The 115,343-nt window shown below is 31.9% G+C and carries 105 protein-coding genes, 2 riboswitches and 2 other annotated features (1 of these 109 running past the window's edge); of the genes, 87 read left to right on the forward strand and 18 right to left on the reverse strand.

Annotated elements, in window-relative coordinates:
- The 5 genes from IAI10_RS15585 to IAI10_RS15605 form a co-directional block, all read left to right on the forward strand.
- Nucleotides 1-1,349 (forward strand): sensor histidine kinase (locus IAI10_RS15585; protein WP_315674218.1); only part of this gene is annotated, 1,349 nt, incomplete at its 5' end.
- A gap of 190 nt (nt 1,350-1,539) precedes the next feature.
- Nucleotides 1,540-2,604: a nitronate monooxygenase family protein gene (locus IAI10_RS15590; RefSeq protein WP_315674219.1), complete on the forward strand. Its 1,065-nt coding sequence runs from the start codon at nt 1,540-1,542 to the stop codon at nt 2,602-2,604.
- 87 nt (nt 2,605-2,691) lie between these two features.
- Nucleotides 2,692-3,555, forward strand: a complete 864-nt coding sequence (locus IAI10_RS15595) for an ATP-binding protein (RefSeq protein WP_315674220.1) — start codon at nt 2,692-2,694, stop codon at nt 3,553-3,555.
- 322 nt (nt 3,556-3,877) lie between these two features.
- Nucleotides 3,878-4,501 carry a DUF47 domain-containing protein gene (locus IAI10_RS15600; RefSeq protein WP_315674221.1) on the forward strand — a complete coding sequence of 208 codons (624 nt, stop codon included), beginning with the start codon at nt 3,878-3,880 and terminating at the stop codon, nt 4,499-4,501.
- Nucleotides 4,494-5,492 (forward strand): anion permease, encoded by a 999-nt coding sequence (locus tag IAI10_RS15605; RefSeq protein ID WP_315674222.1) that lies wholly within the window; start codon nt 4,494-4,496, stop codon nt 5,490-5,492. Before IAI10_RS15600 ends, IAI10_RS15605 begins: the two co-directional genes overlap by 8 nt.
- A gap of 67 nt (nt 5,493-5,559) precedes the next feature.
- On the opposite strand, the gene IAI10_RS15610 is transcribed toward IAI10_RS15605, so the two are convergent.
- Nucleotides 5,560-5,958 carry a 5-fold beta-flower protein gene (locus IAI10_RS15610; RefSeq protein WP_315674223.1) on the reverse strand — a complete coding sequence of 133 codons (399 nt, stop codon included), beginning with the start codon at nt 5,956-5,958 and terminating at the stop codon, nt 5,560-5,562.
- Between the two features lie 257 nt (nt 5,959-6,215).
- On the opposite strand from IAI10_RS15610, the gene sufC reads away from it, so the two are divergent.
- From sufC to IAI10_RS15665, 11 genes are all read left to right on the forward strand, one after another.
- Nucleotides 6,216-6,959, forward strand: a complete 744-nt coding sequence (gene sufC, locus IAI10_RS15615) for a Fe-S cluster assembly ATPase SufC (protein WP_315674224.1) — start codon at nt 6,216-6,218, stop codon at nt 6,957-6,959.
- Nucleotides 6,960-6,974: 15 nt separating this feature from the next.
- Nucleotides 6,975-8,381: a Fe-S cluster assembly protein SufB gene (gene sufB / locus IAI10_RS15620; RefSeq protein WP_315674225.1), complete on the forward strand. Its 1,407-nt coding sequence runs from the start codon at nt 6,975-6,977 to the stop codon at nt 8,379-8,381.
- Nucleotides 8,382-8,391: 10 nt separating this feature from the next.
- Complete coding sequence (gene sufD / locus IAI10_RS15625) at nt 8,392-9,489, forward strand: Fe-S cluster assembly protein SufD (protein ID WP_315674226.1); 1,098 nt, start codon at nt 8,392-8,394, stop codon at nt 9,487-9,489.
- On the forward strand, nt 9,482-10,708 hold the full coding sequence (locus IAI10_RS15630) for a cysteine desulfurase (RefSeq protein WP_315674227.1): 1,227 nt from the start codon (nt 9,482-9,484) through the stop codon (nt 10,706-10,708). Before sufD ends, IAI10_RS15630 begins: the two co-directional genes overlap by 8 nt.
- On the forward strand, nt 10,698-11,126 hold the full coding sequence (gene sufU, locus IAI10_RS15635; RefSeq protein WP_315674228.1) for a Fe-S cluster assembly sulfur transfer protein SufU: 429 nt from the start codon (nt 10,698-10,700) through the stop codon (nt 11,124-11,126). The genes IAI10_RS15630 and sufU overlap by 11 nt, the downstream gene beginning before the upstream one ends.
- 228 nt (nt 11,127-11,354) lie before the next feature.
- A complete protein-coding gene (locus tag IAI10_RS15640; RefSeq protein ID WP_315674229.1) occupies nt 11,355-13,034 on the forward strand; it encodes a 2-oxoacid:acceptor oxidoreductase subunit alpha in 1,680 nt (559 codons plus the stop codon).
- Nucleotide 13,035: 1 nt separating this feature from the next.
- The gene (locus IAI10_RS15645; protein ID WP_315674230.1) at nt 13,036-13,902 is read left to right on the forward strand and encodes a 2-oxoacid:ferredoxin oxidoreductase subunit beta; all 867 of its coding nucleotides are present in this window, start codon (nt 13,036-13,038) and stop codon (nt 13,900-13,902) included.
- Nucleotides 13,903-14,035: 133 nt separating this feature from the next.
- Nucleotides 14,036-15,265, forward strand: coding sequence for an MFS transporter (locus IAI10_RS15650; RefSeq protein WP_315674231.1), 1,230 nt, complete (start codon nt 14,036-14,038; stop codon nt 15,263-15,265).
- A gap of 133 nt (nt 15,266-15,398) precedes the next feature.
- Complete coding sequence (locus IAI10_RS15655) at nt 15,399-15,842, forward strand: cell wall hydrolase (RefSeq protein WP_315674232.1); 444 nt, start codon at nt 15,399-15,401, stop codon at nt 15,840-15,842.
- A 38-nt stretch (nt 15,843-15,880) separates the two neighbouring features.
- A complete protein-coding gene (locus IAI10_RS15660) occupies nt 15,881-16,417 on the forward strand; it encodes an alginate lyase (protein ID WP_315674233.1) in 537 nt (178 codons plus the stop codon).
- 158 nt (nt 16,418-16,575) lie between these two features.
- Nucleotides 16,576-17,157, forward strand: a complete 582-nt coding sequence (locus tag IAI10_RS15665; protein ID WP_396334402.1) for a metallophosphoesterase — start codon at nt 16,576-16,578, stop codon at nt 17,155-17,157.
- A gap of 65 nt (nt 17,158-17,222) precedes the next feature.
- On the opposite strand, the gene rocF is transcribed toward IAI10_RS15665, so the two are convergent.
- The 3 genes from rocF to asnB form a co-directional block, all read right to left on the reverse strand.
- Nucleotides 17,223-18,119 (reverse strand): arginase, encoded by an 897-nt coding sequence (gene rocF, locus IAI10_RS15670; protein ID WP_315674235.1) that lies wholly within the window; start codon nt 18,117-18,119, stop codon nt 17,223-17,225.
- A 91-nt stretch (nt 18,120-18,210) separates the two neighbouring features.
- A complete protein-coding gene (locus IAI10_RS15675) occupies nt 18,211-20,139 on the reverse strand; it encodes a BMP family ABC transporter substrate-binding protein (RefSeq protein WP_315674236.1) in 1,929 nt (642 codons plus the stop codon).
- A 132-nt stretch (nt 20,140-20,271) separates the two neighbouring features.
- Complete coding sequence (asnB, locus tag IAI10_RS15680) at nt 20,272-22,116, reverse strand: asparagine synthase (glutamine-hydrolyzing) (protein ID WP_315674237.1); 1,845 nt, start codon at nt 22,114-22,116, stop codon at nt 20,272-20,274.
- Between the two features lie 223 nt (nt 22,117-22,339).
- Between asnB and IAI10_RS15685 the strand changes: the two genes are divergently transcribed.
- A complete protein-coding gene (locus tag IAI10_RS15685; RefSeq protein ID WP_315674238.1) occupies nt 22,340-22,840 on the forward strand; it encodes a shikimate kinase in 501 nt (166 codons plus the stop codon).
- Between the two features lie 19 nt (nt 22,841-22,859).
- Here IAI10_RS15685 and IAI10_RS15690 read toward each other — a convergent pair whose 3' ends face one another.
- Genes IAI10_RS15690 through argB form a run of 3 tightly spaced genes read right to left on the reverse strand, consistent with a single transcriptional unit; the run spans nt 22,860 to nt 26,032 of the window.
- Nucleotides 22,860-23,975 (reverse strand): M20 family metallopeptidase, encoded by a 1,116-nt coding sequence (locus tag IAI10_RS15690; protein ID WP_315674239.1) that lies wholly within the window; start codon nt 23,973-23,975, stop codon nt 22,860-22,862.
- 13 nt (nt 23,976-23,988) lie between these two features.
- Nucleotides 23,989-25,155 carry an aspartate aminotransferase family protein gene (locus IAI10_RS15695; protein WP_315674240.1) on the reverse strand — a complete coding sequence of 389 codons (1,167 nt, stop codon included), beginning with the start codon at nt 25,153-25,155 and terminating at the stop codon, nt 23,989-23,991.
- Between the two features lies 1 nt (nt 25,156).
- Nucleotides 25,157-26,032 (reverse strand): acetylglutamate kinase, encoded by an 876-nt coding sequence (gene argB, locus IAI10_RS15700; RefSeq protein WP_315674241.1) that lies wholly within the window; start codon nt 26,030-26,032, stop codon nt 25,157-25,159.
- 536 nt (nt 26,033-26,568) lie between these two features.
- Here argB and IAI10_RS15705 point away from each other — a divergent pair.
- From IAI10_RS15705 to IAI10_RS15735, 7 genes are all read left to right on the forward strand, one after another.
- Nucleotides 26,569-28,491, forward strand: a complete 1,923-nt coding sequence (locus tag IAI10_RS15705; protein ID WP_315674242.1) for an aconitate hydratase — start codon at nt 26,569-26,571, stop codon at nt 28,489-28,491.
- A gap of 42 nt (nt 28,492-28,533) precedes the next feature.
- Complete coding sequence (locus IAI10_RS15710) at nt 28,534-29,820, forward strand: homoserine dehydrogenase (RefSeq protein ID WP_315674243.1); 1,287 nt, start codon at nt 28,534-28,536, stop codon at nt 29,818-29,820.
- Nucleotides 29,821-29,878: 58 nt separating this feature from the next.
- Nucleotides 29,879-31,369 (forward strand): threonine synthase, encoded by a 1,491-nt coding sequence (gene thrC / locus IAI10_RS15715; protein ID WP_315674321.1) that lies wholly within the window; start codon nt 29,879-29,881, stop codon nt 31,367-31,369.
- A gap of 298 nt (nt 31,370-31,667) precedes the next feature.
- Nucleotides 31,668-36,188, forward strand: coding sequence for a glutamate synthase large subunit (gltB, locus tag IAI10_RS15720; RefSeq protein ID WP_315674244.1), 4,521 nt, complete (start codon nt 31,668-31,670; stop codon nt 36,186-36,188).
- A 2-nt stretch (nt 36,189-36,190) separates the two neighbouring features.
- Nucleotides 36,191-37,624 carry a glutamate synthase subunit beta gene (locus IAI10_RS15725; protein ID WP_315674245.1) on the forward strand — a complete coding sequence of 478 codons (1,434 nt, stop codon included), beginning with the start codon at nt 36,191-36,193 and terminating at the stop codon, nt 37,622-37,624.
- A 450-nt stretch (nt 37,625-38,074) separates the two neighbouring features.
- On the forward strand, nt 38,075-38,275 hold the full coding sequence (locus IAI10_RS15730; protein WP_315674246.1) for a hypothetical protein: 201 nt from the start codon (nt 38,075-38,077) through the stop codon (nt 38,273-38,275).
- Between the two features lie 167 nt (nt 38,276-38,442).
- The gene (locus IAI10_RS15735; RefSeq protein WP_315674247.1) at nt 38,443-39,330 is read left to right on the forward strand and encodes an MBL fold metallo-hydrolase; all 888 of its coding nucleotides are present in this window, start codon (nt 38,443-38,445) and stop codon (nt 39,328-39,330) included.
- Between the two features lie 130 nt (nt 39,331-39,460).
- On the opposite strand, the gene IAI10_RS15740 is transcribed toward IAI10_RS15735, so the two are convergent.
- Together IAI10_RS15740 and IAI10_RS15745 are read right to left on the reverse strand one after the other, a co-directional pair.
- Nucleotides 39,461-40,282: a DUF5661 family protein gene (locus IAI10_RS15740; RefSeq protein WP_315674248.1), complete on the reverse strand. Its 822-nt coding sequence runs from the start codon at nt 40,280-40,282 to the stop codon at nt 39,461-39,463.
- Nucleotides 40,283-40,347: 65 nt separating this feature from the next.
- Nucleotides 40,348-41,067 (reverse strand): LysE family transporter, encoded by a 720-nt coding sequence (locus IAI10_RS15745; RefSeq protein WP_315674249.1) that lies wholly within the window; start codon nt 41,065-41,067, stop codon nt 40,348-40,350.
- Nucleotides 41,068-41,214: 147 nt separating this feature from the next.
- Between IAI10_RS15745 and yfcE the strand changes: the two genes are divergently transcribed.
- Nucleotides 41,215-41,760, forward strand: a complete 546-nt coding sequence (gene yfcE / locus IAI10_RS15750) for a phosphodiesterase (RefSeq protein WP_315674250.1) — start codon at nt 41,215-41,217, stop codon at nt 41,758-41,760.
- A gap of 23 nt (nt 41,761-41,783) precedes the next feature.
- Here yfcE and IAI10_RS15755 read toward each other — a convergent pair whose 3' ends face one another.
- The 5 genes from IAI10_RS15755 to IAI10_RS15775 are packed head-to-tail and all read right to left on the reverse strand — an operon-like array spanning nt 41,784 to nt 46,062.
- Nucleotides 41,784-42,836, reverse strand: coding sequence for a spermidine/putrescine ABC transporter substrate-binding protein (locus IAI10_RS15755; protein WP_315674251.1), 1,053 nt, complete (start codon nt 42,834-42,836; stop codon nt 41,784-41,786).
- Nucleotides 42,836-43,618: an ABC transporter permease gene (locus tag IAI10_RS15760; protein WP_315674252.1), complete on the reverse strand. Its 783-nt coding sequence runs from the start codon at nt 43,616-43,618 to the stop codon at nt 42,836-42,838. Before IAI10_RS15760 ends, IAI10_RS15755 begins: the two co-directional genes overlap by 1 nt.
- The gene (locus IAI10_RS15765; protein ID WP_315674322.1) at nt 43,612-44,442 is read right to left on the reverse strand and encodes an ABC transporter permease; all 831 of its coding nucleotides are present in this window, start codon (nt 44,440-44,442) and stop codon (nt 43,612-43,614) included. The genes IAI10_RS15760 and IAI10_RS15765 overlap by 7 nt, the downstream gene beginning before the upstream one ends.
- Before the next feature lies 1 nt (nt 44,443).
- Nucleotides 44,444-45,499 (reverse strand): spermidine/putrescine ABC transporter ATP-binding protein, encoded by a 1,056-nt coding sequence (potA, locus tag IAI10_RS15770; protein WP_315674253.1) that lies wholly within the window; start codon nt 45,497-45,499, stop codon nt 44,444-44,446.
- Between the two features lie 23 nt (nt 45,500-45,522).
- A complete protein-coding gene (locus tag IAI10_RS15775; RefSeq protein WP_315674254.1) occupies nt 45,523-46,062 on the reverse strand; it encodes an XRE family transcriptional regulator in 540 nt (179 codons plus the stop codon).
- Between the two features lie 274 nt (nt 46,063-46,336).
- On the opposite strand from IAI10_RS15775, the gene greA reads away from it, so the two are divergent.
- From greA to IAI10_RS15860, 17 genes are all read left to right on the forward strand, one after another.
- Nucleotides 46,337-46,819 carry a transcription elongation factor GreA gene (gene greA, locus IAI10_RS15780; RefSeq protein WP_315674255.1) on the forward strand — a complete coding sequence of 161 codons (483 nt, stop codon included), beginning with the start codon at nt 46,337-46,339 and terminating at the stop codon, nt 46,817-46,819.
- 108 nt (nt 46,820-46,927) lie between these two features.
- Nucleotides 46,928-47,365: an Rrf2 family transcriptional regulator gene (locus IAI10_RS15785; RefSeq protein WP_315674256.1), complete on the forward strand. Its 438-nt coding sequence runs from the start codon at nt 46,928-46,930 to the stop codon at nt 47,363-47,365.
- 14 nt (nt 47,366-47,379) lie between these two features.
- A complete protein-coding gene (gene nifS / locus IAI10_RS15790; protein WP_315674257.1) occupies nt 47,380-48,549 on the forward strand; it encodes a cysteine desulfurase NifS in 1,170 nt (389 codons plus the stop codon).
- A 37-nt stretch (nt 48,550-48,586) separates the two neighbouring features.
- Nucleotides 48,587-49,012 (forward strand): Fe-S cluster assembly scaffold protein NifU, encoded by a 426-nt coding sequence (nifU, locus tag IAI10_RS15795; RefSeq protein WP_315674258.1) that lies wholly within the window; start codon nt 48,587-48,589, stop codon nt 49,010-49,012.
- 131 nt (nt 49,013-49,143) lie between these two features.
- Entirely contained in the window at nt 49,144-49,635 is a 492-nt protein-coding gene (locus IAI10_RS15800) for a PRC-barrel domain-containing protein (RefSeq protein WP_315674259.1), read from the forward strand.
- Nucleotides 49,628-50,641 carry an AI-2E family transporter gene (locus IAI10_RS15805; RefSeq protein ID WP_315674260.1) on the forward strand — a complete coding sequence of 338 codons (1,014 nt, stop codon included), beginning with the start codon at nt 49,628-49,630 and terminating at the stop codon, nt 50,639-50,641. Before IAI10_RS15800 ends, IAI10_RS15805 begins: the two co-directional genes overlap by 8 nt.
- A gap of 45 nt (nt 50,642-50,686) precedes the next feature.
- Nucleotides 50,687-50,857 (forward strand) — a binding site (T-box leader).
- 85 nt (nt 50,858-50,942) lie between these two features.
- Nucleotides 50,943-53,588 carry an alanine--tRNA ligase gene (gene alaS, locus IAI10_RS15810; RefSeq protein WP_315674261.1) on the forward strand — a complete coding sequence of 882 codons (2,646 nt, stop codon included), beginning with the start codon at nt 50,943-50,945 and terminating at the stop codon, nt 53,586-53,588.
- Nucleotides 53,589-53,824: 236 nt separating this feature from the next.
- Nucleotides 53,825-54,079: an IreB family regulatory phosphoprotein gene (locus IAI10_RS15815; RefSeq protein WP_315674262.1), complete on the forward strand. Its 255-nt coding sequence runs from the start codon at nt 53,825-53,827 to the stop codon at nt 54,077-54,079.
- A 186-nt stretch (nt 54,080-54,265) separates the two neighbouring features.
- The gene (gene ruvX / locus IAI10_RS15820; protein ID WP_315674263.1) at nt 54,266-54,715 is read left to right on the forward strand and encodes a Holliday junction resolvase RuvX; all 450 of its coding nucleotides are present in this window, start codon (nt 54,266-54,268) and stop codon (nt 54,713-54,715) included.
- A gap of 35 nt (nt 54,716-54,750) precedes the next feature.
- Nucleotides 54,751-55,011, forward strand: a complete 261-nt coding sequence (locus tag IAI10_RS15825; RefSeq protein WP_315674264.1) for a DUF1292 domain-containing protein — start codon at nt 54,751-54,753, stop codon at nt 55,009-55,011.
- Between the two features lie 30 nt (nt 55,012-55,041).
- Nucleotides 55,042-55,494 (forward strand): Fur family transcriptional regulator, encoded by a 453-nt coding sequence (locus tag IAI10_RS15830; protein WP_315674265.1) that lies wholly within the window; start codon nt 55,042-55,044, stop codon nt 55,492-55,494.
- Nucleotides 55,495-55,512: 18 nt separating this feature from the next.
- Nucleotides 55,513-57,180 carry a ribonuclease J gene (locus IAI10_RS15835; RefSeq protein WP_315674266.1) on the forward strand — a complete coding sequence of 556 codons (1,668 nt, stop codon included), beginning with the start codon at nt 55,513-55,515 and terminating at the stop codon, nt 57,178-57,180.
- Between the two features lie 149 nt (nt 57,181-57,329).
- Nucleotides 57,330-59,147 carry a translational GTPase TypA gene (typA, locus tag IAI10_RS15840; protein WP_315674267.1) on the forward strand — a complete coding sequence of 606 codons (1,818 nt, stop codon included), beginning with the start codon at nt 57,330-57,332 and terminating at the stop codon, nt 59,145-59,147.
- Nucleotides 59,148-59,170: 23 nt separating this feature from the next.
- Nucleotides 59,171-60,190 carry an endolytic transglycosylase MltG gene (gene mltG / locus IAI10_RS15845; RefSeq protein ID WP_315674268.1) on the forward strand — a complete coding sequence of 340 codons (1,020 nt, stop codon included), beginning with the start codon at nt 59,171-59,173 and terminating at the stop codon, nt 60,188-60,190.
- A gap of 22 nt (nt 60,191-60,212) precedes the next feature.
- The gene (locus tag IAI10_RS15850) at nt 60,213-60,863 is read left to right on the forward strand and encodes an O-methyltransferase (RefSeq protein ID WP_315674269.1); all 651 of its coding nucleotides are present in this window, start codon (nt 60,213-60,215) and stop codon (nt 60,861-60,863) included.
- Nucleotides 60,863-62,080, forward strand: coding sequence for a U32 family peptidase (locus tag IAI10_RS15855; protein WP_315674270.1), 1,218 nt, complete (start codon nt 60,863-60,865; stop codon nt 62,078-62,080). Before IAI10_RS15850 ends, IAI10_RS15855 begins: the two co-directional genes overlap by 1 nt.
- A gap of 57 nt (nt 62,081-62,137) precedes the next feature.
- Complete coding sequence (locus tag IAI10_RS15860; RefSeq protein ID WP_315674271.1) at nt 62,138-63,820, forward strand: penicillin-binding transpeptidase domain-containing protein; 1,683 nt, start codon at nt 62,138-62,140, stop codon at nt 63,818-63,820.
- Nucleotides 63,821-63,875: 55 nt separating this feature from the next.
- Here the strand turns inward: IAI10_RS15860 and IAI10_RS15865 are convergent, their stop codons facing one another.
- Entirely contained in the window at nt 63,876-64,085 is a 210-nt protein-coding gene (locus IAI10_RS15865; protein WP_315674272.1) for an alpha/beta-type small acid-soluble spore protein, read from the reverse strand.
- 225 nt (nt 64,086-64,310) lie between these two features.
- Between IAI10_RS15865 and sigK the strand changes: the two genes are divergently transcribed.
- The 36 genes from sigK to IAI10_RS16045 all read left to right on the forward strand — a co-directional run bounded on the left by sigK (nt 64,311) and on the right by IAI10_RS16045 (nt 102,816).
- Nucleotides 64,311-65,015 carry an RNA polymerase sporulation sigma factor SigK gene (sigK, locus tag IAI10_RS15870; protein WP_315674273.1) on the forward strand — a complete coding sequence of 235 codons (705 nt, stop codon included), beginning with the start codon at nt 64,311-64,313 and terminating at the stop codon, nt 65,013-65,015.
- Nucleotides 65,016-65,147: 132 nt separating this feature from the next.
- Complete coding sequence (locus IAI10_RS15875; RefSeq protein ID WP_315674274.1) at nt 65,148-66,203, forward strand: type IV pilus twitching motility protein PilT; 1,056 nt, start codon at nt 65,148-65,150, stop codon at nt 66,201-66,203.
- A gap of 281 nt (nt 66,204-66,484) precedes the next feature.
- Complete coding sequence (locus IAI10_RS15880) at nt 66,485-67,726, forward strand: glycosyltransferase family 2 protein (protein WP_315674323.1); 1,242 nt, start codon at nt 66,485-66,487, stop codon at nt 67,724-67,726.
- 195 nt (nt 67,727-67,921) lie between these two features.
- Nucleotides 67,922-69,130, forward strand: a complete 1,209-nt coding sequence (locus IAI10_RS15885) for a cell division FtsA domain-containing protein (protein WP_315674275.1) — start codon at nt 67,922-67,924, stop codon at nt 69,128-69,130.
- A gap of 14 nt (nt 69,131-69,144) precedes the next feature.
- Nucleotides 69,145-70,248: a cell division protein FtsZ gene (gene ftsZ, locus IAI10_RS15890; RefSeq protein WP_315674276.1), complete on the forward strand. Its 1,104-nt coding sequence runs from the start codon at nt 69,145-69,147 to the stop codon at nt 70,246-70,248.
- A 235-nt stretch (nt 70,249-70,483) separates the two neighbouring features.
- Complete coding sequence (locus IAI10_RS15895) at nt 70,484-71,284, forward strand: sigma-E processing peptidase SpoIIGA (protein WP_315674277.1); 801 nt, start codon at nt 70,484-70,486, stop codon at nt 71,282-71,284.
- 15 nt (nt 71,285-71,299) lie between these two features.
- Nucleotides 71,300-72,004: an RNA polymerase sporulation sigma factor SigE gene (gene sigE / locus IAI10_RS15900; protein ID WP_315674278.1), complete on the forward strand. Its 705-nt coding sequence runs from the start codon at nt 71,300-71,302 to the stop codon at nt 72,002-72,004.
- A gap of 74 nt (nt 72,005-72,078) precedes the next feature.
- The gene (gene sigG, locus IAI10_RS15905; RefSeq protein WP_315674279.1) at nt 72,079-72,852 is read left to right on the forward strand and encodes an RNA polymerase sporulation sigma factor SigG; all 774 of its coding nucleotides are present in this window, start codon (nt 72,079-72,081) and stop codon (nt 72,850-72,852) included.
- 189 nt (nt 72,853-73,041) lie between these two features.
- On the forward strand, nt 73,042-73,302 hold the full coding sequence (locus IAI10_RS15910) for a YlmC/YmxH family sporulation protein (RefSeq protein WP_315674280.1): 261 nt from the start codon (nt 73,042-73,044) through the stop codon (nt 73,300-73,302).
- A 63-nt stretch (nt 73,303-73,365) separates the two neighbouring features.
- Entirely contained in the window at nt 73,366-73,818 is a 453-nt protein-coding gene (gene nrdR / locus IAI10_RS15915) for a transcriptional regulator NrdR (RefSeq protein WP_315674281.1), read from the forward strand.
- Nucleotides 73,819-73,905: 87 nt separating this feature from the next.
- Complete coding sequence (gene pgeF, locus IAI10_RS15920; protein ID WP_315674282.1) at nt 73,906-74,613, forward strand: peptidoglycan editing factor PgeF; 708 nt, start codon at nt 73,906-73,908, stop codon at nt 74,611-74,613.
- Between the two features lie 73 nt (nt 74,614-74,686).
- The gene (locus IAI10_RS15925; protein ID WP_315674283.1) at nt 74,687-75,382 is read left to right on the forward strand and encodes a response regulator transcription factor; all 696 of its coding nucleotides are present in this window, start codon (nt 74,687-74,689) and stop codon (nt 75,380-75,382) included.
- A 1-nt stretch (nt 75,383) separates the two neighbouring features.
- Nucleotides 75,384-77,102, forward strand: coding sequence for a two-component system histidine kinase PnpS (gene pnpS, locus IAI10_RS15930; protein ID WP_315674284.1), 1,719 nt, complete (start codon nt 75,384-75,386; stop codon nt 77,100-77,102).
- Between the two features lie 152 nt (nt 77,103-77,254).
- Nucleotides 77,255-79,261 (forward strand): methyl-accepting chemotaxis protein, encoded by a 2,007-nt coding sequence (locus tag IAI10_RS15935; protein ID WP_315674285.1) that lies wholly within the window; start codon nt 77,255-77,257, stop codon nt 79,259-79,261.
- Between the two features lie 100 nt (nt 79,262-79,361).
- Nucleotides 79,362-80,279 (forward strand): phosphate ABC transporter substrate-binding protein, encoded by a 918-nt coding sequence (locus IAI10_RS15940; RefSeq protein WP_315674286.1) that lies wholly within the window; start codon nt 79,362-79,364, stop codon nt 80,277-80,279.
- Nucleotides 80,280-80,390: 111 nt separating this feature from the next.
- Nucleotides 80,391-81,278: a phosphate ABC transporter permease subunit PstC gene (gene pstC, locus IAI10_RS15945; RefSeq protein WP_315674287.1), complete on the forward strand. Its 888-nt coding sequence runs from the start codon at nt 80,391-80,393 to the stop codon at nt 81,276-81,278.
- Nucleotides 81,275-82,162: a phosphate ABC transporter permease PstA gene (pstA, locus tag IAI10_RS15950; RefSeq protein WP_315674288.1), complete on the forward strand. Its 888-nt coding sequence runs from the start codon at nt 81,275-81,277 to the stop codon at nt 82,160-82,162. Before pstC ends, pstA begins: the two co-directional genes overlap by 4 nt.
- 10 nt (nt 82,163-82,172) lie before the next feature.
- Nucleotides 82,173-82,922 (forward strand): phosphate ABC transporter ATP-binding protein PstB, encoded by a 750-nt coding sequence (gene pstB, locus IAI10_RS15955; RefSeq protein ID WP_315674289.1) that lies wholly within the window; start codon nt 82,173-82,175, stop codon nt 82,920-82,922.
- A gap of 44 nt (nt 82,923-82,966) precedes the next feature.
- Nucleotides 82,967-83,623 carry a phosphate signaling complex protein PhoU gene (phoU, locus tag IAI10_RS15960; protein ID WP_315674290.1) on the forward strand — a complete coding sequence of 219 codons (657 nt, stop codon included), beginning with the start codon at nt 82,967-82,969 and terminating at the stop codon, nt 83,621-83,623.
- Nucleotides 83,624-83,805: 182 nt separating this feature from the next.
- A complete protein-coding gene (locus IAI10_RS15965) occupies nt 83,806-85,122 on the forward strand; it encodes a DUF512 domain-containing protein (RefSeq protein ID WP_315674291.1) in 1,317 nt (438 codons plus the stop codon).
- Nucleotides 85,122-86,438, forward strand: a complete 1,317-nt coding sequence (gene der / locus IAI10_RS15970) for a ribosome biogenesis GTPase Der (protein WP_315674292.1) — start codon at nt 85,122-85,124, stop codon at nt 86,436-86,438. The genes IAI10_RS15965 and der overlap by 1 nt, the downstream gene beginning before the upstream one ends.
- Before the next feature lies 1 nt (nt 86,439).
- Nucleotides 86,440-87,441, forward strand: coding sequence for an NAD(P)H-dependent glycerol-3-phosphate dehydrogenase (locus IAI10_RS15975; RefSeq protein ID WP_315674293.1), 1,002 nt, complete (start codon nt 86,440-86,442; stop codon nt 87,439-87,441).
- A gap of 108 nt (nt 87,442-87,549) precedes the next feature.
- A complete protein-coding gene (gene spoIVA / locus IAI10_RS15980) occupies nt 87,550-89,028 on the forward strand; it encodes a stage IV sporulation protein A (RefSeq protein ID WP_315674294.1) in 1,479 nt (492 codons plus the stop codon).
- 229 nt (nt 89,029-89,257) lie between these two features.
- Nucleotides 89,258-89,363, forward strand: a riboswitch (SAM riboswitch).
- Between the two features lie 170 nt (nt 89,364-89,533).
- Nucleotides 89,534-91,015, forward strand: coding sequence for a nitrogenase component 1 (locus tag IAI10_RS15985; protein WP_315674295.1), 1,482 nt, complete (start codon nt 89,534-89,536; stop codon nt 91,013-91,015).
- On the forward strand, nt 90,999-92,315 hold the full coding sequence (locus IAI10_RS15990; protein WP_315674296.1) for a nitrogenase component 1: 1,317 nt from the start codon (nt 90,999-91,001) through the stop codon (nt 92,313-92,315). Before IAI10_RS15985 ends, IAI10_RS15990 begins: the two co-directional genes overlap by 17 nt.
- Nucleotides 92,316-92,340: 25 nt before the next feature.
- Complete coding sequence (locus IAI10_RS15995) at nt 92,341-93,693, forward strand: aminotransferase class V-fold PLP-dependent enzyme (protein ID WP_315674297.1); 1,353 nt, start codon at nt 92,341-92,343, stop codon at nt 93,691-93,693.
- A gap of 53 nt (nt 93,694-93,746) precedes the next feature.
- Entirely contained in the window at nt 93,747-94,103 is a 357-nt protein-coding gene (locus IAI10_RS16000) for a NifB/NifX family molybdenum-iron cluster-binding protein (protein ID WP_315674298.1), read from the forward strand.
- 181 nt (nt 94,104-94,284) lie between these two features.
- A riboswitch (SAM riboswitch) is annotated at nt 94,285-94,385 on the forward strand.
- 117 nt (nt 94,386-94,502) lie between these two features.
- Nucleotides 94,503-94,646 carry a YezD family protein gene (locus IAI10_RS16005; protein ID WP_396334403.1) on the forward strand — a complete coding sequence of 48 codons (144 nt, stop codon included), beginning with the start codon at nt 94,503-94,505 and terminating at the stop codon, nt 94,644-94,646.
- Nucleotides 94,647-94,782: 136 nt separating this feature from the next.
- Nucleotides 94,783-95,682 (forward strand): radical SAM protein, encoded by a 900-nt coding sequence (locus tag IAI10_RS16010; protein ID WP_315674300.1) that lies wholly within the window; start codon nt 94,783-94,785, stop codon nt 95,680-95,682.
- A 39-nt stretch (nt 95,683-95,721) separates the two neighbouring features.
- Nucleotides 95,722-96,579, forward strand: a complete 858-nt coding sequence (nifH, locus tag IAI10_RS16015; RefSeq protein ID WP_315674301.1) for a nitrogenase iron protein — start codon at nt 95,722-95,724, stop codon at nt 96,577-96,579.
- A 28-nt stretch (nt 96,580-96,607) separates the two neighbouring features.
- Entirely contained in the window at nt 96,608-98,155 is a 1,548-nt protein-coding gene (locus IAI10_RS16020; RefSeq protein WP_315674302.1) for an ABC transporter substrate-binding protein, read from the forward strand.
- A gap of 32 nt (nt 98,156-98,187) precedes the next feature.
- Nucleotides 98,188-99,129, forward strand: a complete 942-nt coding sequence (locus IAI10_RS16025; RefSeq protein ID WP_315674303.1) for an ABC transporter permease — start codon at nt 98,188-98,190, stop codon at nt 99,127-99,129.
- 20 nt (nt 99,130-99,149) lie between these two features.
- Nucleotides 99,150-99,950: an ABC transporter permease gene (locus IAI10_RS16030; protein WP_315674304.1), complete on the forward strand. Its 801-nt coding sequence runs from the start codon at nt 99,150-99,152 to the stop codon at nt 99,948-99,950.
- Nucleotides 99,951-99,968: 18 nt separating this feature from the next.
- On the forward strand, nt 99,969-100,970 hold the full coding sequence (locus IAI10_RS16035; RefSeq protein ID WP_315674305.1) for an ABC transporter ATP-binding protein: 1,002 nt from the start codon (nt 99,969-99,971) through the stop codon (nt 100,968-100,970).
- Entirely contained in the window at nt 100,960-101,925 is a 966-nt protein-coding gene (locus IAI10_RS16040; RefSeq protein WP_315674306.1) for an ABC transporter ATP-binding protein, read from the forward strand. Before IAI10_RS16035 ends, IAI10_RS16040 begins: the two co-directional genes overlap by 11 nt.
- 33 nt (nt 101,926-101,958) lie before the next feature.
- Nucleotides 101,959-102,816, forward strand: coding sequence for an MBL fold metallo-hydrolase (locus IAI10_RS16045; RefSeq protein WP_315674307.1), 858 nt, complete (start codon nt 101,959-101,961; stop codon nt 102,814-102,816).
- Here the strand turns inward: IAI10_RS16045 and IAI10_RS16050 are convergent.
- A complete protein-coding gene (locus IAI10_RS16050; protein WP_315674308.1) occupies nt 102,806-103,954 on the reverse strand; it encodes a glycosyltransferase family 1 protein in 1,149 nt (382 codons plus the stop codon). The genes IAI10_RS16045 and IAI10_RS16050 overlap by 11 nt on opposite strands.
- Before the next feature lie 214 nt (nt 103,955-104,168).
- Between IAI10_RS16050 and IAI10_RS16055 the strand changes: the two genes are divergently transcribed.
- From IAI10_RS16055 to IAI10_RS16070, 4 genes are all read left to right on the forward strand, one after another.
- Nucleotides 104,169-104,747: a hypothetical protein gene (locus IAI10_RS16055; RefSeq protein WP_315674309.1), complete on the forward strand. Its 579-nt coding sequence runs from the start codon at nt 104,169-104,171 to the stop codon at nt 104,745-104,747.
- A 101-nt stretch (nt 104,748-104,848) separates the two neighbouring features.
- A complete protein-coding gene (locus IAI10_RS16060; RefSeq protein ID WP_315674310.1) occupies nt 104,849-106,507 on the forward strand; it encodes a sensor histidine kinase in 1,659 nt (552 codons plus the stop codon).
- A gap of 4 nt (nt 106,508-106,511) precedes the next feature.
- Nucleotides 106,512-107,228 carry a LytTR family DNA-binding domain-containing protein gene (locus IAI10_RS16065; RefSeq protein ID WP_315674311.1) on the forward strand — a complete coding sequence of 239 codons (717 nt, stop codon included), beginning with the start codon at nt 106,512-106,514 and terminating at the stop codon, nt 107,226-107,228.
- 127 nt (nt 107,229-107,355) lie between these two features.
- Complete coding sequence (locus IAI10_RS16070) at nt 107,356-108,582, forward strand: OFA family MFS transporter (RefSeq protein ID WP_315674312.1); 1,227 nt, start codon at nt 107,356-107,358, stop codon at nt 108,580-108,582.
- A gap of 69 nt (nt 108,583-108,651) precedes the next feature.
- On the opposite strand, the gene IAI10_RS16075 is transcribed toward IAI10_RS16070, so the two are convergent.
- Nucleotides 108,652-109,362, reverse strand: coding sequence for a DUF4163 domain-containing protein (locus IAI10_RS16075; RefSeq protein WP_315674313.1), 711 nt, complete (start codon nt 109,360-109,362; stop codon nt 108,652-108,654).
- Nucleotides 109,363-109,542: 180 nt separating this feature from the next.
- Here IAI10_RS16075 and IAI10_RS16080 point away from each other — a divergent pair, with 180 nt between their 5' ends.
- From IAI10_RS16080 to IAI10_RS16100, 5 genes are all read left to right on the forward strand, one after another.
- On the forward strand, nt 109,543-109,908 hold the full coding sequence (locus tag IAI10_RS16080; RefSeq protein WP_315674314.1) for a DUF6483 family protein: 366 nt from the start codon (nt 109,543-109,545) through the stop codon (nt 109,906-109,908).
- A gap of 45 nt (nt 109,909-109,953) precedes the next feature.
- Nucleotides 109,954-111,240: a hypothetical protein gene (locus tag IAI10_RS16085; RefSeq protein ID WP_315674315.1), complete on the forward strand. Its 1,287-nt coding sequence runs from the start codon at nt 109,954-109,956 to the stop codon at nt 111,238-111,240.
- Nucleotides 111,241-111,253: 13 nt separating this feature from the next.
- Nucleotides 111,254-111,910 carry a DUF6320 domain-containing protein gene (locus IAI10_RS16090; RefSeq protein ID WP_315674316.1) on the forward strand — a complete coding sequence of 219 codons (657 nt, stop codon included), beginning with the start codon at nt 111,254-111,256 and terminating at the stop codon, nt 111,908-111,910.
- Nucleotides 111,911-111,971: 61 nt separating this feature from the next.
- Nucleotides 111,972-112,188 (forward strand) — a binding site (T-box leader).
- 60 nt (nt 112,189-112,248) lie between these two features.
- Nucleotides 112,249-114,186, forward strand: a complete 1,938-nt coding sequence (gene thrS, locus IAI10_RS16095) for a threonine--tRNA ligase (protein ID WP_315674317.1) — start codon at nt 112,249-112,251, stop codon at nt 114,184-114,186.
- A gap of 135 nt (nt 114,187-114,321) precedes the next feature.
- A complete protein-coding gene (locus tag IAI10_RS16100) occupies nt 114,322-115,305 on the forward strand; it encodes a D-isomer specific 2-hydroxyacid dehydrogenase family protein (RefSeq protein WP_315674318.1) in 984 nt (327 codons plus the stop codon).
- Here the strand turns inward: IAI10_RS16100 and IAI10_RS16105 are convergent.
- Nucleotides 115,302-115,343: the 3' portion of a PadR family transcriptional regulator gene (locus IAI10_RS16105; RefSeq protein ID WP_315674319.1), read on the reverse strand. It continues 540 nt past the right edge of the window; the window shows 42 of its 582 coding nt (coding positions 541-582); the start codon falls outside the window, past its right edge; its stop codon occupies nt 115,302-115,304. The genes IAI10_RS16100 and IAI10_RS16105 overlap by 4 nt on opposite strands.

Below are 115,343 nucleotides of genomic sequence, written 5' to 3' on the forward strand. Positions count from 1 at the left end.
ATAAAAATATAATAAAAATATATTTTAAAATTCCAATTGATATAAAAATACTTTTTTTTGCAGCAATATTAGTATCTTATTATTTACTTTTAAAAAAAACAATTTTATATATAATGCAGGGAGATATAAATTCTCCTATAGCTTTAATTATATTAACTATAGCTTTTATGGAATTTTTATTCATAAATTTTAGGTATATTAGTAGTATGAGTAATGATTATAAATTCAGAAATAATCAATTTAAGAATGCTGTTATATATAGGATATATATAATTATAAATCATCTAGCATTATATAAAAGTGTAGTTGTAGAGTATGTTGTGCAACAAGCATTAACTATTATTTTTATAGTAAGCATGGTAATTTTAGGATTGCTTTATAATTATAGAAATAACTATTTTTACTTAGGAGAATGGATGTATAGCTGGAGACGTAATTTTGTATTATTCTTAATATTTATGTATATAATATGGTACTTGATATTTATACCTAAGAGAGAAATAAAGAGAAGAATATACTTAAATGAAATAGAAAAAGCAACTAAAGGTATATCTGAAGGTGAGCTAGATTATCAAATGAAGGAATATAGGGGCGGGATACTTAAAAAAATTGCCTTCAACATAAACAATATGCGTGAAGGCTATAAAAAGGCTCTTGATGAACAGATAAAAAGCGAAAGAATGAAAACTGAGCTAATAACAAATGTTTCCCATGATTTAAAAACTCCATTAACTTCCATAATAAATTATGCAGACTTACTTCAGAAACAGGATATATCCCAAGAAGAAAAAGAAGGTTATGTTTTAATATTAAATAAGAAAGCTCAAAGACTTAAAATATTAATAGAAGATTTATTTGAAGTTTCAAAAGTAAATAGCGGTGCTTTAGAATTTAATAAAGAAAAGATAGATATAGTAGCGCTTTTAAAACAGACTTTAGCAGAGTGGGATGAAAGAATAAAGTCCTCAGATATAATATTTAAAACTAATATATCTAATGAGCATATATATTCATTTTTAGATGGGAAAAGAACCTGGAGGGTTTTTGACAATCTTATAAACAATATATTAAAGTACTCTCAAAGCGGAACTAGGGCCTATATAGATTTAAAACAGGAAAAAAATAAAAATATCATAGAATTTAAAAATATTGCTTCTTATGAAATGGATTTTGAAGCTGAAGAGATAATTGAAAGATTCAAAAGGGGAGATAAATCAAGAAATTCAGAAGGTAATGGGTTAGGACTCGCTATTGCCAAAAGTATTGTAGAAGCTCAAAGGGGAGAATTCAAAATATGCATAGATGGAGATCTCTTTAAAGTAACAATTAAGCTTGATATTATTAATTAATATATACTATATTCCAAGGCAAAAATAAAAATTATATTTTTGCCTTAATTTTTATTAGTATATTTTGATAATCAAAATATTTTACATTCAAATAAAATTAGTATATAATATAGCTTATCTTATAGGTTTATAATTCTAAATTATATTACCATCCAAAATAATTACTTTTCATTTGAAGGGAGAAAATTTAATGAATATAAATCCGTTAGTAATAGGAGACTTGGTAGCTAGACTTCCAATTATACAAGGAGGTATGGGAGTAGGAGTATCTCTTTCCGGACTTGCCTCAGCTGTAGCTAAAGCTGGAGGAATAGGAGTAATATCTTCAGCACAGATAGGTTTTAAGGAAGAGGATTTTGAAACTAATACATCAGAAGCTAATATAAGGGCGCTAAAAAAACATATAAAAATTTCAAAAGAAAATTCTGAAGGCGGAATAATTGGAGTTAACATTATGGTGGCTTTAAAAGACTATGCCATGCAGGTAAAAGCTGCTATAGAAAGCGGAGTTGATTTAATAATATCAGGAGCAGGATTACCTACGAATCTTCCGGAGTATACAAAGGACTCTAGCGTAAAAATCGCTCCTATAGTTTCTTCCGGAAAAGCAGCAAATGTAATTTTAAAAATGTGGGATAGAAGATATGGCGTAACAGCGGATTTAATAATTATAGAAGGACCTATGGCAGGAGGACATCTTGGATTTTCAAAAGAGGACATAGAAAAGCATCCTAATTTAGGTGAAATCTTTTCTGAGGTTAAGGAAGTAGTAGAAGGATATAGTAAAAAATATAACAAAAATATACCTATAGCGGTAGCTGGAGGTATATATGACGGATTTGATATAGCGAAGTATATAAAATTAGGTGCAGATGGAGTACAAATGGCTACAAGATTTGTAACTACTGAAGAGTGTGATGCACATATTAATTTTAAGAAGGCATACATGGAAAGCACTAAGGATACCATAGGAATAGTATCAAGTCCTGTAGGCATGCCAGGAAGAGCTGTTATGAATGAATTTGTAGATAAGACTAAAAACGGAAGAATAAAGGTGACTAAATGCTATAACTGTCTGACTCCATGTAATCCAGCAGATACTCCATATTGCATAACTAAAGCCCTTATTAATGCAGTTAATGGAGAAATTGATAATGGACTTGTATTTTGCGGCGAAAATGCATATAAATGCGATAAGATAGTTAAGGTTAAGGATTTAATGGATGAATTAAGAAGAGAGATAGAAGAGGCTTAAATTTTTCTAAGGACAAATTACGTTAACAATGTTATAATGATTTAAAACAAAAAATAAAATCATTATATACAAACGGAGCGTGAAAAGATGAGTGATTTAGCAGGAAAGGGATGTGAAATTCTCATACCATTTGAGGAAAGAAAATCTCTTGAAGATATAGAAAAAAGCATTACTACTACCTATAGAAAAAAAATATGGTCTAAATTTTTAAAGGCCGTAAATGATTATAAATTAGTAGAAGATGGAGATAAGATAGCTGTTGCGGTATCTGGTGGAAAGGATAGCATGTTAATGGCAAAACTATTTCAAACTCTTAAGCGAAATCGTCAGTATAACATAGAACTTGAATTTATTGTAGCAGATCCAGGATATCATCCCGATGTAAAAAAATTGATGGTAGAAAACTGTGAATATCTTGGTATCCCAATAAAGATATTTGATTCAGGTATATTTGAAGTGGTTGATAGAATTGCTAAGGATTATCCTTGCTATATGTGTGCAAGAATGAGAAGAGGTGCTTTATATTCAAAAGCTAAGGAATTAGGCTGCAACAAGTTGGCACTTGGTCATCATTTTAATGACGTTATAGAGACTACTATGTTAAACGTATTGTATTCAGGAAACTTTAAAACTATGCTGCCTAAGCTAAAAGCTACTAATTTTGAAGGAATGCAGCTAATAAGACCTCTTTATTATGTGGAGGAAGAAAATATACAGAGATTTACTCAATCCAGTGGAATATGGCCATTAAATTGCGCATGTATGGTAGCTGCTAAAAAAGTGGGAAATAAGAGATATGAAATCAAGGATTTAATAAAAGATTTTAAAAACAAATTTCCTGATGTTGAAAAGTCTATTTTTAAAGCGGCACAAAATGTTAATATGGATTCTATATTGGGATGGCAAAAGGATGGTAAAAACATATCATATTTAGATGAATATGATTTATAATTATATGAAAACTATAGAGACTATGAAAATATGGTCTCTATTTTTTTACGACTGTTTTAAAAAGTGATAATGATATACATTTTAAGTACTTTTTGTGACATAATAAAGCAAGGCTAATATAAGTTAACATTTTTTGTATCTTTATCTAATAATTAAATCATTACTGCAAAATATTAATCGCTGTTATGTTAAAATTAGATTAATAAGTTTAAAAATATGTATTTTATATTATAAAAATTTTTAATTCTTAACATAAACTTAACAATCGTATAGTAGAATCAAATAGGTGTGAAACAACAACGTTCTACAAGGAGGAAATTAAATGTTTAATTTATCACCCAAAAATGACAAATTTTTCGACATGTTTATTCAATATTCTGAGATTATACACGAGTCAACAACAATGCTAGAAGCATTTGTAAAAAATCCTTCAGATGCTGAACAAAAATTTAACGAAATAAAAAACATAGAACATAAGGGGGATGAAATGCTACATAGTATTTTCACAGAACTTAACAATAGTTTTATAACTCCTATTGATAGAGAAGATATATTTGATATAGGAAAGGCTATGGATGATATAATCGATTATGCAGAAGCTACAGCAAGCAGATTTTTAATATTTAATTTAGATGAGACTAAGGAAGATGCTGTTAAAATGGCAGAACTAATATGTAAAAGTACAGAAAAATTAATTGAACTTCTAAAAGAATTTAAAAATATGAAAAATAATAAAAATTTATCCGCTAGAATAATGGACGTTAATGCATTGGAAAATGATGGTGATGTATTATACAGAAAAGCAATAAAAAAATTATTCAGTGATAAAAATGATACCTTAGATATAATTACTTGGAAAGAAGTATATGAATCCATGGAAGATGTGCTAGATGCTACAGAAGACGTTGCCAATATAATTGAAGGAGTTGTAATGAAACATGCATAATTCTGCGTTTATTATTACGGCTGTAATAGTTGTACTTGCACTTTGCTTCGATTTTATAAATGGATTTCACGATACGGCTAATTCTATAGCAACTTCTGTTTCTACTAGAGTACTTACACCTAAACAAGCTATTCTCATGTCTGCAGTTTTAAATTTTACAGGTGCATTTATTAGTGTAAGTGTAGCTAAAACTGTAGGATCGGATATAGTAAAGCCTGAATTAGTGCCGCAAACTGTTATGGTAGCAGCATTAATAGGTGCTATTGTTTGGAATCTGATAACTTGGTATTTTGGAATACCTAGTTCATCTTCTCACGCTCTCATAGGCGGTCTTATTGGGGCGGCCATAGTTGCAAAAGGAACTATTAATATTGTTCAATGGGGAAATTTCTTTTCTAAGATATTATTATGGTTATTTCTTTCGCCGGTAATTGGTTTTGTAATTGGATACATAATAATGATAGCTTTAAATTGGATACTTAGAAAAACAAGACCTGCTACGGTAACTAAATTCTTTTCTAAGGCACAGATTGCATCCGCAGCACTTATGGCTTTCAATCATGGTGGAAACGATGCTCAAAAATCTATGGGAATAATAACGGCTGCTTTAGTAAGCGGAGGCTTCTTAGGAGAATTTAATGTACCTGTGGAAGTAAAAATTGCTTGTGCTGGAGCTATGGCAATTGGTACATCTATTGGTGGATGGAAGATAATAAAAACCATGGGAGTCAACATGGCAAGATTGGCACCAGTAAATGGTTTTGCGGCTGAAACAGGAGCTGCGGCTGTTATATTTACAGCTACAATGCTTCATTCACCTGTAAGTACAACCCATATCATATCTGGATCTATAATGGGTGTAGGAGCTTCCAAACGATTATCTTCTGTAAGATGGGTATTAGCTCAAAATATAGCCTATACTTGGGTTCTAACCATACCTACCTGTATTGTAATATCTGGTATAGCTATGTTCATATTTAAATTAGCTTAATATAAAATTTTTAAGGGGTACTGAACAGCTAACAATTCAGTTAGTTGAGCAGTACTCCTTTCTTACGTTAGAAATATCTATAAGGTCCATATCCATATGATGGATATACTGCGTATGCTGGATATACATATGCTGGGTATCCATATCCGTACCTATAGGGGGAAGAATATGAAGAACCAAGAAGCAGAAGCAATCCTGCAGCAGCTAATGCACCAGCAAAAGTGCTGTTTACTCTTCCTAAAAGCATACCATTCATGTCATATATCTTGTAATCCTGAATAAAACCTATTTCACATCCGTTTATGTCATATATAAAGTTATCATTAACGAAAGCTATTGCCTGCTTTTGTTTATCGTATATAATGTTATCTTTTATATAGCCTATGGTATGATGATGCTTATCGTATATTTTGCTTTTTTTGTAGTAACCATAGCATTTATCACTAGAATCGTATATTACTTCCATTTTTACACCACCTTAAAATCTTTTTGTATATTTACATTATTTTATCTTTAAGGGAAATATAAGAATATCCTTATGCTCATATTGTATGCAAAAAGTTTACATTTTGATATTTAATTGTATATTAATATTTGTGGAAAGATATAATTAGCAACACAATAGTAATATAATGTTGACAAAAAATAAATTAAATTATAAAATTAACTTATAAATCTGAGCAAATTGCTCGGAATTCATTATTAATATTAAGAGGTGTTGACATGGCAAGCAATCTTTTAAAAATAGAGAATTTGTACAGTGAAGTAGAGGATAAAGAAATAATGAAAGGTTTAAGTTTATCAGTAAACAAGGGCGAGATACATGTTATCATGGGACCTAATGGAGCTGGTAAGTCTACTTTAGTAAATGTAATAATGGGAAATCCTAAATATAAAATAAAATCCGGAAAAGTTTTCTTCGAAGAAGAAGATATTACAGAACTAAAACCAAATGAAAGAGCTAAAAAAGGTATATTCTTATCTTTTCAAAACCCAGAAGAGGTTCCAGGAATAACTGTAGAAAATTTCTTAAGGGCATCTAAATCTGCTATAACAGAAAAGCCAATTAAAATTATGGCTTTTAAGAAAGAATTAAAGCAAAAAATGGAATACTTAAAAATGGATGAGGAATATGCAGGAAGATACTTAAATATGGGATTTTCAGGTGGAGAAAAGAAAAAGAATGAAATACTTCAAATGTTGATGATTAATCCTAAGTTAGCTATTCTTGACGAAACCGATTCTGGTCTTGATGTGGATGCTGTTAAGATTGTATCCAGTGGTGTTAAAGAATTTAAAAATGATGAAAATGCAGTAATAATAATAACTCATAACAGCAAGATACTTGAAAATCTTAAGCCAGATTATGTACATATTTTAGTGGATGGTAAGATTGTAAAAACTGGTGATAGTTCATTAATTGATCTAATTAATGAAAAAGGATTTTCTGAATTTGAAATTGTCTAATTGAGGGGTGATTAAATGGAAAAGAAAAAAACCTATATAGATGACATGGATAGAGGGATATATGATATCAAAAATAAAGATTCCTTTAGTTATAAAGTATCTAAAGGTCTTACTAGCGAAATAGTAAGAAAAATATCCGAGGAAAAAAATGAGCCTGCATGGATGACAGAATTTAGGCTGCAATCCTTAGAGGTATATAACAATACTGAATTGCCAACTTGGGGACCTTCCCTAGATGAATTAGATATGGATAATATTGTTACTTATGTAAAACCAAAGACTGACATGAAAGGTAAATGGGAAGAGGTCCCTGAAGATATAAAGGAAACATTTGATAGATTAGGTATACCTAAAGCTGAAAGAGAAGCATTAGCAGGAGTAGGTGCTCAATACGATTCAGAAATTGTATATCACAGTATAAAGGAAGATTTGGTTAAACAAGGAGTAATATATACTGACATGGAAACTGCCGTGAGAGAATATGAGGATATGGTAAAGGAGCATTTTATGAAATTGGTTCCTCCAAGTGATCATAAATTTGTGGCTTTGCACGGTGCAGTTTGGTCAGGAGGATCTTTCGTATATGTACCGCCAGGCGTAAATGTGGATATACCTCTTCAATCATATTTCAGGCTTAATTCTCCAGGTGCTGGACAATTTGAACATACTCTTATAATAGTTGATAAGGGAGCCAGCCTTCATTTTATTGAAGGATGCTCTGCACCAAAGTACAATGTGACCAATTTACATGCTGGCTGTGTTGAATTGTACGTTGAAGAAGGGGCTAGGCTTAGATATTCAACAATAGAAAACTGGTCTAAAAATATGCTTAATTTAAATACTAAGCGAGCAGTAGTTAAAAAGAATGGAATTATAGAATGGGTTTCTGGATCCTTTGGATCAAAAATTTCTATGTTGTATCCTATGAGTATCCTAAAAGAAGAAGGAGCTAGAGCTGAATTTACAGGAGTAACTTTTGCAGGTGCAGGTCAGATACTAGATACTGGCGCTAAAGTAGTTCATGCAGCCCCATATACCTCATCCTCCATAAATTCTAAATCTATATCAAAGTCAGGTGGAGTTGCCATATATAGAGGGGGCTTAAAGGTTGCACCGAATGCTCATGATTGTAAATCGTCAGTATCCTGTGAATCTCTTATGTTGGATAATATTTCTAAATCTGATACTTTGCCGGCTATGGATATTTTGAACGATGAAGTGGATATCGGACATGAAGCTAAAATAGGAAGAATTAGTGATGAAGCTATATTTTATCTTATGACTAGAGGAATAAGTGAGGAAGAGGCTAAATCAATGATAGTTAGAGGATTTGTTGAACCTATAGCCAAAGAACTTCCTTTGGAGTACGCGGTAGAAATGAATAATCTTATAAAACTAGAATTAGAAGGAAGTATTGGTTAGGAGGGATAATATGAGCGAAATGCTTAAGAATATTAATAAAATACCTGTTCGAACTTGGAATTGGCTAGGAGTAAATGATTTTTCCATGTCTCATGATTATCCTAATGCCATAGAGTATAATCAAGATGCATTAAAATCTAAAAATATTGAAAATGTAGAATCTTTCAAGATAGATAAAGGAAGTTATTTAGATTCTATATTTAATAGTGTAGATATAGGGGTAAGCAAAGAAACATATGATGATGTCCTGGATAATTTTAATACGGGATACTATGTTTTAGCTAAAGAAAATTCTAAAGTTAAAGAACCTATAATAATAGACTATTCTTTGGATTCCCAAAACAGTGTTTTGCTGGATAATAATGTTTTAATTGCAGAAAAAAATAGTGAGATGACTGTTGTTATTAGATATTCTTCAACAGAAGGTAAATATTTTCACAATGGAGTTACTAGGCTGTACGCTAAAGAAGGAGCTCGAATTAATTTAATTAAAGTTCAGCTTTTGGGAGAAGAGAATATTCATATTGATGCTGTAGGAGCAATCCAGGAACAGGGAGCTAATATTAACTATATATTTATAGAATTAGGAGCAAATAAGACAGTAACTTCTTGTAAAAATTATTTGCAAGGGAGTAAGAGCGAAGCCAATATAGATACTATATATTTAGGTGATAAGGAAAGAAAAATAGATGTTAACTATGTGGTTCAGCATCTAGGAAAGGCCACCATGAGCAATATAAAAGTTAATGGAGTGCTCATGGATAAGGCTAATAAAATATTCAGAGGAACATTGGACTTTAAAAAAGGAGCTTCTGCTTCTAAAGGCAGCGAAGAAGAAAGCACTATACTTTTAAGCAGTAATGTTAGAAATAGATCTATACCTTTACTACTCTGCAGTGAAGATGATGTGCAGGGTCAGCATGCGGCAAGTACAGGTAGAATAGATGATGCTAAGTTATTTTATTTGATGAGCAGGGGATTTAGTGAAAAGGAAGCTAAAAAAATTATAATAGAAGCAGCTTTCAATCCTATAACGCAAAAGATTCCTCTAGAAGATCTAAGAGAAGAAATTTCAGAATTTATCAGGGGGCGAATAAGTAATGCCTAATAATTATTTAATAGATTTTCCAATTTTAAATCAGACTATAGAAGGGAAAAAAATAGTTTATTTAGACAATGCTGCAACAACTCAAAAGCCATTGTCAGTAACAAAGGCTGTAGATGAATATTATAATCAATTTAACGCTAATCCTCACAGAGGAGCTTATTATTTGAGCATTAAAGCCACAGAAATATATGAAGAAGCCAGAAAAAAGGTAGCCAGCTTTATAGGAGTAAAGGATGAAAGAGAAATAATTTTTACTAAAAATGCCACTGAATCTTTTAATTTATTAGCGTATAGCTATGGAATGAACTTTGTAGAAGAGGGAGATGAAATAGTTATATCTATTGCAGAGCATCATAGTAATTTGGTTCCTTGGCAAATGGTGTCCAGAGCTAAAAAGGCAAATTTAAAATATATGTATCTAAATGATTCAGGGGTAATAGATGAAGACGAAATAAAAAATAAAATTACCTCTAAAACTAAAATAGTTTCAGTTACCCATGTTTCGAATGTTCTTGGAACTATCAATCCTATAGAGAATATTATAGAAAGAGCACATGAGGTTGGTGCTATAGTTATAATTGATGGATCTCAGAGTGTACCTAACATGAAGGTAGATGTAAAAGCATTAGATGCTGATTTTCTTGTTTTTTCAGGTCACAAGATGCTATCTCCCATGGGGATAGGTGTTTTGTACGGAAAAAAGGAGATTCTTGAAAAGATGCCACCATTTATGATGGGGGGAGACATGATAGAATATGTTTGGGAGCAAGAGGCTACTTTTGCAGAACTTCCTCAAAAATTTGAAGGAGGCACACAGAATGTCGGCGGTGCAGTAGGGTTAATGGAAGCTATAAAGTATATAGAAAAAATAGGAATTGATAATATAACTTTGACTGAAAAAGGATTAGCTAATTATGCACTAATGAAAATGCAAGAAGTTCCATATATAGAAATTTACGGCACTAAAGATTCTAATAAGAGGGCTGGAGTAATATCTTTTAATATTAAGGATGTGCATCCGCATGATGTATCATCTATATTGGATGCAGATGGGATATCAATAAGAGCGGGGCATCATTGCGCTCATCCATTGATGAGGTATCTAAGAGTGAATGCTACTTGTAGAGCTAGCTTTTATTTTTACAATACTGTGGAAGATATAGATGTTTTTGTGAATAGCTTAAAAAAGGTTAGGAAGTGGTTAGGATATGGATCTTAGTTCTATATATACAGAACTCATAGCTGAGCATAACTCTTCGACTAGAAACAAACGAAAAATTGATAATCCTGACATGGTTATGAAGGGAAAAAATCCTAGCTGCGGAGACGAAATAGAACTTCAGCTAAAAATTAAAGATGATTTAATAGAAGATGCAGCTTTTACTGGAATAGGTTGTGCAATTTCTCAAGCTTCTGCTTCTATGATGATTGATTTGATTAAGGGAAAAACTGTTGAAGAAGCGGAAGAACTTATTCATATATTTTTAGGAATGATAAAACGAGAGATAGTTGATGATGAAAAGTTAGAAGTATTAGATGAAGCTATTGCCATGAAGAATATTTCCAATATGCCTGCTAGAGTAAAATGTGCTGTTCTATCTTGGCATACTTTAGAAGATGCAATAAAAAATAAATAATAAACATTTTGCAAAGTTTTAAATGAGTGAATTACACACTTATTTAAAACTTTTTTTATTATGTAATAGTTATATTGAAAGCAACTAAATAGTAATGATTTATTAAAAAATAATCTATATTAATTGATAATGATTATTGATTAATTCAAATAATAGAGTTATACTATAACTGTAGATAGAAAATAAAAATTTAGATAAATATTTTTATAAGATTAGGAGGCAACTATTATGAAGTATAACATTCTTATAGGTGGTCAAGCCGGACAAGGCATGGATACTATAAGTGATTTCGTAGAAAAGGTATTAAAAAATAAAGGATTTTATGTGTTTTCCAATAAAGATTACATGTCCAGAGTTAGAGGGGGAAATAACTTCACTCAAATAAGATTCGGAGATGAACCTATATATTCTCACAATGAAACTTTGAATTTAATCGTAGCTTTAGACAAAAATACAGTAGAATTTCATAAGGAAAGGCTTATTGAAAAGGGAAAGATATTTGTTGACAATAATATAGAAGTTGAAGACAAAAGAGCAATTCATCTGCCTTTCAGCGGTATAGCGAAGGAGCTTGGATTACCTAGAGCAGCAGGAATGATAGCTGGAGCTGCAATATTAAAATATTTTGGTATTTCAATAAATGGATTTGAAAACTTTCTTTCTAAAAAATTCAATGATAAAGTAAGAGAAATAAATATACAAGCTGTTAACAGAGGATATGAGCTTGTAGGCACAGAAAAAGAATTAAACGAAGTAACTTCAAAAGATACACTTCTTATTGATGGAAATTCAGCTATTGCTTTAGGAGCTTTAACTGCAGGAGTTGATTTCTATTCTGCATATCCAATGACTCCTGCCACAAGCATAATGACTTATTTATCCAAAAAACAAGTAGAAGCAGGCATAGTAGTAGAGCAAGTTGAAGATGAAATAGCCGCTATAAACATGGCTATAGGAGCTTCTTATGCCGGAGCAAGAGCTATGACAGGATCCTCTGGTGGAGGATTTTCGCTTATGGTGGAAGCTCTTGGATTAGCCGGTATAACTGAAACACCTTTAGTAGTTGTGGATTCTCAAAGACCTGGCCCAGCTACCGGACTTCCAACAAGAACAGAGCAAAGCGATTTAAGTTTTCTGGTAACTGCATCTCATGGTGAATTTCCAAGAATAGTTCTTTCTGTTAGAAATGCTGAAGATGCTTTTTATCAAAGCTTCAGAGCGATTAATTTAGCAGATAAATATCAGACTGTAGTACTTATACTAACAGATCAATACATTGCTGATTCAAAAGTTACTGTCCCAAGATATAATACAAAGAATTTGAAGATTGAAAGATATGTTAGTGACGGAAGCTTTTTGCACAATGGAGAAGAATATAAGAGATATAAAATTACAGAAAATGGCATTTCGCCTAGACTTATACCTGGAATTAAGGAAAATCAAACAGTGCTAGTAGATAGTGATGAGCACACCGAATTTTCTCATATTACAGAAAGTGCAGAAGATAGAATACTTCAGATGGAAAAGAGAATGAAAAAACTAGAACTTGCAAAGCAGGATATTCAGGAAGCAGAGGCTTTTGGAGCTGAAAATCCAGAATATTTAATTGTAGGCTGGGGATCCACCTATGGAGCTATTAAGGAAGCAGTAGAAAATTTAAATAAAGAAGGAATAAGTGTTTCAGCACTTTCCTTTGGAGATATTTATCCTCTTCCAGAAAAGCTTCTTAGAGAAAAAGCTTCTATTGCTAAGAAAGTAATAAATGTAGAACAAAATTATACTGGACAACTTGGTAAGCTTATAACCCAGGAAACTGGAATATTGATGAATAACAGTATTTTAAAATATGATGGTAGACAAATTACTGCTACTGAAATTGTAAATAGATTTAAAAATGAGGTGATGTAAGATGTTGGATTTGAAGTTATATGATACAGCGGACGAAAATGCATGGTGCCCAGGATGCGGTAATTTTTCTATACTAGCAGCTATTAAACAGGCAGCAGCAGAACTTGAAATAAACCCTGAACAGCTTATGGTAGTTTCAGGAATAGGACAAGCAGCAAAAACTCCACACTATATAAGAGCAAATGGTTTTAATGGACTTCATGGTAGAGCACTTCCTCCAGCGCAAGGCATTAAGATGGTTAATAAAAATCTTAAAGTTATCATAACCAGTGGAGATGGAGATGCTTATGGCGAAGGAGGAAATCATTTTATCCATACTATAAGAAGGAACATGGATATAACTCAAATAGTTCATGATAATCAGATATATGGACTTACAAAAGGGCAAGGATCTCCCACTACTGCTTTTGGCCAAAAAACATCTATGCAATTTGATGGACTTATACAACAACCTCTAAACCCACTAGCATTAGCTATAGCTGCAGGAGCAACCTTTGTAGCAAGGGCTTTCAGCGGTGATAAAGATTTCCTAGTAAAGATATTAGAAGAGGCCATAGAGCATAAAGGATACGCATTAGTAGATATAATGCAGCCTTGCGTTACCTTTAATAAAGTAAACACTTTTAAATGGTACAAGGATAGATTATACAAGCTAGATGAAAATTATGATCCATCAGATAAAACTGCAGCTTTTGAAAAAGCATTGCAATTTGGGGATGAGGGAATACCAGAAGGTATAATATATAGAGAAATAGGGAAACCTGCCTTTGAAGAACTTCATCCTGTATTATCAAAAACAGAAACTTTACTCCAAAGAAAATGGGATGTGAAGGATGCAGAAAAGTTTATAGACGAATTTGACTATTAATACCTATCATTAAAATGATAAATTTATTATTTAGAAACCTATTGTAAGATATTGCAGTGGGTTTCTATTAATTTGTACAATTTTTTACTAAGGTGTATAATGAAATTTATTGCATATAAAAGGAGGGAAGTAAGTGAAATCATTAAAAGGAATAATTAATAAAAATTTTCATGCACTTACACATAGCAATTTTAAATATTATTGGTTAGGTCAATGCGTTTCTCTTATGGGAACTTGGATGCAAAGTATCGGGCAATCATGGCTTGTTCTTCAGCTTACCAATTCTTCATTCCTTTTAGGAATTGTCTCAGCTATGCAATTTTTGCCCTTTATGTTTCTATCTCCCTTTGCGGGAGTTATAATTGATAAATTTTCTAAGAAAAAAATTATAATTATAACCCAAGTTACTTCTATGCTTTTAGCTCTTATTTTATCGCTTTTGGTTTTTACAGGTACAGTTAAGTATTGGGAAGTTCTAATATTAGCGCTCATTCTTGGAATTGTAAACACGTTAGATAATCCAGCTAGGCAATCTTTCATAGTGGAATTGGTAGGAAAAAAGGATTTAATGAATGCTATATCGCTAAATTCAGCTACTTTCAATTTGGCAAGGATTATAGGACCTGCATTTGGGGCTATGCTTATATCATATTTAGGAATATCTTGGTGTTTTATGCTAAATGGATTAAGCTTTATAGCCGTATTAATTGGGTTAATAAGAATAGATGTACCATATAAAAAAGAAGTAAAAACAGAAAAGACTAATATGCTGGGAGAAATAAAAGATGGTTTTTCCTATGTAAGAAGTGAAAGTTCTATAATAGAAGTCTTAATCTTTATTTTTATTATGGGAATATTTGCATATAATTTTAATGTTTTAATTCCAGTATATACTGTACATATATTAAAAATGGATGCTCAAAGTTATGGGTTTTTATTGTCTGCCCTTGGAGCAGGATCTTTAGCTGGAGCAATGTTAACTTCTTTTAAAAGCAAAAAAGGACCTAATATGAATATAATAAGAACAAGTCCTATCATAGTGGGAGCACTTCTTACAATCTTAGGTATAAGCAGGAATTATTACGCTCTCATTTGCTTACTTTTTGTTACAGGCATATTTAATATTTTCTTTTCCACTACGGCTAACACATCTCTTCAGCATAAAACAAAAGATGAGTATAGAGGCAGAGTAATGAGCATATATTCTCTTGTATTTATAGGGAGCTCTCCAATTGGAAGCTTTTTATCTGGATTGTTCTCGGATAAACTAGGTGCTGATATAGCCTTTGCTATAAATGGAACACTGTTAGCATTGATAATAATTATGATTAGAATAAAATTTTATATTATGAATAAAAAATAAATATGATTTTTACTCTCACTCTGTTTTAAATAAGAAAGTTTTTATCGCTTATTTGAAACAGAATTTTATTTTTAGTAACATTTTTACTATAAATGAATAATCTATTATTGTACTCGTATTAAGGAGTGATTAAATGGCATATTCAAATAGAGAATTATTGGCAAGAATTATAAAATGTGAGGCAGGTGGTGAGGGTGAAAATGGCATGAAGGCCGTAGCTACAGTGGTAATGAATAGAGTAAGGGTTTCCTATGGAGAATATCGAAGAATATGTCAAGGAGATCTAAGAAAGGTCATTTATCAAAAGGGTCAATTCGATTGTACCAGATCAGTGCTTGGAGGTGTTGCTAATCCTCAGACAATTTGGGCAAGTAACCCAGAAAACATTCACTATAAAATAGCTGATTGGGCAATAGCAGGAAACAGGTTATTTACTGCAGGAGCTTCTTTGTGGTATTTTAATCCTTTTGCACCAGCTTGTCCTTATACCTTTCCATACAATGGTACGGGGTCTTTTCAAGTAAGAGTTGTGAGGCATTGTTTTTATAATCCGACTGAATTGTATGCTCAAACTTAGAATGTGCTATTATATTAATATTTAGCTAGGAGGAATATATGGAAGATGATTTTTGCTCAGGCTGCTTTCTGAGAAATGAAGATGCACCCCAAGATGATACTAATGAATACAGATGTGGAGCATCACCATATCAAGGAAGTATGGGCTATCAAGGTAATGTACCATACCAAGGTGGAATGACACAGAATAATGCACCATATCAGGGGAATGTACCATATATGCAAGGAAATATAGGAGGCTCAATTCAATCCCCACAAAACATATACAATCAGATGCCAAATCAGCAAGTAAATTCCCCAGCAGCTGTACCTGCTCAGCTTCAGGATAATAGCAATTTTGTTCAAGCTCCTTCATCGCCTGTATATCAAGATATAGGGTATACTCAAGGTTTTTTGCGAAGCCAGATAGGCAGATATGTTAAAATCGAATTTTTAGTAGGAACTGGTATGATTATGGACAGAGAGGGAACTTTAATTGATGTTGGTATAAGTTATGTAGTAATAAAAGAAGCGGAGACAGACGATAACGTAATGTGCGATATATATTCCATTAAATTCGTTACTATTTTTATGTAGAAATAAAGGACTAATAAAAATGAGATGCAATAAATGTAGCATCTCATTTTTATATGTAGAAAAACCTACCGTTTTACTTTATAATGTAATTATACGATTTCATTGATAAAAATTATTTAGCGCAAATGTGTGGATAAGGTGGGGTTAAATTGAAGATAATGGTAGTGGCGGACGTAGAATCACCCTACATATGGGATTACTTTCAACCAGAAAAGTTTAGTGATATAGATATTATGATATCTTGTGGCGATTTAAAAGCAGAATATTTGTCTTTTCTTGTAACTATGATCAAGGCGCCTTTGTTTTATGTGCCAGGAAATCATAATGATAAATATTTAAAAAATCCTCCGGAAGGCTGCGTAAATATTGATGATAAAATAGTAAAATATAAAGGAGTACGGATACTTGGGCTTGGTGGAAGTAAAAAATATAATAATGGCTATTACCAGTATACAGAACACCAGATGAAGAAAAGAATTTCTAAATTAAGACCTAAAATATGGTGGAATGGGGGAGCTGACATATTTGTTGCACATTCTCCTGCCTTAGGCATAGGTGATGGGTTAGATAAGCCACATAGAGGATTCCAATGCTTTTATAAAATTTTTGACAGATATAAACCTAAGTATTTTTTACATGGACATCAGCATTTAAGTTATACTTATAAAAATGATAGAATCCGTAAATATAATGAGGTGACTATAATAAATGGGTATGATTATTATATATTTGAATATTAAAAAATAACATAGATTTTAAATATACTTACTTAGCATATAAAAAATGGTGGCAATGCCACCATTTTTTATAAATAACTAAAACAACAATCTATCAATTCTAAAGTATTATTAAGAGTTTCATCTTTTTCGTCCAATAAAGGATTAAATTCAACTACGTCCATAGAACGAATCAATTTAGTACTAATTAATGCTTCTAATATATTTTTTGTCTCATCAACATTTAAACCATCTCTAACAGGAGTTCCAGTGCCTGGTACTAGATTTTTGTCTAACACATCAATGTCTAGGCTTAAATGTATATTAGATAAATTTCTTTTTCTTATTCTGCTTATAACATCTTCCACAGTATTTTTTATGCCATTTTCCTTTATAGCTTTTGTTGTCCATACATTTAAATTCAATTTTTTTATAAAAGCAAGTTCGCCTTCGTCTAAATCACGAGCGCCTATTATAAATACATTTTCTTTTTTTATTTTAGGACCTGAGTAATATAAATTAACTAATTTTTCAAATCCAAAACCCATAGCTGAAGCCAATGGCATTCCATGAACATTGCCAGATGGAGTGGTTTCATGAGTATTTATATCTCCATGAGCATCTATCCATATAACACCTAAATTATCATAAAATTTGCTGCTTCCGCTTATACTTCCAAGACCTAAGGAGTGATCACCTCCGATAACAAAGGGAAAACAGTTAGCTTTAAGAGAACAATAGACCTGATGAGCTAAATTTGTATTTACTTCTAATATTTCATCTATATATTTCATTTTTTTATGAGAAGAAAACTTTAAGTTTTCATCTAATTTTCTAACATGCAAGTTGCCTAGATCATATACATTATTACCGTGTTTTTCTATGATTTTAGCTACATTTTTTGATCTTAATTTGTCAGGACCTTCATCAACGCCCTTTCTGTCACTTCCGAAAAATATTGGAACACCTATTAAATTTATATTCATATACTTGCCTCCGTATTGCTTATATATTGATTCAGCGTGAATATTATATAATAAGTATTCCATAATATAAAGTCTCTTATAAATCTAAATTTTACAATTTAAATGAAGATTCTGCCTCTACATCCTCCACAAACCAATTCATAGACAATATCTGCTGATGAGTAGCTATTTCTTCTTTTTCAACCATTAAATTACCCTTATTATCATAAATCGGACCCATGAATGGATGAAAAACACTTTCGGTTATCATTTTTCTTATGACTTCAACAAGTTTTTGAGTAGATTCAGGTACATATTCTTTAGAGTAATATATATCTAATACTCCTGCTGCCATTCCCCACCAGAAATTTACCATTTTAACATTACCTCTATATATGTCATTTAGAGCTTTTAATGTGTCGTTAAGCAAAAGATTTATTATCTTTTCATAGAATATACCCCATTTCCATATAGGTGCCGCTAAATATTTTTCAGGCATAAAAGTTTCTTGATTTATAGTAGAAAGCATGGAATATACGCCATATTCATTTGTTATAGGCTGAGGAGATAAAATATTTTGATTTGAAATAATATCTGCACCCTTATCAATTAAACTTCTCTCTACATTAGTTGATTTTATTCCACTGTTCCAATCATTTGTCCAATTAACTTTCACTTTCGCATAAGGATTTACTAATTTTGCTCCTAGAGTGAAAGCGTTTATTGAACTTATAACTTCTGGAGCAGGAGTGGTAGCTACATATCCAAGTATGTTGCTTTTGGTCATAGAACCAGCTATAATTCCAGTTAAAAATCTGGGCTCAAAAGTCCGTCCAAAATAATTAGCCACATGCAAATAAGGTTGATATTCAGAACAATTAAAAAAGCGTACATTAGTATTGTTCATAGCACATTTCAAAGTAGCTTTTTTATATATTGGGCTAGTAGTAAATATTACATTATAACCTTCATCTACAAGCGCCTGTAAAGATTTGCAAGCCTCAGAAGTGCTTTGAGGTAAATTTTCTATATAAGTAGTCTGAATTTGATCACCAAAAATTTTTTCTATGTGACGTCTTCCTATTTCATGGGCATAGGTCCATCCTGAGCTTTCTATAGTTTTAGCGTATGCAAAGGCCACCTTCAGTTTTTTCTTCTTTGGCAAAATTAAATTTGTCAGTGTTGATAATACTCCGGAAGGAGAATTCTCAATTGGAGAAGTTTGTATACTAGGCTCAGGAAATTTTAAGCTATGCTCAAGTTCTATAAGCAATTCTCTTATTCTAGGAATTATTTTATGTTCATCTATTTTTTTTGGAATTCCATAAATCTTTGTATACTCTAAAAAAGCATCACCTGTTGTTATTGATAGCTTGTCGCCACCAAGCTTTGCATATATATCAGCAAAGGGTTTGTATATAAATTTTTCAAAATATTCATATTTTGTTTCAACAGGAGACTTAGCTGGGTTAAATTTATCTAAAAGTTTTAGCAATTTGTCAAAACTACCTGATTCAGAAAAATATATTAAAAATATTCCAGTAATTTTATTAAATTTAAGAAATTCATAGTAAATACAGTTATCTATATCGTTTTCATCTTTTTTAGGAACAAGTCGTGTAACATCAGCTGATATAGAAAAAGCTCCAAAGTATTTTAAGACACTTACTCTCTTATTGCCTTCAATTACGTAAAACCAGTTCATGTATTCATATACCTTTATAGAATGCTTTATTCCTTCTCCAAGATGAGATCTGCAAAGGGCTCTCCACTTGAGACCGAATTCAGTTTCCATAGGAAGAAGGGGATAGAAGCTTTTGGATAAAGAAAGACCTCTTAGGTGGGAATATGTACCCCTAATTTTTTTAAGAGGAATTTCTATAATTCCAAGATTCACTTCAGAAACAATTTCTATATTTTTTAATACTCCTTCTAAAGAAAGGAGATAGCCACTTTCACCCCTAGAAATACTTTTTGAGTACTCCTTTTGTCCTAATTTTCTAGCTTCTAAATAATAATCATCTACTGATTTATCTTCCATAACTATCACCTACTTGGTATACGTTAGTTATATAAAGCTTTGATGCTTTATATAACTAAATGTATACATAAAACTTTCTTTAAATTTATATAAATACATTATAGCATATTTGAAGTAAATGGATTTATAAATTTAAATACTTATTTTTACATTATAATGTCTCATCCAAAGATCAATTTGTATAAGATAAGCTAGCATTTGAGGACCTGTCATTAATTGGCCAAACCAAGGTTTTCCAAAAGACTTTCCGCCAGTATTAACTATGTCCTGTACATTAGCCTTATCTATGAGTTGCAAGATAGGAGAACTATTGTCGCTTAAAATTATATTCATCCAATCTTGAACTCCTCTAGTATAATCCGGGCTAAATGTTTTTGGATAAGGACTCTTTTTTCTCCATAACACATCCTCTGGTAGCAGTCCTGTAAGAGCTTTTCTTAAAAGTCCTTTTTCTCGGTTGTTATAGAACTTAAGTTTCTCTGGAAGATTAAAAGCATATTCAACTATTCTATAATCCGCAAAAGGAACTCTTACTTCTAGACTATTACTCATGCTCATTCTATCTTTTCTGGTTAGGAGAGTTGTCATGAACCATTTTATATTTAGAAAAAACATCTTTTTTGCAGCATAATCAGAAGATGTGGAATCATAAGAACTTAAAGGAAGTCGCTTAATAGTTGATTCATATTGATTTTGCACATATCCTTCTAAGTCTATGCTGGAAAGATTTTTATTTATTATGCTTTTTCTTTCTTTAATGGCGTTAGACCAGGGGAAGGTATCTAGACTTTTAAGTTCTGGTCTTATATACCAAGGATATCCTCCGAAAATTTCATCAGCGCATTCACCGGAAAGCGCCACTACCGCATTCTTGGATATTTCCTTGCAAAATAAGAATAAAGATGAATCTATATCAGCCATCCCTGGAAGATCGCTTGCTTTTACTGCGTTTTCAAGGGCATTTAAAAGATCGGTATTATCTAGAAGAATTTTATGATGATTGCTTCCAATATACTGATACATAACATCTACCCACTCATCATCAGAAGTGGGAAGATAGTCGTCAGAAATAAAATTTTCTTTATTTCCTTTGTAGTCAATTGAATAAGTGTCTAATATATTTCCATTCTTTTTAAATTCCTGGGCAGCTATAGTTGAAATTATGCTTGAATCTAGCCCTCCAGACAAAAAGGTACAAACTGGAACGTCAGAAATAAGTTGCCTTTTTATGCTGTCTACTACTAAAAATCTTATGTGCTCTAAAGTTTCTTTTTCACTTTCAGTATGATCCATATTTTTTAGCTTCCAGTACTCAATTTTTTTGAAATTAAATTTATTGTAAATAAGATAATTTGCTGGTGGTAGTTGATATACATTTTTAAAAACACCGCTATTTTCATCATGGGCTGGTCCAAGTCCTAATATTTCACATATTCCTGTCTCATCTATTTCTGGTTTAACCAAAGGATGCTTTAATAATGTTTTTAATTCGGAGCCAAATATCAATGTATCTCCACATAAGGTATAAAACAGAGGTTTTACGCCCAAAGGATCTCTTGCTAAAAACAAACTTTGCCTCTTTTCGTCCCATATTCCGAAGGCAAATATTCCATTTATATGCTTTAGACATTCAGTTCCCCAAGCAATATATGAAGTAAGGAGCACTTCTGTATCTGAGTAAGAATTAAAAGTATAGCCTAAGGACTTCAAAGAACCCCTTACTTCCTCAGTGTTATATAGTTCTCCATTATATACAATTACGTAATTATATCCTTCGGTACATTTTGTCATAGGTTGCAGTCCGCCAGAGGGATCCACTACTATAAGTCTTCTATGTCCTAAAAGGCAGTGATTAGAAGTATAGTAGCCATCTTGATTAGGACCTCGCTTTGCTAGAGTAGAAGTCATTTCATTCAAAATGTCCTTTTGCTCTAAAATATTTTTTTTATAATTAACAATGCCTGTAATTCCACACATATATGCATCACCTTTTTATTAATATACTCATTACTATCTTATTAATAAAAACATATTTGGATACAAATTAAATTAATTAAATACTTGCTGCTTGAAGGTAAATACTATGTAATATATAATGAAAATAATATTCGTAAATTTATGGTGAATATAGAACATATAAAAATTTGGTTATGTTTTAAATCAGTGTAAAAACTTAAACAATTAAAAGGGGGCAATAGAAATGAAAAAAAATATTTCATTAATTGGTATGCCAGGGGCAGGCAAAAGTACCATAGGCGTTATCCTTGCAAAGATGATAGGCTATCCGTTTTTGGATACGGATTTATTAATCCAAGAAAAGCAAGGGCTTCTTCTTAGTGAAATAATAGAAAAATATGGAGTGGAAGCATTTCTAGATATTGAAGAAAAAACTATATCCCAGTTGGAATGTAAGAAGAGTGTAATTGCTACAGGAGGCAGCGTAGTTTACAAAGATTATGGTATGAGAAATCTTAAGAAACTTGGATATGTAATATATCTTAAAGTAAGCTATGAAGAAATAGAAAAGAGATTGGAAAATATAAAGGCTAGAGGAGTAGTCATAGAAGATGGAAAAAACTTAAAAAACCTTTATGATGAAAGAGCTCCATTGTATGAAAAATATGCTGATATACAGATTAATTGTGACGGGAAGAATATAGAATCAATCGCGGAAGAAATAAAGATAGCTGTCTCCAAATAGGGGACAGCTATCTTTATTTCTATGCCTCAGCATTTAATATATAATTTACTAACACTAATATTCCATAAAATAATGCATCTTCATGCATAGTAAATTTTGATGAATGGAGAGGTTCAGTTCCAAAGTCATCTTTGCATATTCCTAATCTAAAATGAACTGCAGGAACAGCCTTTGCAAAGAAGGCAAAATCTTCACCAGTGAAAGATGGTGTGGCATTAAAAATATTGCTTTTTCCTAATATTTCCTTGGAAATATTTTCAAATATATTTATCTCTTTTTCGTCATTAAGCAGTGGAGGATATTGTTCATCATATAATAAATCTACCCTGCAGTTATAATCAGAGGCTTTTTTATTCGCTGAAGCTATTACAGTTTGTTTTAACTGCTCTCTAATTTTTTCATCAAAAGTACGCACAGTACCTTTAACTACTGCTTCATCTGAAACTACATTTGGAGCACTACCGCAAACTAAAGAAGATATAGTAACAATATGACTTTTTCCATAGTCCGAATTGCTTCTCGTAATCTCATATATTTCATTTACAAAAGAAGTAGCAGGAATAAGGGGATTTATGCATACATCTGGAGAAGCTGCATGACCGCCTTTACCTTTAAATTTTATGATAAAATCATCTACTGATGCCATAGTAGCTTCAGTGGATATTTCCACTGAGCCCACTTTAAGCCCTGGCCATACATGGAATCCAATAATTTTTTGTACCTTTGGATTTTCTAGAATACCTTCCTTTATCATTGGAAGTGCTCCGCCGGTATCTTCTTCTCCAGGTTGAAATATAAACTTAATGCATTTTTTGAAACCTAAATCTGATAATATTCTTGCTGTACCTAAAACAATTGTCATGTGATAATCATGACCGCAAGCGTGAGATACGCCATTTACAGGCAAAGCATCCATATCTGCTCTTAAAGCTATGCATTCCTGGCTTTTATTCATTATTGAATAAACACCAGTATTTATACATTCATGATAATCCAGTCCAATATTATTTAAATATTCTTCTATAATGTTTTGAGTCTTAAATTCTTTAAAAGATAGCTCAGCATTATCATGAAGCTTATGAGAAAGAGATTTAAACTCATCCATTCTGTTTAAGATAGCAGTCTTTATATCCAAGATATCACCACGCTTAAGCATTTTTTGCTAATACGGATTCCATAATAGCAATGGCAGCATCAATGTCTTGATAGCTTACATTTAATGGAGGAAGTATTCTAACTACATCACCAGAAGCAGAAATTAGCAGTAATCCCTTTTCTAGACATTCATCTATGAACTTAGCTGCTCCAAACTTGGTTTTTAATCCTAGAAGTAATCCCATGCCTTTAATTTCCGTTATATTATTATATTTACTATTTAGTTCTTTAAGCTTATTTGTTATATATTGACTTTTTTCAGAAACGGAGGCAACTACTCCATTATCCACAAGTTCATTTAAAACTGCTAAAGATACTGCACATGCTAAAGGATTTCCTCCGTAAGTGCTTCCATGATCCCCATATGTAAGGACGGAAGCTCTTTCATTTGTAATGAAAGCTCCTATAGGGAACCCTCCTCCTAAGGCTTTGGCGATACAAAGCACATCTGGAATTACATTGAAGCTTTTATAAGCAAATAGAGTTCCTAGTCTTCCCATGCCGCATTGAACTTCATCAAATATCAAAAGCGCATCGAATTTATCACAAAGCTCTCTAGCTGTTTTCAGAAATTCGGAAGTTGCAACATTTATTCCGCCTTCGCCTTGAACAGGTTCCATAATAATTCCGCACACTTCATCATCAAAAGCAGCTTTTAATGCAGCTACATCATTGAAAGGTATATTACATGTGTTTGGTATAAGGGGCAAAAAATCCTTTTGATACTTATAATTACCTGTGACTGAAAGAGAACCTAAAGTTCTTCCGTGGAAAGAGCTATCCATATAAATAATTTTATTTTTTTTTCCAGCAGACTTAAGATTGCCGTATTTTTTAGCTGTTTTTATGGCACCCTCTACGGCTTCTGCACCGCTGTTTGTAAAAAATACTTTATCATGATCACAATTGTCACACAACTTTTCAGCTAATGGAGTGTGATTTTCATTCCAATAATAATTTGAGACATGTACCAGCTTCTTGCTTTGTTTTTCTAATGCCTCTGAAATAATTTCAGGAGCATGACCTAAACAGTTTACAGCTACTCCTGATACAAAATCAATATATTCCTTGCCGTTAGTATCGTACACTTTTGAGCCTTTACCATGGCTTAGAGTTATTTCATATCTTTTATAGGTTTCCATAATGTGATTAGTTGACATATTAAAATCCTCCATCATTAATTATTTTTGTACCTTTATCTGAAAATGTATCATTTAATAGTGCATGAGGATTTCTACCATCAAGTAGATGTATACTTTTTGCTCCTCCGCTTATTGCTTCCATGCAGCACTGAAGTTTTGGAATCATTCCACCATTTATTACACCTTCATTTATATATGTATTTATTTCCTTTGGAGTTAAAGTCTTAAAAAGTGAATTTTTATCATTTATGTCTTTATAAACTCCTTCTATATCTGTCATTATAATAAGCTTATCTGCCTTTAATTCAGAAGCTATAGCAGATGCTGCATAATCTGCATTTATGTTGTAAGTATTGCCATTTTCATCACAAGCTATAGGAGATATTATAGGAAGTATGTTTAATTTCAATAAATTATTTATAATTAAGCTATTTACTTTTTTAATTTCTCCTACATATCCTATATCTAATGGATTGTTATTATCGTCATAAATAATTTTTTTGCTAGCTACTAGCAGAGAAGAGTCTTTTCCGCTGATTCCAGCAGTTTGTATCCCCCTTAGGCTTAATTCACAAGAAAGTTCCTTATTAACAAGTCCTGACAAAGACATTTCTACAATATTCATAGTTTCTTTATCTGTAACTCTAAGACCTTGAATAAAATTCTTTTTAATACCGAACTTTTCTAACCAATAGTTTATTTCAGGGCCTCCGCCGTGAACTAAAACTATTTTAATGCCATTATTGACAAATCTTGCTACATCTTCAAAAAATGCAAGTTTGGCTGGGACATTTTTTACTATACTTCCACCATATTTAATTACAAATATTGCATTTTTATACTTCTTTATATCTGCTGAAAGCGTATAGTATTCATCTGTTTCAACGTTAGGCATATCTGTACCTCCATAAAATTTTTATAGATGAAATCATTATAGCACTTATGAAAAAATATTCAATAATTGAGGTAAAATTTGTATTAATATAAATAACAGTTGCATAAATATTCTAACTATTATATAATATGAAATATGAATGATATAAGAATCTATTATTCATTTTAAGTAATTTGAAAATAACATACAGTAGTTAAAACTTTATTGTGTTTTTATAATTTTTATTATTTAAATACAATAATAAAAATATTTTTACTCCTTGCCTGTGCTAAAAGATATCTTTTAGCACATTTTTTTATTGAATTACAAATGTAAAATAAATGCACTATGTATTGTGTACAAAAGACAAAATATATTTTTTGTACATCACATGAAGGAAATGAGAGCTGAAAATTCATTTTAAGGAAAATTCATTGATAACATTAAGAAAATATGATAAAATTCACATTGTATTAATGATAAAATTGTATATAAAAAAAATTGGTTTTAAATTTTAATTAATATAATTATAAATTATAGAATTTGGGGGTTTAATAATGGGGTACAATGTAGCACAAAAATTAATAAAAAATCATATTGTCAAAGGCGAGATGAGCAAAGGGCAGGAAATTGCCATAAGAATTGATCAAACTCTTACCCAAGATTCTACTGGAACCATGGCATATCTGCAATTTGAGGCTATGGGAATAGATAGAGTCAAAACAAAAAGATCTGTAGCATATATAGATCATAATATGCTTCAGGCTGGTCCGGAAAATGCTGATGACCATTTATATATACAAACAGTAGCTAAAAAGCATGGGATTTACTTCTCCAAGCCAGGAAATGGTATATGCCATCAAGTGCATCTTGAACGATTTGGAGTTCCTGGAGAGACACTTTTAGGATCAGATAGTCATACTCCTACAGGAGGAGGCATGGGAATGCTTGCTATTGGCGCTGGTGGACTTGATGTAGCGGTTGCCATGGGTGGTGGAGAATACTATATCACAATGCCGGAGATAATAAAAGTAAATCTTCATGGAAAACTAAGCCCATGGGTATCCGCAAAGGATATAATACTTCAGATACTTAAAATATTAACAGTAAAAGGCGGGGTAGGTAAGATATTTGAATATGCAGGAGAAGGTGTGAAGACTCTTACCGTACCTCAAAGAGCTACTATAACTAATATGGGAGCTGAATTAGGAGCTACAACTTCGATTTTTCCAAGTGATGAAAGAACTCTTGAGTTTTTAAAAGCTCAAAGCAGAGAAAAAGATTTTACAGAAATATTACCGGATTCTGATGCAGTATATGATGGAGAAGTTGATATAGATTTATCTAAATTAGAACCATTAGCAGCATGTCCTCACAGTCCTGATAAGGTAATACCTATAAGTGAGCTAGCAGGAGTAAGAGTTAATCAGGTAGCTATAGGAAGTTGTACTAATTCTTCTTATGTAGATATGATGAAGTCAGCAACAATACTTGATGGAAACACCATAGATGAGAATGTATCGTTAGTCATATCTCCAGGATCTAAACAGGTACTCACAACTTTAGCTAAAAATGGAGCACTTGAATCAATGGTAGCTTCTGGAGCAAGAATTTTGGAAAGTGCCTGTGGACCTTGCATAGGCATGGGGCAAGCGCCTATTACTAATGGAGTTTCCCTTAGAACTTTCAATAGAAATTTTGAGGGAAGATCAGGAACTACTTCTGCTAAGGTATATTTAGTAAGCCCTGAAGTGGCAGCTTATTCAGCTATAAAGGGATATATATCAGATCCTAGAGAATTAGGAGAGGACTTGATGATAGAAATGCCTAAGGAGTTTTACATTAATGATAATTTGATTGTAAAACCAGCTGAGGGCGGAATTGAAGTGGAAGTAGTTAGAGGACCTAATATAAAGCCATTTCCAAAGGCTAAACCTCTAGGAGAAAAAGTTCAAGGAAAGGTACTTACTAAGGTAGGGGATAATATAACTACGGACCATATTATGCCATCCAATGCAAAGCTTTTGCCATATAGATCCAACATACCATATTTATCTGATTATTGTCTGACACCTTGTGATAAAGATTTTCCTAAGAAAGCAAAAGAAAATAATGGAGGCATAATAGTTGGAGGGTCTAACTATGGGCAGGGATCAAGCAGGGAGCATGCTGCTTTAGCACCTTTATATTTAGGAGTTAAATTTGTCTTAGCAAAATCCTTTGCTAGAATTCACAAAGATAACTTAATTAATAATGGAATAATTCCTATAACATTTGTAAACGAAGAGGATTATCAATCGGTTGAAGAAAATGATTTGCTCACTATTGATGATGCTGTAAATCAGATAGATGGAGAAATAATTATTGTTAAAAATGAAACTAAAGGGATTGCTTATGAGGCAAAGCTTACAGCAACTTTAAGACAGAAAAAAATGCTTAAGTTTGGAGGACTTTTAAATATGTCCTCTCAGAGTAAATAAGCAATACAAAATTATAAATTTTAATGTATAGGGGGGCCTAACTTGAAAAAAGTAAAAATAGCCATTTTAGGTTTAGGAAACGTAGGCAGCGGAGTATGGAAAATATTAAATACTAACAAAAAAGAGATAATGAAAAGATCAGGCTATGAGATAGAAGTTGCTAAGATTCTGGTAAGAGACAAAGAAAAGGAAAGAAATCTAAATTTGCCTAAGGATATTTTAACAACTGATTATAGCGATATAATCGATGATGAGGATATAAGAATTGTAGTTGAGGTTATGGGTGGGATTGAGCCTGCTAAAGAATACATGTTACAAGCCATAAAAAGAAAAAAGCATGTTGTTACAGCAAATAAGTTTGTATTAGCTACCTGCGGTGTAGAACTTATGAATGCAGCCCAAGAAGAAGGAGTTATGCTTTATTATGAAGCTAGCGTGGCTGGTGGAATACCTGTAATACATGGAATAAGTGAAAGTTTAACGGCCAATAAGATAGTCCAAATCATGGGAATAATAAATGGAACAACAAACTATATCCTCACTAAGATGTCTCAAGATGGAATGGAATTTGATGATGCGCTAAAGGAAGCTCAAGAAATGGGATATGCCGAAGCTGACCCAACATCTGATATAGAAGCTTATGATGCAATGTATAAGTTAGCTATTTTAAGTTCCCTATCTTTTGGCAGTTTTATTGATATTAACTCTATATATAGAGAAGGCATAACGGCTATTAAGTCGGTGGACATTCAATATGCTAAAGAATTTGGATATGTCATCAAGTTGTTAGCTATAGCAAAAGAAGAAGATGGTAAACTTGAACTTAGGGTTCATCCGGCTATGATACCAGCAAAACATCCTTTGGCTAATGTAAATGATTCTTTCAATGCTATATTTATAAAGGGAAATGCAGTAGGGGATTTAATGCTTTATGGAAGAGGTGCAGGAGATCTACCCACAGGAAGTGCTGTAGTAGGCGACATAATTCAGGTTCTTAGAAACAATATAGATGAGTTAATTCCAGCTGGATTAGACAATAAACAGCCTAATTCAAATGTTAAAAGCATGGATGAAACAAAATGTGAATATTACATTAGAATTAATGTGGATGATACTCCAGGTACTCTTGGGGAAATTGCTACTATATTCGGTAAAAATGGCGTAAGTCTTGCAAATGTTATGCAAAGAGGAAAACTAAATGTACATGTACCTGTAGTATTTGTAACTCATGAAACTCTTGAGGAAAATGTAAATAATTCTATTTCGGAGATAAAAAATATGCCTTCAGTAGTAGAAGTCGAAAATATAATAAGAGTTGAAAATATATAATAAAAGCTAATATGAATAAAATTAGGTGGGGCTGTTAATTATTCTTTGGGGAGTTGATATTGTGGAGATATTATATAAAAGTACTAGGGGAAGCTCTGAACTTTTAAAATCAAGTGAAGCGATAATAAAGGGCATTGCTTCTGATGGGGGACTATATGTTCCTGCACATATGCCTAAAATTGATTGTCCGTTAGAAGAACTTGGTAAATTAAATTATAAGGAATTGGCTGTAAAGGTATTAGGTAAGTTTTTAACCGATTTTACCGTAGAGGAATTGAGTAGCTGTGTTTCTAGAGCATATGATGATAAATTTGATGATTTAAAAATAGCTCCTGTTAAAAAAGTTGGAGATGCATATTTTTTAGAGTTATTTCATGGACCGACAATAGCTTTTAAAGATATGGCACTTTCTATACTTCCACATCTTCTTACGACAGCAATAAAGAAGCAAAACTTAGACAAAGAAGTGGTTATATTAACTGCAACTTCTGGAGATACTGGAAAAGCAGCTTTAGAAGGCTTTAATAATATTGATGGAATAAAGGTTATAGTGTTTTTCCCTGAGCATGGAGTTAGTGAAATACAAAAACTTCAGATGAAGACTCATAAAGGTAATAATACTTATGTATTTGGAATAGAAGGAAACTTTGATGATGCACAAAGCGGTGTGAAGAAAATATTTGTTGACAAAGACATTAATAAAGCTTTAAGCAGTAAGAACTATATGTTTTCTTCAGCAAATTCTATAAATATAGGAAGATTGATTCCGCAAATCGTATATTATTTTTATGCTTATTTACAAATGGCTGAGGAGAAAAACATTCTTTTAGGCGAAAAAATAAATGTAGTAGTACCTACGGGGAATTTTGGAAACATTCTAGCTGGATATTACGCAAAAGAGATGGGGCTTCCTATTAATAAACTTATATGTGCATCCAACGAAAACAAGGTGTTATATGATTTCATTAAAACGGGTATATATGATAGAAAGAGAGAATTTCATATGACTTCTTCTCCTTCTATGGATATATTGATTTCAAGTAATTTAGAAAGACTTTTATATATATTAACCGATGAAAATTACGATGAAGTAAAATCTATGATGGAATCTCTCAATAAAAATGGAGAATATGAAATAAGTGATATCATGAAGGAAAAGATGATGGATTTTGCTTCACAGTATGCATCTGAAGAGGAAACTAAAACTGCAATAAAAAAGGTATTTGAAAAATATGATTATTTAATGGATACTCACACTGCAGTAGCTTACTCAGCTTATGAAAAGTATGAAGCTGAAAATAAAGATAATAATAAATATCTAGTGATTTCTACTGCTAGCCCTTACAAGTTTCCTGTAAATGTTCTTGAATCTTTAGACGTAAGTATTGAGCAAAGTGATGAGTATGCTGCAATTGAAAATATGAGCTTAATAAGCAAAACTAAAATACCATACGCTGTAAAAGATATAAACAAGAAAGACATAATACACAATAAAGTTTGTGATAAAAATAACATGATAGACATGGTAAAAGAAGTATTAAATATTTAATACCATAATAAATTTCGAATAATGCAGGAAATGGAGCAATATATTTCACTTCCTGCAATTTTTTTATCAATAGTATTTGAAAAAAATGCAAAAAAGTATAATATACACTACAGAATATGATATAATTGCATACTTTTAGCTTTGATATTGATAGTTTATCAATAAAAAATGCATGAAATATAATAAAAGTAACATTTTTATATATAATAATGCAAGAAACATATTGAAAAAATTCAAATTCAGAGTATAATTAGAGTACAGATTTCTTTATTTGGGAGTGAAAAAGGAGGGCTATTAAATGAATTATAAAATGGGATTTCCTAATCCGCAGGGACTTTATAATCCAGAAAATGAAAAAGATAGTTGTGGAGTAGGTTTTGTTGCCAATATTGATGGAAAAAAGAGCAATGATTTAGTAAAAAATGCTTTAAAGGTTCTTCAAAATCTGACTCACAGAGGGGCTGTGGGAGCAGATCCTAAAACTGGCGATGGTGCTGGAATTCTTCTTCAAATACCAGATGAATTTTTTAGAGAACAATGCAAAAACATAGGAATTCAACTGCCTGATTTAGGTAAATATGGGGTTGGAATGATTTTTTTGCCAAATGAACCTGCAGCTAAAATGCAATGCGAAGGCATAATTGAAAGAATAATTGATGCAGAAGGACAAGAGTTTTTAGGTTGGAGAGATGTTCCTGTAGAAAATAAAGTTATAGGAGAAATTGCCAGAGGAACAGAACCGTCAATAAAGCAAGTCTTCGTTAAATCAAATTTTAGCAATCAGATAGATTTTGAAAGAAAATTGTATGTTATAAGAAAAAGGATTTTCAATGAAGTAAACAAGCTTGTTAAGTCTGGGTCAGAATATTTTTATATTTGTTCCTTTTCTTCTCGTACAATTGTATATAAAGGTATGTTTTTAGCTGAACAAATGCATAATTATTATTTAGATTTAAATGATACAAGCATTAAGAGTTCTATTGCTGTCGTTCATCAAAGGTACAGTACAAATACATTTCCTACATGGGGACTAGCTCAACCTTTTAGATATTTAGCACATAATGGAGAAATAAATACAATAAGAGGAAATCGAAATTGGATGCATGCAAGAGAAGGAGTTTTGGAGTCTGATACTTTGGGTGAAGACTTGGAGAAACTTTTTCCTATTATAAATGAACACGGTAGTGATTCCGAATCTCTAGATAATATATTGGAATTATTAGCAAATGACGGCAGGAGTCTCCCTCATTCTATGATGATGCTTGTCCCACAGGCTTGGGAAAGTGACCAGGTTATGAATAAAGAGAGAAGAGCATTTTATGAATATCATGGGTCATTAATTGAGCCTTGGGATGGACCAGCTGCTTTAGTATTTACTGATGGGATTAACGTAGGAGCCACTTTAGATAGAAATGGTCTTAGACCAGCTAGATATGTTGTAACTAAAGATGGATTTGTAGTTTTGGCTTCAGAAATAGGAGTACTTGATTTCAAACAAGATACTATCATGAGCAAGGGAAAACTTAAGCCGGGTGAAATGATACTTATAGATACTGAAAATGGAAAACTGCTTAGAGATGAAGAAATTAAGAATAGTGTATGTAAAGCTAGAGATTATGTTGGCATAATAGACCAAAATAAATTTACACTTAAGGATTATGAAGAATCTGAAGATATAAATTATTTTGTAAATGAAAACATAAAAGAGCGTCAAAATGCTTTTGGTTACACAATTGAAGATTTAAATGTGATTATAGGACCAATGGCTGAAAATGGCAAGGAACCATTAGGATCAATGGGAAATGATGCGCCTTTAGCTGTACTTTCAAATAAAAATCAAAACTTATTTGAATATTTTAAGCAGTTATTTGCGCAGGTAACTAATCCTCCAATAGATCCTATAAGAGAAAAGAATGTAATGTCGCTTATAAATTACATTGGAACTCAAGAAAATATATTGAATAAGGAAAGCGGTTCTAATCCGTTTATAGAAATAGAAAATCCTATACTTACTAATAGTGAGATTGCAAAAATTAAGGATTTGAAGGATAAAAGCTTCAGAACTACAGTTATTCCAATAACTTTTAAATATGACACTGGAGTAGAGGGGTTCAAGAAATCTTTAAATAATATATGCGAAAGAACCTCAAAAAGAATCAGTGAGGGCTATAATATCATAGTATTAAGCGATAAAAAAGTAGACTCTTATGATGCTGCAATACCAAGTTTGCTGGCAGTTTCAGCTGTTCACCATCACTTGATAAAAGAAAAAACAAGATCAAAGATATCTATAATAGTAGAAACAGGAGAAGCATGTGAAACCACTCACTTTGCACTTCTTCTAGGATATGGAGCGACTGCTGTTAACCCATATTTAGCTTATGAAACTATAGAGCAGCTTTCTAAAGAAAATATAATTGAAAATGTTACTGTAGAAAAGGCTATTAATAATTATATTAAAGCAGTATGCGGTGGACTTCTTAAAATTCTTTCTAAGATGGGAATATGTACTCTTCAAAGTTATCATGGTGCACAGATATTTGAAGCTATAGGTCTTAGCAAAGAGTTTGTAGACATGTATTTCAAAGGAACACCTTCAAGAATAGGCGGAATTGGAATAGAAGTTGTAGCTGAAGAAGTTCTAACAAGGCATAAGAATGCTTTTAATAATTTAAGAAAACCTCTCAAAGAGTTGGAATCAGGCGGCCAATATTCTTGGAGGCAAAATGGAGAATATCATCTATTTAATCCATTGACTATATCAAGGCTTCAGCAGGCCGTAAGACAAGGTAAGTATGAAAAATTTAAGGAATATACTACACTTATAGATAATCAGGAAGAGCATTTATGTACGCTGAGATCACTTTTGAAATTTAAGAATTGTAATCCAGTTCCTATAGAAGAAGTTGAACCAGTAAGCGAAATAGTAAAAAGATTCTGTACTGGGGCCATGTCCTTTGGTTCTATAAGCAAGGAAGCTCATGAATGTATTGCCATAGCTATGAATAGGCTTGGAGGTAAGAGCAATTCAGGAGAAGGCGGAGAGGATAGCGTAAGATATATAGCAGATGAAAACGGCGATTTAAGAAGAAGTGCTACAAAGCAAGTAGCATCTGCTAGATTTGGCGTTACTACCGAATATTTGGTTAATGCTGAAGAGCTTCAGATAAAAATGGCTCAAGGAGCTAAACCAGGCGAAGGTGGACAATTAGTAGGGAAAAAGGTTGATTCTGAGATAGCTCGTGTAAGACATGCTAATCCTGGTATTGATTTAATATCACCACCTCCACACCATGATATATATTCTATAGAGGATTTGTCACAGCTGATTTTTGATTTAAAAAATGTAAATCCAAAGGCCAGAGTAAGTGTAAAATTAACAGCTGAAGTTGGAGTTGGAACTATAGCTGCTGGTGTTGCAAAGGCTCACGCTGATATGATATTAATAAGTGGACATGATGGAGGCACTGGAGCTTCACCACTATCTTCAATAAAGCATTGCGGTATTCCTTGGGAATTAGGACTCGCTGAATCTCATCAAGTTTTAGTAATAAATAATTTGAGAAGCAGAGTAAGATTACAGACTGATGGCCAGTTAAGAACTGGAAAGGATATAGTTGTAGCAGCTATGCTTGGAGCAGAAGAATATGGTTTTGCATCTGTAGCATTGGTAGTGATGGGATGTACAATGCTTAGAAATTGTCATCTAAATACATGCGATATGGGGATAGCTACTCAAGATCCAGAATTAAGAAAGAAATTTAGAGGAAAACCTGAACATATAATTAATTTCTTTACTTTCTTAGCTCAGGAAGTAAGAGAATACATGGCTAAATTGGGTTTCAGAACAATAAATGAAATGATAGGAAGAACAGACAAACTTGAATTTAATAGCGCTATAAATCATTGGAAAGCTAAAAACCTTGATTTTTCACCTATATTATACAAGCCTGATATGCCATCAAGAATGAAATCCTATTGTGTAAAGAAACAAGATCATGGCATAGATGCTGTATTAGATATTAGACTGATTCAGTGTGCTAAAGATGCTTTGGAAAATGGAAATAAAGTTACAGGTAATTTTGAAGTTAAAAACTTAAATAGAACAGTTGGAACTATGTTAAGTGGAGAAATTGCTAAAAAATATGGAAGCAAGGGGCTACCTGAAGACACAATAGTATTTAATTTTAAAGGAGCAGCAGGACAAAGCTTCGGTGCTTTTGGTGCTAGCGGGCTTACATTAATACTAGAAGGTGATGCTAATGATTATGTTGGCAAAGGGTTGTCAGGTGCTAAAATTGTGGTGAAAGCTCCTGAAAGCGCAACCTATAAGCAAGATGAAAATTTTATAGCAGGTAATACTATACTTTATGGAGCAACTTCTGGTAAGGTATTTATAAATGGATGTGTTGGTGAGAGATTTGCAGTAAGAAACAGCGGAGCTACAGCTGTAGTTGAAGGTGTAGGAGATCATTGCTGTGAATATATGACTGGCGGTAAAGTGGTGGTTCTTGGAAGATTCGGTAGAAATTTTGCTGCTGGAATGAGTGGTGGAATTGCATATGTTTTAGATGAAGATGATAAGTTCGAAGAATATTGTAATCAGGAATTCGTAGAAATAAATGAATTGGAAGACGAAGAAGATTTAAATTCTTTACATGAGCTTATAAAAGAACACTATGAACTTACTAACAGCCAAAAAGCAAAATTAATTCTTGATGAATGGGAAGATTATAAATGTAAGTTTAAAGAAGTAATCTCACCTATGTATAAGCAAATATTAAAATCCAAGAAATCACAGGAAAGGGTAGGTGCATAATAATGGGAAAAGTAACTGGTTTTAAGGAATTTCAAAGAGAAGCACCTGCCAAAAGAGCTATAGAGGAAAGAATAAAAGATTATAAGGAAATAACAATTTTACTTCCAAGTGATAAGTTAAGAATGCAGGGAGCCAGATGCATGGATTGTGGAACTCCATTTTGTAACTGGGCATGCCCGCTAGGTAATCTAATTCCAGATTTTAATCACATGGTTTATAAAGGACAATGGAAACAAGCTTATGAAAGATTAGCGTTAACTAATCCTTTTCCTGAATTTACAGGAAGAGTATGTCCAGCACCCTGTGAAGGTTCTTGTACTTTAGGAGCTAATAATCTTCCTGTAACTATAGAACAATTAGAATTTGCCATAATAGAAAAAGCTTATGAGGAAGGTTGGGTAAAGGCTGATTCACCAAGGGTTAGAACAGGAAAATATGTGGCTGTAATAGGATCTGGACCTTCAGGATTAGCTGTGGCATCAAAATTAAATTCCTACGGTCATTGGGTTACTGTGTTTGAAAAGGATGATGAAGTAGGAGGATTATTAAGATATGGTATACCGGATTTTAAATTAGAAAAAAGATTTGTTGAAAGAAGAGCAGACTTGATGAAAGCTGCAGGTATTACTTTTAAAACAAATTGTGAAGTTGGAGAGAATTATAGTGTTTATGAATTAAAAAGGAATTTTGATGCTATAGTTCTTACAGGTGGATGTCAGGTGCCTAGAGACCTTTCTGTTGAAGGAAGAGAATTTGATGGCGTTCATTTTGCAATGGACTATTTAACTCAGCAAAATAGAAGAAACGCTAATAAAAATATTGCCAGCAGAGAGATAAATGCAAAGGGTAAGACTGTGCTTGTAATAGGTGGAGGAGATACAGGATCTGACTGTATAGGAACAGCTATAAGGCAGGGGGCTAAAGAGGTATATCAGTATGAAATTATGCCTAAACCTCCTGTAGAAAGAGATGAGACTATGCCTTGGCCTGAATATCCAAGAACTCTTAAGATATCAACTTCTCATGAAGAAGGCTGTATAAGGGAATGGCTTGTTAATACAAAAAAGATTGAAGGAAAAGATGGAAAAGTAAAGGCTATTCATGGAGTGAAAGTTCAATGGATTAAGGACGAAGCCGGAAGAATGCGCATGGAAGAAGTTACAGGAACAGAATTCGTTCAGCAAGTTGACTTAGTAATTATAGCTATGGGATTCGTAAAGCCAAAGCATATAGGTCTGCTAGAAGATTTAGGAGTTGAATTTGACGCTAGAGGAAATGTTAAGACGAATGACAAATATATGACTTCTGTTGAAGGCGTATTCTCAGCAGGAGACATGAGAACAGGTCAATCATTAGTTGTTAGAGCTTTAGCTGAAGGTGTGAAGTCAGCAGAAAGCGTAGATAAATATTTAATGCCTGATGGCAGTGATTGGTAAAAACCTTGTTAAAATATTAATAACATTCATGTCATAAAAAATAGGTAGCTTTTAATAGGTTACCTATTTTTTATGTTTATAAAAATTTTTGGGGATCACTTATCCGATTACCAAAATAATAATTTACAAAAGTATGAATTTTATAGCTTTTTGGCTTTAAGTGAATAATATCAAGCAATTCAGCATAGGTGTGTTTTTCAACATTAAAAAAATTATAGTATATATTTCTTTTGTGTAAACGTTATTTTGATAAATTGTTAAAAATATCAGCATAAAATAGTTATAGCAATAATATAAGTATTTGTGGTTATAATTTAATTATGGAAATGATAAATAATAAAATTCAATAATAAAAATTAATAAAAACAACTAAATATGACGGATAATTAATTTAACAATACATAATAAAAAAATAAGGGTATATGGAGATTGAATTATGGAGGTATTTTTATGACAATGAGAGTAAAAGTAGATAGCGTCGTTGGACAAATAAAGGAGCCCTGTGGGCGATTCCAGGCAGGAGATATGGTAAGTATAGTTAAGTTCAAAATATCTAAATATGATTTTAACAGCAGCAAAGTTTGCGTAAAGGATGAATATGGACACTATTGGCTTGATACAAATAAGGTGGAGCTTGTGATAGAAAAATAAATTTATATATTTAATGTAAATATAAAATCCAGTGTGATTAGCATGAAATAGTTATAAGCTCTAATTGCATTGGATAATTTTATGCACTATATAATTTCAGTAAAAAGGTTTAAAATGCGATAATATGGTAAAAATTCATTTTATAAATAGAAATTTAAGAGGTGAATATGAATAAACATAAAAAAGCGTACATATTATTCGCAGTATTTTTTTTAATTAATATATTGACTGCATGCGGTAGTGAAAAAAGTAATTATGATAGAGATAACAATAAATTATTTATTCACTATTTAGATGTAGGCCAAGGGGATAGTATGCTAATAGAACAAGGTAGCCATGCCATGCTAATTGATGCTGGAAAACCAGAATATGCTGAAAAGGTGAAGCAGTATATAAAAAATGAAAAAATAGAAAATTTGGATTATGTAATAGGAACTCACCCTCACGATGATCATATCGGAGGAATGAAAACTATAGTTAGGCAGTTTAATATAAATAAGGTTTTTATGCCTAAAATAACTGCAACTACAGATTCTTTTAAAGATATGATAGAGGCGATAAGAAATAAAAATAAAAAAATTAACGTGCCTAAGAGTGGAGAAAATTTTTATTTAGGTAAAGCAAGTGTTACAATATTAGCACCTAATAGCAGTTCTTATGACGATTTAAATAATTATTCTATAGTAATAAAAATGAAGTTTGGAAATAATTCATTTTTGTTTGAAGGGGATGCGGAAAAATTATCCGAAAATGAGATATTGAGCTCAGGGGAAGACATTTCTGCAGATGTTATAAAAATAGGACATCATGGAAGTTCGTCTTCTACATCTAAAGAATATTTAGAAAGGGTAAATCCAAAGTTTGCGGTAATAAGCTGTGGAAAAAATAATGATTATGGTCATCCGCATAAGGCTACTGTTGAAACTTTAAAGAATAAAAATATAGAGCTTTACAGGACGGATGAATGTGGAGATGTAGTATGCATTAGTGATGGAAATAAGATAAAATTTAATGTTAAACCTGGGGATTATCGATATGGTAAAGAAAAGAAATAGAAGGAGCTGCTGCATAACGCATAAAAGTTCAGAATAACATGAAAACCATGCATAAATAGATATGTAATTAGCCTATTATGCATGGTTTTAGTTATATTACATTAATTAATTTTGTTTTGCGATAGCTTCATTACTTCCAATATTCTTTGGCTTCTTTTTCTAATTTTGCAAGTCTTGTGTAATAATCTGGATACTCCATTAAATGTGCTAAGGCGATTTTCGCAGTTAGTATAGGATTGTCATCAGTAATATTAGTAATAGGATTTATTCTACCATGCTCTAATTCTGTATCTAAACCCATTCTAAATTGTTCTAGGTCAAATTTACTAGCATTAAAATCAATTCGTAAGGCCCTGGCTATTTCTCTAGCTTCTTCCGTGCTGAAGCTTCCTTTTGGTTTAATAGGCTTATCAGAAATAGATCTATTTAAATTAACAGAGTTTCGAGGAAAATCTGCAACTCTTTTTGAATTGCCTAGATTGATAGATAAAATGTAATCATATTTATCTGCATGCTTAAGTTCATCTGTAAGTATTTCAAATACCATATCCCGATAATATTCATTTGGAAGGCCTGCTCGTATATCCCTATATCTTTCTACAGCAGCTAATTCTCCAAACTTAGCCTTTTTTATCCCATCTAAATAGGTTTTTGGCTTTTCAAATTTAACATTTGAAGGAGAAGAAACTGGCTTTTTTGTATAAAATGAATAGATTTCTCTAAAGTATTTATTATGTTTTATTTCATCATCACGTATACTTTGAATAATATTTTTTTCTTCGGCTGTTGGAGCTATATTTAGAAGATAATCATAGAACAGCTCATCTTCTTTTTCGTCTTGAATAGATTCGAAAATTGATTTTATTGCACTATCAAAACTTTTATAGGTTTTTGACATGTGAGAAAAGTTTGGATTAAAATTTGGCATAAAAGATGGCAAGAAATCACTCATAAAAATCCTCCATAAGGTACTTACAGAATTATCTTATGGAAAATCCTTAGAAAATGATACTTCATTTATCTAAATCTCTTATAAAAGTGGAAATTTGTTTTTATATGCAATAATAATCTAAATAATTTTGAGTGTAATATTGGAGGCATAATCATACTACGCAAGTTAGAAGTGCTCAAAAATATTATTACGCCAGATAAAATAATACCAACACTTAAAATTTTATTTATCATAGGCAAAATTTTATTATTAAGATGCTTGTTTAAGTTTAAAGCTAAAAAGACTATTACAAACCACCATCCCATACTGGCTAAAAACACTCCTATAATTATAAGAAATTTACTTTCAAAACCCTTATCTAGCAGAGATATATTAGAGCCTGTAAAAACTGCTATAAAAGAGAAAATCGTAGCAGGATTAGCTAAAGCCAATATAAGCGTAGAAAAAAATATCTTTACTGATGATTTGGATGTAGAGTAATTTGAATTTTTTTTAGATGCTGCTGCTTGAGAATTAAACATATGTATACCAAAAAAAATCATTACAATTCCACCTATAAAATGTAAATAGAGGGTATTTGAAATTAGTAATCTATAGATTGTATCAATTCCTAGCAATGCAATAATTGCAAAAATTGTATCTGCTATGGCAGATCCGAGACCAGATATTAAACCAGACTTACGTCCATAATTTAAGGTGTTATCTAGGCATAAAGCTCCTATGGGGCCTAAAGGCATTCCGGTTATAAATCCTATTACAAATCCTTTAAATAAAAATCTAATCATGCATATCACTTCCAATGAATTTTACTGTAATAATATTATATTCCTTTGAAAAGGTTTTATCCAAAAATGTGTTGATAAAAAATGATATTTGTAGTATTTTATGTCTATAAAAAGATATATAAATACAGCGTAAGGAGAGAAGCATATATGAAACTGTTTTTTATTTCTGATATTCATGGATCAATATATTATTTGAAAAAAGCATTTGAATGCTTTAAGCAGGAAAGAGCTGATGGAATAATACTTCTTGGAGATTCTTTATATCATGGACCTAGAAATCCGCTGCCTAAAGAATATAATCCTAAAGAAGTTTCTGATTTGCTTAATGAGTACAAAGAAAATATAATTGCAGTGAGAGGAAATTGTGATAGTGAAGTAGACGCAGCGCTTTTAAATTATCCTATGATGAGCGATTATTCCTTTATACTTTTCGGTGAAAGAAGGGTTTTCTTAACACATGGACATTTATATAATCCAGATAAGCTGCCGGCATTAAAGCAGGGAGATATATTTGCTTATGGACATACTCATATTTATCAAGCTGAAAATGTAAATGGGATATTCTTGATAAATCCAGGCTCTGTATCACTACCTAAGGCTGGAAACACACATACATATGGTATATTAAGGGAAAGTTCCTTTGAAATAAAAGATTTAGAAGGAAAAGAAATAAAGAAATTACATATAGAATGAAAGAGGCTTAAAAAGCCTCTTTACTATTTTGAAGTTATAGTAATCCAAGCATCACTATATAATTTTCTAGCATCGCCTAAATCTGTGAATACCTCGCAGGTATCTAAAACAGATTTATCAGGATATGCAGATTTATCGGATTTTATTTCATCTCCCAATAAATCTAGGGTTGCTTTATTAGGTGTAGCGTAACCTACATAATCAACATTTTTCTTATTTACTTTAGCATCTAATAAGTAATTTATAAATTTTTCTGTCTCTGTTTTATGTTTGCTGCTTTTAGGAATTGCCCAAGCATCAAACCATAGATTTGAACCTTCTTTTGGTATTGCATAAGCAAATTTATTAGGATTTTCTTTTATTAATACCTCTGCGTCTCCAGAATACATTACGGCTATATGTTTCTCACCGCTTCTCATAGAATCTTTTACTTGGTCTCCTACATATACAGGGTTTATATCACTTTTTTGTTTAAGAAGTTCATCTGTAGCTTTTTTTATTTCATCAGTTTTAGTTGAGTTTAATGAATATCCTAGACGTTTTAAAGAGATTCCTATTGAATTTCTCATATCATCAGACATGAATATATCATTTTTGTATTTTTTATCCCAAAGTACATTCCAGCTGTCTATGGTGTTTTTTATGCTTGTTTTATCATAAAGAATTCCTATAGTTCCCCAAAGGTATGGAACTGTATATTTGTTTTGAGGATCATAGGAAAGTCCTTTGTACTTGTCATCTATATTTGAATAGTTTGGAAGCTTGGAAAAATCTATTTCCTGAAGCAATCCTTCTTTTATCATTCTATCTGCCATGTAATCTGAAGGACAGATTAAATCATAGCTGCTAGTATTTGATTTTATTTTTTCATACATTTCTTCGTTAGTAGCATAGGTTTCATAATTTACCTTTATTCCTGTCTGTTTAGTGAAATCTTTAAGTATGCTTTCGTCAATATATTCTCCCCAATTAAATACATTTATTGTCACAGTGGAGCTTTTGCTGCAGCCTGAAAAAAGAGCAAGAACAATAGCTGCTATAGCTATAAAAGAAACTAGTTTAGTAAATATTTTCATTAATTTACCTCCTTATTTTTTGTCAAAGATTTTTTATTTGCTAATATTAAAAGCAGGAATATAGTGATAAACATTAATGTAGACAAAGCGTTTATTGTAGGGCTTACACCTCTTCTTGCCATGGAAAAAATTTCTATGGATAAGTTTGTAACACCAGACCCTACATTGAAAAAACTTATTACAAAATCATCTATGGACATTGTAAAAGCGATAAGCAGTCCAGCTAAAATACCAGGCTTTATTTGAGGAAGTATCACTTTTATAAAAGTATACATTGGAGTAGCGCCTAAGTCATAGGAAGCTTTTATAATATCTTCGGGCATTTGCTTCAATTTTGGAAGAACAGATATTATTACATATGGAGTACAGAAAACAATGTGAGCTAAAATTAAAGTTGTGTATCCAAAGGTAACCTTGAAGAAAATAAATAAGGTCATAAGTGATATTGCTGTAACAATATCTGGATTTATAATTGGAAGGTAATTGATATTCAAAGTTACCTTCTTTAGCCAAGTATTCATGTTATTAATACCAATGGCACTTAATGTCCCTAAAATTGTAGATATCAGTGAAGCTACAATAGCTACTGTAACCGTATTAGAAAGAGCTTTTAATATTCTATCATCATTAAAAAGAGCACTATACCAATCAAGTGTAAAATGTCCCCATTTAGCAGAGCTTTTTTCCGAATTAAAAGAAAAAATGATAAGAAAAATTATAGGAGCATATAAAAAAATATAAATTAAGGCAAGATAAATTTTTTTAGATAAATTTTTTACCATATGCTGCTACCTCCTTCTTTTTCTTCCTTATCCATATATTTGGATAATATTGCCATAGAAATAAGTATTATCACCATCATTATAATAGATATTGCTGAGCCTAAATACCAATCCCCAACAGAAGTAAATTGCAATTCTATAAGGTTACCTATAAGTATAAATTGTCCTCCGCCCAATATATTTGAAATTACAAAGGTAGAAACTGCAGGCATAAATACCATAGTTATACCTGACATAACACCGGGTATGCTCAGAGGAAAAATGATTTTCTTAAAAACAATCCACTTATTAGCGCCCAAATCAGCAGCGGCTTTTATAACGTTAGAGTCTATTTTTATAAGGACAGTATAAATAGGTATTATCATAAAAGGCAGAAAGTTATAAATCATTCCAAGTATTACTGCCGTATCAGTATATAGAATATTCACGGCTGGAAGACCTAAAAATTTTAATAGTTCATTCAATGGACCATTTCTTCCTATTATATTCATCCAGGCATAAGTTCTTAAAAGAAAGTTCATCCACATTGGTATGACTAATAAAAGCATTAATATGTTCCTAGCTTTGGATTCCAACTTCGAAAGTATATAGCTTACAGGGTAGCCTATTATAAGGCAGAATATAGTGGAGATAATTGATAGTTTTAAGGAACTTATAAGAACATCTATATATCTTTTATCTACTAATTTTTTGTAGTTACTTAGTGTAAAACCCCCATTTGAAGTGGTGAAACTGAAGTATATAACCAAAAATATAGGAACAATTATGAATATTATGCTCCAAAGTATATATGGGTATTTGGTTAATGAAAATTTGTTTTTCATTCTATTCACTAACCTTTCTCATTATATGGATGTCTTCAGCATATATGTCCATACCTATAATTTCTCCAGGCTTTACATGACGAGTATTGTGAATAAGCCATTCAGTATCATTAACTTGAGTTACAATTTCATAATGAACTCCTTTAAATATTACGGAGATTACTTCACCTTTCAGCATGCCTTTTTCGGGCTCTATAATTTTTATATCTTCTGGTCTTATCACTACATCTATATTTTCGTTATCTAAAAATCCTTTATCAACGCATTTAAAAGCCTTATTTTCAAAGGTAACATTATAGTCAGAAGTCATAATACCGTCAAAAATATTACTTTCTCCTATAAACCTAGCTACAAATTTATTTTTAGGCTCATTATATACATCTTCCGGGGTACCTATTTGTTGAATTGTACCCTTGTCCATTACTACTATGGTATCAGACATAGTAAGAGCTTCTTCTTGATCGTGAGTTACAAATATAAAAGTTATCCCCAATTTTTTCTGAATTCTTTTAAGTTCTAACTGCATCTCTTTTCTTAGCTTTAAATCCAGAGCTCCTAGGGGTTCGTCCAAAAGAAGCACCTTAGGTTCATTTACTAATGCTCTTGCTATTGCAACTCTTTGCTGCTGACCTCCGCTTAAAGAATCTGTAGATCTCTTCTCAAAGCCTTCTAGATCTACTAGCTTAAGCATATGTTTTACTTTTTCGTCAATTTCATTCTGTGGAAGCTTTTTAATTCTTAGGCCAAAAGCTATGTTTTCATATACATTCATATGAGTGAAAAGGGCGTATTTTTGGAATACCGTATTTATTTGTCTTTTGTGAGGAGGAACATCATTTAATGTATTGCCGTCAAATATAACATTTCCGCCATCAACATTTTCAAATCCTGCAATTATATTTAGTGTAGTAGTTTTTCCACATCCACTAGGTCCAAGCAGAGTCAAAAATTCATTCCTTTTTATATGTAGATTTACATTATTAAGAACTACATTGTTTTGAAATTTTTTTGTTATATTACTAAGTTCAATTATTATATCCTGATGATTTTCACACATGCTAAACACCTCTTTCATAAAGTCTAAAAGGATGGAGGACTGCTAATCCATAATATTTTGGCCATAGAGGAACCGCTGTTTGATATATAGTGATTAACATTAGGCTTAAAGTAAAATCCTTCACCTTTTTTTACTTTGTACTTTTTATTCCCTAAATGGAGAAATATTGTTCCATTTAGAACATATCCAAATTCTTCTCCCTCGTGAGGATTATCCTCAACGGACTGCCCTCCTGAACCGAGAGTAACAAGTATTGGCTCCATTAAATTCTTTTGCGCATTTGAAACTAACCAAACTAACGAAAATTTCAACTTATCATTAGAGGTTTCAAACATATCATCTTCAGTAAAAACTACTTTTTCTTGACTATCTTCAATGAAAAATTCTGTTAAATTAGTTCCTAAAGCATGAAGTATATCATTTAAAGTAGCAATTGAGGGAGAAGTTAAATCTCTCTCAATCTGAGATATGAATCCTTTTGATAACTCACATCTGTTGGCGAGTTCTTCTTGAGTGAGCTGTTTTTCAACTCTTAGCATTTTAATTTTATTACCTATTTCCATGCTTCACCTTCTTAAAACAAAGTTATATAAAAATAATAGTAAAGCTATTGTAAACTTTAAGTTTAATTTTACTAATATATGTTATTGCTAAACTTTAAGTATAATAATACTAAACAAAGGTATTATACAAATATTGTTTATATAAATCAATATATAAATCAAAATTTTATTATATATAGAAATTTATCATAGCTGTGATAATATAGAGATAAGAATCAATTTAAACTCAAACGTAAAAGTAGGGTTTGAGTTTTTAAGAAAAGAGGTAAGGACTGTGCATAATTATTTAACTGAAGAAGTTATTAATAAGTTGCAGGAGGAAATTGAACACAGGAAAGTCGTGGTTAGAAGAAGAATAAATGATGATTTAAAAGAAGCCAGAGCTCAAGGAGATTTGAGCGAAAATTATGAATATAAAGCGGCGAAAAGAGATAGAGCTCAGAATGAAGGAAGAATAAGATATTTGGAAAGAATGATAAGAACAGCTAAAGTGGTAAATGATGATACATCTGAAGATGAAGTTGGCATAGGAAAAACAGTTGCTGTAAGTTTTATAAATGATGAGGAAGAAGAAAACTTCTTTATAGTAACAACTGTAGAGGCAGATCCATTAAATAATAAAATAAGCATAGAATCTCCTATTGGGAAGGCTATATATAGAAAACATATAGGTGAGATTGTTGAAGTAGAAGCACCAGAAGAAAAATATAAAATAAAAATAGAAAATATTTTTAGAACTGACGCAGAAGAGGAATGATTTATAAAATCTAAATAATTACAGAGAATGTTGACAAGTTTACTATGATTTGCTATTCTAATTTATAGCATAGTAAAAGACTCGGAATTAGTTAAAGGAAGTGGTTTAATGAAGCTGTCTACAAAAGGCAGATATGGAGTTAAAGCTATGGTTGATCTTGCAATTAATTATGGGGAAGCACCTATTTCAATAAAAAGTATATCTGAAAGACAAAATTTATCAGAGTACTATCTTGAACAATTATTTGCGCCGCTGAGAAAAGCGGGCTTAATTAATAGTATAAGAGGTGCACAGGGCGGATATGTACTAGCTAAACCACCTAAAGAGATAACTGTAGCAGACATAATATCTGTTTTGGAAGGACCTATAGAGATATCAGAATGTATCGACGGCATATCCTGTAGCAATGAGGATTATTGTGCTACTAGATTGCTTTGGGAAAAAATAAAAAATAGCATTGATAGTGTTATGAAAACAACTAGTTTAGAAGATATAGTTAATGATTATAATAGAATTAGTAAAAAATGCAGTCATGAAAGCAATTAAGGAAGGTGAAAGTAATGAACAAAACTATTTACATGGATTATGCAGCTACCACTTATACCAAACCAGAGGTGTTAAAGGAAATGTTACCTTATTTCAATGAGAATTTTGGTAACCCTTCTTCTATATACTCCTTGTCTAGGGTTACTAAAAAAGCTATCGATGAAAGCAGAGATAAGGTAGCAAAGGCGATAAATGCTGATTCTTCAGAAATATTTTTTACAGGTTCTGGTTCTGAAGCTGATAACTGGGCTTTAAAGGGAATAGCCTTTGCTAATAAAAATAAAGGAAATCACATAATTACAACAAAAATAGAACATCATGCTATACTTCATGCTTGTGAATTTTTAGAAAAACATGGATTTGAAGTTACTTATCTTCCTGTAGACCAGTATGGTTTTATAAAGATTGAAGATTTAAAGTCAGCCATAAAAGATACAACTATACTTGTATCAATAATGTTTGCTAACAATGAAATAGGAACTATACAAAACATAAAAGAAATAGGTAAATTATGTAGAGAAAATAAAGTATTTTTCCATACAGATGCAGTTCAAGCTATTGGAGCAGTAGAGATAGATGTTAAAGATATGAATATAGACTTATTATCAATGGCTGGACATAAATTTTATGGACCTAAAGGCGTCGGAGCTTTATACATAAGAAAAGGTGTTAGAGTAGACAATTTAATTCACGGCGGCGGACAGGAGAGAGCCAAAAGGGCAGGAACAGAAAATGTTGCCAGCATAGTTGGCATAGGAAAGGCTATAGAACTTGCCACTTCAGACATAAAAGCTAGAAATGAGAGACTGTCAGCCCTTAGAGATAAGCTCATCGATGGACTTTTAAAAACGCCATATACTAGACTTAATGGACCTAAGGGAGATAAAAGACTGGCTTCCAATGTAAATATATGTTTTGAATATATTGAAGGGGAATCAATACTTTTGTTATTAGATGATGCCGGGATATGTGCCTCCTCTGGAAGCGCTTGTACATCAGGAGCTTTAGACCCTTCACATGTGCTTTTGGCAATTGGATTGCCTCATGAGATAGCTCATGGCTCTCTTAGGTTGTCTATAGGAGATGGTACTACCGAAGAAGATGTAAACTATGTGCTTGAGGTAATTCCAGCAATAATAGAAAGATTGAGAGCAATGTCTCCATTATACGAAAATGTAAAGTAAATATAGAATTATTCACAGAATTTAAGGAGGAAAATTTATGTACAGCGAAAAGGTTATGGATCATTTTAGGAATCCGAGAAATGTAGGAGAAATAGACGATGCTAATGGTATCGGAGAAGTAGGAAATGCAAAATGTGGAGATATAATGAAAATCTACTTAAAAGTAGAAGATAATATAGTTAAAGATGTAAAATTTAAGACTTATGGCTGTGGATCTGCTATAGCATCTTCTAGTATGGCTACAGAATTAATTAAAGGAAAATCCTTAGAAGACGCATGGCAGCTTACTAACAAGGCTGTAGCAGAAGCTTTAGACGGACTTCCACCAATAAAGATGCATTGCTCAGTTTTGGCTGAAGAAGCTATACATAAAGCAATAAACGAATATAGAATATCTCAAGGCTTAGAAACTTGGGCTTACGAAGAACATGATGATATTCATGATCAAGTTCATGGAGAATAGAAAATATTTATTTAAAACCTGCTGAATTTTCAGTGGGTTTTTATTTTTGGCTATGTTTAATACTTAGGCATTATGCAAATAATATATTTGCTTTAAATATATGAATTTATGCGAGGATGTGCTGATTAGATATGTATAATGTTAAAAATTTTTATTTAAAATCCGTTGTAGATATAAATTCAAAATTTATAGGAAATATTAAGGATATATATTTAAACATAGGCTCAACAAGTGTTAATGGCTTTTCTATATTAAAAAGCTCAATTCTTAACAGAGAAGTACGAGTAGATGTAAAGGATATAATATATTACAATCATAAAATTGTAATTTCAAAGGTCACGGAGCAGGGCGGATTAAAATTTCAAGATATAAAAGGAATGAATGTTATTGATACTTGCGGCAGATCTATAGGCATATTAGAAAATATGATTTTCGACTTAAACTTTGATATTAAAGCTATCATAGTTTCACCTGGAATCGTAAGTAAACTATTTAAAGGTAAAAGAGTAATACCCATAAGCAAAATTATAATTGGAGAAAAAAATATATTATCTTTTGAAAAAGATAATGTAAGCTTAAGTAGTCTAATTCATAGTATTGGAAGTGTAGTTTGCCATGAGTAAAAGGATAAGTTATGTTATAGGAATTATAATTGTAATAATGTTGGTATATCTGCTAAGTAAAAATTTTATATTTGATGTTTTGATGCAAACCTTATTTATATCATTAGTAGTGGCATATTCATTAAAGCCTTTCCAAAATTTACTTATTCAAAAAGGGTTAACTAGAAAACTATCAGCAGCTATTTTAGTGGCTGGGCTATTTGCAATAATAATACTTATGATTATTTTCTTCGTTCCAGCATTTTTTAAAGAAGTAACTAATATCGGGAATTCACTTTATAAAGTAAGCTATATCTTAGATGATTTTTATAAAAAGTATAAAGGCTTTGCAGAGAATAGGTATGTAAATGAATTTGTCCAAATAGCTATATCTAAAGGAGAAGTTTTAATAAAAAAGTTTATAAACTCGATGATGAACGGAATTATAGAAAAGACTGGAGAACTATTTTCCTTTGCTGTAATACCTATCATGATTTATTATATATTAGCAGATGGAGATATATTGTCAAAAACTATAGTTAATTTTGTACCCGTTAGAAGCAGATCGGTATTTGTTAATTTATGCAGAGATATAAACAATATGTTATCAAAATACATAATAAGCCAGTTCTTTTTAAGCCTTATAGTAAGCACTTTAACATTTATTCTTTTAATTATACTGGGAGTAAATTATCCCTTAATACTTTCGATACTGAATGGGATATTCAATATAATACCATATTTTGGGCCTCTTTTTGGGGCTGTTCCAGCAGTTATTATAGCCTTTTTACAATCTCCTAAAACAGCAATAGTGACTATTATATTTTTAAATTTAATACAGCAGATAGAGGGAGATATTATATCGCCTAAACTTACAGGAGATATGGTAGATATGCACCCTTTATATATAATCGTACTTCTTATAGTTGGCGAAAGAATAGGTGGATTTGTAGGAATGGTATTAGCGGTACCTATAGCTGTGGCCATAAAAGTAATACTTGAAGATTTAGAAAACTATATGTATTGACATAAAAACTCTATTAAATTATAATAACATCTATAATAATTGAATATTTTAGCAATGATATGGATGAGTAAATATATTGATTCTTAAAGAGAGAAAGTGGCAGGTGAAAACTTTCAGATGAATATATTGAAGCTGCCATGGAGCTTTTATTTAAAATAAGCTGTAGAAAAATTTTTCTGCAATTAGGGTGGTACCACGGATACTTTCGTCCCTTTCGGATGAAGGTATTTTTTTATTTTATAACACAGAAAAACAAATTACTAATAACTATATTACATAGTAGCTGCAGGGAGGAAAATATATGAAAAATATGAGTTTAAACGAAATAAGAGAAGAATATCTTAAATTTTTTGAAAGCAAAGGTCATTTAAGATTACCAAGCTTTCCACTAGTTCCACAAAATGATAAAGGCTTATTGCTGATAAATGCTGGTATGGCACCTATGAAAGCATACTTTACTGGGCTTAAAAAACCGCCTAGAAGTAGAGTGACTACCTGTCAGAAGTGCATAAGAACTGGTGATATAGAAAATGTAGGCATAACTTCAAGACATGGTACTTTTTTTGAGATGTTAGGTAATTTCTCATTTGGAGACTACTTCAAAAAAGAAGTTATTCCATGGGCATGGGAGTTTATAACAGAGGTTCTGCAAATACCTAAAGAGAAATTATATGTTACTATATATATTGAAGATGATGAGGCTTTTGATATATGGACTGAGACTACTGATGTCGATCCTAAGAGAATATTTAGATTAGGAAAAGAAGATAATTTTTGGGAAATAGGACAAGGATCAGGTCCCTGCGGACCTTCCTCTGAAATACATTTTGACAGAGGAGAAGGTGCAGTAACAACTGTAGAAGAATTTGTAAAGTATGCAGATGAAGATAGAATAGTTGAATTTTGGAATTTAGTGTTTACTCAATTCGATAAAGATGAAAATGGGATTTATAATAAATTATCTCATCCTAATATAGATACAGGTATGGGACTTGAAAGAATAGCTACAATAATGCAGGGAACTAACTCCATATTTGAAATAGATACTATAAGAGCTATCTTAGATGAAGTATGCAAGGTTGCTTATGTAAATTACGGTGAGGACAAAAAGAATGATATATCCATAAGAATAATCACAGATCATGTAAGAAGTGTAACATTCATGATTTGCGATGGTGTACTTCCTTCAAATGAAGGCAGAGGGTATGTGTTAAGAAGACTTCTAAGAAGAGCAGCAAGACATGGAAAATTGCTTGGAATAGAAGGCACATTCCTTTACAATTTATGCGATATAGTTGTAGCAAATTCACAGGGTGCTTATCCTGAACTAAAAGAAAAGCTGGAATACATAAAGAGTATCGTTAAATTAGAAGAAGAAAGATTTAATGAAACAATAGATTCAGGAATAAATATTCTAAATGATTATATAAAGGAAATAGAGAGTAATAGCTCAAAAATTTTAAGTGGCTTGCATGCTTTTAAACTATATGATACTTATGGATTTCCATTAGAATTAACTCAAGAAATATTAGAGGAAAAAGGGGTTACAGTTGATTTAGAGGGATTCAATAAGGAAATGAATGACCAAAGAGCAAGAGCAAGAAAAGCAAGAGGAGAATTTAATTATATGGGAAGTGAAGAAGGAGTTTTGAATAAAATACCTTCTCAATATAATACGCAGTTCGATGGCTATGAATCCATAAAAGAAAATTCAAAGGTTATAATACTTATAAACGGTAATGAGTTTGCTGAAAAACTTGAAAAAGGCGATGTAGGAGTATTGCTTACAGAAAAAACTCCATTTTATGCTGAAATGGGAGGCCAGGTTGGAGATAAGGGGATAGCTTATTCTGATAATTTTAAAGCAATAGTAACTGATTGCAAGAAAAATGTATCTGGTAAGACACTACACTTTGTAGAAATTCTAGAAGGAGAAGTGTGTATAGGAGAGGATATTACTCTTGAAGTAGATGCAGTAAGAAGAGCAAATATAAGAAAAAATCACACAGCAACTCATATGCTTCAAGCTGCTCTAAAAGCTGTGATTGGAGAGCATGTTCACCAATCAGGATCATTAGTGGATGATGAAAAACTTAGGTTTGACTTTGCTCATTTTACAGCAGTTAGCGAAGAAGAACTTTCAAAGGTAGAGCAGCTTGTAAATGAGAATATCATGAAGGCAATTAATGTTGTTACAGAAGAGATGAGCATATCTGATGCGAAGGGAAAAGGTGCTACAGCATTATTTGATGAAAAATATGGCGATGTGGTAAGGGTAGTTTCCGTAGGAGAATTCAGTATGGAGCTATGCGGTGGTACGCATGTATTTAATTCTGGTGAAATTGGAATGTTTAAGATAGTTTCAGAAAGTGGAGTAGCAGCAGGCGTAAGAAGAATAGAGGCTATTACAGGCTTTAACGTTCTTGCAAGCCTTAACGAGAAAATTAAAGAAATTAAGGAGATTTCTTCTTTGCTCAAAACAACTCCTAAGGATGTAATAAATAAGATAAATATTAATTTAAAGGAATTGAAAGAAAAAGAAAAAGAAATAATTCAGCTTAAGAAGGAAAAAAGTAAAGCAGCCGAAGCTGAAATTATAGGTAATGTGAAGGAAATAAAAGGCATTAAGTATATAAGCACTGTCATAGATAATTTAGATCCAAATTCTCTAAGGGAGATGGGCGATAGGCTAAAGGATAATATAAAAGAAGGAATAGTTGTATTAGGTAGTGAATTTGAAGGAAAGGTTTCGATAGTTGCTATGGCTACTAAAGATGCTGTTTCTAAAGGAGTTCATTGCGGAAAACTTATAAAAGAGATATCCGCAATAGCTGGAGGAAGCGGTGGAGGAAGACCGGATATGGCTCAAGCTGGCTGTAAGGACGCAGAAAAATTGATAGATGCTATTAACTATGTTGAGAAAGTCTTGGAAAGTTCCGTAAAATAAATGTATACTTTTATTAAAAATTAGATTATAATATAATTAATAGATAAATGGCATGATTACATTATAAATATTGATGGAAATAAAACAATATTTATAAGCTGATTTATTAGATGTGATTATATGCTAATATGCGATGATATGTACATTGATACAATGCTTATATAATATGACCTTAGCTAAAATATAATAGCAAGGGGGTGTAGACTGTAGAATATAATATTTTCTACAGAAACATTATGGATAATAAACAAAATACTATGCAATTTAATTTAATAAGCGATAAAAGGGATTTAACGAAGGCTATACTAACGCAAGTATATGATTCACTAAAGGAAAAAGGATACAATCCAGTGAATCAGCTAGTAGGATATCTAATCTCAGGAGATCCTACATATATTACGAATTATAATGGTGCAAGAGCTTTGGTTCGTAAACTTGAAAGAGATGAGATTCTAGAAGAAGTATTAAAATCTTATTTAGGTATAAAATAAGAATGCCCTTTACGGGCATTTTTATTTTCCGGTGATATTTTAAATTTAAGTTAAATTATTATTTATGCATTATCAAAGATAATTTATAACTATTATTTTTGAAAAATTCACTTTTTACATAAGAAATATAGATTTAAATTTTGCAAAGCTGCCTGATTTCAGCTTAATAAGAAATGGAGAGGTTTTATGCGTATACTTGGACTTGATGTTGGTGAAAAAACTATAGGAGTTGCAATAAGTGATCCTTTAGGAATAACCGCTCAAGGAATAACAACGATAAAGAGAAAAGGTGTGAAAGCTGATATTAATGAAATCGGAAAATACGTAAGTGAGTATGGGTGCAGCAAGATAGTAGTTGGATTACCTAAAAATATGAACGGATCTATAGGTCCTTCTGGAGAGAGGATTATTAATTTTTCGGAAAAAATTAAATTTGAGTTAAATATAGAAATTGAAATGTGGGATGAAAGATTAACTACAGTAGCGGCTCATAGAGTTATGTTAGAGGGAGATCTTTCTAGAAGCAAAAGAAAAAAGATAGTGGATAAATTAGCTGCAATGTACATATTACAAGGATATCTAGACAAACTACAATTTAGTAGTAAAAATAACGTTGCTAATAATGAAAGCGAGTAAAGCTTGCTTATTAAGATAAATTAGGAGGCGATAATTTGGAAAATGAATTTGAATCAATAGTTTTAAAAGATGAAGATGGCGTAGAGAATGAATTTGATGTGATTGCTAAATTTGACATTGAAGACAAAGAATATGTAATATTAGCTCCAGTTGATGGAGAAGATGATGAAGCGGTGGCCTTTCGTATGGAAAAAGGTGAAAATGACGAATATACATTTTCAGTCATTGAGGACGATGCGGAATTTGAGATGGTTAATGAAGCATATTATACTCTTTTTCAGGATGAAGAAGAGTAATACTTATAATTTTTAGAAGAGGTTAAATATATGAATAAGCATGCTGATGAAGTAAATAAATTAAAAGATGTCTTAAAGGAAAAAGGCTATAAGCTTACTCCTCAAAGAAGAGCTATAGTTGATATGATTGTCAGCAGTGAAGGGAAACATTTAACGGCAGAAGAGATTTATGATCTCGTTAAAGTAGAATGTCCAGAAATAGGTCTTGCTACAGTTTATAGAACTATAGTTTTGCTTGAAGAGATGGGCGTAATAAGTAGATTAGATTTAGGAGATAATTGCAGCAGGTATGAATTGGTGCATGAGGAAGAAAATCACCAACATCATCATTTAATATGTACTGTTTGCAATAAGGTTATAGAAGTTGAGGGAGACTTGTTGGAGTCTTTGGAAGAAAATATTGAAGAAAAATATAAATTTAAAATAAAAAATCACAGTGTTAAATTCTACGGAATTTGCAGTGAGTGCGCAAAGAAAGAATGATATAAGGAGGATGATTGAATGAGGAGGGAGAAAGATAAAATAAAAATAATTCCCCTCGGAGGATTAAATGAGATAGGAAAAAATCTTACTGTTATCGAGTATAAAGATGAGATAATAGTAATTGATTGTGGATTGAAGTTTCCTGATGAGGAAATGTTCGGAGTTGATCTTGTTATTCCAGACGTGAGTTATTTAACAAAAAATATTGAAAAGGTGAAGGGTATATTTTTAACCCACGCCCATGAAGACCATATAGGAGCTCTTCCATATGTTCTTAAACAAGTGAATGTGCCTGTATATGGTACTAAGCTTACATTAGGCATAGTGGAAATTAAACTAAAGGAACATGGCCTTTTGAGTACTACTGAATTAGTAAGAATCAAGCCTAAAGATATAGTTAAACTCGATAATATGGCTATAGAGTTCATTAAGACTAACCACAGCATAGCTGATTCAGTGGCTATTGCAGTACACACACCATCTGGTGTTATACTTCACACAGGAGATTTTAAAATTGATTACACTCCTATTGATGGAGAAGTCGCTGATTTAGCAAGGTTTGCGGAGCTTGGTAAAAAGGGAGTATTGGCTATGCTAGCAGATAGCACCAATGTGGAAAGACCCGGATATACCATGTCTGAAAGTACAGTTGGAGAAACCTTTGACAGACTTTTAGCTAATGCAACGGGCAGAGTAATAGTAGCTACATTTGCTTCAAATATTCATAGAATTCAACAGATAATGACTGCTAGTGCAAAGTATGGAAGAAAAGTGGCTGTTTCTGGTAGAAGCATGGAGAATATAGTTGCCGTGGCTATGGAATTGGGATATATAGAAGTCGGTAAAGATGACTTCATAAGTATAGACTCAATAAATAAATATCCGCCAGAAAAAATAACCATAATCACTACTGGAAGTCAAGGAGAAGCTATGTCGGCTCTTTCTAGAATGGCTAGTAATGAACATAAAAAAGTTAATATAATTGAAGGTGACATGGTTATAATATCTGCCAGCCCAATTCCTGGAAATGAAAAATTTATTTCTAGGGTTATAAATCTTTTATTTAAAAAGGGCGCAAATGTTATATATGAAGCATTAGCTGATGTACATGTATCTGGCCATGCTTGTCAAGAGGAATTGAAACTCATGCATGCACTTGTTAAGCCTAGATTTTTTATTCCAGTGCATGGGGAATATAGACATTTAAAGCAGCATGGTGAACTTGCTGTAAAGCTTGGAATGAATAGAAATAATATTATATTAGCTGATAATGGCGATGTTATTGAAGTGAGCAGAGAAGGCATTAAAAAGAGTTCTACTGTTGCTTCTGGTCATGTATTTGTAGATGGTCTTGGAATAGGAGATGTTGGTAATATAGTATTAAGAGACAGAAAGCATCTATCTCAAGACGGAATACTTACCGTTGTTGTCACTATTGAAAAAGAATCAGGTAATGTTATAGCAGGACCAGACATAATATCCAGAGGATTCGTTTATGTAAGAGAATCCGAAGATTTAATGGAAGAAGCTAGAGTAATTGTAAAAGATGCACTTAAAGAATGTGAAGAAAAGCATATAACTGATTGGGCTACCATAAAGAGTACAATAAAGGATGCTTTAAGAAACTTCTTATATGAAAAAACTAAACGAAAACCTATGATTCTACCGATAATAATGGAAATATAATGTTTTATATTACCGAATATTATCAAATAAAGTTTTAAAAAGTTGACAAGAGTATTGTCTAGCATTAGAATAATTATGGTTAAGCTAAAATTGGATACTTCGTATCCAATTTTATTTTAACAAAAAACAAATTCCATTTGGAGGTTTATATGAATAGATACGTAAGAGAAGATATAAGGAATATAGCTATAATTGCCCACGTAGATCATGGTAAGACTACATTGGTAGATGCATTGCTTAAACAAAGTAATGTGTTTAGAAGCAATGAGAAAGTAGCAGAAAGGGTAATGGATTCAAATGATCTTGAAAGAGAAAGAGGAATAACTATCCTTTCTAAAAATACTGCAGTTAACTATGATGGCATTAAGATAAATATAGTTGATACCCCTGGACATGCTGATTTTGGCGGAGAGGTTGAAAGAGTACTCAAGCTTGTAGATAGTGTACTTTTAGTAGTTGATGCTTATGAAGGAACTATGCCTCAGACTAAATTTGTTCTTAAAAAGGCTTTGGAACTTGGATTAAAACCAATAGTTGTAATTAACAAAATAGACAGACCTGATGCAAGACCTCAGGAAGTAATTGACGAAGTTTTAGATTTATTTATTGAACTTGGTGCAGATGATGATCAATTAGATTTTCCTGTTATATATGCATCTGCAAGAGAAGGATATGCTAAAGATGAATTGGCACAGGAAAGTGAAACAATGGAACCTTTATTTAGATGTATAATAAACCATGTACAGCCACCAGAAGGTGACATCGATGGACCTCTTCAAATGCTTATAACTACTATAGATTCTAATGAATATGTAGGAAGAATAGGAATAGGAAGAATAGAGAGAGGAACTATAAAGAAAAATCAAAATGCTGTACTCATCCAAAGGGATGGAACAAAAAATAATGTAAAAGTAGCTAATTTGTATGTTTATAATGGTTTAAAAAGAGTAGATGTAACCGAGGCTTCTTTAGGCGATATCGTAGCAGTAAGCGGTATAGGAGATGTAAATATAGGAGAAACATTAGCTGACTCTTCAAATCCAGAAGCATTACCATTTGTTGATATAGATGAACCTACATTAAACATGAACTTTATGGTTAATGACTCTCCTTTTGCAGGACAAGAAGGCGAATTTGTTACTTCAAGACATTTAAGAGACAGATTATTAAAGGAACTTGAAACCAATGTAAGCTTAAGAGTAGAAGAACTATCACCAGATTGCTTCAAAGTAAGTGGAAGAGGTGAACTTCATCTTTCTGTACTTATTGAAACTATGAGAAGAGAAGGCTATGAAATTCAAGTTTCGAAACCTAGTGTTATCTTTAAAGAAGAGAACGGCAAGAAAATGGAGCCTATGGAATACCTTACTATAGACGTTCCAGAAGAATTTGTTGGAGCTGTAATTCAGAAGCTAGGACCTAGAAAAGGCGAAATGGTTAATATGACTTCTGCTATAAACGGATATACAAGAATAGAATTTATAATTCCAGCAAGAGGTATTATTGGATTCAGAAGCGAATTTATGACTGATACTAAAGGTAATGGAATAATGAATCATGTTTTTGAAGGTTACGATGAATATAAAGGTGAGATAAGCCAGAGAACTAGAGGCTCACTAGTAGTATTTGAATCAGGAGAAGCTATAACTTACGGGCTTTTCAACGCTCAAGAGAGAGGAACTCTGTTTATAGGACCAGGAACTCCTGTTTATGCAGGAATGATCGCAGGAGAGTGTTCAAGAGCTGACGATATAGAAGTTAATGTATGCAAGAAGAAGCATCTTTCTAATACACGTTCTTCAAGCGCTGATGAATCGTTAAGACTTGTACCTATTACAGAAATGTCACTAGAACAATGTCTAGAATTCATTGCAAATGATGAATTAGTAGAAGTAACTCCTAAGAATGTAAGAATGAGAAAAAGAATATTAAATGCTGATATGAGAAAGAAAGCAGCTAGAAAATAATCCTAGGGGCGGGGGGATAAAAATTGAAAAAGTTGCTTAGATGGATTGTATGCACTTGGTTAGTTTTAACAATTATTGTAGTGGCATCAATGGTTTATTACAAAGGCGTAATTAATCATCCATTAAAGATAAGTAAGCAGGAAAAATTCACTATAAAACAGGGACAAAGTGTTAGCAGTGTTATAGATGATTTGGCAGATAAAGGCAAAATAAAAAGTGCTTTATTATTAAAACTATATATAAAGACTAATAGCCAGAATATAGTATTAAATCCGGGTGATTTTGATATAAATCCTAATATGAATGTTGCAGCTTTAGTAAAATCTATGTCAAATAGCAAGGATCCTAATATGGTAAAAATAACAATCCCAGAAGGCTATACAGTGGAAAAGATCGCTGAGATACTAGATGAAAAAGGAATAATCAAAAAAAATGATTTTTTACAGAGCTGTAAAAGTTATGCCTTACCTTCTTATATAAGCAATAATCCTAATAAAAAATACGCTTTGGAAGGATATTTATTTCCTGCCACCTATGAATTTAAAAAGGGGTCCCTTGGTAAAAATGTAATAGATAAGATGATTGAAACATTTGAAGCAAATATGAAAGTTATTGCTAAAGAATGCAATGCTAATATAAGCGAATCTGATTATGAAAAATTGGTTACCATGGCATCCATAGTTGAAGGAGAAATAAAGGCTGATGATGAAAGACCAATAGCATCATCAGTATTTTACAACAGATTAAAAATTAATATGAAATTAGAGTCCTGTGCTACTGTAGAGTATGCTATAGGACAGCATAAAGATGTATTATCTGAAAGTGATTATAAATTCAATTCACCATTTAATACATATAAAGTATCAGGTCTTCCAGCAGGACCTATCTGCAGTCCAGGAAAAGCTTCTTTGATGGCTGCCATAAATCCCGCTGATACAAAGTATTTATATTTTGTATCCAAAAATGACGGTACCCATGAATTTAATGAAACCTTTGAAGCACACAATAAGGCTGTACAAAAATATCAGAGCAAGAATAAGTAGCTATAATGTGGAGGAATAAAAAATGAGCAACATTACCTATGATTATATGGAAGAATATATACAATCCTTAATCCCTGAACATGAAGGTCAATTAAAAGAATTAGAACAATATGCATTGGAAAATGCTGTTCCAATAATCCATAAGGAAGTTGCCAATTTTTTAAAATTCATGATAAATATGAAAAAACCCGTTAAGATATTGGAACTTGGAACGGCCATTGGATATTCCTCCATAATTATGTCTCTTTCTAGTAAAAATATAGAGAGAATTGATACTATAGAAAGAGATGAAAAGATGATAAAGCTGGCAGAAGAAAATATAAAAAAAGCAGATAAGCAAAATATAATTAACGTCATACAGGGAGATTGTATAGAGGTTCTAGAAAAACTTGAGGACAAATATGACTTGATTTTTATGGATGCAGGAAAAGGTCATTATAATCATTTTCTTCCAAATTGCTTAAGAGTTATGAAACATGATGGAATAATTATTGCGGACAATGCACTATATAAAGGTATGGTGGCATCAAAAGATTTAGTTATAAGAAGGAAAATAACTATAGTAAAAAGAATGAAACAATATTTAAATATGATAAGCAAGGATAATGATTTGATTACCTCAGTTATTCCAATGGGTGATGGCATTGCAATAACAAAAAGGAGAGAAAATTAATGAATAAACCAGAAATACTTGCACCAGCAGGTAATTTAGAAAAATTAAAAACTGCTATTGATTTTGGAGCAGATGCAGTATATTTAGGTGGAAACAAGCTTAATCTTAGAGCTTTTGCAGATAATTTTGACAATGAAGAACTAATAGAAGGCATAGAATATGCACATAGCAGAAACAAAAGGGTATATGTTACTTTAAATGTTTTTCCTCATAATGAAGATCTTGACGGACTTGAAGAATATCTTAAAGAACTTTATAGTTTAGGAGTAGATGCTATTATAGTTTCTGACCCTGGTATAATAATGACAGCTAGAGAGGTAGTTCCAGATTTAGAAATACATCTTAGCACTCAAGCTAATAATGTTAATTACAAATCTGCTATTTTTTGGCACAAACAAGGAGTAAAAAGAATCGTTTTAGCAAGAGAATTATCCATGCAGGAAGTGGTTGGAATAAGAGAAAAGCTTCCTGACAGCTGTGAGATAGAAGCTTTTGTTCATGGATCAATGTGTATGTCCTATTCGGGTAGATGTCTTCTTTCTAATTATTTAACAGGAAGAGATTCCAATAGAGGAGCATGTGCTCAACCTTGCAGATACAAGTATTACCTTATGGAAGAAAAGAGACCAGGAGAATATTTTAAGGTAATGGAAGATGATAAGGGCAGCTATATAATGAATTCCAAAGATCTTTGCATGATAGAATATATACCTGAATTAGTGAAAGCAGGTATTACATCCTTTAAAATAGAAGGAAGAATGAAAAGTTCATTTTATGTAGCTGTAGTTACTAAAGCTTACAGAGAAGCTATAGATGCTTATTTTGAAGAAAAAGAAAATTATGAATTTAAAGAAAGATGGCTTCAAGATTTAGATAAAGTTAGTCATAGACAATATTATACTGGATTTTATTTTGGGGATCCTAATAAGCAAACTTATGAATCCTCATCTTATATAAGGAATTATGATATAGTTGGTGTGGTTAAAAGCTATGACGCTGATAAAAAAGAAGCTGTTATCGAGCAGAGAAACAAGGTTTTTGAAGGAGATGCAGCAGAAGTATTAAGAGCTAAAGGAGAAGACTTTCAAATTAGGTTAAAAAATATAAGAAGTATTGATGATAAAAAATTAGATTCCACTCCTGTGGCTCAAATGCTATATAAGATAGATTGTGATAAAACTTTGCAAGAAAAAGATTTTATTATTATGAAAAAATAAATTAAAGAATAAAACACCTATATTTTGTCTAGAATCTAGATGAAATGAGGTGTTTTTTTGTTTTTTTCTATTTCTAAAAAAAGACTAAGTTTAGTCTTAGCTATAATATACTTAATTACATTATTATTGGTGGGAAGGCTAACTTATATAATGACTGCTCAAAGTGATGAATTGAGCGTAATGACTAATAATCAATATACAGTATATGAACCTACTACTGATGCAAAATTTATACTTCAAGATTCAAAAGGAAAAGATATATTGAGTTACAATACTGAATATTATTTTGTATTGGATTTATCTTCTTTCATGAAAAATAATAGAAATACTGATTTACGCGATTATAATACTTTAGTATATATATTAAGGAATTATAATCAAGACTATGATTTAGCCAATATAAGCAAAGACATGATGGGAAAAAAATTATATTATGAAATTGACGAAGATACTTATAATAAAATAGCTAAAATAAAGGATATAAAGGGAATATATTGTTTTAAAAAAGAAGTGGTGGATATAAGTAAACCTTGGAGATATGAGAATATGTTAATAAATCCTTTAACTGCAGATAATAAAGCTAAAGATAAAAATTCTTTAGAAGGTTTTATTGCTGGTAAGGTTAAAAATAATGAATACCCAAAAATAGCTTTTGATAGAGATAACAATGGCATTATTTCTGAAAAGGGTGTAGTTAGGCCTAGTAAAAATGTGAATGTAAGGTTAACTACAGATAGCACATTGGAGGATGATATTAGAAACATTCTTCATGAGAATAAATATAGTAAGTATGATCAAATAGGTGTAGCTGTTATGGAATCTGATACTGGTAAAATTGTAGCTATGGCTCAAAGAGATGATTGGAAACCAAATATATTGCTTTGTTCAGCCACGGAAAATGGATATGAACCAGGTTCTATTTTTAAAACTATTGTGGCAGAGGCAGCCTTAACAAAAGATAAAAATTATGCCAATGAGGAGGTTACCTGCAAAGAAACTGGAGAGGATCATGGTACTGTTAATATGAAAGAGGCCTATGAAGTTTCTTGCAATACTTTCTTCTCAAAACTAGGAAATGATATAGGGTTTAAAAATATTTTTGAAATGGCTAAATCAGAAGGCCTTTTAAATAAAGTTTTGGGATTTAATGGAGTAAATGAAGTAACTGGAGATATAGTAGCCTCAAAAAGCTTGGATTTGAACAATCTTCTGGGAGATGAAATAGCCAACATGAAAAACGTAAAACAAGCGGACGGTACAGAAGCTATGTTAGGTATAGGGCAAAGCGTTAGAATAACTCCGATTCAAGCTTTAAATATAGTTAATACTGTTGTAAATAGCGGAGTTTATGTAAAGCCATACTTGATTCAAGAATTATTTGATGATAAGAATAATACTATAGAGGCATATAATACAGACAGCAAGCAGGTCTTTGATAAAAGTGTAGCAGGCATTTTAAAAGAATATATGAGAAGTGTAGTAACAGGAAGCAAAGGAACTGGCAGGCAAGCTAATATTAATGAAACTGACTGTGGAGGTAAGACAGGTACAAATACTAGATATGAAGGAAATGTGAAGCATTCTGATGGATGGTTTATAGGATATTTTAATTGCAATGGAAAATATTACTCTATGGTAGTATTTGCCAAAGATATTGATGCGATTAAAGATGGAGGTGGAAGTACAGCGGCTCCCATATTTAAAGAAATAGCTGAAAAGATGTTAGAAATGTATAAATAAGTACCAGCTATAATAATAGTAGTATAGCTGGTACTTTAATACCTACATTAAAATATTATAAATTTTTTTCATAGGATTCAACCATGTGCTTAACCATGTATCCACCTACAGAACCATTTTGTCTAGAAGTAAGATTTCCTTTGTCAACGCTATCGTAGTTTGTTAAACCTATTTCACTAGCAACTTCAGCCTTAAATTTTGATAGACCTTGTTTTGCTTCTGGAACTAATACTTTATTGCTACCACTATAATTGTTTGATGCCATATTAAATTCCTCCTTTAAAACTTAGTTTGTTTTATATTTGGGTTACGCTATTATTTTATCCTGTAAATAAAGTAATACTCTATTAAATTCAGGGCAATAGAGTGAAATAATGGAAAAAAATTTGAAGCTTTAGATATTGACTCTTATAAAATATATATGCAAATAGGAAACAAATTAGAGAGTGCGGAATAGAATATTAATAAGCACTAATAAGGGGAGCTTTATGTGTTGTTGGTGAATTATCTTTTGGATATGATAGGCAGTGTAACTTTCCTTACAGCATATATAACTAGCGGCAATTCATTCCCTCAACCTTTGGATGAAGAAGAAGAAAATTATTATTTGTGCAAATTAAAAGAAGGAGATGTTATTGCTAAAAGTGTATTAGTTGAAAGAAATTTAAGGTTAGTAGCTCATATTGTAAAAAAATATTCATATCCAGGAAAAGACATAGACGATTTAATATCTATAGGGACTGTGGGACTTATCAAAGCTATAGATTCCTTTGACAGTGGTAAAGGGACGAGACTTGCAACCTATGCTGCTAGATGCATAGAAAATGAAATTTTAATGCTTATAAGAAACAATAAAAAAATAAAAGGTGAAATCTATCTTCAAGATCCTATTGGAGTTGACAAGGAGGGAAATGAGATTTCCCTAATGGATGTCTTGAGTAGCGATGACGATTCTATCATAGAGATAGTTGAAAGCAAGATTCAAATAAAAAAATTGTATAGTAAGATAAATACTTGTTTAGCAGATAGGGAAAGAATAATAATAGAATCAAGATATGGACTTACAGATGGTAACTGCAAAACACAGAGAGAAATCGCTAAAGAACTTGGCATTTCAAGATCTTATGTTTCTAGAATTGAGAAAAGAGCTTTAAAAAAATTATATAAAGAGCTAAACGGAAAACTAAAAATATAAAAATAACTAACATTTAAGTTCCTCTTGTAATATAATATATAGGAGGAATTTATTTTATTTTGTAGAATAGTAATATAATTAGCATATTATATTACTACATATATCGAAGAAGCATGAATGAGGAGGAAAAAGATGAAATCATTAAAGGAACTTTTGGAGATGACGCTAGGTGCAGGGGCTTCAGATCTGCATTTAACAGTAGCTGTGCCTCCTGTTATGAGAATAAATGGCAACTTAAAAAGTATTGACGCCGATAAACTTACTCCAAATGATACGGAAGTATATGCTAGAGAGATTATTGGAGAAGATTATGATGAATATAGGAAAGTTGGAGAATATGACACATCATATTCTATAGCTGGAGTAGGTAGATTTAGAGTAAATGTATTCAGGCAAAGAGGCAGTGATGCCTTGGCAATAAGAGTTGTTGGCTTGAAAATACCTACCTTAGATGGATTGGGCTTGGGAAGTACCATAAAAGAATTAACTAATAGACAAAGAGGATTAGTTCTTGTTACGGGACCAACAGGAAGCGGAAAAAGTACAACTCTTGCAGCAATGATAAATGAAATAAATTCTACTAGATCTTCTCATATAATAACTTTAGAAGATCCTGTTGAATATCTTCATAAACATAATAAATCTATAATAAATCAAAGAGAAGTGGGCAGAGACAGCAATAGCTATCAAAATGCTCTTAAAGCTATTTTAAGAGAGGATCCTGATGTTATACTTGTAGGAGAGATGAGGGACTTAGAGACCATAGCTATAGCTATAACTGCAGCAGAAACAGGGCATTTGGTGTTTTCTACTTTACATACTATAGGAGCGGCTAAAACAATAGATAGAATTGTGGATGTTTTTCCTCCATATCAGCAGCAGCAAATAAAGATACAATTAGCTGCAGTGCTTCAAGGAATAGTTTCACAGCAGCTTATACCGCGTTCTGATGGCAAGGGAAGAGTTGCTGCATTAGAAATAATGGTCATGACTTCTGCAATACAGAATTTAGTGCGTGAAGGCAAAACACATCAAATTGAATCTTCAGTACAAACAGGAAGTAAGTATGGAATGAAAACTATGGATATGGCCATAGCGGAACTTTATAAGAAAAAAGAAATTTCAGCTGAAGATGCATTAACCTATTCTATAGATAGAGATATGATTCAAAGATTGATGATGATGTAGAAAATAAGAAATTTTATTTAAGGTTTTATGATAAAGATTAACTTATTTGTGGCAATATACCATTACAATACAAAATAAGTTAATTATTTTCTTAAAACCTTATATAATTTGTAATAAAGTTTAAATTTATTAAAATAATATATTTTAGGAAATGTATAATGAATAAATCATTAAAAATTAAAATTCATATAGTAATTCAACGCTATTTGTGCTAAAATAACTTTGAATTAGGGGGGATTAGTAGAATGGAGTTGTTGAAAACGGCATGGAATTTAATTTCTATGATCTTGAATAGAGCACTTCTAGTATTATCAGTGTATTATGTAATAATTTCTTTTTTCGGATTAATAAAATTTAAAGATAAGAAGAAATATGAACCTCAAAAAACATTTGCTATGCTAGTAGCAGCTCATAATGAAGAAGCGGTAATAAAGGATATAATTGATAGTCTTCATAATTTAGACTACCCCAAGGAGTTATATGACATTTTTGTTATTGCGGATAACTGCACAGATAAAACTGCTGAAGTTGCAGAAAGTAATGGTGCTATAGTTTGTAAAAGATTCAATAAAGAAAAAAGAGGAAAAGGCTATGCGCTAGAATGGATGTTTGATAAACTTTTTAAAATGGAAAAAAAATATGATTCAGTAGTTATATTAGATGCAGATAACTTAGTATCTAGACAATTTTTAAAAGAAATGAATAATAAGCTTTGCCAAGGATATGAGGTTGTGCAAGGATATTTAGATTGCAAAAACCCACATGATACTTGGATAACAGGAAGCTATTCCATATCATTTTGGACGTCTAATAGAATGGGACAGTTAGCAAGAAATAATCTTGGGTTATCTTGTCAGCTTGGAGGAACTGGTGCCTGCATATCAACAGATTTAATAAAAGAATTAGGATGGGGAGCAACCTGTCTTACAGAAGATTTGGAGTTCACTTGCAAACTGGTTCTTAATGGCAAGAAGGTAGGTTGGTGTCACGAAGCACGAATTTATGACGAAAAACCTCTTACTTTATCACAATCCTGGTGGCAAAGAAAAAGATGGATGCAGGGTTACGCCGATGTATCTAGCAGGTATTTCTTCAAACTATTAAAGAGAGCCTTATTTAAAAGAGAGTTTACTTCTTTAGATTGTGCTATTTATAGTGTTCAACCTATAATTTTTATCATAACTGGAGTAGCTATGCTTATGAGTTTTATAAATAATATTGCAAATAGGTTGCTTGGAACAAATTTAGGAGCTAACAATAATACAGTAATATTTGGACTATCGATAACTGTCATAGCTGCTATATTCGGTATTATTATGCAATATATTTATACTCCATTTTTCTTGCTTCTTGAAAAAAAATTTAGTTGGAAAATTTTGTTTTACTACATAATATATCCTGTTTATTTTATAACATGGCTTCCAATCTCAATACAGGGTATAGTAGATAAAAACAAAAAGGAGTGGAGTCATACTCAGCATACACGAAGTGTAAATATAAAGGACTTGGAAAAGGCGAACTAAGAGTATCGCCTTTTTATTTTTCTCTGTTTTAAATTGCCATAATTTTGTAGAGAATGCATGTATTCTTTTAAATCATAGATTTATTTTAAAATTTATTATATATTTTATTAAAATAAGCAGAATTTTTGGAGGAAATTTTGTTTTTATGTTGAATATATATATTCTGTTGATACTTTTACGAGGAGGAAGGCTTTAATGAGCAAACGATTAGTGGCTTTTGATATAAATTCGTCAAGAATTTGTGCCGTAGCCGCAAGAGTAGATAGTCAAAATAGATTGCAGATTACATCTGTAACCTCCGTCAAGTATAATGGCATGAAAAAATCTGTTGTAGTCGATGTTGAAAAAACTGCAAAAGCAGTGAAAGAATGTAAAGATAAGTTAGAGAATATTGAAGGTCATGCTATTGAAGAAGTATACTTAAGTGTGCCTAGTGGTCTTTGTGAGGAAATAAATTTTAGTCAGAGTATTAAAATTGAATCTAATAAAGGTATTATTTCTGAAAAAGATAATAAAAAGGTATTAATGCCTTCAGATGGTAGTTATGTTTCTGAAGACAGGGTAAAAATATTTGAGACGCCGGTACAATATATTGTTGATGGTGTGGGTGGTATTATAAACCCATTAGGTATGAAGGCAAAAAATTTACAGGCAGATACTCAACTCTTTACCATGGATATTAATATTGCTTCAGATCTTGCAAGAAGTGTTGAGGATGCAGGATTAATAATTATAAGCATAATACCTCAGACTCTAGCTTTAGTTTCTTTATTAAATAATGAATTTCACAAAACAATTAGCGGAGCCTTCATAAATATTGCAGCGGATACAATAGATTTATCCATGTACAAAGAGGGAAAACTTTGCTATACTAAGCTTATACCATTAGGTGAAAGCTGTATAACTAGTGATCTTTCAACATGCTTGGAAGTTTCATTTGCGGAGGCTGAAAGAATAAAGTTTGAATATGAAAATTACGAAAATAAAGAAGTGTTATTAAGTAATGCAAGTGAAAAGGATAAAGAAAATATTGATTGGGATCTTGTTGAAGAAATAATTCATGCAAGATTGCAGGAATTAATATCTTTCTGCTTCAAAGAATTAAGCAAAAATAATTATTATCAAAGCGTTGACAGTGTATATATCACTGGATCAGGAATTAGCAGATACAAGGATTATATAGTTGCAACATTTGGAAAAAATGGTAAACAAGTAAAAAATGTACAGCATAATGTGGTAGGAGCATCATCTCCAATGTATATTAATGCTGTTGGTGTTGTAAAATATGTATTTGATTGCTACTATGCAAGTTATATTGATAATGCGGAGCATTCATTAAAAAATACTACCAAAGACGATGGAATAATAGACAAATTCAAGAAAATAATTCACGATATATTTTGATAGGGGGTATCATCTTGTTAGACTTTGATGTAGATGTACAGCAATTTGCTCAAATAAAGGTTATTGGTTGCGGTGGCGGTGGAAATAATGCAGTTAACCGTATGATTGTAGAAGGATTGAAAAATGTAGAATTCATAGCTATAAATACAGATAAGCAGGCTTTAATGCTATCAAATGCTTCTCAAAAAATACAGATAGGTGATAAACTTACTAAGGGATTAGGTGCTGGAGCTAATCCAGAGGTTGGACAAAAGGCAGCTGAAGAAAGTAAAGAAGAAATATCTGCGGCTATAAAAGGTGCAGATATGGTATTTATCACAGCAGGAATGGGTGGCGGAACAGGAACAGGAGCAGCACCAGTGGTTGCTGAAATAGCTAAATCTATGGGAATACTTACTGTTGGCGTTGTAACTAAACCATTTCCTTTTGAAGGAAGAAAGCGAATGCTCCATGCTGAGATGGGAATAAAGAATCTAAAAGACAGGGTAGATACGTTAGTCACTATTCCTAATGAAAGATTATTATCTATGGTTGATAAGAAAACTACGCTTATTGATTCTTTTAAGATGGCTGATGATGTGCTAAGACAAGGTGTTCAAGGTATTTCAGATCTTATTACAATTCCTGGATTAGTAAATTTGGACTTTGCAGATGTTAGGACAGTAATGATAAATAAAGGTCTAGCACATATGGGAGTTGGAAATGCTAGTGGAGATAATAGAGCTCAGGAAGCTGCAAAGCAAGCAATATCTAGTCCGTTATTAGAAACATCAATAAATGGTGCCACAGGCGTGCTTTTGAACCTAACAGGAGGAGCAGATCTTGGATTGTTAGAATTGAATGAAGCAGCAGAGATTGTACAGCAGGCAGCGGATCCAGATGCAAATATAATATTTGGTGCTGTTATTGATGAAAATTTAAAAGACGAAATTAGAATAACTGTTATAGCTACAGGATTTGAAACCGAGAAACGAGAGGAATCAAAGGTAGAATTTAAGACCAGTGAACCTGTAAGTCACGATGAGAAAAAGGCCTCAGAAGAAGCAGCAACAACAAGAAGTTATGATGATGAAGAACTTCAGATTCCTGCCTTTTTAAGAAAGCAGAGAAACAAGTAATAATTAATTATTCAGGTGTTTAAGCATCACTTGCTATTATAGCATAGTGATGCTTTTTTTTACTGAAATATACAAATACTATTGGCACAATTGATTTAGCCCTATGCTTATAGATGATAAATTTTGAATTACATAAAATGTAGAAAAATCAGATATGAAAAAACATAATAGGGGGGTCATTATGACAAAATTTTGAAAGTCATAGATATATAATATGTGTGTAGGGGGGAGAACATTGGTAATATTCATAGATGTTATAGTGGCAGAGAATTTCATAGTGAATTTTTTTTTATTAGACCTTACAGCAAATACTATCAATGTAAGGTCCAGCTGGAGGAGAATATCAATTGGAGCTATTGTAGGTGCATTTTATACTTTAACTATATTATTTAAGTCATTATACATATTTACGTTTATTCCTGTGAAGGCATTAATAGCAATTCTTATGGTTTATATATCATTAAATATAAAAAATATTGCTCTATTAGTTAAGGGCGTTGTTGTATTTTTTTTATATACCTTTACATTAGCTGGAATAATCATATATGGTGAATATAAATGTAATGCACCTATGGATGGATTGATAATAACTAAATTCTCTAACCAAATACTTCTTCTAGCTATGATGGTTCTATATGTTGTAATATCTAGAGCTATAAAATTTATTTTTGAAAGAAAGAAGCTAAAAATGTTTACTTATGATGTAGAAATAAGCATAAAAGGCACCTATTATATGATAAAGGCTTTACTGGATACAGGAAACGAGCTTAAAGAGCCAGTGACAAATTTGCCTGTCATTATTGTAGAAAAAAATCAATTACTTGATTCGGGGTATGAAGGCTATCAAAAGCTTTATATACCTTACAAAGCAGTAGATGGTTCATCAAATTATCTTGAAGCATTTAAAGCAGAAGAAATCAGAATTAATTTTGACAACAATAACTGTCAGAGCATTAAGGCAATAATTGCTGTAACTGACAATAAATTGAGCGAATATGATGAATACCAAGCGTTGTTATCAAGGGGGATAATTTAAAATGGAGGGTAAGGAATGAAGATAATATGGTTTTTTAATAGGATTATTGTAAAATTAGGCATTGGAATAAAAAGAATATATTATATTGGTGGAAATGATGCTCTTCCCCCTCCACTTTCTAAGGAGGAAGAAGATAATTTAGTCACAAAATTAGTAGAAGGAAATGAATCTGTAAGGTCCATTTTAATAGAAAGAAATTTAAGACTTGTGGTTTATATAGCTAGAAAATTTGAAAATACTGGTGTAGGAGTAGAGGATTTAGTATCCGTAGGTACTATAGGACTTATAAAAGCCGTTAATACTTTTGATCCAGAAAAGAAAATTAAGCTAGCTACATATGCTTCTAGATGTATAGAAAATGAAATACTTATGTATCTAAGAAGGAATAGCAGAGTTAAAGCAGAAATATCTTTTTATGAGCCTCTTAATATAGATTGGGATGGCAATGAATTATTGCTTTCAGATATATTAGGTACTGATAACGATATTGTATATAATTTAATAGAGGATGAGGTGGATAAAAATTTATTGATTTTGGCCATGAAAAAACTGAATGGTAGAGAAAAGAAAATAGTAAGTCTTAGATTTGGTTTAAATGGTGAAGGAGAAAAAACTCAAAAGGAAGTTGCAGATATGCTTGGTATTTCTCAATCCTATATATCAAGGTTAGAAAAAAGGATTATAAAAAGACTTAAAAAAGAAATAAGTAAAATGATATAGTATGTCTTTAGTATAAAATTGCGCCCTTAAGGAGATACTTTTAAATGCAATTACTCTAAAGGGGCGAACACGAGATGATGATTAACAAAGTTGAAATTTGTGGAGTAAATACATCTAAACTTCCTGTATTAAAGGAAAAAGAGATGAGAGCTTTATTACAGTCAATGCGTGATGGTAATAAAGAATCGAGAGAAAAATTTATTAGGGGAAATCTTAGACTTGTTTTGAGTGTGATACAAAGATTCAACAATCGAGGTGAAAATGTTGATGATTTATTTCAGGTTGGCTGTATAGGGCTAATAAAAGCAATAGACAATTTTGATCTAAGTCAAAACGTTAAATTTTCTACCTATGCAGTGCCAATGATTATTGGCGAAATAAGGAGATATCTGAGGGACAATAATTCAATTAGAGTTAGCAGGTCTTTAAGGGATATAGCTTATAAGGCTCTTCAAGTAAGAGATAAATTAATTAACGATAACAACAAAGAACCTACTATTTCTCAGATATGTAAAGAATTAAATATGCCTAGAGAAGAGGTGGTATTCGCATTAGATGCAATACAAGATCCAGTATCACTTTTTGAACCCATATATCATGATGGAGGAGATGCTATATATGTAATGGATCAGATAAGTGATAATAAAAATGTTGATGAAAGTTGGTTAGAAGACATAGCTATAAAGGAAGCTATAAAAAAACTTACAGATAGAGAAAAGTTAATTTTAACTATGCGATTTTTTCATGGAAGGACACAAATGGAAGTAGCTGATGAGATAGGGATATCCCAAGCTCAAGTATCTAGATTAGAAAAAATTGCATTAAAACATATGAGAAAATATATATAATGCTAAAACTTAAAGGTTCTAGAAATAATCTAGAACCTTTAAAATATACTAAGTTATAAATTTGAAAATATTTTAAAGACAGAAATCTACTAAAAGTTATATATTTAGAAAAATTTATTATTGATATGCATATTTTTTATTAAATATAAATATGCATATTAATAATATTTACGTAGGGGGAATTGTTTAATGGAAATGTCTATGTATTCAATAAACAATATTAAAGTTATGGAGGTAATAGATATAAATACTGGTTCTAAGCTTGGATTTATAAAAGATTTCAAAATTGACTGTGAAAATTATAAAATCGAAGCAATTCTACTGCCAACTCAAAAATCAGCTTGGTTCGGAAAATTAGAAATGATTGAAATTCCTTGGTCCAAAGTAAAGAAAGTTGGAGTAGATGTGATTTTAGTGGATGCAGATATTGTAAGAGAGAGCAGTAGTTAAACTATATAATGTATGCTATAATACAATTGCATAATATAATTTACAAGATGGGAGGGGAAAGCGATGAAATGTCCATATTGCGGATTTTTAGAGAGTAAAGTTGTTGATTCAAGATCCACAGAAGATGATATGTCCATAAGAAGAAGAAGAGAATGTTTAAGTTGCGGGAAAAGATATACAACATATGAAAAGGTCGAAGATTTACCAATATTAGTTATAAAAAAAGATTCTAGCAGGGAATTTTTTAATAAAGGTAAAATAATAAATGGTCTTATTAAGTCTTGTGAAAAGAGACCAATTTCTAGGCAGCAAATAGAGACAATAGCGGATGATATTGAAAAAAATATAAGTAATCAAATGCTGACAGAGGTTAAATCTGAATATATAGGTGAAATGATAATGGAAGCATTAAAAAATATGGATGAAATCGCTTATGTTAGATTTGCTTCAGTATATAGACAATTTAAAGATGTTAATACTTTTTTAGAAGAAATAGAAAAGCTAAAGCACAAGTAGATGTTAAGAGAAAGTTAAATATGTTAATTTTACATAGGTTATCTTCAAATTATTAATAAAATATGTAAAAATAATTAAGAGGTTAGAATGAATGTAATTTCTAAAGGTAGATATAAATATATCCAATATAAAGTAGGAAATGCAAAAGCTATTTTCATAACAGCTGATGGTCCTGACTTCAACTTGAAGAATACAGAATATGTTCAAGCTTTCAAAGAAATAAGGGACATTTTTAATTTAGATGATATAGCATATTCTATTCAAATACATAGTGATATTATACATATTTATGATGGAAATATATATGAAGGAGATGCGATAATAACAAATAAATTAAGTACTGCAGCAGGTATATTTACAGCAGATTGCGTTCCTATACTTATGTATGATACTAAAAATAAAATTTGTGCAGCTGTCCATAGCGGTTGGAAAGGAACTTATAGCAAGATAGTTATGAAAACTGTTGAGAAAATGAAAAAAGTATACGGATCAAAGAGTGAAGATATAAATGTTTTTATAGGTCCGCATATAAGAAGCTGCTGTTATGAAGTGGGAAAAGATTTAATAGATAAGTTTTGTAATGACGATATTTATAAAGGTTATAATATAAGTTCTAAAAACATGCTTAATTTAGAAAAATGTATAAGGATTCAATGCATAAAGAGTGGTATACTTGAAGAAAAAATTGAGTCTACAAATTTATGTACATTTTGTTCTAGCGAAATAAAACTTCATTCATATAGAAGAAACAACGAAAAAAGCGGACGCTTATTTTCGTTTATATATGCAGTTTAAGGATAAGACTAATGTAATTTATATGATGATTTCGCAATAAAATGGATATATATAATGGAGGTAATTATTAATTATGGCAGATGAAAAAATTCTAGTTGTAGATGATGAGGAACATATTCTTGAACTTATTAAATTCAATCTTGAAAGCAATGGCTATAAAGTAATAACTGCTACTAATGGCTTAGATGCTATTAAGTTTGCAAAAGCGGAAATACCACATTTAATGCTTTTAGATTTAATGCTACCTGGTATGGATGGATATGATGTTTGCAAGGAAATTAAGAGAGATAGTTCTATTGCCAATATGCCAATAATAATGATAACAGCCAAAGGAGAGGAATTGGATAAAATTCTTGGACTTGAACTTGGTGCCGATGATTATATAACTAAGCCTTTTTCTTTAAGAGAGCTTAAAGCTAGAGTAAAAGCTGTTCTAAGAAGAACAAATTTACAATCTATAGATAAAAGCTATAAATTTGGTAATATAGTAGTGGACTTTCAAAAACATGAAGTTACTAAAAATGATGAAAGAATAGATCTTACCTTAAAGGAATTTGAACTTCTTGAAATATTGCTGAAAAATAAGGGAAGGGTTATGACTAGAGATTTTTTATTAGATAAAATATGGGGATATGAGTATATTGGGGAGACCAGAACTGTTGATGTTCATATAAGACATTTGAGACAGAAAATAGAGGAAGATGATAAAAATCCTAAATTTATAGAAACCATAAGAGGTATAGGCTATAGATTTAATATCGGTGATTGATATGAAAAAAAAATTAATGTTCTTTGTTTTAGCTACTATGATTTTTTGTTTAGGCATAGTCATATCAATTTACGTTATGATATCAAATTATGAGTTTATACAAAATATAAAGAGAGAGCTTATGCTTAATAATGATCTCATGTCAGATATAATAAAAACTTCTAAAATTGATTTGAAAAATGGAACTGTTCCTTTTGGAAAAAGTTTTGAAAACTCTGATTACAGACTCACCATAATAGATCCAACTGGCAAGGTGGTTTATGATTCTATAGCAAATCCAGCCACTATGGAAAATCATAATACTAGAGAAGAAGTTCAAGGCGCTAGACAGAATGGAGTTGGCTATAGTATCAGAAATAGCAAAACTATCCATATAAAAATGGTTTACGTAGCAAAAAAAATATCTGGAGATTATGTGCTAAGAAGTTCAATATCTGTAAAACTAGTAGGAGTTATAAATAAAAAATATATAGGATATTACGTGGGAGCAATAATTATTGTATTAATCCTTACAACAATAATATCTTCTAGGCTATCTTTTGTCATTATTAAACCTATAAAAGATTTGGAATATGTAACAAGCCGAATAACTAAGGGAGAGATGGATAGAAGAGTAAGAGTTACATCTAAAGATGAAATAGGACAGTTAGGAACAACCTTTAATTTTATGGCAGATAAACTCCAGAGCACTCTCAAGGATTCCATAGAAAAACAGAATAAATTAGAAGCTATATTGAAAAGCATGGATAATGGAGTAGTAGCTATTGATAGAAACAATAAAATAATAATGATAAATCCTTATGCAAAAAAAATATTTGGAATAGACAGTAATAAAGATATAATCGGAAAGAAACTTATGGATGGCATTAGAGACTTTGAGATAGAGGAAATAATAAATACATATAATGAAGATTATAAGGAAATAAAGATATTTTGGCCTAGTGAAAAAACTTTGAGGATAAAAACTGCGGATATAGTAAATGCCAATGAACATATAGGTACTGTAGCAGTGGTTCAGGATATAACAGAAATAAAGAAACTTGAAAGCATGAGAACGGAGTTTGTAGCTAATGTATCTCATGAATTAAAAACTCCACTTACTTCCATAAAAGGATTCGCTGAAACCTTAAGGGATGTAGAGGATTCTAAAATAAAAGAAAAGTTTTTGGATATTATTAATGATGAAGCAGAGAGGCTAACTAGGTTAATAAATGATATATTAGTTCTTTCAGATTTGGAAACGCATAAAGAAGATAAAAAAGAAACCTTTGATGTTAATAAAGTTATGGATCAAGTACATGAATTAATAAAAAACACTGCCGAGGCAAAAAATATAAGCATTAAAATGGAGCTTGGAAAAGTTGATTATATTATTGGAAGCGTAGATAGATTCAAGCAAATGGTTATAAATTTAGTGGACAATGCGGTTAAATACTCGGAAAACGGCGGAAGCGTCACTATGGGTAGTAGGATAGTGGATGGAAAATTGCAGCTTTGGGTAGAGGATACTGGTTTTGGTATACCTAAGGAGCATATACCTAGATTATTTGAAAGATTTTATAGAGTTGACAAGGCAAGATCTAGAGCTAAAGGAGGCACTGGCCTTGGATTGGCTATAGTAAAACATATAGTCATAGGCATGGGAGGAAAAATCGAGGTGGAAAGTGAATTGAATAAGGGTAGTAAGTTTACTGTAACCATACCGTACATAAGAGACTAACAGTCTCTTTTTTTTATACACTTAATAAGCGAGTAACATGCAATAAGCCTATAACATAAACATAACTAACTTTTAATAATCTTTTAACCTTACTATAGTAATGTAAAAATGTAATATTAATAAACTACATTAATGAAAAGAGAGGTTATTATATGCACTTAATAAAAGAAAGATCTATAGCTTCAAAGATTATAACCGTAATATCATTAATATTAATTGTAATTATGCTCTTATCCAGCAGTATAATTTACTTATTGGTTTACCAAAGAATGCTTAACACAAATAAGGATAATATGAAAACAGTGATACAACAAGTATATAAAAATTTTGAGTCTATGATAGAGCTGCAAATTAATGATACCGAAAAATATGCAAATAACAAGGATATATATGATTTTTTAGCAAATAAAACGGATGTATCAAAAGATAGTATATCGAAACTATTAGGTAATTCATTTCAGAAGGAAACCACAGAACATGCTTTTGTTACTAATAGTAAGGGAATAATAATAGCAGATAGCAGTGATCAATACATAAATTATGACTATAGCAAAGATCAATATGTAATCCAAGCTTTGAGCGGAAGTACTACAATGAGCGGAGTTTATACATCTGCTGAAACCGGTAAAACGGTGGTGACTTTTGTAAGCCCTGTAAAGGACAATCAGGATAAAGTTATAGGTACTATAGGGAAAAGTATATACACTGATTATTTTTCTAAAGGCTTTAACAATTTTTCATTTATGAATAAGGGATATATATTTGTAGTGGATAGTTCTGGAAATATAATATATCATCCACAAAAATATTACATAAATAAGAAAAACTCTATAGCTGAACTCCAAGCTTTAATAAGCAAAAGTAACTCAACTTCATCAGTTAATTCTGGAAGCTTATCCTATGAAGAGAAAGATGTTAAATATATAGCACAATATATTAGTGTGCCAGAGATAAAAAGCTATGTGATACTGACCATTGATAACAATGAATTCTTAAACGAATCTAAGATAACGGGAGGTATGATAATTATTTCCACTATCATATGCATACTGCTAATGATTCCTTTGCTCTACTACTTTATAAATAAAATTTTAAGGCCTATGAAGGTAGTGTCTAATAATGCTATTGAAATATCAAAAGGTAATTTAAGAATATTAAACCAAATAAAATCTAAAGATGAAATAGGAAAACTGGCTAACAGTTTTAATATAATGGTAAATTCTATAAGCAATCTAATAGGTGATCTAAAGTATGTAACTCAAGATTTGGTAATTATAAGTGAAACTATTAATAATGATCAAAATATTAACTTAGCAAATATGGCAGCCATAAATGGAAGCTCAGAAAAAATAAAAATAGATACATTAGATGTAAATGAGGCCATACAAGAGAGCTTTGAACATTTTAAAAATATTTTAGACAGAACTAACCATATTGAAAAAATGTCAATGGACATGGAAGGCGTAGTAAAAGAAATACATATAACAAATAAAACAGCAATAGGTACAGTAAATAATTTAAAAGATACTAATATGGAAGCTAATAAAAATTTTGATGCTTCTGCCAAAATTTTTAATGAACTTATAGCTAATGTTAAAGAAATTGGAGATATAACAAATATTGTAACAAATATATCTAAACAAACAAATATTCTTTCAATAAATGCCTCTATAGAAGCCGCAAAAGCGGGAGAAACGGGTGCTGGATTTAGTGTAGTAGCAGATGAAATAAAGAAATTATCTAATGGTATAGAAATGCAGATGGAAAAAATAAATGGAATTGTTAAAAACATAGATTTAAATATATATCATAGTTCCAAATACATTGAGCAAATGAATAAATTATCGACAAAAGAAGCTGAAGCGGTGGAAAACACAATTGATGAATATAAGAGGGCTATATCAGCTACTGAAAGAATAATAAATCAAATTTATTCTATTATTGATGGCATACATTCTTTAAATGAGGAGAATAATAAGGTTGAAAGTAAACTTGACAGCGTGCTTAACATATGCTCAGGCTTTAAAAAATCTGTAGGGCAAGTAGACGAAATAATACAAAATCATTATACTGAAACACAAAATATGGAAAAACTGACACAAAAACTGCAATATTCTATGGATAGCCTAAATAACAGCATAAACAAGTTTATGATTTAGTGTTAATTTTAATTAACATTGTCATAATATTAGATTAACTTTGATGAAGTATCATAGACAATGTAAGATGAGAACAGAATTTGAATGGGGGTTTTTTTAAGTGAAAAAAAGTTATTTAAAAATAATTACTGCTACAGTGGGAGTTATGCTTCTTGCTACCGCAATGATAGGATGTACAAAGAAGGATGACAGCAATGCTAACTCAGGTGCGTCAAACAATACTACTACTCAGGAAACCAAGGTATCAGGAAACATAACCGCTTCAGGTTCATCTGCATTAAAACCATTAGCTGATGAGGTAAATAACATATTTAAACAAAAGAATCCAGATGCTGTAATAAATATACAGGCTGGTGGTAGTGGAACAGGATTGTCAAATGTTTCAGATGGAACTGTAGATATAGGAAATTCAGACATATTTGCTGAGGAAAAATTAACTGCTGATCAAGCTAAGGCTTTGGTTGATCATCAAGTATGTGTAGTAGGTTTTGCTGCAGTAGTAAATCCAAAGGTTACAGTAGATAATTTGACTAAGCAACAGCTTATAGATATATTCACAGGTAAGACAACTAACTGGAAGGATGTTGGCGGAGCAGATCAGAAGATAGTTATAATAAGCAGACCTGATAGCTCAGGAACAAAGGCTACTTTCAAGAAATATGCTTTAGATGGAGCTAAGGAAGCTGCAGGCAACGCTCTTAAGGAAGACAGCAGCGGAGCTGTTTCTACAGCGGTATCACAGACTGAAGGTTCCATATCCTATCTTGCTTCTTCCTACTTCACAGATGCAGACAGCAAGACAAAGGTAAAAGCCCTAAAGATAGATGGAGTTGAAATGAATAAGGCTAATATAACAACTGGAAAATATAACATATGGTCTTATGAACATATGTACACAAAGGGTGAAGCAAAAGATCTAGCAAAAGCTTTCATCGATTTCTTCAAAACTGATGATGCTAAGAATGCAATGGAAAAGCTAGGATATATACCATCTACAGACATGAAGGTAAAGAGATAATAATTTGCTAAGGCAACAAAAGCTGGTCGCGCTTTAACGACCAGTCTTTTGTTCTGTATATTAGACAAATTAAATAAGTTGCAACGATTAAAAATATAAGGAAGGTTTTGCATGGAGAAACGTAGTTTTTACAACAGATTTATAAATGAATACTTAGGAAAAGCATACGCTACAATCTGTGGAATATTTATAATAGTCTGTACTTTAGCTGTTATTTTTTTCATAGCAAGCAATGGGATAAAAACATTCACTCAAAATCATTATTCCATTGCAGATTTTTTATTTTCTAGCAAATGGGATATTGATGATAAAAAGTATGGTTCTTTAGTTTATATAGCTGGTTCTACTTTTGTGTCCATTGGGGCAGTCATAATAGCTACACCTTTAGCTGTATGCTTAGCTGTTTTTATGAACATGATATCTCCTAGATTTGGAGAAAGAATTCTGCAGCCAGCTATGGAACTTTTTGTAGGTATTCCTTCAGTAGTTTATGGTTGGATAGGACTTACCGTGCTGATACCAAATATTAAAAAAGTTTTTGGAGGCTATGGCTTTGGACTTTTAGCAGGAATACTTGTACTTAGTGTAATGATATTACCAACTATAACTAGCGTATCATCTGATGCTATTAAGACTATTCCAAAGGATTATTTGGAGGCTTCCTACGGTCTTGGAGCTACCAGATGGCAGACTATAAAAAAGGTGATAATTCCAGCCTCATTAACAGGAATATCTACAGGAGTAGTACTTGGAATGTCTAGAGCTTTTGGAGAGGCTTTAGCAGTTCAGATGGTAATAGGTAATACGGTTCAAATTCCTAAAGGATTATTGAGTGCTACCTCAACCCTTACCAGTGCTATAACTATGGACATGGGAAATACTGCAGATGGAGATCCACTAAAGAATGTTCTTTGGTCCATGGCATTTTTATTATTAATAGTATCATTTTTATTTATTCTTATCATAAGATTCATAAGCAAGAGGAGGGAAATTCGATGAGTGAGAGAGTTAAGGATAAGATAGCTACCGGAATACTTTATTTTATAGCCATATTTATAGTGGCTATACTAGTATCATTTATCGGATATATTTTGTATAAAGGTTCCTCTAGCTTAAATCCTGGTTTTCTATTTGGAGCTCCCAAATTTAGTGAAAAGGGTGGTGGAATAGGTCCTCAACTCTTTAATTCATTTTATTTGCTTGTGATAACTCTTATAATAACAGTTCCCTTGGGTGTGGGAGCAGGAATATATCTTTCACAATATGCAAAGCAGGGGAGATTTCTTAATATCATAAGATTATGCATTGATACAATGGCTTCATTGCCATCTATTGTTGTGGGTCTCTTCGGATTAATATTGTTTGTAAATAAGCTTCATATGGGTTTTTCTGTAATCTCAGGAGCATTGGCAATAACTATCCTAAACCTAGCATCTATGACTAGAACAAGTGAAAATGCTATCACTACAGCAGCTCAAGGAGTTAAAGAAGCAAGTCTTGGACTAGGAGCTACTAAGTGGCAGACCATAAAGAAAATAGTAATTCCTACAGCCATACCACAGATACTCACAGGTATTATACTTTCAGCAGGAAGAATTTTTGGAGAAGCAGCTGCGCTAATATACACCGCGGGCATGAGTGCTCCTGTACTTAAATTTAGCCATTTTAGCTTAATAGATAAGGTATCGCCATATAGTTTAACAAGATCTGCGGAAACATTGGCAGTATATATTTGGCAGGTTAATTCTGAAGGAACTTTGCCAGATGCTACTAAAGTGGCTAATGGAGCTTCTGCAGTGTTAATTATAATGGTGTTAATATTCAATTTATCGGCAAGGCTTATAGGAAGAAAAATTCAACAAGCATATGGCGGAAAGAAATAGGAGGAAAAGCATGAGTATAATAACTACTAAAGACCTAGACCTTTATTATGGTAATAGTCAGGCATTGAAAAAGATAAACTTAGATATACCAAAAAATGCTGTTACAGCTTTAATAGGGCCATCAGGTTGCGGAAAATCTACTTTTCTTAGAACCTTAAACAGAATGAATGACCTTATTGATTCAGTTAGAATTGAAGGTGAAGTGTTATTTGAGGATAAAAATATCTATGGAGATTATGATGTTATAAATCTTAGGAAAAGAATTGGCATGGTTTTTCAGAAAGCTAATCCGTTTCCTATGTCTATATACGATAATATTGCCTATGGTCCAAGAATCCATGGAATAAAATCTAAGAACAAATTAGATGAAATCGTAGAAAACAGCCTTAAAGGGTCAGTGCTATGGGATGAGGTAAAAGATAGATTAAAAAAAAGCGCACTGGGGCTTTCAGGTGGTCAGCAGCAAAGACTTTGTATTGCCAGAACTCTGGCAGTAGAGCCGGATGTACTTCTTATGGACGAACCTACGTCAGCTTTAGATCCAATATCTACTTTAAAGATAGAAGAGCTTATGGATACATTAAAAAAGAAATATACAGTGATAATAGTTACTCATAATATGCAGCAGGCAGGAAGAATATCTGATAATACCGCATTCTTTTTAAACGGCGAAGTAGTAGAGTACGGTAAAACTGAAGATATATTTTATAGACCAAGAGACAAAAGAACAGAAGATTATATAACCGGAAGATTTGGTTAATAATTAATATCATTTTATTAAATTTATATTAAGGAGGGGCAATTGTGACGAGAGGTGGCTTTGATACAGATCTTCAGACGCTTCATAATGATCTTATAAGAATGGGAAGCATTGTTGAAAAACAAATTCATCAATGTATAGAGGCATTGGTAAAACAGGATGAGGTATTAGCGAACACGGTAATAGATAATGATGATTTAGTTGATGATCTTCAGAAAGAAATAGAAGACAAATGTATAAGACTTATTGCAAAGCAGCAGCCATTAGCTATTGATTTAAGAAATATATTTACTGCCAGCAAAATTGTAACTGATTTGGAAAGAATGGCAGACCATGCAGTTGATATAGCAAAAATCGCAAAGAGACTTAAGAATGAGGTTTATATAAAAGAACTTATTGATATTCCAGCTATGGCTGAGATTGTCAAAGATATAATTCATGATTCGTTAGATGCATATGTTGAGAGCAGCGTGGATAAAGCTTATGCTGCTTGCAAACTAGATGATAAAATAGATGCTATATACAAACAAATATTTACTGAACTTTTAATGAAAATGTCAGAGGATTCAGCTCATACTAATCAGGTAGCACAATTTCTATTTGTCTGCAAATACTTAGAGAGAGTAGCAGATCATGCTACAAATGTGTGTGAATGGACAATTTATTTAGTAACAGGAGATCAAATAGATTTGAACGAATAGTTAATAACTCATTTATCAGGAATGTAATCTTGTAGAAATTAGCATCTATGAGAGCATTCCTATTTTATTTGTATTAAAATTCAAGATACTTATCATAATAAATACTTTGTTGACTATAGTCAATAATTAGGTTATCATTACTTAGGATATAATAGGCTAAGTGAAAATGTTGAGGTGACTTTATGTCGGCTAAAATCAAAAGTATAGAAAAAAATTCTATAGCTGAAGAATTGGAATTTGAAATTGGAGATATACTATTAAGCATAAATGGAAATGAAGTAAAGGATGTAATAGACTATAGATTTTTAATGGCGGATGAATATGTAGAAGTTGATATAGAAAAAGCTGATGGGGAGATTTGGACTTATGAGATAGAAAAAGAGTATCAAGAGGATTTAGGGGTAGAATTTGAGAATGCTATCATGGATCATGCAAAAAGATGCCATAATAATTGCGTATTTTGTTTTATTGATCAGCTTCCTGGAGGAATGAGGGATACCTTATACTTTAAAGATGATGATTCTAGATTATCATTTCTTCAAGGTAATTTTGTAACTCTTACAAATATGTCAGATGATGATATACATAGAATAATTAAATATAAAATAAGTCCTATAAATATATCGGTACATACTACTAATCCACAGCTTAGAATTCAGATGCTAAATAATAGATTTGCAGGTGCAGTCTATGAACGTCTGAAGCTGCTGGCTGATGCTGGTATAGTTATGCATTGTCAAGTTGTTTGCTGCCCTGGTATAAACAATGGAGAGGAGTTATTAAGAACTGTTAAGGATCTTAATAATTTGTATCCAGCAGTAGAGGATGTGGCGGTGGTTCCAGTAGGAATAACTAAACATAGAAAAGGGCTTAAAGATTTAACTGTTTTTACAAGAGAGACAGCAGCCCAAGAGTTAGATAATGTAAAGGAACTTCAAGAAAAGTATATGATAGAACTTGGAACACCTTTTGTTAGGCTTTCCGATGAATTTTACGTGCTTGCAGGAAAAGAAGTACCAAATGCTGAGTTCTATTCTACCTTTCACCAGCTTGAAGATGGAATAGGAATGATAAGAATACTAAGAGATACCATAAATAAGGATGTAAAGAAATTAAAGAAAAACATAAGCGGTAATTTTTTATTTGCTACTGGAGTATCCGCTTTTGACGAGATAAAATGGGTATCAGAAAAAGTGATGAATGAAAATTCTAAATTAAATCTTAAAGTGAAAAAAATAATAAATAACTTTTTTGGAAGCACCATAACTGTAGCCGGACTTTTAACTGGTGGTGATATAATAGATCAATTAAAAAATGAAACCATAGAAGGACCGCTTATTTTGCCGGAAAATATGCTTAAGAGTGGAGAGAGAATTTTCTTGGATGATGTGTCAGTGGAAGAGATGGAAAAAGTTCTTCACAGACAAGTGATAATATGCGATTATACGGGAAAAGATTTAATAGATATAATAAACAGAAACAGTAAGGAGGAAAAATAATGGCAAAACCTATAGTGGCCATAGTTGGAAGACCTAATGTAGGGAAATCAACTTTATTTAATAAACTTGCAGGGAAGAGAATTTCAATAGTTGAGGATACACCTGGTGTTACAAGAGATAGAGTGTATGCTGAAGCAGAATGGCTTAATCATAATTTTACTATAATTGATACAGGTGGAATAGAACCAGAAAGTGAAGATATAATTGTAAGCCAAATGAGAAGGCAAGCAAATATAGCTATTGAAACAGCAGATGTTATAATATTTATAGTAGATGGAAAAGAGGGACTTACAGCTGCTGATAGAGAAGTTGCTCAAATGTTAAGAAAAAGTAAAAAAAATGTATTACTTGTGGTAAATAAGATTGACTCACTTAAGGAAGAGGATAATGCATATGAATTTTATAATTTAGGTATTGGAGATCCTGTAACCATATCCTCATCACAGGGTTTAGGGCTTGGAGATATGCTTGATAAAGTGGTAGAAGCCTTTAATCATGTAGAGCAGGAGGAAGAAGATGAAGAATATGTTAAAATAGCTATGATAGGCAAACCTAATGTAGGAAAATCTTCTTTAATTAATAAACTTCTAGGTGAGGAAAGAGTAATAGTAAGTGATGTACCTGGAACAACAAGAGATGCTATTGACAGCTATCTAGAAAATGAATATGGCAAGTTTATTCTTATCGATACTGCCGGACTTAGAAGAAAAAGCAAGGTAAAAGAGGAAATTGAAAGATATAGTGTAGTACGTACTTTAGCAGCTATAGAAAGAGCTGATATATGCATACTGATGATTGATGCTGAAGAAGGCATAAGCGAGCAAGACGAAAAAATAATAGGATATGCTCATGAGCTTAATAAAGCTATACTGATACTTGTTAATAAGTGGGACTTAATAGAAAAAGATGATAAAACTATGAATACCTTTAAGAAAAATCTGCAGATGAAACTAAGCTTTTTAAGTTATGCGCCATTTCTTTTCATATCAGCAAAAACTGGTCAAAGAACCAGCAAGGTTTTGGAACTAGCTAAAAAATGTTATAATAACTATGATAGAAGAATAACTACGGGAGTTCTTAATGAAGTAATAAACAAGGCTGTTTTGATGAAAGAGCCTCCAGTTGTAGGACTTAAAAGACTTAAGATTTATTATGTAACCCAGATTGGTACTAAACCCCCAACTTTTGTGTTTTTTGTTAATGATACTGCAACCCTACATTTCTCCTATGAACGATACCTTGAAAATCAGCTTAGAGCCAGCTTTGATTTTGAAGGAACAGGTATAAAGTTGGAGTTTAGGGAAAGGAAGGAATAGAATGACAAAAGTAGCTTTGCTAGGAGGCGGCAGCTTTAGCACTGCTTTGGCTATACTAGTTGGAAATAAAGGACTGGATGCCAGCATATTTGCTAGAAATGCTTCAGTTAGAGAGGATATAAATAATAATCATAAGAATAGCAAATATTTAAATGATGTAATTTTACCTGACTTAGTGAAAGCCTATGATAATATAGAGGAAACTATAGAAGATTCCGATTACATAATTTTAGGAGTTCCATCCAGCCATATAAGAGAAATTTGTTCTAACTCTAAGAAATACATTAAGCCTCATCAGGTTATAATAAATGTGGCCAAAGGTATACAAGAGAAGCCTGTGAAGCGTCTATCTGAAGTAATACATGAGGTGTTACCAGAGAATCCAGTGGTGGTGCTTTCTGGGCCCAGCCATGCAGAAGAGGTTGCTGTGAATATTCCAACTACTGTGGTGGTAAGTTCTGAGAATATGAAGTATGCAAATAAGGTTCAGGATTTGTTTATGACGGATAACTTTAGAGTGTATACTAATGACGACTTACTAGGAGTTGAAATTGGAGGGGCTGTGAAGAATATTATAGCACTAGCGGCTGGTATAGCAGATGGAATAGGATATGGAGATAATAGCAAAGCTGCTCTTATGACCAGGGGAATGCATGAAATAATGAGAATAGGCACCAAAATGGGAGGCAAGATAGCTACTTTTTCTGGATTAACTGGAATGGGGGATTTAATAGTAACTTGCACAAGTATGCATAGCAGAAATAGGAAGGCAGGAATACTAATAGGACAAGGAATCCCAGTTCAGGAAGCATTAAGTCAGATAGGAACCGTAGAGGGAGCATCTGCATGTCATGCTTTTTATACTTTAAGTAAAAAAATAAATGTGGAAATGCCCATAACAGAAGTGCTTTATAAAGTTTTATTTGGCAATTTAAGCCCTAAGAATGCTGTAATAGAACTAATGTGCAGAGACAAGAAAAATGAGATATATGAAATATATTAATATAAAAATAAATCATCTTTAAAATAAAAGATGATTTATTTTTTGTCATAAAATCTTTTCAATGTAATATATATATATTGTTAATATATAGCATTGGGAGGGTGTATTTTGGAGAGCTTTGATATATATAAGGATATAGCAGAGAGAACTCAGGGGGATATTTACGTTGGCGTAGTTGGACCTGTTAGAACAGGAAAATCTACTTTTATAAAAAAGTTTATGGATATGATGGTAATCCCTAATATTGATAACAATTATAAAAAGCAGAGGGCTAAGGATGAACTTCCTCAAAGCGCTTCTGGAAAAACTATTCATACTACAGAGCCCAAGTTTGTTCCTAATGAAGCGGTAGAAATAAATATGAATGAAGGTATCAAATTTAGGGTTAGAATGGTAGACTGTGTAGGATATATAGTAAAAGGAGCAGCAGGATACATTGAAGGAACGGAACCTAAAATGGTTACTACACCATGGTATGATTATGAAATACCCTTTGAAGAAGCTGCAGAAATAGGAACTAAAAAGGTTATAACCGAACACTCTACTATTGGACTTTTAGTAACTACAGATGGCTCTATTACTGACATACCAAGGGAAGAATACTTAGAAGCAGAAGAAAGAGTGGTTAAAGAACTTAAAGAAATAAAAAAACCATTCATTATTGTACTTAATTCTTCTAGAGTGGATTCAGAGGAGACTAAGCAGTTAAAAACAGATCTAGAAGAAAAATATAATGTTCCTGTTCAGCTTATGGATGTGGTAAATATGAACGAGGAAGATGTAAAACAAGTATTTCATAGAGTCCTCAGTGAGTTCCCGTTAAAGGAAATCAATGTAGATATGCCAGAATGGATTGAGAAATTGGAACCGACGCATTGGCTTAAGACAAGTTTTATAAATGTTATAAAGGACATGTGTAAAAATGTTGTTAGTGTTAGGGATGTTAAAACCTCTGTAAGCTCATTAATGGAATTTGAGTTTCTTGAAGCTCCTGAAGTTAATGAAATGAATATGGGGGATGGTACTGCGAGAGTGATTCTAAAGCCAAGAAATGGAATATTCTACAACATACTTAGTGAGGTTTGCGGCTGCAATATATCCGGTGAAAGTGAATTGCTAAAAATAATTAAGGAACTTCAATACTCAAAGATTGAATATTCAAAAGTAGAAGAAGCCCTTAAAGATGTCAGAGAAACTGGATATGGATTGGTGGCTCCGCAGCTTAAAGAAATGAAATTTGAAGAGCCTGAAATTGTTAGACAAGGAAATAGATATGGAGTTAAGCTTAAAGCTAGTGCTCCATCTCTCCATATGATAAAATGTGATATAGAAACAGAGGTATCTCCTATAATGGGTACTGAAAAGGAAAGTGAAGATTTAGTTAAATCGCTTTTAGAGCAATTTGAAAGTGATCCGTCAAAAATATGGCAAAGCGATATGTTTGGTAAATCACTGGAGATGGTGGTTAAAGAAGGACTTCAAAACAAACTATTTAAGATGCCGGAGGATGTTCAGATTAAAATCCAAAAAACCCTCCAAAAAATAATAAATGAAGGAAACGGAGGATTAATTTGTATAATTCTTTGAAACATAGTCTCTAGGCCTGAAGGTAAGTTTTAAATCAATGTAAAAATCAGCACTGATTTAAAACATATACTAAAAATAATAACAAAATAAATTTTAGCCTGCGATCTCTAAGATTACAGGCTTTTAATTTGTATATTTTTTATGTTGACAGTAAATTAAATTGTGATATAATTTTAATAACAGCAATAGACTATTCTTATTGGAATAGTAGGTTATAAAATTTAATAGATTCTTATCAAGAGAGGTGGAGGGACTGGCCCTGTGAAACCCGACAACCAGCATTTCATTTAAATGTATGGTGTTAATTCCTGCAAATGAGTTTTGAGAGATAAGAGGATTGATTTATATAAAATTAGATTATAGAATCCTCTTTTGATAAGAGGATTTTTTTATTGTAATTAGTTGACTAGAGAAACTAGAGGCTATATTTACTTCTTAATTTGAGTAAATATAGTCTTTTTTATTATTACCAGCATTTATGGAATATTTGAAGGAGGAATTTTATTTGAGTAAGATTAATTTAAGAACTCCTGCTGTTGAAATTAGAGAAAACAGATTAGGGTCTATTACAGGCTTTCAAGGGACAGCAGAAGAATTGGTGAAATTAGGTCAATGCAGACAGCTTAGAGACAGTTCAAGAAGTTTTAGCCAATGCATGGGATGTAGCTCTGGAAATGCTTTTTGCCAGCTTTCTATGATTAAGGATGCAGCAGTTATAAATCATGCTCCTGTGGGATGTGCTGGAGACTTTTTTGGATATAACTTTGTATACAGGGTAGGGCAGATGGAAAGGAATTTACCCAGCACCATAGGTAAGTATTTTAGCACTAATCTTACAGAAAAAGATACAATTTTTGGAGCAACTCAAAAACTGGAAGAAACTATTAGGAATGTGTATGCTAAGATTAGACCTAATGCAATATTTGTGACTACATCCTGTGCATCAGCCATAATAGGAGATGATATAGAAAGTGTAACTGATGAGCTTACAGAGGAACTTGGGATTCCTATAGTAGCCTGTTTCTGTGAAGGCTTTAGATCTAAAATATGGACATCTGGCTTTGATTCAGCCTATCACTCCATTGTGAGAAAAATAGTAAAACCTCCAAAACAAAAAAATAATAAAATCAATATAATAAATTTTTGGGGAAGCCATATCTTTGATGATTTGCTTAATAGACTAGGATATGAGGCTAAATATATAGTGCCGTTTTCAACTATTAGTGAATTAGAAAACATCTCTGAATCAGCTGCTACTATACAAATATGCAGTACTCTTGGAACTTATTTAGGTGCAGCTTTAGAGCAGGTTTATGGAGTACCTGAAATAAAATCACCGCCAGCTTATGGGGTTTCTGGCACAGATAATTGGTTAAGAGAAATAGGAAAGGTATTAGATAAAAAAGAAGAAATTGAAAAATATATACAAGAAGAACATGAAAGAGCACTTCCGTTAATAGAGAAATATAGAGAAAAGCTTAAAAATAAAACCGCCTATATCACTGCAGGAGCTGCACATGGACATGCGCTTATAGCATTGCTTAGAGAATTGGGACTTAATGTGCAAGGAGCAGCAATTTTTCATCATGATCCTGTTTTTGATAATGAAGATGAAACATCCGATGCTTTAGCACATGATGTAAAAACCTATGGAGACATTAAGAATTATAATGTTTGCAATAAGCAAGCTTATGAACTCGTAAATATTTTGAATAGAGTTAGACCTGATATTATGATTGCAAGGCATGGAGGAATGACACTTTGGGGAGCAAAGCTTGGAGTACCAACTTTATTAATAGGAGATGAACAATTTGGTTTTGGATATCAAGGCATAATAAATTATGCGGAAAGAATTTTGGAGACTATAGATAATAGGGAATTCGTAACTAATTTAGCTAAGCATAGTACCATGCCATATACCAAATGGTGGCTCCAGCAGGATCCCTTTACATTCCTAGGAGGTGATACAAGTGTTGAACGTTATTGAACAACCTAGATTTTCTTGTGCTCTGGGAGCTCAGCAGACAGTAGTGGCTATTAAAAGAGCAGTACCTATATTACACTCTGGACCTGGCTGCAGCGGAAAGGTTACTGGACTTATAGGGCAAGGAGAAGGCTATGCAGGAGGGAGCACAATACCTTGCACCAACGCTAGTGAATCTGAAATAGTTTTTGGTGGAGAGCAAAAATTAAGAAGTGTTATTGATGGTGCTTTTAAAGTAATAGATGCAGATCTTTATGTAGTTCTTACCGGATGTACATCTGATATTGTAGGAGATGATGTAAACACTTTAGTAGCTGGATATAGCAAGGACGGATATCCTGTTGTAAGCATAGAGACTGGAGGCTTTAAAAGCAACAATTATGTTAGTCATGAGCTGGTAGTCAAGGCGATTATAGATCAATATGTAGATAAATTTTCTTCTAATAAAGAAGTAAGTAATGGATTAGTTAATGTGTTTGCAACCATTCCATATCAGGACCCTTATTGGAATGGTAATCTTGAAGAAATTAAAAGGATACTTCAGGGGATAGGACTTAAAGTAAATATTCTTTTTGGAAATGAATCCTCTGGAGTGGAAGAGTGGAAGACCATTCCTAATGCTGAATTTAACATAGTTATAAATAGTTGGGTTGGTCTTGACATAGCAAAGCATCTTGAAAATAAATATGGAACACCTTATTATCATTTTCCTTATCTTCCTATAGGAGGAATAGAAACCACAAGATTTTTAAGGGAGGTTGGTAAATTCGCAGAGCTAGAACAAGAAAAAGTAGAATCATTTATCAAGAGGGAAGAAGAAAAATATTACTCTTTTATAGAGAGAACAGCTGATTTTATGCTGGAATTTAGATATGGGCTTCCAAGAAAATTTTATACTTTACTAGATTCTGCTTATGCTGTTGGTTTTTCTAAGTTTTTATTGAATGAGCTTGGAATAATACCTGCTAAACAATATATAACAGAAGATACTCCTGATCAGTTTAAAGGAGAAATCATAGAACAGTTTAAAAACATATCTGAATATAGACAAGCAGATGTAGAGTTCTCTATTGATGGAGGAGAAATACATGAAGATATAAAAAAGCAGGACAATAGCAGGCGAGCGCTTATAGTAGGCAGCGGATGGGAACGTGATATAGCAAAAGAAATAGGTAGCGATTTACTTATTGTAAGTCCACCTGTGGCTTATAGATTAGTATTAAATTGTGGGTATGCTGGTTATAATGGAGGCCTAAGAGTGATAGAAGACATATATAACAGCGTACTGGACACATATAGATAATATATGAATAGGAAGGTGTATTAATATGTCTGATTTAAATTATGGATTTGATACATTAAAGGTAAGAGGAGGATATAATCCTAAAGAGCATAATAACGCTGTTTCAGTACCTATATATGCCACAGCTTCTTTTGAATTTGAAAATACTGAAAGAGCAAAAAGACTTATTTCCTTTTCAGAATTCGGATATGTATATTCAAGAATTGGAAATCCAACAGTAGGAGTTTTAGAAGAAAGAATTGCTAAGCTTGATGGAGGTACTGGTGCTATAGCTGTAGCATCTGGTATGGCTGCTATAACATACACTTTACTGAATGTAGCAGAAGGAGGAGGAAGAATATTAACTACTAATGATCTATATGGCGGTACCTTGGACGCATTAAAAAAAATACTACCAGCCTTCGGAATAAAAATCGATAAGGTAGAAAACCCAAGAGATTTGGAAGAATTTAAAGAAGCAATAAAAAACGATACTAAAGCTATATATGTTGAAAGTATAAGTAATCCGAATGCAACTATTGCAGATATTGAAGCCTTGGCTAAGCTTGCTCATGAAAATGGAATTCCGTTAATAGTAGATAATACCTTAGCTACTCCATATCTGTTAAATCCAATAAAATTTGGTGCAGATATAGTTGTGTATTCAGCCACTAAAGCAATTACAGGGCATGGAAATGTAATTGCAGGGCTTATAGTTGATGGCGGAAAATTTAATTGGAATAGAGGTAAGTATCCTCAATTTTTAGAGAAGTATTATACTCTGAGAAACAGTGATAACAAGGAGAGAAGTTTTCTTGAGGTGTTTCCTAATTTCCCTTTTATAGCTAGGATAAGATCAAACTATTTAGCTTATTTAGGAGCCACTTTAAGTCCCTTCGATGCATATTTTGTTTTATTAGGGCTTGAAACTCTCTCTGAAAGAGTGAAAAAGCAAGTAGAAAATACAGAAAAAATAGTAGAATACCTGGAAACTAAAGAACAAGTAGCGTGGATTAAATATCCTGCAGCAACTAAAAGCGAGTATAAAGAGCTTAAAGAAAAGTACCTTCCCAAGGGTGCAGGGTCTACATTTTCCTTTGGCATAAAAGCCTCAGAGGAAGAAATTGATGAATTTATAAATTCCTTAAATCTGTTTAGCTATCAAGCAAACATAGGGGACGCTAGATCCTTAATTGTTAATCCACCGAAAACTACTCATAGTGAGTTAACTCCTAAGGAAAAAAGCAATGCCAGCATACCTTTGGAAACCATTAGGCTTTCATTAGGACTCGAGGATGTTAAAGATCTAATTGAAGATTTGGAACAAGCTTTTAGAACGGTTTTTAAAGAGAATTCAGAGTCAATAAAGGAATATGACATAGCAGCTACTTCTTTATAGCAAATGTCAATGAATATAGGTATGAACGACTATTTTAGAAAGAAGGTGGATTCGTGAGTTACAGATTAGCTATAGGAAGCAGCGACGGTGTTTTTATTGATGAGCATTTTGCCACTGCACTTCAATTTTTGATATATGAAATAGAGGGTGAAAATTATGAGTTCATAGAGAAAAGAAACAATAAAGTTTTGTGCCAGTGTGTTGAATATCATAATAATAAGTTTTCTTCTCTAATAGAGAAAATCTATGATTGCAGAGCTATTTTAATAGGTAAGATTGGCCCTGGAGCTCAAGCCGCTCTTAAAGAACAAGGAATAGATTCCTTCAGCGTTACTGAATATATTGAAGTAGCTATAGAGAAATTGATAAAATACTATGATAATGTAGCTAATTTTAATAGATTAGCATAAAAAGCAATAAATTGATATCTAAAATTAAACTATTACAAACTTGAGTATGTTTACATTATAATATTACTATTAAAGGAAAATTTATAATAAAATTAGTTGACCTAGGTTATTTAAAATCATATTATAAATTTATATAAAAATATATCATTCCTATTTGAATAGTATGAATATAGAAATAAATATCTTATCAAGAGAGGTGGAGGGACTGGCCCTATGAAACCCAACAACCAGCATAAAATATGTATGGTGTTAATTCCTGCAAATTAGTTTGAAAGATAAGAGGAATATAAAAATAGGGCATTACGCACATTTAAAATCCTCTTTCGTTTTTTAAAGAGGATTTTTTATTATATATAAATATTGGGGGTGTAATAAGTGAGTAATGGAAACGCATTAAAGGTGAGTAAGAGCAGCAATTCTTCAAATTATCTTAACACGCTTACAGATTTATTAGAGAACATAAAATATGGTACTATAACACTTGTAATTCAAGACGGAGTTGTTATACAGATAGAAACCACAGAAAAAATAAGGTTAAAGTAAAATTCAGTTTTATATTTAAGTAGAAATTTAAAGATAAAAGATGCTGATTAGAAAAACTAAAGGCATGGTAATGATAGAGAATTACTATGTCTTATTATTTTGCACATATTTACTATAAAAGAGGGGGGGGACATACATGTTTTTATCAAATACTATAAAAAATCATGATAAATTTTCTAAACTATCGAACTTGCATCCATGTATGGGTGGTGAAGCTCACATGAAATTTGGAAGACTTCACTTACCTGTAAGTCCGGCATGCAATATTCAATGCAAATTCTGCAAACGGGATTATAGCAATAGTTACGATGAAAGACCAGGGGTAGCAAATGGAATATTAAAGACTCAAGATGTAGTTGAAACAATAAAAAAGGCACTTGAATTATGTCCTGAAATAACGGTAGTTGGAATAGCAGGTCCTGGTGATACTCTTGCTACAGGGCATGCTATAGAAACTTTTAAATTAGTACATGAGTTTTATCCAGATTTAATTCAATGTCTAAGCACTAATGGTCTTCTATTAGAAAGATATGCAGATGATCTATATAAAGTAGGTGTTGGAACTATAACTGTAACGGTGAATGCTGTTAACCCTATTATACAAAGCAAAATTATATCTTATATTCAATTAGATGGACAAATTTATTACGGAGAGGAAGCAGCTAAAAAATTAATTGATGCTCAGCTCAGAGGAATCAAGAAAATAAGTGATTTAGGAATTATTGTGAAAGTCAATACTGTATTAATTCCTGGAATTAATGATAATCATATTGGAGAAATAGCAAAAAGTGTTCAGGAAGCTGGGGCTACCTTATATAATATAATTCCTTTAATTCCGCAGCATGAACTAAGCCATATAAGCCCGCCTACTTGTTTGCAATTAGATAAAGCAAGACAGGAAGCTGAAAAGTATCTTGAAGTGTTTAGACATTGTAAACACTGCAGAGCTGATGCCTGCGGAATACCAGGTCAAGTAGATCTTTCGAATAAATTGTATGGGGCATTACATGATTATGAGACATTTTCACATGGCTAACAAATTAAAATTATATGAATTACTAAAAGGGGGATTATTATGTCAAAGAAAATCAAACAAATAGCTATTTATGGAAAAGGAGGTATTGGTAAATCAACTACTACTTCGAATATAAGTGCTGCACTTACCACCATGGGATATAAGGTGATGCAGTTTGGATGTGATCCAAAGGCTGATTCTACAAACACATTAAGAGATGGTACCTATATTCCTACGGTTTTAGATACTTTACGTGAAAAGAATAGAGTTGATGCCCATGATGTTATCTTTCAAGGCTTTAATGGAATATATTGTGTGGAAGCAGGAGGGCCAGCACCAGGGGTAGGTTGCGCTGGAAGAGGTATAATAACGGCCGTTCAGCTGTTTAAGCAGCAGAGAATATTTGAAGAACTTGATTTAGATATTGTAATATATGATGTTCTTGGCGATGTAGTCTGCGGAGGTTTTGCGGTTCCAATACGAGAAGGAATAGCAGATCATGTATTTACAGTTTCTTCCGCTGATTTCATGTCAGTATATGCATCAAATAATTTATTTAAAGGAATTCAAAAATATTCCAATTCAGGTGGTGCTCTGCTAGGTGGAGTAATAGCTAATTCTATAAATCAGTCTTATTCTAAGGAAATCATTGATGATTTCGTTTTAAAGACTAACACTCAAGTTATGGAATATATACCCCGCTCAGTAACAGTAACTCAAAGCGAGCTTCAGGGTAAGACAACTATTGAAGCTGCTCCAGATTCAGAGCAGGCTAAGATATATAAAGGACTTGCAAAAAAAATCGCGGAGCATACGGATTCTAAGGTTCCATCACCACTATCTGTAAGTGAACTTAAGGAATGGGCGTCCAAGTGGGGGGACTATCTCTTAGCGTTAGAAACAGGAAAAGCCATTTAAAGGATAATATCATAGGGAGTGAGTGTAAATGAAAAAAAATAAAAGAATAGTTACAGCATTAATTCTGGCTTCAATTGTAGCTCTTGCAGGGGTGCTTGCAGGCTGTAGCAAAAAATCAGATAAAGATGTAAACGCCAGCACTGGAGCAAAGAACCAGAGTATAAAAGATGGTGGAAATATTACTCTTACGACTAGTGAACCGGATTCCTTGGATCCATTTCTAGCAACAGCGGCAGATACTAGGTCAGTTTTATTTAATGTATTTGAAGGTCTTGTAAAACCTGATGAAAATGGAAATCTAATAGATGCGTTAGCAAGCAGTCATGAAGTATCAAAGGACGGATTAAAATATACCTTCAAATTAAGAAATGAGGTAAAATTTCATAATGAAAAAACTGTAACTGCGGAGGACATAAAATATTCTTTAGATAAAGCTGCAGGAAAGGATACAGGTAAACCCCTTAAGGCTGAACTTGCTAATATTAAGTCCGTGGATATTAAAGATTCCTCTACCATAGAGGTTAATCTTACTAAGCCTGATACAGAGTTTTTACCTTATCTAACTGTGGCTATAGTACCCAAAGATTATACAGAGGAAGCAACAAAGCCTATTGGAACTGGACCCTTTAAGATAACAGAATATGATAAACAAGATAAAATTGAATTAGTTAAAAACAAAGATTATTGGCAAAAGGGACTTCCTCATTTAGATAAAGTGACCTATAAAATTGAAGATGCAAATGCCACATTTTTAGGACTAAAGGCTGGAAATATAGATTCTGCATTCATAACTAAAGATCAGGCAGACCAGCTTACCGCAAACTATGATACCTTGACTGGAAGCGCAAATCTACTACAATTGTTAGCTTTAAATAACGCAAAAAAACCCTTCGATGACATAAGGGTAAGGCAAGCGCTCTATTACGCTATAGATACTAAAAGTGTAATAGATACCGTAGCAAGTGGAGTTGGAAAGCGCGCTGGAACTAATTTTCTTTCAAGCTTTAAAAAGTATTTTCAAAGTGGTTTGGAAAATACCTATAATCCTAACATAGATAAGGCAAAAGAACTTTTAAAAGAGGCAGGGTATGCAAATGGATTTGAATTTACAATTACTGTACCCTCAGTATATCAATTTCACGTTGATACAGCACAAATAATAGTAGAACAGCTAAAAGCTATAAATGTTAAGGCTACAATAAAAAAAGTAGAGTGGGGAGAATGGCTAGAAAAGACTTATAAGGGAAGACAATATGATGGAACTATTATAAGTTTAGATGCTTCTTATTTATCACCTAGAGCATTGCTAGGGAGATATGTATCTACCGATAGCAGCAATTTTATAAATTACAAGAATGAAAAATATGATGAAACCTATAAAGATGCAGTTGATTCAACAGATGATGCTAAAAAAATATCAGATTATAAAGAGCTTCAGAAAATTTTAAATGAAGATGCAGCTTCAATATTTATTCAAGACCAAGAAAAAGTTGTGGTGGTAAAGAAAGGGTTAGCAGGATATAAGTTTTATCCAACTTATGTTCAAGATTTAGCAGCATTATACTATACAAAATAATATAACTATATAAGTAGGAAGGTGACACATATTTGAGTTATATTTTAAAAAGAATGGTTACACTTTTAATTACATTGATACTTGTGTCTATATTTACCTTTGGAGTTTTTAATGTAATACCTGGAGACCCAGCTTTAGTTATGTTAGGAACAGAAGCTACTCCGCAACAAGTACAGGCATTAAGACAGGAACTTGGTTTAAATAAAAGTTTGTCTGAAAGATATATAGATTGGATTAAGAATTTTGTTAGGGGTGATTTTGGCAGGTCTATAAGATTTGCTGAACCAGTAAAAGATTTGATTTCTAAGAGGATTCCAGTGACTTTGTCATTGGCAATCCTATCATTAATAATGATTTTTGTCATTTCCATACCGCTGGGTATATATTCGGCTCAAAAAGAAGGGAGCTTAGTAGATACAATAATAAATGTCATATGCCAAATAAATATAGCAATACCTTCATTTTTTTTGGGGGTACTGCTAATTTGGATATTTGGTATAATATTTAAAATATTTTCACCTGGAGCATACATTGATTATAGTGAAGATTTTGTAGGATTTTTAAAATATATGATCATGCCATCCCTAGCTATAGCTCTGCCTAACATAGCAATAGTGGTGAAATTCCTGCGAGCTTCAGTAATAAAAGAAAATAGAAAAGATTATGTGAGAACTGCTTACAGTAAAGGGAATAAGGAGAGAAATGTATTATATGGACATGTTCTTAAAAATTCTTTAATAACTATAATAACCCTAATGGGCATGATAATAGCTGGCATTTTAGGAGGAAGCATAATTGTTGAACAGATATTTTCACTGCCAGGTATAGGCAATCTTTTGATAATGTCCATTTCCACCAGAGACTTCCCTCTAACTGAAACTCTAGTTATTTATCTTGCATTTATTGTAGTTTTTATTAATTTTTTAGTAGATATTTTATATCAAGTCATTGATCCTAGAATAAGGCTGGCATAAATAATATTTTGGAGGTTGTTATGAAGAAACATTATAACTGGAACCTGGTGGCTGGATTTATATTACTGGGAGCTATTTTACTATTGATGGCTATAGGAATTTTTTATACGCCTTATGACCCTAATAAAATGAATGTAGTGCAAAAATATCAAGCGCCAAATTTCAGTCATCTTATGGGAACTGATAATTTTGGAAGAGATATATTTAGCCGCATAATTTCTGGAGCGAAAGCTACATTTTTTATTTCAATAAGTACAGTTCTGCTTGGAACTTTAATAGGAGTTACTTTGGGTGCCATATCAGGATATTTCGGCGGATGGATGGATGAAATAATAATGAGAATTAATGACGCTCTTACTGCCTTTCCAGGAATACTTTTGGCTTTAGCTCTCGTGACAGTTTTAGGGCAAGGAAAATATCAGACAATTTTAGCTTTAACAGTAATTTTTATACCTAGCTACTGTAGAATAACTAGAGGTGAATTTCTGCAGCTAAAGGAATTAGAATTTGTCAAAAGCGCAAAAGTGTTTGGTGCAAGCTCTCTTAGAATAATATTCCTACATATTTTGCCTAATAGTTATCCTGCTCTTCTATCTGCTGTGACTATAGGACTTTCAAATGCAATTTTATCAGAAGCAGGTTTGAGCTTTTTAGGTTTTGGAGTTCAACCTCCAGATCCAAGCTGGGGAAGAATGCTGTCAGAAAGCCAAGCTTATTTATTTAATGCTCCTTGGGGAGCTATAGGCCCTGGAATAACAATAGTAATAACGGTTATAGCCTTTAATTTTATTGCTGAAGGCCTCAGAAAAATATATGAGTGATGAAGAAATTCAAAGGAGGTGACCTATTTGTCTGAAATTTTGTTAAGGGTAAAAGCTCTATCCGTAGGCATAAAGAGCATAAAAAATATTGATATGGCAGTTGAGGAGGTTTCTTTAAATATAAGAAATGGTGAAATATTAGGAATCGTTGGTGAATCAGGATGTGGAAAAAGTCTTACTGCATTAGCTCTGGCAGGACTTTTGCCTAAAGACGCTATTATAACCCAGGGAAGCATCATTTTTGACGGTACAGAACTTAAGGGGATTAGCAAAGATAAAATGAGAAAAATACAAGGAAAAGATATTTCAATTATATTTCAAGAACCTATGACTTCTTTAAATCCGCTGTTAACTATAGGAAAACAAGTTGGAGAAGGCTTAAGAATTCATTATAAATTTACAGAAAGGGAGATTAAGGAAAGGGTGTTGGATGTTCTAAATAAAGTAGGATTGCCTATGGCTAAGGAAGTATATAATAGTTATCCACACCAATTATCAGGAGGAATGCGCCAAAGGGTAATGATAGCTATTGCTATCATCTGCAAACCTAAACTTATAATAGCTGATGAACCAACTACGGCCTTAGACGTTACTATACAAGCTCAGATATTAAAATTACTGAGAGATATAAATAAAGAATATAACACTTCTATATTATTTATATCTCATGATTTGGGTGTTATTAGTCGATTGTGCCATAGAGTTATAGTTATGTATGCAGGCTCTTTAGTTGAGGAGGGGACTGTTAAAAATATTTTTTTAAATCCAACACATCAATATACAAAAGGGCTTATAGCATCTATACCTACCATGGACAAGAGGGGGAAAAGGCTTGTAAATATTTCAGGAAAGGTTCCATCTATTCAGGAAAAAAGATTTGGCTGCAGATTTTCATCAAGGTGTGAAAAAGCAGAAGAAAAATGCTTTTATGAATTGCCGCCTTCTGTAAATTTAGGTCCTAACCATAGGGTGTGCTGTAATCTAGCTATCAAAGAAAGCGGTGAAGATTATGTCATCTGAGAAAATATTAGAAATTAAAAATCTAAGTAATATTTATTACAATAAGAGGTCAAATATATTTGAAAAAGATACGTTAACTAAAGTACTTAAAAATATCGATTTTCACATAGAAAAGGGTGAAATATTTGGATTAGTAGGAGAAAGCGGCTGCGGCAAATCCACCTTGGGGAGAGCTATAGTAAATCTAACACCTAATGTGCAAGGTGAAATATTAGTTGATGGAGAAAATATTAAAAATAGAAAACATATAAGTGAAAAAGTCCAAATAGTATTTCAAGATTCTTTAAGTTCCTTAAATCCTAAGAAGACTATAGGCTGGATTATGGAAGAACCTTTGAAAATTCACAAAAAAGGTAATAAAGAAGAGAGGATAAAAAGAGTAAATGAAGTATTAAATTTAATAGGACTTGACAGCAGTTATAGAGGAAGGTATCCTCATGAGCTCAGCGGAGGACAAAGGCAGAGGATAAGTATTGGAGCTTCCATTATGCTGAATCCGAAACTAATTGTGGCTGATGAGCCTGTTTCAGCCTTAGATGTTTCTATACAATCTCAAATATTAAATCTGATTATGGACTTACATGATAAATTAGATTTAGCTTTTCTTTTTATCTCCCATAATCTTAATGTGATATATTATTTGTGCAATAGAGTAGCGGTAATGTATCTTGGAGAGATAGTAGAACTTGCAGATGCCACAGAAATCTATAATTCGCCTAAGCACCCTTATACGAAGGCATTGCTTAGCTCCATACCGAATATTGCAGTAGATAGTGACAAAGATATATGGGAGATAAAAGGTGACTTAAAGGATTCTATAAATATAAATAAAGGATGCCCGTATTATCCTAGATGCTCTTATGCAAAGCAGGAATGCGGAGATACTAAAGCTGATATTAAAAATATAAATAAGGAAAAGCATTCAGAGCACTTGGTAAGATGCCACCTATATTAGAATTATTAATCATTAAAAAATAAGGAGGAGAAAATGCTAACTTATGAAGTAAATAAAATAAATGACAATTTGTATTCTATCAGAGAAGACATAACTGATAACAATTTCCCTGTAATAATTTATTTAGTAATAGGTAAGGAAAAAGCAGCCCTGATTGATACTGGATTAGGAACAGACAACTTAAAAGCGCTAGTAAGTACCATCACTAACCTTCCCATACTTGTATTGCATACACATGGTCATGGAGATCATATTGGTGCAGATGCATTATTCACAGAAATTTATTTGAATAATAAAGAAGATATATTTTCCCAAAAAGATGAGAACTTAAAATTAGCTTCAAATCAAAGAATAAGTTTTATAAAGAAGCATTTGAAAAATAAACCTTTAATTTATTCTTACATTCAAAAGCATATAGTAAAAGATAGAGCTGTTGAATATAAGAATATTCAGGATGGAGATATTATAAACCTAGGTGAGCTTGAGCTTACAGCTGTAAGTACTCCAGGCCATACCTTAGGATCTATATCTTATATTAACCAAAGAGATAAATATGCTTTCACTGGTGATGGAATTGCAGATATACATTGGTTTGATAATGAAGAAAATGGGAGCGTTGAAGATTTTTTTAACACATTAAACCATTTTGAAAGCGAAGCAAAAGATATTTATAATATTTATGCTGCACATATTCCTAATCCATTTACCTTAAAGCTTATACATGATTTGAAGCATGCAGCTGCATCAGTATTGGAAGGGGCTCAGGATGAAATGGAAGATGCAGATTATCAGTTCCTTATTCATGGAAGATTATATGCACATAGGTGCGGTAATGCCACCATATATTACAATAAAGAAAATATTTATTCAAGAGATGCAGCTATGAAATAAGTTCTATCTTCTGTGATTTATTAAATATGGTTTTTTCATATGAATATATAAGGCTATCGAATATGGACTCCCAGCTTCTGTCTAGAGCTGTTTTTCTTCCATTGGCTATTATACGATCTCTTATAAATTCATTATTAATAATATTAGCTATTGCATCTGAAAATTCCTTGGAATTTCCCGCTTCAAATAAAAGGCCATTGAATTCATTTTTTATTATATCTTTAATTCCGCCTGCATTAGGAGCTGCTACTGGAAGTCCTGAAGCTAATGCTTCTAATACAACATTTCCAAAGGTTTCAGTAGGCGAAGGAAAAGCAAATATATCTGAGGAAGCATAAGTTTCCGAAAGAGAAGGACCTGTTTTATATCCAGTAAATATGGTATCTGGAGGAAATAATTTTTTATACTTTAAAAGCTCTGGTCCATCGCCGGTTATTATAAGCGCTAATTTGCTTGGGTATTTTTCTAATAATTTTAGGTAAGCTTCATGTAGTATGTTTATATCTTTTTCTGGCGATATTCTTCCAACATAAAGCAGAACAATTTTATTATTTATTTGAAGGCTTTTTCTTAAACTTTCGCTTCTAAGACTAGGAGTAAAGTTTTCAGTATCAATGCCTCTAGAAAAGATGTTTACATTTTCAATACCTTGTTTTTTCAGAAGGTTTCTAGTTTCCTTAGAAGGACATAATGTGAGATCATGTTTTGTGTGGAACCATTTTAGATAATTCCAAAAATTATTTTCGAGAAAAGAGAGATTATAGTATTTTAAGTATTGAGAAAAATTAGTAGTGTAATTGGATATTACAGGTATATCAAATTTTTTACCTAAATATAATCCAAGCATTCCCATATTGAATTCAGTTACATTGAAAATTATATCGGCTTTAAATTTTATTAGGGAATTTTTTAATCTTATAAGGTTTGGAAAGGCTAGCCTGCATTCCGGATATATAAAAAATTTAATGCTTAGGAATTTTTCAACTTTAAATTTATCATCACATTCAACATAGCTGTCTGGAGCAAAAATTAAATAGTCTATTTTCTTATTTTCAAAGTACTTTATAAGATGCTTAAGAGTATTTGTAACTCCATTAACCTGAGGTAAAAAAGTATCTGTAAATACAGCAACTTTCATACAATGCCTCCATAAGTTCAATTAATCTCTTCACTAATAATATATTTGAAATAAATTAATTGAAGTTTATGATAAGGTTAAAAGAAGGTTATTTAATACAATTAAAAAGAATTAACAGTCATTTTACAATGTTATAAATGTATCTTAAAAATAGAATAGTAGGATTAGATGTATAAATTACTAATAGCTTAAGTATAAATTAGGAGGAAAATATATGAGCAAATTAAATATCTGCATAGACATTGATGGAACTATTACGGATCCATACTACTGGCTGGAGCTTGCCAATAGTTACTTCAATAAAAATGTAACTGAAGAACAAGTTACCAGGTATTATGTGCATGAAGTGATGGGGGTAGAAAGAATAGAATATGAAGAATTCTATGAAAAAAACAAGTTTAAGATTCACACAGAAGAAAAGCTCAGAAGAGATGTAAGACCAATTTTAAACATTCTTAATACCATGCACAATATATACTTTGTGACAGCTAGGGATAAAGAATTAGAAATGCTAACACACCTATATCTTAGAAGATATGGAATAGAGTATGATGGGCTCTTCGTACTAGGCAGCAGCTATAAAGTTGATAAAGCTAATGAATTAAATTGCAATCTATTTATAGAAGATAATTATGATAATGCAATTCAGCTATCTGAAAATGGCACAAAAGTAGTACTTTTAGATACCTATTATAATAGAAAACCATTAAATAAAAATATAACAAGAGTATATGGATGGAAAGAAATTTATTTAATTATAAAAGAACTGTCTTTACAAAACAAAATAGTGTAAGGGCAGTTCTTTTTATATTATTATGATTTCTAAATTTGAAACTTACTTAAATAAGAGATAAAATATTATGAAAGGATAAAAGTGAAAGGAACTAAAGATTTATGACTATGTATAATCTTAATATGTTTGGTATGCTCATGGAAAGAGCCATGATGCTTCTAGTGATTTTGTTTATAGTTACTAGAATAAAAAGCTTTAGAGAGATATTTCAAAAGGATAATTATGAGAAAAAAGATATAGTGATTATATCTTTTATATTTTCTGCCTTTGCAATTCTGGAAACTTATTCAGGCATAAAAGTTGAAGGCTCCCTAGTAAATATAAGAATAATAACTATAGTTTCTGCAGGTATATTGTTTGGCCCTGAAGTAGGAATGATAACGGGATTAGTAGCAGGAATTCATAGGTTTTTAATAGACATTAATGGAGTCACCTCAATACCTTGTTTAATAACAAGTATAGTGGCAGGAGTATTGTCTGGATATGTGAATAAAAAGGTTAAGCGTAAGCAGCTTTATATTGCAGGTATTTTACTTGGAATGTTTTGCGAAGTTCTTACCATGCTGCTAATTTTGGCATTTACAAAACCTTATGCTTTAGGACTTAGCATTGTTTCAAAAATAGCTCTTCCAATGATACTTGGAGAGGTAAGTGTGGGCTTTATAATAATCCTTATACAGTTTGTAGAAGATGAAAAGGAAATGATAGCTGGTCAGCAGTCTAAATTGGCGCTAGATATCGCCAATGAAACTCTTCCCTATTTCAGGAATATAAATAATGAATCATTAAGAAAAATATGCACCATAATAAAGGAACATATTCATGCAGATGCTGTATCTATAACAGATAAAATGTATGTGCTTGCTTATGTAGGCCTAGAAGAAGAAGTTTATAATGTAAGGGATAAAGCTGTTAACGAAGATACTAAAACTGCAATTCTAAAGAATGAAATAATGATAAACAATGATAGCAATAAAAAGACTCATGAAAGTTTAAAATCTGCTATAATAATACCCTTTCAAGATAAAAATGGAGTCAGTGGAACTTTAAAGATTTATTATAAGGATACTAACAAAATAACATATTCCATTAAGGTGCTTGCAGTAGGGCTATCGCAAATAATATCAACTCTCATGGAAGTTTCAAAGGTAGAACAGATCAAGGAAACAGCAAATAAAGCTGAAATAAGGGCTCTTCAAAGACAGATAAATCCACATTTTTTATTCAATGCTTTAAATGCCATAACTTCTTTTATAAGGATTAATCCAGATAAAGCAAGAGAACTTATAATAAATTTATCAAATTATCTAAGATATAATTTAGAAATAAATGATGAGCTTATAGAAATAAATAAAGAGCTTAAGCAAGTAAAGGACTTTATAGAAATTGAAAAAGCGAGATTTGGTGATAAAATTAACATAATTTATGATATAGATGAGGTAAATATAAAAGTACCAAGTCTCATCATACAACCTATAGTTGAAAATTCAATAATACATGGGCTTTTGCCTCAGAAGGAGAAGGGCGTTATAAAGCTTAGTGTGAAAAATTATAAAAATGAAGGTGTAAAGATAAGCGTAGAAGATAATGGAGTAGGTATATCTGAGGAAATTATAAAAAATGTGTATAATGGAAATATGCCAGAAAATAAGATAGGTCTTTATAATGTTCATTTAAGGCTAAAGCTTATTTATGGTAAAGGAATTAATATAGAAAGATTAGAAAAAGGTACAAGAATGGAATTTTTAATTAGGAGATGATACTTTGAACTGCATTATAGTAGAGGATGAATTCCTAGCCAGAGAGGAACTAAAATATTTTATTAAAAATTTCAGTAATATAGATATAGCAGCTGAATTTGAAGACGGCATAGATGTTTTAAAATTTGTTCAAGACAATAAAGTGGATGTTATATTTTTGGATATAAATATAAGATCTGTAGATGGTGTAGTTATAGCTAAAAATATAAGCAAGTTTTCCGAAAAGCCATATATAGTTTTTATAACAGCTTACAAGGAGCATGCAGTAGAAGCTTTTGAAATAGAAGCTTTTGATTATATATTAAAACCCTATGAAGAATCTAGAATAAAATCTATGCTGAAAAAACTTGAGATAGCTTATAACTCCCAAAATGAGAAAGCTCCTTCAATTTTAAATAGAATAAACCTATTTAAAAATGATAAGATAATAGTTACTAATTTAGATGATATATGCTATTGCGAGGCAAGAGATAGGGAAACCTGCGTGCTTACAAAGAATGATGAATATTTTGTAAAGATGACCATATCTGAATTTTACGATAGCCTTCCAAAAGACATATTTTTTAGATGTCATAGATCCTATATTGTGAATTTGACAAAGATAAAGGAAATAATACCGTGGTTTAACAATACTTATAATTTACGTTTAAAAGATATCTCTGAGGAAATTCCAGTAAGTAGAGGAAACATAAAAGCTTTTAAGCAAATTATGAATATATAAATGCATTTTATGCACTAATAAATGCATCTCGTTCATAAAACCAACTTAACACTTATTTAGAGTTATATAATAAGGTCAAACAAAGGAAAGATTTAATTATATAACTTTTAAATGAGGAGTGAGTATAATGACACAAATTGAAAGAAAATCTGAAAAGCGATTTTTAATATTGCTTGGTACAATAATTACTCAAATTGGTCTTGGTACAATATACACTTGGAGTTTATTTAATCAGCCCATAGCTGATAAATTTGGCTGGAAGCTTAGTAAGGTTACGGTAACTTTTTCTATTGCTAGCTTTGCATTAGCATTTGCAACTTTATTTGTTGGTAAAATTCAGGATAAGATTGGCATTAGGAAGATGATTAGTTTAGCTGGAATAGTAATGGGACTTGGTCTTATACTCACTTCTAAGGCGAATTCGTTAACAATGCTTTATATTACAGCTGGAATAGTCGTTGGAGCGGCAGATGGTATAGGATATATGGCATCACTTTCGAATTGTATAAAATGGTTTCCTGATAAGAAAGGTTTAATTTCAGGAATTGCTGTAGGGTCCTATGGAGCTGGAAGCTTGATTTTTAAATATATAAATTCTGATATTATTAACTCTAGAGGTGTCACTGTTGCATTTCTCAGCTGGGGAATTATAGCATGCTTAATGGTGACTGGTGGAGCACAATTACTTAGGGATGCAAAGGTTTCAGCAGCTGCTTCTGAAAATAAAGCTAAAAATTACGATTACACACCAAAAGAAATGCTTAAGAAAAAAGAAGCTTATTTATTATTTATAATGATGTTCACAGCTTGTATGAGCGGGCTTTATATAATAGGGATAGTGAAAGATATAGGAGTATCTATGGCAGGCTTAAGTGTATCTGTAGCAGCTAATGCAGTTGCCATGGTAGCAATATTTAATACTGCAGGAAGAATAATATTAGGAGCTTTATCTGATAAAGTTGGACGACTTAAAGTTATAGCTTTTGCTCTTAGTGTGACTGCTGTAAGCGTATTTGTAATGAATACTGTGCATATGAATTTTGCCATATTCTTTGCCTGTGTTGCAGGAATTGCATTTTCCTTCGGAGGAAATATTACAGTTTTTCCAGCATTGGTTGGAGAATTCTTTGGACTTAAAAATCATAGTAAAAATTACGGTATAATTTATCAAGGCTTTGGTATAGGAGCTCTTTCAGGATCTGTAATAGCTAATATTGCGGGAAGCTTCAAGGCTACCTTTGTTGTAATAGGTATAATGTGTGTGCTTTCAATTTTAATTGCAATTTATATTAAGGTTCCTCAGATAGAATCGGATAAGAAGAGTTTAAAACTTAGAGAAAGAACTGCAATGTAATATGGAAAGCAGATTTTAAATTGAATAGTTATATGTAAAAAGGAACTGGTTCGCCCAGTCCCTTTTATTTTATGGATAAAATCTTAATAGCTGAGGCTTTAAAATATCGCTTAATTCACCAAGTGGAATTCGTACTAGGGGAATTTCTGAAATAGAAGGAGCAATCTGATTGAATCTTGGGAATATGACTAAGGTATTATTGTCAATATAATAAGGTTGATCCTCTGATATTCCATTAAATTGAGGCAGCATACCTGGGTAATTCAGTTGAAGAAATCTTCTGGTTTTTTGATTTAGCACTGCTAGATAATTAGTGCTTGGCTTAAATAAGTTGCCAAGAGACATGGAATCTCCATTATTAAGATCATAATTATAAGCTGTCCTTATATAACTGTTTTTCCCACCTATATATTCTTGATAAAAAAGAGACACGCTTAAAATATTATTCTTATTATAAGTTATGGAGTAGGTGGTAGCAATTTGATATGGGTTTGGTTTCTTTCCTTGTTTTTTTAGATTTGCCGCATTTTCTTCTGCAGCAGATTCCATCTGATTTCTGAATTCCATTATGTCATTTTTTATATTACTGTTTATGTTTGATAATATATTTTTATTGATATTTCCGCTAAATACGGGAATTTGAAGAGATTCATTAATTTTTTCATTTGAATTTGTTATTCGTGAGGTAGTTACAGTGAGAGGTGGATAAAAATTATTGGGATTATAGCGCAGCCTATAAAATGGGCATACTGAATCATCATTGCAATAGGGACATATCATTAAAAAAGCCTCCTTTATACTACTTACTAGGGTATGAAACGAGATCAAAAAAAGTTACACAAGATTTCATTAGTATGGGTGAAACTTGTATTGGACAGTGGAGATAATAAATGATAAAGTATTCATAGAGTTACTTTATTTAACATTTAACAAACAATGCAAATAGGAGTTGGGGTTTATATGTATGAACAGGATTATATAGAAAGGCTTATAAAGTCCATAGGTCAACTGTTAGTAGGCATATTCATGGGAAAAGAAAATGTAATAAGCCTTAAAGAAGAAGAAAGTGAAGTAATACTCTCAGGAGAAAAAGTATTAGAAATAATGCTTAAGAAATATATTAGTGAAGGGAAAATAAATGAAGCGGAAGATATTTTATTTGATACCCTTGAAAAGCATAAATCTCCAAAGTATTTTGAAGTAGCATTGTGGTTCTATAGTGAGATCAATAAATTAGAAGAAGATGAACTTACCAGATACAATTTTTCAAAGCAGGAAATAGTGGATGGACTAGAAAGCATTAAAAAACTCTTCAAAGAAAAATAATATTAAAAATGAAGCGAAATATTAGATGGCAGGGAGAAGAGAATAATGGAAGAAACTTGGTATAAATTGGATAATGCAGCTAAAATATATCCAGCTATACGGGAAACTAATTGGGCACCAGTATTCAGAATTGATGCTGTTTTAAAAGAAAAGGTTCACCCAGAAATATTACAAAAAGCATTAAATATAACATATAGAAGATTTCCTACCTTTTCTGTACATTTCACTAAGGGATTATTTTGGTATTATTTTGAACCTAATGAGTGCGAACCAGAGGTAAGAATGGAAAGCGATTATGCTGCGGCTCCTTTTTCAGAAGAGAAGGATAAAGGGTATCTTTTTAGAGTGCTTTATTACAACAGAAGGATATCATTAGAAGTATTTCACTCTATCACAGATGGTTTTGGGGCTACAGTTTTTCTAAAAACATTAATATTTAATTATATAACATCACTTAATGGGGAAGAACCAATTAAAGAAGCCTTAGATTTAGATAGATACAATATTTTTCACTATAAAGATTTACCTAGTGCTGAGGAAACGGAAGATTCTTTTTTTCATGTTGCAGCATCCGAGGATAAGCTGAATCTAAAAGAAAGCATAGCTTTTAAAATTAAAGGAACACCAATTAAAAGAAACACATTAAAGGTGCTTCATGTGATAGTTAGTGTTAATTCACTAAAGGTTGCAGCAAATAAATTCAATGCTACAGTAACTGAATTTTTAACGGCTCTATTCATACACTCCGTACTCAATGCTAGAATTTATCATCCTGGAGAAAAAAAGCCTATAAAGATATCTGTGCCAATAAACCTGAGAAAACGGTTTGCTTCTAAAACTGTTAGAAACTTTTCTTCTTATGTAAATGTAGAATATAAACCAGAAGTAGAGGCAGACAATGTTAATCTTGAAGAAATATGCAGAGAAGTTTCAAGACAAATAAGAGAAGGAACTGAAATATCGGCGTTAAGAAGCAAATTTAGTGGAAATGTAAATGCTGAGAAAAATATTTTAATGCGTTTAGCTCCATTATTTTTAAAAAATCTAGTGCTGAAAGCAAATTTTAGTTTATATGGAGAAAGAATAACTACATCTACTTTATCAAATATAGGAAACCTTACCTTGCCTGTTGAAATGATAAAGTACATAGATAGGTTTGATTTTGTTTTGGGAGCGCCAAGAGAAAATGTATTTAATTGTGCTGTTATAAGCTTTAATGATGTGATGAGCATATCTTTTACTAGCACCATATTAGAAAATACTGTAACCAAAAGCTTTACAGATTCTTTAGTTAGTTATGGTATATCTGTTAGTGTGGAAGCGAATTATTAGGAGGATATGTAGTATGAAGTGTAGAAACTGTCATGTTGAAATAAAGTATAATGCAAATAATTGTCCACTATGCGGAAAACATTTGATTGAAAAAGAAGAGTATAAAGTATACCCTGGTGTTGGAAAAGGCGTGGTAAAAACTACCGGCAAACAGATGAAAATATCGATTTTTATTCTTGTTTCGGCAAGTATCATATTATTTATAATTAATTTGCTCACACCACATTATTATTTTTGGTGTACAGTAGCTATATTTGGTATATGGCTGACATTTTTTATTATAGTAAAGCCGCTTATAAAAAAGAAAATAACTGCCATGATGGTGGTAGAAGATAATATCTTAGTAAGTGTATTTTTGGTTGTAGTGGATAGCACCTTTAATCAAAATGGATGGGCTATGAGCTATGTGGTGCCTTTTGTTTTATGGGGATCCTCACTTATAGTAACAGTGATAGTTATATGTATAAAAATGACTTGGAAAGAATTCTATCTTTTTCAGACGTCTATAGTTATTATTTGCTTTATACCTATAGTTGCTAGATTGATATTCAAATTTGTGCTTTGGCCAAGCATAATTTCGGCGGTGTATGGAGTAATAACAATTATTGCTATGATAATTTTTGGAGATAAGAAATTTAAATATGAAACGAAAAAAAGGATGCATTTTTGAAAAATAAATTTATTGCAATTGACAGTGCTAATAAAAGTGATATAATTATTTAAAGTAAATATGTAATTCTATGATGAGGACAGTAGGCATTGAAGGATTTAAAGAGAGAGAATACAGCAGCTGAAAGTATTCTTAAATTTGCAAATGTTGAATACCACCTCAGAGTGACTCTAATAAAGTCCGGTAAATCCGTTAAAATTATTAAAGTGAACTGCTTTTATTTTTATAATGCAGCTAATTTGGGTGGAACCGCGGGAATTTATACTCTCGTCCCTTTTCAAAGTTGAAAAGAGATGAGAGTTTTTTATTTTATACATATTAAAGAAAGGATGAGTAAAATGATAAAAATAAAATTAAAAGATGGCTCAGTAAAAGAATATGAATCACCTGTGGCCATAATAGATGTAGCAAAGGATATTAGTGAAGGTCTTGCAAGAAATACCTTTGCTGGTTTGATTAATGGTAAGGTAGAGGATCTTAGATTTATAATTAAAGAAGACAGTGAATTAAGTATATTAAAATTTGAAGATGAAGAAGGTAAAAAGGCTTTTTGGCATACAACTTCGCATGTACTGGCTCAAGCTGTAAAAAGATTATTTCCAGATACAAAGCTTGCTATAGGTCCAGCTATTGATGATGGTTTTTATTATGATTTTGATAAAGAAGGTTCTTTCTCAGCAGAAGAAATTGAAAAAATTGAAGCTGAAATGAAAAAGATAGTTAAAGAGGAACTTCCTATTGAGAGATTTGAGCTTCCAAGAGCTGAAGCATTAGCATTTATGGACGAAAAGAAAGAAAATTATAAAGTTGAACTTATAAAGGATCTTCCAGAGGATGCGGTAATATCCTTTTATAGGCAGGGAGAATTTGTAGATCTTTGTGCCGGACCACACCTTTTAAATACTAAATATATAAAAGCCTCTAAGCTTACTTTAGTGGCAGGAGCATATTGGAGAGGCAGTGAAAAAAATAAAATGCTTACTCGTATATATGGGACTTCTTTTACTAAAAAATCTGAGCTTGAAGAGCATCTTGTAAGAGTAGAAGAAGCTAAGAAGAGAGATCATAATAAACTAGGAAGAGAGCTTGGCTTATTTACTACTTCTGATGTTATAGGACAGGGTCTCCCTTTGTTAATGCCAAAGGGAGCAAAGGTAGTTCAGGTACTTCAAAGATTTGTAGAGGATGAAGAGGAGAGAAGAGGATATGTTTTAACAAAAACTCCTTTTATGGCTAAGAGCGATCTTTATAAGGTATCTGGTCACTGGGATCATTATAAGGAAGATATGTTTGTGTTAGGTGATGAAGAAAAGGATGAAGAAGTGTTTGCTCTAAGACCAATGACTTGTCCATTCCAATTTACAATATATAATAATGATCAGAAGAGTTATAGGGATTTGCCTATAAGATATGGTGAAACTTCAACACTTTTTAGGAATGAATCTTCTGGAGAAATGCACGGACTTATAAGAGTAAGACAATTTACTATTTCAGAAGGACATCTTGTAGTTAGACCAGATCAATTAGAGGAAGAATTTAAAGGAGTTGTAGATTTAATCAATTTCATGATGACTACCCTTGGTATAGAAGGGGATGTAAGCTATAGGTTTTCTAAATGGGACTCAAAAAATAAAGAGAAGTATATTGGCTCTGAAGAAGAGTGGGAAAGAACTCAGAATATAATGAGAAATATACTTGATCATATAGGCTTAAAATATAAGGAAGCAGAAGGAGAAGCTGCATTCTATGGTCCAAAGCTAGATATACAATTTAAGAATGTTCATGGGAAAGAGGATACTATAATAACTGTTCAAATAGACTTCGCTTTAGCAAAAAGATTTGGAATGACCTATGTGGATAAAGATGGAGAAAAGAAACATCCTTATATAATCCATAGAACTTCCATAGGATGCTATGAAAGAACTTTAGCAATGCTTATTGAAAAATATGCAGGAGCTTTTCCAACCTGGATTGCTCCAGTACAGGTAAAGGTACTACCTATATCTGAAAAATATCATGATTATACTGAAGAAGTTGTTAAAAAACTTCAAGCAGCAAGAGTGAGAGTAGAAGCAGATTATAGAGCTGAAAAAATCGGCTATAAGATTCGTGAAGGACGTATGGAGAGAGTTCCTTATCTATTAATATTAGGAGAAAAGGAAGCTGAAAACAAGGAGGTAGCAGTAAGAAGCAGAGTAAATGGAGATGAAGGAGCATTAGCTTTGGATACTTTTGTTGAAAGAATTATAAAAGAGATAGCGGATAAAGTTAAATAATTATAAATAATAAAAAGGGTGTTTTAAATGCTTCGTCTTTAAAACATCCTTTAGTTTTTAATAAAAAATTTCTGTGCGATATAAAAATTTTAATGATAAAATATATATTATATAGTAGGAAAGGAAGAAAAAATTATGAAGATTTTAGTATATAGTTATAGACAAGATGAGGCACAGTATTTTGAAGAGTTCAAAAACAAATATAATGTGGAATTGACCTTATATAAAGAAGGACCAAGTATAGAAAATGCTGATCTTGCTAAAGATTTTGACTGCATAAGTATAATTACAACTCCTATATCATCTGAGCTTATGGGAAAATTTTATGAAAATGGAGTGAAGTTTATATCTACAAGAACTATAGGATATGATCATATAGACATACAGAAAGCTAAGGAATTAGGTATTCATGTGGGAAATGTAACTTATTCTCCAAGAAGTGTAGCAGATTACACAGCTATGATGATTCTTATGGTTACAAGAAAGGTGAAGGCTATATTAGAAAGGAGCAATGTGCAAGATTACTCTCTAGTGGGAATTCAAGGCAAGGAATTGCATAATTTAACTGTTGGAGTTATTGGAACGGGAAGAATTGGTGCTACTGTAATCAAGAATTTAACGGGATTTGATTGCAATATTATAGCATATGATTTATATGAAAATGATAAATTGAAGTCTATGGCTAGTTATGTAACTTTAGATGAACTTTTTAAGAAAAGCGATATCATCACTCTTCATGCACCTGCTACCGAGGATAACTATCATCTTATAAATAAAGATAGCATAGCTAAGATGAAAAAAGGAACATTTATCATAAATACGGCTAGAGGGTCACTCATAAATACCAGCGATTTGATTGATGCTATTGAAAATAAAGAAATAGGCGGAGCAGCTTTGGATGTTATCGAGAATGAGAGTGATATATATTATAATAATTTGAAATGTGAGGTATTAACTAATAGAGAGTTAGCTATCTTAAAATCTTATCCAAATGTAATAATTACTCCACATACCGCTTTTTACACAAATCAAGCAGTAAGTGATATGGTTGAAAATTCCATACTAAGCTGCATTCTATTTATGGAAGGTAAAGAAAATCCCTGGGAAGTTAAATGTTAAAGAAAATATTCAAAATTCTCATTAAAAAAGTTGATAAC

The sequence above is a fragment of the Clostridium sp. 19966 genome, from assembly GCF_032335695.1.
In the GTDB taxonomy this organism is placed as follows: domain Bacteria; phylum Bacillota; class Clostridia; order Clostridiales; family Clostridiaceae; genus JACTOJ01.

Coding starts and splice junctions, on each gene's coding strand:
- IAI10_RS15590 (WP_315674219.1), top strand. CDS start 1,540: ATGAATATAAATCCGTTAGTAATAGGAGACTTGGTAGCTAGACTTCCA.
- IAI10_RS15595 (WP_315674220.1), top strand. CDS start 2,692: ATGAGTGATTTAGCAGGAAAGGGATGTGAAATTCTCATACCATTTGAG.
- IAI10_RS15600 (WP_315674221.1), top strand. CDS start 3,878: ATGTTTAATTTATCACCCAAAAATGACAAATTTTTCGACATGTTTATT.
- IAI10_RS15605 (WP_315674222.1), top strand. CDS start 4,494: ATGCATAATTCTGCGTTTATTATTACGGCTGTAATAGTTGTACTTGCA.
- IAI10_RS15610 (WP_315674223.1), bottom strand. CDS start 5,958: ATGGAAGTAATATACGATTCTAGTGATAAATGCTATGGTTACTACAAA.
- sufC (WP_315674224.1), top strand. CDS start 6,216: ATGGCAAGCAATCTTTTAAAAATAGAGAATTTGTACAGTGAAGTAGAG.
- sufB (WP_315674225.1), top strand. CDS start 6,975: ATGGAAAAGAAAAAAACCTATATAGATGACATGGATAGAGGGATATAT.
- sufD (WP_315674226.1), top strand. CDS start 8,392: ATGAGCGAAATGCTTAAGAATATTAATAAAATACCTGTTCGAACTTGG.
- IAI10_RS15630 (WP_315674227.1), top strand. CDS start 9,482: ATGCCTAATAATTATTTAATAGATTTTCCAATTTTAAATCAGACTATA.
- sufU (WP_315674228.1), top strand. CDS start 10,698: ATGGATCTTAGTTCTATATATACAGAACTCATAGCTGAGCATAACTCT.
- IAI10_RS15640 (WP_315674229.1), top strand. CDS start 11,355: ATGAAGTATAACATTCTTATAGGTGGTCAAGCCGGACAAGGCATGGAT.
- IAI10_RS15645 (WP_315674230.1), top strand. CDS start 13,036: ATGTTGGATTTGAAGTTATATGATACAGCGGACGAAAATGCATGGTGC.
- IAI10_RS15655 (WP_315674232.1), top strand. CDS start 15,399: ATGGCATATTCAAATAGAGAATTATTGGCAAGAATTATAAAATGTGAG.
- IAI10_RS15660 (WP_315674233.1), top strand. CDS start 15,881: ATGGAAGATGATTTTTGCTCAGGCTGCTTTCTGAGAAATGAAGATGCA.
- IAI10_RS15665 (WP_396334402.1), top strand. CDS start 16,576: ATGGTAGTGGCGGACGTAGAATCACCCTACATATGGGATTACTTTCAA.
- rocF (WP_315674235.1), bottom strand. CDS start 18,119: ATGAATATAAATTTAATAGGTGTTCCAATATTTTTCGGAAGTGACAGA.
- IAI10_RS15675 (WP_315674236.1), bottom strand. CDS start 20,139: ATGGAAGATAAATCAGTAGATGATTATTATTTAGAAGCTAGAAAATTA.
- asnB (WP_315674237.1), bottom strand. CDS start 22,116: ATGTGTGGAATTACAGGCATTGTTAATTATAAAAAAAATATTTTAGAG.
- IAI10_RS15685 (WP_315674238.1), top strand. CDS start 22,340: ATGAAAAAAAATATTTCATTAATTGGTATGCCAGGGGCAGGCAAAAGT.
- IAI10_RS15695 (WP_315674240.1), bottom strand. CDS start 25,155: ATGTCAACTAATCACATTATGGAAACCTATAAAAGATATGAAATAACT.
- argB (WP_315674241.1), bottom strand. CDS start 26,032: ATGCCTAACGTTGAAACAGATGAATACTATACGCTTTCAGCAGATATA.
- IAI10_RS15705 (WP_315674242.1), top strand. CDS start 26,569: ATGGGGTACAATGTAGCACAAAAATTAATAAAAAATCATATTGTCAAA.
- gltB (WP_315674244.1), top strand. CDS start 31,668: ATGAATTATAAAATGGGATTTCCTAATCCGCAGGGACTTTATAATCCA.
- IAI10_RS15725 (WP_315674245.1), top strand. CDS start 36,191: ATGGGAAAAGTAACTGGTTTTAAGGAATTTCAAAGAGAAGCACCTGCC.
- IAI10_RS15730 (WP_315674246.1), top strand. CDS start 38,075: ATGACAATGAGAGTAAAAGTAGATAGCGTCGTTGGACAAATAAAGGAG.
- IAI10_RS15735 (WP_315674247.1), top strand. CDS start 38,443: ATGAATAAACATAAAAAAGCGTACATATTATTCGCAGTATTTTTTTTA.
- IAI10_RS15740 (WP_315674248.1), bottom strand. CDS start 40,282: ATGAGTGATTTCTTGCCATCTTTTATGCCAAATTTTAATCCAAACTTT.
- IAI10_RS15745 (WP_315674249.1), bottom strand. CDS start 41,067: ATGATTAGATTTTTATTTAAAGGATTTGTAATAGGATTTATAACCGGA.
- yfcE (WP_315674250.1), top strand. CDS start 41,215: ATGAAACTGTTTTTTATTTCTGATATTCATGGATCAATATATTATTTG.
- IAI10_RS15755 (WP_315674251.1), bottom strand. CDS start 42,836: ATGAAAATATTTACTAAACTAGTTTCTTTTATAGCTATAGCAGCTATT.
- IAI10_RS15760 (WP_315674252.1), bottom strand. CDS start 43,618: ATGGTAAAAAATTTATCTAAAAAAATTTATCTTGCCTTAATTTATATT.
- IAI10_RS15765 (WP_315674322.1), bottom strand. CDS start 44,442: ATGAAAAACAAATTTTCATTAACCAAATACCCATATATACTTTGGAGC.
- potA (WP_315674253.1), bottom strand. CDS start 45,499: ATGTGTGAAAATCATCAGGATATAATAATTGAACTTAGTAATATAACA.
- IAI10_RS15775 (WP_315674254.1), bottom strand. CDS start 46,062: ATGGAAATAGGTAATAAAATTAAAATGCTAAGAGTTGAAAAACAGCTC.
- IAI10_RS15785 (WP_315674256.1), top strand. CDS start 46,928: ATGAAGCTGTCTACAAAAGGCAGATATGGAGTTAAAGCTATGGTTGAT.
- nifS (WP_315674257.1), top strand. CDS start 47,380: ATGAACAAAACTATTTACATGGATTATGCAGCTACCACTTATACCAAA.
- nifU (WP_315674258.1), top strand. CDS start 48,587: ATGTACAGCGAAAAGGTTATGGATCATTTTAGGAATCCGAGAAATGTA.
- IAI10_RS15800 (WP_315674259.1), top strand. CDS start 49,144: ATGTATAATGTTAAAAATTTTTATTTAAAATCCGTTGTAGATATAAAT.
- IAI10_RS15805 (WP_315674260.1), top strand. CDS start 49,628: ATGAGTAAAAGGATAAGTTATGTTATAGGAATTATAATTGTAATAATG.
- alaS (WP_315674261.1), top strand. CDS start 50,943: ATGAAAAATATGAGTTTAAACGAAATAAGAGAAGAATATCTTAAATTT.
- IAI10_RS15815 (WP_315674262.1), top strand. CDS start 53,825: ATGGATAATAAACAAAATACTATGCAATTTAATTTAATAAGCGATAAA.
- ruvX (WP_315674263.1), top strand. CDS start 54,266: ATGCGTATACTTGGACTTGATGTTGGTGAAAAAACTATAGGAGTTGCA.
- IAI10_RS15830 (WP_315674265.1), top strand. CDS start 55,042: ATGAATAAGCATGCTGATGAAGTAAATAAATTAAAAGATGTCTTAAAG.
- IAI10_RS15835 (WP_315674266.1), top strand. CDS start 55,513: ATGAGGAGGGAGAAAGATAAAATAAAAATAATTCCCCTCGGAGGATTA.
- typA (WP_315674267.1), top strand. CDS start 57,330: ATGAATAGATACGTAAGAGAAGATATAAGGAATATAGCTATAATTGCC.
- IAI10_RS15850 (WP_315674269.1), top strand. CDS start 60,213: ATGAGCAACATTACCTATGATTATATGGAAGAATATATACAATCCTTA.
- IAI10_RS15855 (WP_315674270.1), top strand. CDS start 60,863: ATGAATAAACCAGAAATACTTGCACCAGCAGGTAATTTAGAAAAATTA.
- IAI10_RS15865 (WP_315674272.1), bottom strand. CDS start 64,085: ATGGCATCAAACAATTATAGTGGTAGCAATAAAGTATTAGTTCCAGAA.
- IAI10_RS15875 (WP_315674274.1), top strand. CDS start 65,148: ATGAAATCATTAAAGGAACTTTTGGAGATGACGCTAGGTGCAGGGGCT.
- IAI10_RS15880 (WP_315674323.1), top strand. CDS start 66,485: ATGATCTTGAATAGAGCACTTCTAGTATTATCAGTGTATTATGTAATA.
- IAI10_RS15885 (WP_315674275.1), top strand. CDS start 67,922: ATGAGCAAACGATTAGTGGCTTTTGATATAAATTCGTCAAGAATTTGT.
- sigE (WP_315674278.1), top strand. CDS start 71,300: ATGAAGATAATATGGTTTTTTAATAGGATTATTGTAAAATTAGGCATT.
- sigG (WP_315674279.1), top strand. CDS start 72,079: ATGATGATTAACAAAGTTGAAATTTGTGGAGTAAATACATCTAAACTT.
- IAI10_RS15910 (WP_315674280.1), top strand. CDS start 73,042: ATGGAAATGTCTATGTATTCAATAAACAATATTAAAGTTATGGAGGTA.
- nrdR (WP_315674281.1), top strand. CDS start 73,366: ATGAAATGTCCATATTGCGGATTTTTAGAGAGTAAAGTTGTTGATTCA.
- pgeF (WP_315674282.1), top strand. CDS start 73,906: ATGAATGTAATTTCTAAAGGTAGATATAAATATATCCAATATAAAGTA.
- IAI10_RS15925 (WP_315674283.1), top strand. CDS start 74,687: ATGGCAGATGAAAAAATTCTAGTTGTAGATGATGAGGAACATATTCTT.
- pnpS (WP_315674284.1), top strand. CDS start 75,384: ATGAAAAAAAAATTAATGTTCTTTGTTTTAGCTACTATGATTTTTTGT.
- IAI10_RS15935 (WP_315674285.1), top strand. CDS start 77,255: ATGCACTTAATAAAAGAAAGATCTATAGCTTCAAAGATTATAACCGTA.
- pstC (WP_315674287.1), top strand. CDS start 80,391: ATGGAGAAACGTAGTTTTTACAACAGATTTATAAATGAATACTTAGGA.
- pstA (WP_315674288.1), top strand. CDS start 81,275: ATGAGTGAGAGAGTTAAGGATAAGATAGCTACCGGAATACTTTATTTT.
- pstB (WP_315674289.1), top strand. CDS start 82,173: ATGAGTATAATAACTACTAAAGACCTAGACCTTTATTATGGTAATAGT.
- IAI10_RS15965 (WP_315674291.1), top strand. CDS start 83,806: ATGTCGGCTAAAATCAAAAGTATAGAAAAAAATTCTATAGCTGAAGAA.
- der (WP_315674292.1), top strand. CDS start 85,122: ATGGCAAAACCTATAGTGGCCATAGTTGGAAGACCTAATGTAGGGAAA.
- IAI10_RS15975 (WP_315674293.1), top strand. CDS start 86,440: ATGACAAAAGTAGCTTTGCTAGGAGGCGGCAGCTTTAGCACTGCTTTG.
- IAI10_RS15995 (WP_315674297.1), top strand. CDS start 92,341: ATGTCTGATTTAAATTATGGATTTGATACATTAAAGGTAAGAGGAGGA.
- IAI10_RS16010 (WP_315674300.1), top strand. CDS start 94,783: ATGTTTTTATCAAATACTATAAAAAATCATGATAAATTTTCTAAACTA.
- nifH (WP_315674301.1), top strand. CDS start 95,722: ATGTCAAAGAAAATCAAACAAATAGCTATTTATGGAAAAGGAGGTATT.
- IAI10_RS16020 (WP_315674302.1), top strand. CDS start 96,608: ATGAAAAAAAATAAAAGAATAGTTACAGCATTAATTCTGGCTTCAATT.
- IAI10_RS16030 (WP_315674304.1), top strand. CDS start 99,150: ATGAAGAAACATTATAACTGGAACCTGGTGGCTGGATTTATATTACTG.
- IAI10_RS16040 (WP_315674306.1), top strand. CDS start 100,960: ATGTCATCTGAGAAAATATTAGAAATTAAAAATCTAAGTAATATTTAT.
- IAI10_RS16045 (WP_315674307.1), top strand. CDS start 101,959: ATGCTAACTTATGAAGTAAATAAAATAAATGACAATTTGTATTCTATC.
- IAI10_RS16050 (WP_315674308.1), bottom strand. CDS start 103,954: ATGAAAGTTGCTGTATTTACAGATACTTTTTTACCTCAGGTTAATGGA.
- IAI10_RS16055 (WP_315674309.1), top strand. CDS start 104,169: ATGAGCAAATTAAATATCTGCATAGACATTGATGGAACTATTACGGAT.
- IAI10_RS16060 (WP_315674310.1), top strand. CDS start 104,849: ATGACTATGTATAATCTTAATATGTTTGGTATGCTCATGGAAAGAGCC.
- IAI10_RS16070 (WP_315674312.1), top strand. CDS start 107,356: ATGACACAAATTGAAAGAAAATCTGAAAAGCGATTTTTAATATTGCTT.
- IAI10_RS16075 (WP_315674313.1), bottom strand. CDS start 109,362: ATGATATGTCCCTATTGCAATGATGATTCAGTATGCCCATTTTATAGG.
- IAI10_RS16080 (WP_315674314.1), top strand. CDS start 109,543: ATGTATGAACAGGATTATATAGAAAGGCTTATAAAGTCCATAGGTCAA.
- IAI10_RS16085 (WP_315674315.1), top strand. CDS start 109,954: ATGGAAGAAACTTGGTATAAATTGGATAATGCAGCTAAAATATATCCA.
- IAI10_RS16090 (WP_315674316.1), top strand. CDS start 111,254: ATGAAGTGTAGAAACTGTCATGTTGAAATAAAGTATAATGCAAATAAT.
- thrS (WP_315674317.1), top strand. CDS start 112,249: ATGATAAAAATAAAATTAAAAGATGGCTCAGTAAAAGAATATGAATCA.
- IAI10_RS16100 (WP_315674318.1), top strand. CDS start 114,322: ATGAAGATTTTAGTATATAGTTATAGACAAGATGAGGCACAGTATTTT.